General features: G+C 45.1%; 108 protein-coding genes, 3 tRNA genes and 1 riboswitch. Of the genes, 21 read left to right on the top strand and 90 right to left on the bottom strand.

Annotation, left to right across the window (positions count from 1 at the left end):
- The 3 genes from U5L75_03850 to U5L75_03840 form a co-directional block, all read right to left on the bottom strand.
- The coding region (locus U5L75_03850; protein MDZ7726686.1) for an acetate kinase at window positions 1-400 on the bottom strand (400 nt) is incomplete at its 3' end.
- Window positions 401-429: 29 nt separating this feature from the next.
- The gene (locus tag U5L75_03845; GenBank protein MDZ7726685.1) at window positions 430-654 is read right to left on the bottom strand and encodes a hypothetical protein; all 225 of its coding nucleotides are present in this window, start codon (window positions 652-654) and stop codon (window positions 430-432) included.
- Entirely contained in the window at window positions 642-2,981 is a 2,340-nt protein-coding gene (locus U5L75_03840) for a phosphoketolase family protein (protein ID MDZ7726684.1), read from the bottom strand. The genes U5L75_03845 and U5L75_03840 overlap by 13 nt, the downstream gene beginning before the upstream one ends.
- A 111-nt stretch (window positions 2,982-3,092) precedes the next feature.
- Between U5L75_03840 and U5L75_03835 the strand changes: the two genes are divergently transcribed.
- From U5L75_03835 to U5L75_03820, 4 genes are all read left to right on the top strand, one after another.
- Window positions 3,093-3,401, top strand: coding sequence for a PQ-loop domain-containing transporter (locus tag U5L75_03835; GenBank protein MDZ7726683.1), 309 nt, complete (start codon window positions 3,093-3,095; stop codon window positions 3,399-3,401).
- 54 nt (window positions 3,402-3,455) lie between these two features.
- A tRNA-Gln gene (locus tag U5L75_03830) sits at window positions 3,456-3,526 on the top strand.
- 398 nt (window positions 3,527-3,924) lie between these two features.
- Complete coding sequence (locus U5L75_03825; protein ID MDZ7726682.1) at window positions 3,925-4,500, top strand: alpha/beta fold hydrolase; 576 nt, start codon at window positions 3,925-3,927, stop codon at window positions 4,498-4,500.
- A gap of 228 nt (window positions 4,501-4,728) precedes the next feature.
- Window positions 4,729-5,658, top strand: coding sequence for a mechanosensitive ion channel family protein (locus U5L75_03820; GenBank protein ID MDZ7726681.1), 930 nt, complete (start codon window positions 4,729-4,731; stop codon window positions 5,656-5,658).
- A 108-nt stretch (window positions 5,659-5,766) separates the two neighbouring features.
- Here the strand turns inward: U5L75_03820 and U5L75_03815 are convergent, their stop codons facing one another.
- Entirely contained in the window at window positions 5,767-7,443 is a 1,677-nt protein-coding gene (locus tag U5L75_03815; protein MDZ7726680.1) for a ribonucleoside-diphosphate reductase subunit alpha, read from the bottom strand.
- A gap of 10 nt (window positions 7,444-7,453) precedes the next feature.
- Window positions 7,454-8,767, bottom strand: a complete 1,314-nt coding sequence (locus U5L75_03810; protein ID MDZ7726679.1) for a ribonucleotide-diphosphate reductase subunit beta — start codon at window positions 8,765-8,767, stop codon at window positions 7,454-7,456.
- A gap of 111 nt (window positions 8,768-8,878) precedes the next feature.
- Window positions 8,879-8,938: riboswitch (adenosylcobalamin-variant (AdoCbl-variant) riboswitch) on the bottom strand.
- A 331-nt stretch (window positions 8,939-9,269) separates the two neighbouring features.
- On the opposite strand from U5L75_03810, the gene U5L75_03805 reads away from it, so the two are divergent.
- A complete protein-coding gene (locus U5L75_03805; protein ID MDZ7726678.1) occupies window positions 9,270-9,608 on the top strand; it encodes a DUF1653 domain-containing protein in 339 nt (112 codons plus the stop codon).
- A 79-nt stretch (window positions 9,609-9,687) separates the two neighbouring features.
- Here the strand turns inward: U5L75_03805 and U5L75_03800 are convergent, their stop codons facing one another.
- The 36 genes from U5L75_03800 to tuf all read right to left on the bottom strand — a co-directional run bounded on the left by U5L75_03800 (window position 9,688) and on the right by tuf (window position 34,783).
- Window positions 9,688-11,334 carry a CTP synthase gene (locus tag U5L75_03800; protein MDZ7726677.1) on the bottom strand — a complete coding sequence of 549 codons (1,647 nt, stop codon included), beginning with the start codon at window positions 11,332-11,334 and terminating at the stop codon, window positions 9,688-9,690.
- Window positions 11,335-11,373: 39 nt separating this feature from the next.
- On the bottom strand, window positions 11,374-12,297 hold the full coding sequence (locus tag U5L75_03795) for a permease-like cell division protein FtsX (GenBank protein ID MDZ7726676.1): 924 nt from the start codon (window positions 12,295-12,297) through the stop codon (window positions 11,374-11,376).
- 8 nt (window positions 12,298-12,305) lie between these two features.
- Complete coding sequence (ftsE, locus tag U5L75_03790) at window positions 12,306-12,986, bottom strand: cell division ATP-binding protein FtsE (GenBank protein ID MDZ7726675.1); 681 nt, start codon at window positions 12,984-12,986, stop codon at window positions 12,306-12,308.
- 5 nt (window positions 12,987-12,991) lie between these two features.
- The gene (locus tag U5L75_03785) at window positions 12,992-13,873 is read right to left on the bottom strand and encodes a PCRF domain-containing protein (GenBank protein MDZ7726674.1); all 882 of its coding nucleotides are present in this window, start codon (window positions 13,871-13,873) and stop codon (window positions 12,992-12,994) included.
- Window positions 13,874-13,925: 52 nt separating this feature from the next.
- Window positions 13,926-14,306, bottom strand: coding sequence for a hypothetical protein (locus U5L75_03780; GenBank protein MDZ7726673.1), 381 nt, complete (start codon window positions 14,304-14,306; stop codon window positions 13,926-13,928).
- A gap of 56 nt (window positions 14,307-14,362) precedes the next feature.
- The gene (locus U5L75_03775) at window positions 14,363-14,965 is read right to left on the bottom strand and encodes a nucleoside-diphosphate kinase (protein MDZ7726672.1); all 603 of its coding nucleotides are present in this window, start codon (window positions 14,963-14,965) and stop codon (window positions 14,363-14,365) included.
- Window positions 14,966-15,057: 92 nt separating this feature from the next.
- A complete protein-coding gene (locus U5L75_03770; GenBank protein ID MDZ7726671.1) occupies window positions 15,058-17,811 on the bottom strand; it encodes a type IV secretion system DNA-binding domain-containing protein in 2,754 nt (917 codons plus the stop codon).
- 3 nt (window positions 17,812-17,814) lie between these two features.
- Complete coding sequence (locus U5L75_03765) at window positions 17,815-19,341, bottom strand: hypothetical protein (GenBank protein MDZ7726670.1); 1,527 nt, start codon at window positions 19,339-19,341, stop codon at window positions 17,815-17,817.
- A gap of 45 nt (window positions 19,342-19,386) precedes the next feature.
- Complete coding sequence (gene map / locus U5L75_03760; protein ID MDZ7726669.1) at window positions 19,387-20,154, bottom strand: type I methionyl aminopeptidase; 768 nt, start codon at window positions 20,152-20,154, stop codon at window positions 19,387-19,389.
- Window positions 20,144-20,773: a nucleoside monophosphate kinase gene (locus tag U5L75_03755; GenBank protein ID MDZ7726668.1), complete on the bottom strand. Its 630-nt coding sequence runs from the start codon at window positions 20,771-20,773 to the stop codon at window positions 20,144-20,146. The genes map and U5L75_03755 overlap by 11 nt, the downstream gene beginning before the upstream one ends.
- A 2-nt stretch (window positions 20,774-20,775) precedes the next feature.
- On the bottom strand, window positions 20,776-21,369 hold the full coding sequence (locus tag U5L75_03750) for a nucleoside monophosphate kinase (GenBank protein MDZ7726667.1): 594 nt from the start codon (window positions 21,367-21,369) through the stop codon (window positions 20,776-20,778).
- Between the two features lie 35 nt (window positions 21,370-21,404).
- The gene (locus U5L75_03745) at window positions 21,405-22,004 is read right to left on the bottom strand and encodes a hypothetical protein (GenBank protein MDZ7726666.1); all 600 of its coding nucleotides are present in this window, start codon (window positions 22,002-22,004) and stop codon (window positions 21,405-21,407) included.
- Window positions 22,005-22,049: 45 nt separating this feature from the next.
- Window positions 22,050-23,321 (bottom strand): preprotein translocase subunit SecY, encoded by a 1,272-nt coding sequence (secY, locus tag U5L75_03740; GenBank protein MDZ7726665.1) that lies wholly within the window; start codon window positions 23,319-23,321, stop codon window positions 22,050-22,052.
- Window positions 23,322-23,324: 3 nt separating this feature from the next.
- Window positions 23,325-23,756, bottom strand: coding sequence for an uL15 family ribosomal protein (locus U5L75_03735; GenBank protein MDZ7726664.1), 432 nt, complete (start codon window positions 23,754-23,756; stop codon window positions 23,325-23,327).
- 11 nt (window positions 23,757-23,767) lie between these two features.
- Window positions 23,768-24,502: a 30S ribosomal protein S5 gene (locus U5L75_03730; protein ID MDZ7726663.1), complete on the bottom strand. Its 735-nt coding sequence runs from the start codon at window positions 24,500-24,502 to the stop codon at window positions 23,768-23,770.
- An 11-nt stretch (window positions 24,503-24,513) separates the two neighbouring features.
- Window positions 24,514-24,858: a 50S ribosomal protein L18 gene (rplR, locus tag U5L75_03725; protein MDZ7726662.1), complete on the bottom strand. Its 345-nt coding sequence runs from the start codon at window positions 24,856-24,858 to the stop codon at window positions 24,514-24,516.
- 5 nt (window positions 24,859-24,863) lie between these two features.
- On the bottom strand, window positions 24,864-25,397 hold the full coding sequence (gene rplF, locus U5L75_03720) for a 50S ribosomal protein L6 (GenBank protein MDZ7726661.1): 534 nt from the start codon (window positions 25,395-25,397) through the stop codon (window positions 24,864-24,866).
- Between the two features lie 9 nt (window positions 25,398-25,406).
- On the bottom strand, window positions 25,407-25,802 hold the full coding sequence (gene rpsH, locus U5L75_03715) for a 30S ribosomal protein S8 (GenBank protein ID MDZ7726660.1): 396 nt from the start codon (window positions 25,800-25,802) through the stop codon (window positions 25,407-25,409).
- Entirely contained in the window at window positions 25,796-25,981 is a 186-nt protein-coding gene (locus tag U5L75_03710; protein ID MDZ7726659.1) for a type Z 30S ribosomal protein S14, read from the bottom strand. The genes rpsH and U5L75_03710 overlap by 7 nt, the downstream gene beginning before the upstream one ends.
- A gap of 165 nt (window positions 25,982-26,146) precedes the next feature.
- Complete coding sequence (locus tag U5L75_03705) at window positions 26,147-26,551, bottom strand: hypothetical protein (GenBank protein MDZ7726658.1); 405 nt, start codon at window positions 26,549-26,551, stop codon at window positions 26,147-26,149.
- Window positions 26,552-26,618: 67 nt separating this feature from the next.
- Window positions 26,619-26,801, bottom strand: coding sequence for a hypothetical protein (locus U5L75_03700; protein MDZ7726657.1), 183 nt, complete (start codon window positions 26,799-26,801; stop codon window positions 26,619-26,621).
- 129 nt (window positions 26,802-26,930) lie between these two features.
- Window positions 26,931-27,488, bottom strand: coding sequence for a 50S ribosomal protein L5 (gene rplE, locus U5L75_03695; protein ID MDZ7726656.1), 558 nt, complete (start codon window positions 27,486-27,488; stop codon window positions 26,931-26,933).
- A gap of 10 nt (window positions 27,489-27,498) precedes the next feature.
- Window positions 27,499-27,810, bottom strand: coding sequence for a 50S ribosomal protein L24 (gene rplX / locus U5L75_03690; protein MDZ7726655.1), 312 nt, complete (start codon window positions 27,808-27,810; stop codon window positions 27,499-27,501).
- A gap of 17 nt (window positions 27,811-27,827) precedes the next feature.
- Window positions 27,828-28,199, bottom strand: a complete 372-nt coding sequence (rplN, locus tag U5L75_03685; protein ID MDZ7726654.1) for a 50S ribosomal protein L14 — start codon at window positions 28,197-28,199, stop codon at window positions 27,828-27,830.
- 25 nt (window positions 28,200-28,224) lie between these two features.
- Window positions 28,225-28,485 carry a 30S ribosomal protein S17 gene (gene rpsQ, locus U5L75_03680; GenBank protein MDZ7726653.1) on the bottom strand — a complete coding sequence of 87 codons (261 nt, stop codon included), beginning with the start codon at window positions 28,483-28,485 and terminating at the stop codon, window positions 28,225-28,227.
- Between the two features lie 9 nt (window positions 28,486-28,494).
- Window positions 28,495-28,680 carry a 50S ribosomal protein L29 gene (gene rpmC, locus U5L75_03675; GenBank protein MDZ7726652.1) on the bottom strand — a complete coding sequence of 62 codons (186 nt, stop codon included), beginning with the start codon at window positions 28,678-28,680 and terminating at the stop codon, window positions 28,495-28,497.
- 10 nt (window positions 28,681-28,690) lie between these two features.
- Window positions 28,691-29,107: a 50S ribosomal protein L16 gene (gene rplP, locus U5L75_03670; protein ID MDZ7726651.1), complete on the bottom strand. Its 417-nt coding sequence runs from the start codon at window positions 29,105-29,107 to the stop codon at window positions 28,691-28,693.
- A gap of 11 nt (window positions 29,108-29,118) precedes the next feature.
- Window positions 29,119-29,793 carry a 30S ribosomal protein S3 gene (rpsC, locus tag U5L75_03665; protein MDZ7726650.1) on the bottom strand — a complete coding sequence of 225 codons (675 nt, stop codon included), beginning with the start codon at window positions 29,791-29,793 and terminating at the stop codon, window positions 29,119-29,121.
- A gap of 6 nt (window positions 29,794-29,799) precedes the next feature.
- Complete coding sequence (gene rplV / locus U5L75_03660) at window positions 29,800-30,135, bottom strand: 50S ribosomal protein L22 (protein ID MDZ7726649.1); 336 nt, start codon at window positions 30,133-30,135, stop codon at window positions 29,800-29,802.
- A 14-nt stretch (window positions 30,136-30,149) separates the two neighbouring features.
- A complete protein-coding gene (gene rpsS / locus U5L75_03655; GenBank protein MDZ7726648.1) occupies window positions 30,150-30,479 on the bottom strand; it encodes a 30S ribosomal protein S19 in 330 nt (109 codons plus the stop codon).
- 47 nt (window positions 30,480-30,526) lie between these two features.
- Entirely contained in the window at window positions 30,527-31,372 is an 846-nt protein-coding gene (rplB, locus tag U5L75_03650; GenBank protein ID MDZ7726647.1) for a 50S ribosomal protein L2, read from the bottom strand.
- 24 nt (window positions 31,373-31,396) lie between these two features.
- A complete protein-coding gene (gene rplW / locus U5L75_03645) occupies window positions 31,397-31,798 on the bottom strand; it encodes a 50S ribosomal protein L23 (GenBank protein MDZ7726646.1) in 402 nt (133 codons plus the stop codon).
- Window positions 31,799-31,800: 2 nt separating this feature from the next.
- Window positions 31,801-32,469 carry a 50S ribosomal protein L4 gene (gene rplD / locus U5L75_03640; GenBank protein ID MDZ7726645.1) on the bottom strand — a complete coding sequence of 223 codons (669 nt, stop codon included), beginning with the start codon at window positions 32,467-32,469 and terminating at the stop codon, window positions 31,801-31,803.
- Between the two features lie 2 nt (window positions 32,470-32,471).
- Complete coding sequence (gene rplC / locus U5L75_03635) at window positions 32,472-33,089, bottom strand: 50S ribosomal protein L3 (GenBank protein ID MDZ7726644.1); 618 nt, start codon at window positions 33,087-33,089, stop codon at window positions 32,472-32,474.
- Window positions 33,090-33,194: 105 nt separating this feature from the next.
- A complete protein-coding gene (gene rpsJ / locus U5L75_03630) occupies window positions 33,195-33,569 on the bottom strand; it encodes a 30S ribosomal protein S10 (GenBank protein ID MDZ7726643.1) in 375 nt (124 codons plus the stop codon).
- A 20-nt stretch (window positions 33,570-33,589) separates the two neighbouring features.
- Entirely contained in the window at window positions 33,590-34,783 is a 1,194-nt protein-coding gene (tuf, locus tag U5L75_03625) for an elongation factor Tu (GenBank protein MDZ7726642.1), read from the bottom strand.
- A 370-nt stretch (window positions 34,784-35,153) separates the two neighbouring features.
- Between tuf and U5L75_03620 the strand changes: the two genes are divergently transcribed.
- The 3 genes from U5L75_03620 to U5L75_03610 all read left to right on the top strand — a co-directional run bounded on the left by U5L75_03620 (window position 35,154) and on the right by U5L75_03610 (window position 37,161).
- On the top strand, window positions 35,154-35,744 hold the full coding sequence (locus U5L75_03620) for a GGDEF domain-containing protein (GenBank protein ID MDZ7726641.1): 591 nt from the start codon (window positions 35,154-35,156) through the stop codon (window positions 35,742-35,744).
- Between the two features lie 104 nt (window positions 35,745-35,848).
- Window positions 35,849-36,676, top strand: a complete 828-nt coding sequence (locus tag U5L75_03615) for a thymidylate synthase (protein MDZ7726640.1) — start codon at window positions 35,849-35,851, stop codon at window positions 36,674-36,676.
- A complete protein-coding gene (locus U5L75_03610) occupies window positions 36,673-37,161 on the top strand; it encodes a dihydrofolate reductase (GenBank protein MDZ7726639.1) in 489 nt (162 codons plus the stop codon). The genes U5L75_03615 and U5L75_03610 overlap by 4 nt, the downstream gene beginning before the upstream one ends.
- A 258-nt stretch (window positions 37,162-37,419) precedes the next feature.
- Here the strand turns inward: U5L75_03610 and U5L75_03605 are convergent, their stop codons facing one another.
- From U5L75_03605 to U5L75_03575, 7 genes are all read right to left on the bottom strand, one after another.
- Window positions 37,420-40,449, bottom strand: coding sequence for a tail fiber domain-containing protein (locus U5L75_03605; protein ID MDZ7726638.1), 3,030 nt, complete (start codon window positions 40,447-40,449; stop codon window positions 37,420-37,422).
- An 82-nt stretch (window positions 40,450-40,531) separates the two neighbouring features.
- Window positions 40,532-42,406, bottom strand: a complete 1,875-nt coding sequence (locus U5L75_03600) for a carboxypeptidase-like regulatory domain-containing protein (GenBank protein MDZ7726637.1) — start codon at window positions 42,404-42,406, stop codon at window positions 40,532-40,534.
- A 6-nt stretch (window positions 42,407-42,412) separates the two neighbouring features.
- On the bottom strand, window positions 42,413-48,391 hold the full coding sequence (locus tag U5L75_03595) for a tail fiber domain-containing protein (protein ID MDZ7726636.1): 5,979 nt from the start codon (window positions 48,389-48,391) through the stop codon (window positions 42,413-42,415).
- Window positions 48,392-48,527: 136 nt separating this feature from the next.
- Window positions 48,528-50,681 carry an elongation factor G gene (gene fusA, locus U5L75_03590; protein ID MDZ7726635.1) on the bottom strand — a complete coding sequence of 718 codons (2,154 nt, stop codon included), beginning with the start codon at window positions 50,679-50,681 and terminating at the stop codon, window positions 48,528-48,530.
- A 48-nt stretch (window positions 50,682-50,729) separates the two neighbouring features.
- Entirely contained in the window at window positions 50,730-51,197 is a 468-nt protein-coding gene (rpsG, locus tag U5L75_03585; GenBank protein ID MDZ7726634.1) for a 30S ribosomal protein S7, read from the bottom strand.
- 8 nt (window positions 51,198-51,205) lie between these two features.
- Window positions 51,206-51,610: a 30S ribosomal protein S12 gene (gene rpsL / locus U5L75_03580; GenBank protein ID MDZ7726633.1), complete on the bottom strand. Its 405-nt coding sequence runs from the start codon at window positions 51,608-51,610 to the stop codon at window positions 51,206-51,208.
- Between the two features lie 97 nt (window positions 51,611-51,707).
- Entirely contained in the window at window positions 51,708-52,325 is a 618-nt protein-coding gene (locus U5L75_03575; protein MDZ7726632.1) for a site-2 protease family protein, read from the bottom strand.
- Window positions 52,326-52,405: 80 nt separating this feature from the next.
- On the opposite strand from U5L75_03575, the gene rpmB reads away from it, so the two are divergent.
- Window positions 52,406-52,648: a 50S ribosomal protein L28 gene (rpmB, locus tag U5L75_03570; protein MDZ7726631.1), complete on the top strand. Its 243-nt coding sequence runs from the start codon at window positions 52,406-52,408 to the stop codon at window positions 52,646-52,648.
- Between the two features lie 81 nt (window positions 52,649-52,729).
- Here the strand turns inward: rpmB and U5L75_03565 are convergent, their stop codons facing one another.
- The 4 genes from U5L75_03565 to U5L75_03550 all read right to left on the bottom strand — a co-directional run bounded on the left by U5L75_03565 (window position 52,730) and on the right by U5L75_03550 (window position 56,057).
- Entirely contained in the window at window positions 52,730-53,233 is a 504-nt protein-coding gene (locus U5L75_03565) for a hypothetical protein (protein MDZ7726630.1), read from the bottom strand.
- Window positions 53,234-53,326: 93 nt separating this feature from the next.
- Window positions 53,327-53,536, bottom strand: coding sequence for a hypothetical protein (locus tag U5L75_03560; protein MDZ7726629.1), 210 nt, complete (start codon window positions 53,534-53,536; stop codon window positions 53,327-53,329).
- A gap of 35 nt (window positions 53,537-53,571) precedes the next feature.
- Complete coding sequence (locus U5L75_03555; GenBank protein MDZ7726628.1) at window positions 53,572-54,756, bottom strand: hypothetical protein; 1,185 nt, start codon at window positions 54,754-54,756, stop codon at window positions 53,572-53,574.
- A 422-nt stretch (window positions 54,757-55,178) separates the two neighbouring features.
- Window positions 55,179-56,057 carry a ComEC/Rec2 family competence protein gene (locus U5L75_03550; protein MDZ7726627.1) on the bottom strand — a complete coding sequence of 293 codons (879 nt, stop codon included), beginning with the start codon at window positions 56,055-56,057 and terminating at the stop codon, window positions 55,179-55,181.
- A 51-nt stretch (window positions 56,058-56,108) separates the two neighbouring features.
- Here U5L75_03550 and U5L75_03545 point away from each other — a divergent pair, with 51 nt between their 5' ends.
- Window positions 56,109-56,702 carry a Fe-Mn family superoxide dismutase gene (locus U5L75_03545; GenBank protein MDZ7726626.1) on the top strand — a complete coding sequence of 198 codons (594 nt, stop codon included), beginning with the start codon at window positions 56,109-56,111 and terminating at the stop codon, window positions 56,700-56,702.
- A gap of 42 nt (window positions 56,703-56,744) precedes the next feature.
- Here the strand turns inward: U5L75_03545 and U5L75_03540 are convergent, their stop codons facing one another.
- Both U5L75_03540 and rnhA read right to left on the bottom strand, forming a co-directional pair.
- Window positions 56,745-58,304: a ComEC/Rec2 family competence protein gene (locus U5L75_03540; GenBank protein MDZ7726625.1), complete on the bottom strand. Its 1,560-nt coding sequence runs from the start codon at window positions 58,302-58,304 to the stop codon at window positions 56,745-56,747.
- Window positions 58,305-58,312: 8 nt separating this feature from the next.
- Window positions 58,313-59,041 (bottom strand): ribonuclease HI, encoded by a 729-nt coding sequence (gene rnhA / locus U5L75_03535; protein MDZ7726624.1) that lies wholly within the window; start codon window positions 59,039-59,041, stop codon window positions 58,313-58,315.
- 75 nt (window positions 59,042-59,116) lie between these two features.
- On the opposite strand from rnhA, the gene U5L75_03530 reads away from it, so the two are divergent.
- Both U5L75_03530 and U5L75_03525 read left to right on the top strand, forming a co-directional pair.
- Window positions 59,117-59,410 carry a hypothetical protein gene (locus tag U5L75_03530; GenBank protein ID MDZ7726623.1) on the top strand — a complete coding sequence of 98 codons (294 nt, stop codon included), beginning with the start codon at window positions 59,117-59,119 and terminating at the stop codon, window positions 59,408-59,410.
- 567 nt (window positions 59,411-59,977) lie between these two features.
- Entirely contained in the window at window positions 59,978-60,376 is a 399-nt protein-coding gene (locus U5L75_03525; GenBank protein ID MDZ7726622.1) for a hypothetical protein, read from the top strand.
- Here the strand turns inward: U5L75_03525 and recJ are convergent.
- On the bottom strand, window positions 60,359-62,086 hold the full coding sequence (gene recJ / locus U5L75_03520) for a single-stranded-DNA-specific exonuclease RecJ (protein MDZ7726621.1): 1,728 nt from the start codon (window positions 62,084-62,086) through the stop codon (window positions 60,359-60,361). The genes U5L75_03525 and recJ overlap by 18 nt on opposite strands.
- Window positions 62,087-62,231: 145 nt before the next feature.
- Between recJ and U5L75_03515 the strand changes: the two genes are divergently transcribed.
- Window positions 62,232-62,639, top strand: coding sequence for an HIT family protein (locus tag U5L75_03515; protein ID MDZ7726620.1), 408 nt, complete (start codon window positions 62,232-62,234; stop codon window positions 62,637-62,639).
- A 29-nt stretch (window positions 62,640-62,668) separates the two neighbouring features.
- Here U5L75_03515 and pgk read toward each other — a convergent pair whose 3' ends face one another.
- The 29 genes from pgk to U5L75_03370 all read right to left on the bottom strand — a co-directional run bounded on the left by pgk (window position 62,669) and on the right by U5L75_03370 (window position 85,910).
- Complete coding sequence (gene pgk, locus U5L75_03510) at window positions 62,669-63,793, bottom strand: phosphoglycerate kinase (protein ID MDZ7726619.1); 1,125 nt, start codon at window positions 63,791-63,793, stop codon at window positions 62,669-62,671.
- Window positions 63,780-64,658: a triose-phosphate isomerase gene (gene tpiA, locus U5L75_03505; GenBank protein ID MDZ7726618.1), complete on the bottom strand. Its 879-nt coding sequence runs from the start codon at window positions 64,656-64,658 to the stop codon at window positions 63,780-63,782. The genes pgk and tpiA overlap by 14 nt, the downstream gene beginning before the upstream one ends.
- A 45-nt stretch (window positions 64,659-64,703) precedes the next feature.
- A complete protein-coding gene (locus U5L75_03500) occupies window positions 64,704-65,210 on the bottom strand; it encodes a hypothetical protein (protein MDZ7726617.1) in 507 nt (168 codons plus the stop codon).
- Between the two features lie 19 nt (window positions 65,211-65,229).
- Window positions 65,230-66,021, bottom strand: a complete 792-nt coding sequence (locus U5L75_03495; GenBank protein ID MDZ7726616.1) for a hypothetical protein — start codon at window positions 66,019-66,021, stop codon at window positions 65,230-65,232.
- Window positions 66,022-66,030: 9 nt separating this feature from the next.
- The gene (locus U5L75_03490) at window positions 66,031-66,540 is read right to left on the bottom strand and encodes a hypothetical protein (protein ID MDZ7726615.1); all 510 of its coding nucleotides are present in this window, start codon (window positions 66,538-66,540) and stop codon (window positions 66,031-66,033) included.
- Window positions 66,540-67,031 carry a hypothetical protein gene (locus U5L75_03485; GenBank protein MDZ7726614.1) on the bottom strand — a complete coding sequence of 164 codons (492 nt, stop codon included), beginning with the start codon at window positions 67,029-67,031 and terminating at the stop codon, window positions 66,540-66,542. The genes U5L75_03490 and U5L75_03485 overlap by 1 nt, the downstream gene beginning before the upstream one ends.
- Window positions 67,024-67,491, bottom strand: a complete 468-nt coding sequence (locus U5L75_03480) for a type II secretion system protein (protein ID MDZ7726613.1) — start codon at window positions 67,489-67,491, stop codon at window positions 67,024-67,026. Before U5L75_03480 ends, U5L75_03485 begins: the two co-directional genes overlap by 8 nt.
- A 3-nt stretch (window positions 67,492-67,494) precedes the next feature.
- Complete coding sequence (locus U5L75_03475; GenBank protein MDZ7726612.1) at window positions 67,495-68,718, bottom strand: type II secretion system F family protein; 1,224 nt, start codon at window positions 68,716-68,718, stop codon at window positions 67,495-67,497.
- Window positions 68,719-68,723: 5 nt separating this feature from the next.
- The gene (locus U5L75_03470) at window positions 68,724-70,478 is read right to left on the bottom strand and encodes a GspE/PulE family protein (protein MDZ7726611.1); all 1,755 of its coding nucleotides are present in this window, start codon (window positions 70,476-70,478) and stop codon (window positions 68,724-68,726) included.
- A 160-nt stretch (window positions 70,479-70,638) separates the two neighbouring features.
- Window positions 70,639-71,103, bottom strand: coding sequence for a hypothetical protein (locus U5L75_03465; GenBank protein ID MDZ7726610.1), 465 nt, complete (start codon window positions 71,101-71,103; stop codon window positions 70,639-70,641).
- A 19-nt stretch (window positions 71,104-71,122) separates the two neighbouring features.
- Complete coding sequence (locus U5L75_03460) at window positions 71,123-72,352, bottom strand: hypothetical protein (protein MDZ7726609.1); 1,230 nt, start codon at window positions 72,350-72,352, stop codon at window positions 71,123-71,125.
- Window positions 72,353-72,392: 40 nt separating this feature from the next.
- Entirely contained in the window at window positions 72,393-73,601 is a 1,209-nt protein-coding gene (locus U5L75_03455; protein ID MDZ7726608.1) for a hypothetical protein, read from the bottom strand.
- 99 nt (window positions 73,602-73,700) lie between these two features.
- Window positions 73,701-75,185 carry a hypothetical protein gene (locus U5L75_03450; GenBank protein MDZ7726607.1) on the bottom strand — a complete coding sequence of 495 codons (1,485 nt, stop codon included), beginning with the start codon at window positions 75,183-75,185 and terminating at the stop codon, window positions 73,701-73,703.
- Window positions 75,186-75,194: 9 nt separating this feature from the next.
- Window positions 75,195-75,470: a hypothetical protein gene (locus tag U5L75_03445; GenBank protein MDZ7726606.1), complete on the bottom strand. Its 276-nt coding sequence runs from the start codon at window positions 75,468-75,470 to the stop codon at window positions 75,195-75,197.
- A 1,004-nt stretch (window positions 75,471-76,474) separates the two neighbouring features.
- Complete coding sequence (locus U5L75_03440) at window positions 76,475-76,897, bottom strand: hypothetical protein (protein ID MDZ7726605.1); 423 nt, start codon at window positions 76,895-76,897, stop codon at window positions 76,475-76,477.
- Window positions 76,898-77,003: 106 nt separating this feature from the next.
- A complete protein-coding gene (locus tag U5L75_03435; GenBank protein ID MDZ7726604.1) occupies window positions 77,004-77,660 on the bottom strand; it encodes a hypothetical protein in 657 nt (218 codons plus the stop codon).
- Between the two features lie 628 nt (window positions 77,661-78,288).
- Entirely contained in the window at window positions 78,289-78,816 is a 528-nt protein-coding gene (locus U5L75_03430; GenBank protein ID MDZ7726603.1) for a hypothetical protein, read from the bottom strand.
- 149 nt (window positions 78,817-78,965) lie between these two features.
- A complete protein-coding gene (locus U5L75_03425) occupies window positions 78,966-79,514 on the bottom strand; it encodes a hypothetical protein (GenBank protein ID MDZ7726602.1) in 549 nt (182 codons plus the stop codon).
- A gap of 136 nt (window positions 79,515-79,650) precedes the next feature.
- Window positions 79,651-80,103 (bottom strand): CAP domain-containing protein, encoded by a 453-nt coding sequence (locus U5L75_03420; GenBank protein MDZ7726601.1) that lies wholly within the window; start codon window positions 80,101-80,103, stop codon window positions 79,651-79,653.
- A gap of 351 nt (window positions 80,104-80,454) precedes the next feature.
- The gene (locus U5L75_03415) at window positions 80,455-80,640 is read right to left on the bottom strand and encodes a hypothetical protein (protein ID MDZ7726600.1); all 186 of its coding nucleotides are present in this window, start codon (window positions 80,638-80,640) and stop codon (window positions 80,455-80,457) included.
- A 212-nt stretch (window positions 80,641-80,852) separates the two neighbouring features.
- Complete coding sequence (locus U5L75_03410; GenBank protein ID MDZ7726599.1) at window positions 80,853-81,398, bottom strand: hypothetical protein; 546 nt, start codon at window positions 81,396-81,398, stop codon at window positions 80,853-80,855.
- 496 nt (window positions 81,399-81,894) lie between these two features.
- On the bottom strand, window positions 81,895-82,518 hold the full coding sequence (locus tag U5L75_03405) for a tetratricopeptide repeat protein (protein ID MDZ7726598.1): 624 nt from the start codon (window positions 82,516-82,518) through the stop codon (window positions 81,895-81,897).
- Between the two features lie 67 nt (window positions 82,519-82,585).
- Window positions 82,586-82,771: a hypothetical protein gene (locus U5L75_03400; protein MDZ7726597.1), complete on the bottom strand. Its 186-nt coding sequence runs from the start codon at window positions 82,769-82,771 to the stop codon at window positions 82,586-82,588.
- A gap of 86 nt (window positions 82,772-82,857) precedes the next feature.
- Window positions 82,858-83,112, bottom strand: a complete 255-nt coding sequence (locus tag U5L75_03395; protein MDZ7726596.1) for a hypothetical protein — start codon at window positions 83,110-83,112, stop codon at window positions 82,858-82,860.
- A 391-nt stretch (window positions 83,113-83,503) separates the two neighbouring features.
- Window positions 83,504-84,019 carry a hypothetical protein gene (locus U5L75_03390; protein ID MDZ7726595.1) on the bottom strand — a complete coding sequence of 172 codons (516 nt, stop codon included), beginning with the start codon at window positions 84,017-84,019 and terminating at the stop codon, window positions 83,504-83,506.
- A 59-nt stretch (window positions 84,020-84,078) separates the two neighbouring features.
- On the bottom strand, window positions 84,079-84,282 hold the full coding sequence (locus U5L75_03385; protein MDZ7726594.1) for a hypothetical protein: 204 nt from the start codon (window positions 84,280-84,282) through the stop codon (window positions 84,079-84,081).
- A 389-nt stretch (window positions 84,283-84,671) separates the two neighbouring features.
- Window positions 84,672-84,974 (bottom strand): hypothetical protein, encoded by a 303-nt coding sequence (locus U5L75_03380; protein MDZ7726593.1) that lies wholly within the window; start codon window positions 84,972-84,974, stop codon window positions 84,672-84,674.
- Entirely contained in the window at window positions 84,974-85,216 is a 243-nt protein-coding gene (locus U5L75_03375; GenBank protein ID MDZ7726592.1) for a hypothetical protein, read from the bottom strand. Before U5L75_03375 ends, U5L75_03380 begins: the two co-directional genes overlap by 1 nt.
- 181 nt (window positions 85,217-85,397) lie before the next feature.
- Window positions 85,398-85,910, bottom strand: a complete 513-nt coding sequence (locus U5L75_03370; GenBank protein ID MDZ7726591.1) for a cupredoxin domain-containing protein — start codon at window positions 85,908-85,910, stop codon at window positions 85,398-85,400.
- 215 nt (window positions 85,911-86,125) lie between these two features.
- On the opposite strand from U5L75_03370, the gene nusA reads away from it, so the two are divergent.
- From nusA to U5L75_03330, 8 genes are all read left to right on the top strand, one after another.
- Window positions 86,126-87,511: a transcription termination factor NusA gene (nusA, locus tag U5L75_03365; GenBank protein ID MDZ7726590.1), complete on the top strand. Its 1,386-nt coding sequence runs from the start codon at window positions 86,126-86,128 to the stop codon at window positions 87,509-87,511.
- A gap of 49 nt (window positions 87,512-87,560) precedes the next feature.
- On the top strand, window positions 87,561-88,103 hold the full coding sequence (locus U5L75_03360) for an inorganic diphosphatase (protein ID MDZ7726589.1): 543 nt from the start codon (window positions 87,561-87,563) through the stop codon (window positions 88,101-88,103).
- A gap of 109 nt (window positions 88,104-88,212) precedes the next feature.
- Window positions 88,213-88,902: a hypothetical protein gene (locus tag U5L75_03355; protein MDZ7726588.1), complete on the top strand. Its 690-nt coding sequence runs from the start codon at window positions 88,213-88,215 to the stop codon at window positions 88,900-88,902.
- A gap of 11 nt (window positions 88,903-88,913) precedes the next feature.
- Entirely contained in the window at window positions 88,914-89,273 is a 360-nt protein-coding gene (locus tag U5L75_03350) for a hypothetical protein (GenBank protein ID MDZ7726587.1), read from the top strand.
- A 120-nt stretch (window positions 89,274-89,393) separates the two neighbouring features.
- Complete coding sequence (locus U5L75_03345; protein ID MDZ7726586.1) at window positions 89,394-90,524, top strand: trigger factor; 1,131 nt, start codon at window positions 89,394-89,396, stop codon at window positions 90,522-90,524.
- 75 nt (window positions 90,525-90,599) lie between these two features.
- The gene (locus tag U5L75_03340; GenBank protein MDZ7726585.1) at window positions 90,600-91,187 is read left to right on the top strand and encodes an ATP-dependent Clp protease proteolytic subunit; all 588 of its coding nucleotides are present in this window, start codon (window positions 90,600-90,602) and stop codon (window positions 91,185-91,187) included.
- Between the two features lie 133 nt (window positions 91,188-91,320).
- The gene (gene rny / locus U5L75_03335; protein MDZ7726584.1) at window positions 91,321-92,853 is read left to right on the top strand and encodes a ribonuclease Y; all 1,533 of its coding nucleotides are present in this window, start codon (window positions 91,321-91,323) and stop codon (window positions 92,851-92,853) included.
- Between the two features lie 170 nt (window positions 92,854-93,023).
- The gene (locus U5L75_03330; GenBank protein MDZ7726583.1) at window positions 93,024-93,296 is read left to right on the top strand and encodes an HU family DNA-binding protein; all 273 of its coding nucleotides are present in this window, start codon (window positions 93,024-93,026) and stop codon (window positions 93,294-93,296) included.
- A gap of 191 nt (window positions 93,297-93,487) precedes the next feature.
- Here U5L75_03330 and U5L75_03325 read toward each other — a convergent pair.
- From U5L75_03325 to U5L75_03300, 6 genes are all read right to left on the bottom strand, one after another.
- A tRNA-Gly gene (locus U5L75_03325) sits at window positions 93,488-93,558 on the bottom strand.
- Window positions 93,559-93,656: 98 nt separating this feature from the next.
- Entirely contained in the window at window positions 93,657-93,923 is a 267-nt protein-coding gene (locus U5L75_03320; protein ID MDZ7726582.1) for a hypothetical protein, read from the bottom strand.
- 24 nt (window positions 93,924-93,947) lie between these two features.
- On the bottom strand, window positions 93,948-95,021 hold the full coding sequence (locus tag U5L75_03315; GenBank protein MDZ7726581.1) for a mechanosensitive ion channel family protein: 1,074 nt from the start codon (window positions 95,019-95,021) through the stop codon (window positions 93,948-93,950).
- 155 nt (window positions 95,022-95,176) lie between these two features.
- On the bottom strand, window positions 95,177-95,611 hold the full coding sequence (locus tag U5L75_03310) for a hypothetical protein (protein MDZ7726580.1): 435 nt from the start codon (window positions 95,609-95,611) through the stop codon (window positions 95,177-95,179).
- 229 nt (window positions 95,612-95,840) lie between these two features.
- A tRNA-Pro gene (locus tag U5L75_03305) sits at window positions 95,841-95,913 on the bottom strand.
- Between the two features lie 269 nt (window positions 95,914-96,182).
- A complete protein-coding gene (locus U5L75_03300; protein MDZ7726579.1) occupies window positions 96,183-96,365 on the bottom strand; it encodes a YraN family protein in 183 nt (60 codons plus the stop codon).
- Window positions 96,366-96,563 lie beyond the last annotated feature (198 nt).

Raw genomic sequence — 96,563 nt, 5'->3', positions numbered from 1 at the left:
AACCCATTGAGGTCTCAACGCTCTCTCCGTTCTTAAGCGCGGTTATGCTCGCCCCACTACCAAGGTGGCACACGATCGTACGATCTTCTAGATCTCCTGATTTACTCAAAGTACGCACGATAGAAGAGAGGGCCAGTCCATGATAACCGATCTTTGCAACACCATATTTTTTGTTGATATCCCGAGGAAGAGCGTATCTCTTTGCTGTCAGAGGGATAGTTTGATGAAATTCGCTATCCGACACCGCAAAAAGCTCTATATCCGGATACGATTTTTTAATGTGTTCAATTTCTTTAATTATAAAAGTTAAGTGAACCGGATCACGGTCTTGATTTTCCCGTAATAATTCTACGTATTCATCATCGATCGGTCTGTGCGAGGCGAAATATTGCCCGGGCATGACTATCCGAATTCCGGCTCGTAAGCTCTTTAAAGTCTTCTCCTTGGGATAACCGCTCGTTTGAGTATTTCAAGAAAATGATCAAAAGCAAAGACAAATGCATTTTCTTCTACTGACTCCTTTTCTCCATGATCTATAGATAAAAAATATCCGCTTTCACGTCTTTCTATGATCATCGAAATAGATCCTTCTTCTTTGCTTTCAAACGAATACTTCTTGGAAGATGAGCCGATGTTTATTGCTAAGTAGTCCATCGCCATTCTTCTATACTATCGGGGTCAACTCCGTTTTTGATAATGTAGTCCTTATGTTCTTCTAGGGTTTCTTCGTAACGAGATATAAACTCTTTAGCTTTTTCTTCTGATATCACCCCTTGTTCGCGAGCATGCTCTACCGCCTCCATTGCCAAAGTAAAACGATCTGTATTATTGCGCACATGCATATCAAACGGCGTTGTAGTTGAACCGTTTTCTTCATAACCGTGTATAGTAAAGCGCTCTGAAGAATAGCCGTAGTCAAAAAGTATTTGTTTTATGGTCTGAGGATAACCGTGAAAGTTAAATATGACCGGCTTGTCTTTGGTAAAGTATTGATCAAAGTCATTTCGCAAAACCTTACATTGAGAATGCCCAATACCTAGAGCGGAAAGAGAAACTACACTAACAAAGCGCGGCCGAATTTCCGGCATTTCTTTACGTAGGATATCTATAGCGGCCAAACTTTCTTTGGTTAGATAATCACCCGCCGCCGCGAATACAACGTGGGGGTCTTCCTCAGAGGCAAAATCCCATATATTTATACCTTCCTCCATATCCTGATTCGCCTCATCGAGCGTACGCCACCTCGGCTCTAAGGTCTTGCCTGCAACGATAATGTTTATCTCTTGCTTTGACGCTAAACATCTATGCAAAACAGCCAAGGTACTATTGCCATCCGGCGGGAAATAGACATTAACGAAACAGCCCTGGCGCTGTAGCATATCGTCGACAAACCCCGGATTTTGGTGAGAAAAACCGTTGTGTTCCTGACGCCAGCCACTCGAGGTAAGAATATAGTTAAGAGAGCCGATGTCTCCTCGCCAAGGAACATCACGAGCAACATTGAGGAACTTTGCGTACTGGTCGGCCATACTGCCAACTATTTGAATAAATGCTTCATAGGAAGCAAATACCGCGTGGCGACCGGTGAGAATATATCCCTGAGCCAAACCTTGCAAGCTATGTTCTGAGAGCATTTCCATTACCCTTCCATCTCCAGCGATATCTCTATCCCATTGTTCCAGAGGCCAGACAAAAGCGCGCGTAGTAGTTTCAAAAACTTTATCTAATTTGTTGGAATAGGTTTCATCCGGCGACATTAAGCGGAAATTGCGATTTTCGGAATTGTGCTGGAAAACTTTGTTCAAATAATCTCCGGCGCGGCGCATACTACTTGATCCGATCGTTCCTGGTATGCTCGCGTCTTCCGCGCTTTCATGAGGGTCGGGTAGGTTGAGTGGCTTGTATACCGGACTCCCGCCGTGCGCGTGTAGCGAACCTCCCATTCTCTTGTTTTCCGGAGGCACTATAGAAAGTATGTCTTCGTCAAATTTGCCATTACTAAAGAGCTCTTCAAACCGATAGGATTTTAACCACGACTCTAAGGCCTCAAGATGAATCGGGTCACTCTTTGCTTCCTTGGCAATTACTTGGTGCGAGAGATGATTATCTTCGATTTTCTTCCCACCAAGCTCATCGATCGAATTCCACCCCTTGGGAGTCCTGAGAACGATCATTGGAAACCTAGGAGGATGGTTCCTACTTCCTTCACGAGACAAGTATTGAGTATATCTTATAGATTCGAGACACTTCTCAAGTGTTTCCTGCATCCTTTCATAAACATCATAATCCTCATACGAGGAGACAAAATATGGCTCATAACCATAACCCCAGAAAAGAGAGTTTAACTCTTCATCCGTCATACGCCCCATCATAGTTGGGCCGGAGATTTTGTAACCATTCAAGTGTAATATAGGAAGTACCGCTCCATTGTTAGCCGGATCTATGAGTTTATTTATATGCCAGGCAGCAGATAGTGGTCCAGTTTCTGCCTCTCCGTCTCCTATTACACAGGCCGTTATTAGGTCTGGATTATCCAGTATTGATCCATAAGCAGTAGACAAAGAATAACCGAGCTCTCCCCCTTCCAAAATGACTCCCGGAGCTTCTGGGTTGCTGTGGCTAGGAAAGCCATAAGGCCAACTAAATTTTTCTGATATATATTGTATCCCCTTCTTATCGATTGTTGCTTCGGGGTGGTATTTCCCTAAAGTACCTTCCAAAAAAAGGTTGGACTGGATAGCCGGAAAACCGTGTCCCGGGCCTAAAACAAACAACATATCTAAATCGTGCTTGGCGATCAGAGCGTTGAGATGAGCGTATGTAAAGTTTATACCGGGACAAGTTCCCCAGTGACCCAAGAGACGGGGCTTAATGTCACTGTGCTCGAGCGGGTTTTCTAAAAGAACGTTCTTCTGTAAATAGATCTGTACAGCGCTAAGATAGTCCGCCGCGCGAACATATTTCCTTATAGATTCCTCCATGCCTTAAGTATACTACTGATTTTAAATATATAAATGTGAATATATTGACCACTCTTCACACTGTACACACTTATTTATTCACGCACAGATTCCTCCTGATATACTGCGTGTATGTATAATCCACAAAACTTACACGAATGTGAAGTTGAAAAGAAAAGAAACCCACGCAGAGTAGTCGACACTTTAATGACCGGCATAGGAGGAGTAGCCTCGGTATCTAGTATTCCACAAGTAATAAAGATCTGGGAAACGGGAGATGTCAGTGGAATATCTCTCACGACTCAGATGCTTGCGTTAGGTGCCGTAGTCGCTTGGTTTTTCTATGGACTTTATATACAAAATAAGCCACTCGCTATTACAAGCGCACTCTCTACTATAGTCGTAGGAACAGTTGTGGTACAAATTTTCTTCTACTCTTAAAAGAGCTAGGACTCTAGAAGAAACTGTCTTTTTTTGCTAAACTCGTAGACGTATTGCCGGATCGTCTAATGGTAGGACACATGCCTCTGGAGCATGGTATCTTGGTTCGAATCCAAGTCCGGCAGCTAGGAGCATAGCGAGTAGCTGACGGAAGAAAGCAAACAATTTTGCTTTCGGATTGGATGAGAAAAGGTCGAGTAAGTCGCGCGAGGCTTGGCGAGCACGACGCGAGACCTGTACAGAATCTGTAAGATTCGAATCCAAGTCCGGCAGCATAAAATAGTTAGGCCTTGATGCGAAAGCATTGAGGCTTTACTATTTTACCTGACGGGTTGGACGAGAAAGACGGAGGCGGTATACAAGACGACGAGTCTCCGAGGAGTGCTTGTCGCCGAGTCCGGGTAGGAGCCACACAATATTTTTGGAGCAAAGCGAACAAAAATATTGATGTGAGCTGACACCGAATCCAAGTCCGGCAGCCGTTCGTATAAAATCCTCGAACTTTTTTGATATACTGAAACATATGAAAAAAGCTATCATCCTTCATGGGATGTCTGACAACAAGCAGAGCTACTACAATCCTGATGGAGATGCCGAATCTAACTCTCATTGGCTACCCTGGCTTCAGAAACAGCTCATTGTCAGAGATGTTCTTGCGCAAACTCCAGAAATGCCAGAACCACATATGCCAAACTATGAGAAATGGTGTTCAGTATTCAATCAATTCAAGATAGATGAGGAGACTGATTTGATTGGACATAGTTGTGGAGCTGGTTTTTTGCTGCGTTGGCTCACTGAAAACAAGCAAAAAGTTAGGAAGGTGGTCCTTGTTGCTCCCTGGGTAGATCCGACTAATGAACTTGGAGATCAAAACACCTTCTTTAATTTTGAGATAGACGCTGGGTTGGCTGAACGAACTAGTAGCGTTTACATATTCAATTCATCGAACGACGATGAGGTGATTCATGAAAGCGTGAAGCGGATTCTCGAAAAATTACCTTCAGCTCAACTAATAGAGATGAAAAACAAAGGCCACTTTACCTTTTCTGGGATGAGCACCAGAAAATTCCCTGAGCTTGCCGCTACTCTACTTGAGTAATAGTTCTAACTTCGTCCCATACTGGCAGCTAGGAGAGTAGCGAGTAGCTGAGGGAAGAAAGCAAACAATTTTGCTTTCGGCTTGGATGAGAAAAGGCTCAAACAGTCCGGGGGACTACATGGCAACCTGTACAGCTCCTAACATCAGTTTTCAACTGTGAGAACAGAGTGATGGTTGATATACTACATAAAGGTCAGCTGTAAAAGCTGTCGATATTTTTTAGGTAATATGATAAATAGGATCATAACAGTATTAGTTCTTTTGATTTTGTCCGGCGCCGCTTGGCTCGCCTTGAGTATTTGGGAGTCTACTTTCTTTACTTCGCTTTTCTATACGTTTGTTGCGCTGGCCACTGTTTATGTAGTGTTTAAGCTCATCGCCGAGCCGATAGCGGTACATAATACCCGGGACGCCAAGTCGCGGTATCTTATGCGGAAGTTCATAACCATAACCACAGTGGTTATCACCCTGGGAGCGGTTTTGGCGATCTGGGTTGATGATGCTCAGACCTTGTTTGTTTCTTACGGGATCATTGGTGCCGGTCTGGCCTTTGCTCTCCAAGACTTGTTTAAGAACCTGGCCGGAGGAATGCTGCTTTTTACCAAGGGGATATACCGAATCGGTGATCGGGTTGAAATTGACGGCTCAGTCGGTGACGTGATCGATATCGGCATGCTCTACACTACTTTGCTTGAGATTCAAAACTGGATAGACGGCGACCAAACCACCGGTCGAATGGTTATTATTCCGAACAATAAAGTGATCTCTGGAATGACCTTTAACTATAGCAAGGATCATAGCTTTATCTGGGATGAAATAATGGTCCCAATTACTTACGAGAGTGATTGGAGAAAGGCTCGTGATCTGATGGTTAAAATTTCGAGCGACGAAACAGCCGGAAGCGCTAAGACAGCCAGTGAGATGATCACTCGGCTTAAAAAAAGATACTTTATCTCGGCCCGAGAAACTGAGCCGTCAGTATTTATGCGGCTGACCGACAACTGGATTCAGCTTACGGTCCGATTCGTGGTACCGGTAAAAGACAGGCGCCTTGTTAATGATAGGCTCAGTCATCTTATTCTTGAGACTTTTGAGAAGGATAGCAATATTGAGATAGCTTCTGAGACGTTTGTGGTACGCTCTAAGCAAGCTAGTTAACCGACAGACTTCTGATACGCTCTCTTTAAAACCGGGTACGATCGTTATGGGAAAAGGCCAAGGAAAAAGGACCGAGTCACATTGGGCGAGGTGTCGATTTTCATATATTTATGCTTCACACGCAATGCACACCTTTGCTCGGCTGAGTTGTTGGGCTGCATTCATGCTATGTTGGTAGTACAGTGTTTTTACTCCTTGACGCCAGGCCAAGAGATAGAGTTCGTTTATTTCCTTGGCGGACATATCCGGCGGGATCATTAGATTGAGAGACTGGGCCTGATCAATGTACTCTTGCCTATCTGCCGCCTGCTTGATGATCACAGATTGGTCGATCTCGGCGAACGTGCGAAAGACAGCTTTTTCATTCTCGTTAAGGAATGAGAGGTGCTGGACGGAACCGTCGTTGTCACGGATACTGCTCCAGGTTTCGCGATCATTTTTTCCTTTTTCTTCAAGCAGCTTCTCAAGCGAGCTATTGCGGATCGTTACCTTCATCTTATCGATGTCTTTGACATAGCAGTTAGAGAAGTAGGGTTCGATACTCTGAGACACTTGACCGATAATAAAAGCCGAGGACGTGGTCGGTGCAACCGCCATAACGGTTGTGTTGCGGCGGCCATAGCCTTTGAGAATTTCGGGTTCGCCATAATCCTTAGCCATCTGGGAAGAAGCGGCATAAGCTTTGTCACGAATGGTTTTGAAGATCTCAGCATTTATCTCATTCGCTTCATCGCTCTCGAGTGGGATCATTTTCGATTGCAGCAGAGAATGCCAGCCGAGTGCGCCGAGTCCGATCGCGCGGTTCGCGGTTGCGAAATTGTACGCGCGCTCCATAAACAAGAATGCGAGTCGATCATCTTTATCGTCCGAATCACGCAAAGCCTCTAGCTTTTGTATAAACTCGCTCATAACAGCGTCGAGAAGTTGCGTCATTGTCTCGACGGCATCCGTGTCCTTCCATTCGTCATAGTACAGCAGGTTCATTGAGGAGAGATCGCAGACAAACGACCAATCTGACCGCGACGGAAGCATGATCTCTGTGCAGAGATTGCTCGCGTAGATTTTGAGATCCTTATCTTTATAAACATCAACGGTATTGTTGTTCACATTGTCAGTGAAGAAAATATAGGGATAGCCCATTTGTCCGCGCCGTTCGATGAGTTTCGCCCAAATACGGCGCTTATCCTCGTCGCCGTCGATCATCCCCTGCAGCCACTTGTCATCAACGGTGACACCGTGAGTGAGCTTCTGGATAGGATTCCCTTCTGAACCAATATCAAGGAATTCTTCAATGTCCGGATGATCGATCGGCAAATATGGAGAAAACTGTCCGCGCCGTACCGAGCCCTGACTGACAATATTAGTGATCGTCTCAAACAGCTGCATAAAATGGACGGAACCGGATGAATGCCCGCGATCTTTGATCGTCGCGCCACGACCGCGCAGCTCACCAAAGTAAGCCGACGTTCCGCCGCCGAACTTACTCATCATTCCCACCTCCGCCTGAGTATAGAGAATGTTCGCCATATCATCCGGAATGTAAGAACCAAAACAGCTTATCGGTAAACCGGTATTTAAGCCAAAGTTGATCCAGACCGGCGTAGCGAGCGAGTAATAGCCGGCGGCCATGTATTTTTCAAATTTATCAGCAAAACCGGGTTTTTCAAGGATCTTTTCAGCGGTCTCAGCGATCTCACGAACGCGGCTCTCCGGGGTAGCTCCCTTCTGGAGGTATCCACGTTCAAGAAAAGTACGAGAGTTTTCATTTAGCCATTGGTACGACATAATATACTATTTAAAATAAGTCATCACTGGTAACGCTTGCGGAACGTTTGTTGTAATTGATCGATCGTTTGAAGAAAAAGTCGTTGTGTTTAGTAGCGATCACTTCATCGTCAAACCAATCGGTCTCCTCGATACGCTTTTCGTCTACCTCGAAGGGTCTTTCCATTCCGATTCTCTCGAGCGAGTTGTTGAGCCGATTTTTAACAAACTCTTTAACGGTAACAGCCGGCAAGAAATCCAACTCGCCTTTCTCGTAGATCCAGTCAATGATCTTTTCTTCTGCGGCGTACGCGTCGCGACACACTTGATAGATCGTCTCTTTGTGTTCATCGTCAAACCATTCGGGGTGTTCGCGCTTTATTTGATTAATAAGTTCGCTCCCGAAAAGTCCATGGATCTGTTCCTCTTTCGAGGTTGCCTCCACCGCATTGGATATGCCCTTGAATAGATTCCTATGTCTATTGAAGGACATAATGATGAGGAACTGCGAGAAGAGCGATACGTGCTCGGTGAAAAGCGAGAATAACAAAATCGCCTCCGTATATTCACGATTGTCATTGGTGCGGGATCTTTGCAGGATGTCTTCGAGATACGTGAGACGCTCGTGTATAGCCGGAATCTCTTTTATGCGCTTGAATTCGTCGTTGAGTCCAAGTATTTCCAAAAGATGTGCGTACGCGTCCATATGTCGCACCTCGCTTTCCGCAAACGTATAGCCAACAGCACCTACCTCGGGCTTTGGCATCTTTTTATAAATATCTCCCCAGAACGTCTTAACCGCTACTTCAACCTGAGCGACTGCAAGCATAGCGTTTTTGATCGCACTACGCTCCTTGTCGGAAACATTGACCTTAAAATCTTGCACGTCACTCGTAAAATTAAACTCGGTATGGAGCCAGTAGGAGTGCCGAATAGCATCTACATATTCAACTAGATCAGGGTATTCATACGGGCGTAGGTTTGTGCGCTTCTCGAAGAGGTCGGGTTCACGCTGTTTGGCACGCTCGTTGCGATAGAGGATATAGCGTTTGGCTATCTCATGGTAGTTATGCTCCATAAGAGATTCTTCGACAAGATCCTGAATGGTCTCGACGGCGGGCTTGCCATCGTTGCAGCGCTCGTCTGCGTCTCTGTCAGCAGAAGCGTGATCGCATAAAGTAGCGATCTTTTCATATACTGTATTGGCAACTTTTTTCGCCTCTTCTGCCGAACCTGTATCGGTCGCATCAAAAGCCTTTGAGATCGCTGCGGTGATCTTGGAAAGATCAAAGGCTTCCTCGGAACCGTCTCGTTTAATTATTGTTGTGATGGAAGTCTTTTGCATACGCTATGTGTTTAAAACATAAATCACCGATGCGTGTGCATTCGGTGATATACGAAAGGTGTTCACCAGGACGTCACGCGCATCATAAGCAGCTCCACTTGGGAGGCATTGTATGGGATCGGACTCTAACCGTTGCGCGACAGTGAGGGACTTTCACCCTACTTCACCATACAAACCGCTTTTTTAATTTATGTTTCCTTGACTATAGCATAGTTATATAACCTCTTCTTCGAAAGCAATGTGGATAGTGCATCTATCCAGCGGCGTGTATTGTATAAATACTGTGAGAAATTTTATTGAAAAGGGCGAGACTTGAATCTTACAGATTCAGCCCGCCCGTACCGAACGGCACCTGCCCGAAATAAATTTCATTCAGGGGGCGTTCGAGCGGACCCACCCGACCAGAACCGCCTGGCCGTTCGGGCAGGTACTCCTTTAGTATTTTCTCAGGCATAGTAGACGTGCTAGTATTATCAAAGAGGCAGACGAAAGGAGGGACTTGATGTCACTGAAGACGTTTTCGCGAGTGCCGGAACCTGGTTTCTACTACCACCAAAAGCACGATCCACAGGAATCAATAAACAACTACGCTTACGAAGTAACCGGAATTGGTTTCCACACCGAGAACGACAGGATGTTCCTCGTCTATCGTCCCTTGTATGAATCTCCGGCCTACAAAGCATCAAAAGAGTTCGGAGTTCCTTGTTTTTACATACGACCTCTTGAAATGTGGCTAGAAACCGCAAAGGAAAGCGGGGAGATAGTTTTGCTTTTTCAAAAAATTACCGATCCCATAACCACCGCAGAGCTAGCAAGGATCCGTCAGGAAATGTATCCATAGATACTTGAATCCTTGGCATTAGTAATGCCAAGGATTTTTATTTCTATGCAAAAAAGATTGTAAAATTAAAAAACCAGAACTATTTTTGCCTGTCCAAAGCTGTTTTTATGAAAAGATTAAAGAGAGGATGTGGTCGGAGAGGTCGAGCGAGAAACTCAGGGTGAAACTGAGTACCAACAAAAAACGGGTGTTCTGTTTCTGGAAGTTCAGAAATTTCTGCCAAAGAACCGTCTGGAGAAACTCCGGAAAAGATCATACCGCTTTTTTCTAACTGCTCTCGATAAGCCGGATTGACTTCATAGCGGTGACGGTGGCGCTCCTCTATTGAGTCCTTGCCGTAGGCGCGACGTACCATAGACCCTTCTTTCAGTTTAGCCTCATATGTACCCAGACGCATCGTCCCGCCCATTTTTGAGTTTTCGATATTATCTTTTTGCGACTCCATTACGTCTATTATCAAATGATCGGCGTCTGGATCGATCTCAGCTGTGTTGGCATCATCGAGACCAAGAACATTGCGAGCGTACTCAACTAACAACAGTTGCATTCCATAACAAAGTCCGAAGTAAGGAGTTCTTTCCTCTCGGGCAAACCGAATAACATTTATCTTCCCTTCTATACCCCTTTCTCCGAATCCACCTGGTACTATAATGCCGTCATATTCGCGAAGCTCTTCAACCTTTTCAGGATCTTTACCAAACTCTTTTGAGTTCAACCAAAAGATCTCCGGTTCGGCATTCATTTCATAAGAAGAAAACTTGATAGCTTCTATAACCGACACATAAGCGTCAGAAAGGAGGAACTCTCCGCTGTCAAAGTACTTTCCAACGACAGCTATTTTTACTTTCTTTTCGGCGCTTTTTGTTTTATCTACGAATTCACGCCACTTTATCAACCCATTTTCTGAACGCGACTCTAGTTTCAAGCCGTCCAAAAGAATTTGACCCAGAGAATCTGCTTCAAAATTGATCGGTACATCATAAATACTTTCTATATCAGGAGCTGAGATCACCTTGTCAGGATATATGTTACAAGAAATAGCTATCTTCTCTTTCCTTTTTTGATCGAGCGCTTTCTCGCTTCTTGCGATCAATAGATCAGTTTGTACTCCGTATGAATTAAGCTGCCGCACGGCATTTTGCGTCGGCTTGGTTTTCATTTCTCCGATTTTGTCCGGAATAGGAAGATAGGAAACAAGAACAAATTGTACATTCTTGGGATTATAGATCTTCAAAACACGAGCCGCTTCAATGAACATAATATTCTGATAATCTCCTACCGTACCTCCTATCTCTATAACGGAAACATCGGAATCATTTTTATTCGCCGCTCTCTGAAAACGAGAAATGATTTCATCACGAATATGAGGAACCGCCTCGACGCATTTACCGCCGTACTCAAGCCGGCGCTCGCGCTCTATAACATCCCTATAGACCATACCGCTTGTAATATAGTCCTCGTGCGCTTGGTCACGATCCATAAATCTCTCGTAATTCCCAAGGTCTTGATCTGTTTCCAGGCCACTATTTAGAACGAACACTTCGCCGTGTTCGGTGGGGTTCATAGTTCCCGCATCAACGTTTAGATACGGATCAACTTTGACCAAATTTACTTTATAACCCTTATCCTGCAAGATACTACCGATCGAAGCGGACGTAATACCTTTGCCGACACCAGACATAACTCCTCCAATTACAAATACATATTTGTGGTCATCGTGTGGCATTACAGAATATATTAGGTATTAGTGTGGCTTTGGTTGATTTTAATAATAGAGGTAACGACGCACCGCGAGGAAACTGGAAAGCGCGCCGAGAATTATACCTAGACCTACAAAAATAAGAGCAAGTTCCAAGAAGTTATCAATATAGTGATCGAAAATGTTCACGCTTCCAAAGAAGTTTTGGGCCTGGGGACCCAACCACAAAGTCAGAGGGTAGAAGATCATCAAGACTATCGTTCCGGCAAATATACCTCCAATGATCCCGGTAATTACAAAAGGCCCCCGAATATAAGTGTTACTGGCCCCCACTAGACGCATAACAGATATTTCTTCCCGGGAGGTAAATATCGCCAAACGAATTGTATTAAAGGTAATGATAATTGATAGAACGAACAGAAGTATCGTCGCATATATACCTACCCTTTCCGTGGTCTCCATAATCGAAGTTAGTCTCTCAATAACAACCTGATTATTGTTGTAGTTACTGCGCTCTACTATATTCTCTCCGTCTTCTGTTAAAGCGGCGTTACTTTCAAGGAAAGATTGTATTTGATCATACTCTGAAGTATCGGTTGCTAAAACATTTAGTGAGGCATTTAACGGGTTTTTCTCCAGAACATCAAAAGCTTCATTGAAGTCGGGGTTCTCTTCCTGGAATTCCGCTAGAGCCTGATCTCGCGATGTGTATTCAACGGATTCTACTTGCTCCAAATTCTCAAGCTTACTTTGAAGCGACAAGGTCTCTTCCTCCGTAGCTTCCTGGGTAATATATACATTGATGTCAACTCGCTCGCGGATATTTTCAAGTGTTTCTTCGAGAATAATTCCAGTAAAATAAAGAGCTCCTACCACAAATATAGTAACAGCCATAACTAGCATCGAAGAAAGCGAAACAAAAGCGTTTCTCCAAAAGCCCACAAAACCTGATCGTATAATTCTTCTTAGATTGGTAAAGAACATTTCCATACTATTAGTTAAATAATGTATCGCCCCTTTCTATCGTCACGAACGATCCGGCCGTTTTCCATTGTTATGACGCGCTGATCCAACGAATCCACGACTCCTTTATTATGAGTAGTCAACAAAATTGTTGTACCCAAACTGTTTATCTTCTCCAGGATTCGTATTATGTCGTGAATATTTACCGGATCCAAGTTTCCTGTAGGCTCGTCAGCTATTAATACATCCGGCTGGGTTACGATCGCGCGAGCTATAGCGAGACGTTGCGCCTCACCGCCGGATAACTCGTTAGGGAAATTCTCTTCTTTGTTTTCGAGTCCCACCAACTCCAACGCGTAAGGAACATCAGATTCGATCTCACTGTCGGTGCGCTCCGAGACCTCCATCGCAAAAGCCACATTCTCAAATACGGTTTTGTGCGGAAGCAGACGAAAATCCTGAAATACCACACCCAACCGCCTACGTAGAAGGTTTATGTCGCGCTTGCGTAAATTATGTATATCCACCTTGTCAAAAAGTACCGTTCCTTCGCTAGGCATCTCTTCGGCTAACAAAAGCTTTACGAGGGTAGATTTCCCGGCGCCCGAATGGCCGACAATAGAGACAAACTCGCCCGGCTCGACCCCAAAAGCGACTTTTTCGATCGCCGGTACGCCGTTGCCGTATATTTTCGTTACATTATCAAAAATTATCATGCTTTTTATTGTTGTGCTCTTAAGAAAGGTTCAATGTCTCCTTCGAGTACTCCTTCTACATTCCTTACCTCTGTATCCGTTCGGTGGTCTTTTACCATTTTGTAAGGATGGAGTACGTACGAACGTATTTGTGATCCCCATTCAGGCTCGGTGTTTGTACTCGGCGAAAGTCCTTTTCCTAGTCGTTCTCGGTCTTCTTCCTGTTTCTCCCATAGGCGCGCCGCCAATATCTGCATAGCCTTTTCACGATTCTGAGCTTGACTGCGCTCAGAGCTAACCTGAACCGCGATACCGGTATCTTTATGGATCACCCTGACCGCCGTTTCTCTCTTGTTAACATTCTGACCTCCCGGACCGCTGGATTTTGAAAACTCTATTTCAACATCATCAGAATTGATCTCTATCTCACCGGTTTTTTCAAATACAGGCAAAACTTCAACCATCGCAAACGAGGTATGCCTCTGACCTTTACTGTTAAACGGCGAAGTCCGGACTAGTCTATGAACCCCAGACTCGCTCTTTAGTGTACCATATGCACCCTTGCCAACAATCTCGACAAATAGAGTTTTTATTCCTCCTATGTTTGATTCACTTTTTGAAAGTACTTGAACTCCCCATCCCATTTTTTCCGCGTAGTTTCGGTACATATTAAGCAACATTCGAGCAAAATCGTCCGCGTCATCCCCTCCGGCGCCGGAATAAATATGAAGGATCGCGTTACCACGATCGTACTTACCCACACCCTCTATCTTAGCTTTTATTTCTTCCATCTCACGAACCGTTTCTTGCGCGCGTTCTTTGTTACTCCAAAAGTCCGGCGATGACATCCCTTTCATTATCTCATCAAGGCGTTTTTGCAATGCGACTTTATCTTTCGAATCACTCATATTACCTAGTATTATAACAAAAGGCGCACATGTGTGCGCCTCGATTGGAAACTTATTTACTAACCGGATCAGGAACAAACCTTTCCCTTAGACGGGCTGCCAAGGTCTCGATCTCTTCGGCCAGTTCTCTAATTGGTGCTTCTCCGTTGATTTCTTTTCGAATCGCGTGTCTGGCAAACAAATGCTCCAGCATATCCGGAACATAATCTTGCCACTCCTCTTTGCTAAGCTTTACTTGGAGCACGCGCGCATCTAATACTTTTCTAAGATACATCGCGGCTTTTTTGCGATCACTTATAGCGTTGTTATCCCCTTTTTGAACTCTGCCGTAGACACTGAAGCGGGCATTGCGCAGATGTCTAGTTGCGACATTACTGTTACAGCCTTCAAGACGCAACAAGCGCTTATCGAAACTCACGGTTTTCTCCGACATAAAAACACCTCTCTCCTCTCGCTTTATACAACAGATAGGCGACAATAGCAACTCGTCTACTCGAGAATCCCGTCTATGTTGACGTCATAGAGCATACGCTCATTGATATGACGATAGCGCACCAGCTCATCTTTGCTAAACCAAACTTGTATTTCACGCTTGGCTTCTTCCCGTTCATCTGAGCAGTGGATCAAATTCCTTACCGCACGACCATCTACATTAGCTATTTCATAAGAGTCAACGGTCAGGTCTCCGCGAATAGTTCCGACGTCAGACGATAGCGGTTCTGTGTCACCAACAATTTTTTTAACTACTCCAACGGCTTGATTGCCTTCAAACACCATCTGAACTACAGGTCCCGCGGTAAGAAAATCATATAACCCTTCCAAAACTTCTTGTCCGTATTCGAGAGCCGATTTACCCGGCTTTTCTCCACTGTCTTTTATGTTTTCAATTATTCGGTTTCCTACTTTCTCGCACCATGCTTCGTCCTTGCCGTAATGCTCTGCCGCCTGGGATCGACCGGGCACAAGCATTTTAAGCCCGACTAGTTTCAAACCAGTTCTTTCAATGCGAGAAACTATCTCTCCGACAAGCGAACGTTGTACGCCATCGGGTTTTACCATTACAAACGTTTGTTCTTTTTTAGGATGATCCATATATCTTATTATTAGTTAAAACTTTGCATTCGATTATACACCAATAAACAAATTCTTCTAGATGCGAACGAAAAATTTCTTATGAGTGACTATCATTTTCTATAGTTCTCTATGATCTCTCTTTCGATTTCTGTACGATCACGCCCGAATCTGTCTTTAGAAAGATCCTTGAGTTTCTCTATTTGGCCCTCATTACCTTCAACTGGCGCCTGCGTATTTATCAAAAACGGATCACGAGGGGTGCCGCTGACCAACGGCTTCAGTATTGCCTGACGATTTTGAATATTCATAATATCTTGAGCATCAAAAGTCGGTGAAAATAATTTTTCCAAATATTCAGCATCATCGGCACCCACCCTAAAACTTGCAAGTGACCCGACGTTGCCAAATACCGCATCACGAATGGGTTCGGAAAGTTGAGCTATGAACTGGTGCGCCACCGTGAGAGAAAGCTTATATTTGCGCGCCTCAGAAAGGATCGTAGATATGGAGTCGGTGGTTATGTTTTGGAACTCATCTAAGTATAAATAGAAAGGAGGAAATTCTTCTCTTTGCGAATCCGCTCGCGATAGCGCCGCTAGGAGCAATTTCCCGACGATTATAAGGCCGATAAGAGAAGAGTTTATATCGCCCAATTTTCCTTTGGAAAGATTGACCAAGAGAATTTTTCTCTCATCCATAACTTCACGAAAACTAAAGGATGATTGCTTCTGGGCAATAATAGGCCGCATTACGTCATTAGAAAGAAAGACATCAAATTTTGAAGTAATGTAAGGAACTATATTTTGCAACGACGCTTCTCCGCCCGCTTTGTTTGCTATCTCATTCCAAAATTGTATTACTGGCGGATTATTAGAAACAGAAATTTTCTTGTTGCGAAAATCAGCGTCGGATAAGACTCGCGAAACATCAAAGAGAGTAGCCGGCTCATCTCCTCCTAGAGCCAATAGTACGGCGTTGCGGAAATACTGCTCAAACATAGGACCTCCCGCCGTCTTCATATCGAAGAGTTTGTTAAATATAGATAACATTTCGTTCACAACGAACGTTTTCTCTTCGGGTCTAGTGCTGTCAAACTCAAGCATATTAAGTCCCATCGGACGAGACTGATCGCTCGGATCAAAATATATGACATCGTCATATCTTTCTTCGGGTACAACCGCTAGAATGTCTTCTATATCTGAGCCGTGCGGATCTATCATACAGACACCTTCTCCATCCAATATGTCTTGAGTGATCATATTTTTTAACATAGTGGTCTTACCGGTGCCGGTTTGCCCTACTACATACAAGTGACGCAGACGATCGTCGGGAGAAAGGAATATCTTGCGTTCACGCCCTCTATAATCATTAGTGCCAACCAAAAGTCCCTCTTCCGGCATATCATTCGGAGGCGCTCCTGATTCACGACCAGGTGAACCCGAAGATCTTAAAACATGTGTACCAAGCCCGGGAATATGAACAAGCGTTGCCGCTTCTCTTGTATTTAACGAAAAGGCATTGCTCTCATCAAACAATCTAAAAGAATATTTGTTCTCAAACTTCCGTAATGCGTTGCCTTTAACTTCTTTGAAACGAATAGCGTTCGATCCTTCAAGGTCAAATTGATTGAAAGCCGACTCTATGTTCTCGCGAATAACTTTTGCCCTGCCTACTTCGTTAGCTGAAGTAATTACGCGAATGTTAACTTTATACAAAGGAGAAGATATTTTATTTTCTATCTTTTCTACCAATTCCTCGTTTTCTGAAACCTCTTCTCGTTCATCTTCGTTTTTAGACTTTTTCTTTCCGGGTAGAAAAAGTTTCTTGAATTCTCCGGCTAAAGTGCCCTCTTCTAATGCTTTGTCTAAACTGGACCCTTTTTCTACCCTTTCTTTAACCTCTCGAAAATTTTTGTTCGCCCCTTCTCCACGAGGAGAAAATAAGAACTGTAACGCCGCCCCTTCACCTTCGCGTTCAAGTTCAGTAAAAGAATTCAAAATGGTATTAAGAGGGTCGGTTTCGAAAAGATCAAAAGTGCGTATAGGTAAAATTTCAGAAGATTTCAGGAACCCTCTGGAAACACTTGCTTTGCCGTTTTCATTAAAGATATTATAGTCATCCTTTACGTAAGAGATGTGCGCATTCGGAAATAAAGCAGAAAATTGTTTCTCGAACATCTCTATTTTTTCTTTGGGAATAGCTACAAAAAATCTCACTTGAGATCCAATGTACTCAAGAGCAATTTCTATTCCAAAGTAAAAACCTTTTTTTCCTCCTTCTATGCCACCTTCTGCAATAGAGCGAAGACCGGAGAACAACTCCTGCATAAGGGAATGATTTGATTTAAAAGTTTCATCTTTGCCGTCGTCGAGGTCCGACTTTGATACCTTAACCTCAAAAAGAGAGAGATTTAGACCCCTGGAAAGTCGTTTGTTATTTTCAACCCCTGATAACTGATGGTCTGTCTTTATATATTCCGCTAAAAGACGGTGAAAGTCGTCTTCGAGATGCGGATCATTGAGAGCTCGAACTTCTCTTAGAGTCTGTTTGATGCCTTTCTCCTTGGCCAAATTCAGCAATTCGGAGACTTTTTCGTCGTGTTTTTCCGGAGCTAAACCAAGCTCCTTAATTTCCGGCGACTGAGTGATTTCTTCCGGTCTCTCTTCATTTAAAGCAAAAGAGTTATTCGCGTATTCAGATACAACCTCACGCGCTTTGGCTTCTCTGTTTTCTCTTTCTACTTCTTGACTCTCACCAGGTAGCGTTTCAAGAGCACTCTCTCTTTTGCGCAGCTCCTCGCGAAGGAACGCGAGTTCCTCTTCGGTACTATCAAATTTCTTTCCCTCGAATGGATTTCTTTCCATACGCTAGGATTTGATCTTGCTCCGTGGAGTCCTTTGGGAGCCAAGCTCGTTACCTTCAGTGTCAAATATTGAAAGAACTACCGAATCTGATTCTTTGTCGTAGGAATAGGAAAGGTTGAGAGAAGAATCTTCTGGATTAACTTCTTTCCTCACAAAGCCGTTCTCTGGTTCATAAACTAGCACCACCGGCTTTTTATCAAGTCCTGCCAAATATTGCTTATATTCTTCTATGATATTGTCCTCTGTATCTTGACTTTCCTCTTTTGCAGCTTTTTCAAATCCTTCGGCTTTCTCTCCAGGTGTTTCTTCTTTATCTTTGGATTCGTCTTTTAGGCTGACTTTATCTGGGCTTTCCTGTCCTTCTGGACGCTCTTCTTCTCTCGGTTCTTTTTTAACCTTTTCTTCTTGCGCAGCTTCGAATACTTCAGACTTTTTCTCATCGATCTCGTTCGCTTGACTTGCTTCTTCTACTTCGTTTGTTTCTTTCGTTTTAGTATCTCTCGCTTCAGAAAGAGTATCTTGGTTTTCTTTTATCTTCTCGTCGGCTTCACCTTCCTCCTTTGAATCTTTCTCATCTACACTTGTACTACTAGATACGGTTTCTTCTTCACTAGCCTTTTCTTTTTGCCCAGAGTCCTGATTTTCTGAGAATCTATGAACATTCTCAGTGGTATTTTTCTGTCTATCAAGGACATCAAATCCTTTCGATTTTTCCGATACTGTGGCTTCCTCGTTAGGAGTGTCTTTTGAGAAAGTCAGCGGTTTAGCCAAACTTTCGTCGTCTGTCGAGGTGTTAGGAGATGCATTATTATCCAAAAAGTTTTTCAGTTCGTTTTCCAGTTCTGATTGAGTTCTTTCGAAAAGTTCTTTGCGTTCTTTGTTGCGCCGTAACTTAGGCAGAAAATCATCAATGATCTTTCCTTGGGATCTTTCGGGCAATTGCTTGATCTTTTCATATAAAGTTTTGGCGTGTGGCTCATCCAAACCTTCAATATTATCCATTAACCTGCCTAGAGAAATGTCGGGTGAGTCGCCGCCAGCTTGATCTTTTTTTGCGTTTTCTTCGGTTTCTTTGGTCGCTTTAGTATCTTTAGTGTCTTTTTTATCTTCCCCGTTTGAATCCTCTCTTTCCTTCGGCTGATCTGGTGCTTTGTTATCTTTGGCTTTTTCTTTGCCAACACTATATTTCTCTTCGAGCGACCGAATGATATTCTCGTGCTCGGAGTCTGAACTTTTCACGTCAGCAGAATGAGCCGAGCTATTGTTACTAGAATTTTTAGAATCAGCTTTCTGTGGCACCCCTCCGCCCACTGAAGAAGATTTGTTTTCTCGGCCACCCGATTTCATTTTTTGTCTTATATTGGATAACTGCTCATCCACAGAATGATCAAAGTTCATTGATTTACCGGAGCGTTTTTCCTCTAAATAGGCCTCCAGTTCTCGATCTATGTCCTCCACGTCATGCGAATCTACATTCGCGGCACGTGAAATATCTTGCGATGTTGTTCCTTGGTTAGATGCGTCCACCATATACTCTCAATTGTACCATAGGAAAAACTACGCCATGTGAATTCTTTAAACAGTCAAGATCTCAGATCCGTTCTTGGTTACAATTAAGGTGTGTTCTGAATGCGCGCTTTTTGAACCATCTTTGGTGGTTATCGTGTATCCATCCTTGTGATCGAAAACTATATCTCCCTTGCCCATAGTAATGATCGGCTCTATGGCTATTACCTCTCCTTCTCGCAAGGAAGGACCAAGGTTCCCAAAGAAAACGTTCGTGATACTTGGTTCTTCGTGTATTGACTTGCCAACTCCGTGGCCTCCCAATTCCTGGGGCACGCCAAAACCTTGTTCTTTAACGGTCTGTTCTATGACTTTTGATATCTCTCCTACGCGCACACCGGCACGAACCTTTTTTATGGCCTTATCGAGCGCTTCTCTCGCAGCCACAACCATTCTGTGTTCTCTATCTTTTACCTCTCCCACTTCTACCGTAATAGCACTGTCTGTTATCAGCCCTTTGTGAACTAAACCTACGTCAATAGTAACCAAATCTCCTTCTTTTATGACTCGCGGATCTTCAGTCGGAATTCCGTGTACCACGACGTCGTTTACGGAAACACATATACTGGAAGGAAAGGGTCTGGGCGCTCCAAAAGGAGTATAGTTCAGAAACGCGGGCAGATCTCCGTCCTTAGTACACAATTGATAAGCCAACTCATCCAATTCCACTGTAGAGACACCAGCTTTAGTTTTCTCGGCTAGAACAGAGCGGATTTCGGCAAGGCGCTTGCCTCCCTCTCGCAAGATCTCTTTTTCTTGTTCTGTTTTACAGATCATCTTCGAATGCTTTTTTGATTATACTTCTATGCACCTCTTCAACTGGAAGCTCTCCATCTATATTAATAAATTTATAATCCGGATTATTCTTAAAAAAGTCAACAGCCGGTAGTACAAATTCTTCAAACCAGTCGAGACGTGATTCAATTTTTTCCTCCTCGTCCTCAATTGAACGCAAGTCTGTTTTATTTTTAGACTGCGCGGATCTTTCTAATAACCTCTTCTTTGCTTCTTCACGCGAAATATCAAGAAAAATAAATTTCGGCTTTGGTCTTTCATAAAAACGGAAGGCAGAATCCATAGCAATAGCGTCCTCAATTCTTCGCGGAGTACCGTCAACGATCAAATGTTCATTCCCTTCCAAATTATCAATAAAGAATTGCGTCCAAGTATAGATCTGTAAAAAGCTCGGTTGCAATTTCCCGAGCTCCATTAGTTCTTTTGACCTTTCTTCTGTATACCCTTGCCTTCTCCACAACTCGCGAAGATTGTCTCCCATCACAAGCTCTATCACACCCCTTTCTTTGTCTACCTCTTCCAGATATTGATTCAACATTCGTGTTTGCGTTCCCTTACCACTTCCCGAACTTCCTAGAATAATAAAAGTTTGGAGATCCATAATTAACTCAAGTTAGTTTTTTCTAAAATACTTTCAAATACTTCATCAGGCGTTTTTTCACCGTCTATAGAAACAAGATCATAACGAGAATTTTCTGCAAAAAATTCAAGCGCGGGATTTACATTTTCCTCGTACCAACTAAGACGCTCTTCAATAGCTTCTCTTGTATCATCTGAGCGTCCGCGCTCCAAGAGCCGCCTGACCACCTCTTCTTTGGAAACCTCAAGCTTTATCACAGTTACCGAATCTCGGGCATAAAAATCAAACGCGCTTTCCATTACTTGCGCCTCCAATTTCGTGCGCGGAGAACCCTCAAAAACTATATGCTCGTTGCCCTTTAAGTTCTCTATACACATCTTTGTCCATAACCAAATCGGCAAAAAGACCGGCAATATCTCTCCCCGCGAAAGATAGTCAGCAACGATTTTGTTCGTATAACCTTCTTCTTTCGCAAAATTCCGAAATCCTTCTCCCGTACCAAAAAGAAATACCGGCACTTCCGGATATTCTACTTCCAAATATTCTGTTAGGCGCTGGGCTTGAGTACCCTTTCCGCTCCCTTGGCTTCCGATAAATATTATAGTGTGTTGATTCATACTAGTAGACAGTCTATCTGATCGCGTTATTCAATTCAACTTTCTCGTTGAACTCTATCGCTCAATTTAGAAGAAACTATTTTCTCCATTCTTTTCTTTGCCTCACCAAGTTCTCCATCTCTATTAGAGATAACTTCGTCCGCTTTTTCTCTAAAGGACAATTCATCCTTATAACGCTCTTGTCTTTCTTTCAATTCTTTATCCTCAATGGGTGCGCGTGACTTTATTCTTTTTTCAAAATCACTCCATTCTCCCGCGTCAACATATACCAAATGAAGGTTAGGGCGCGGAAAGATCGACAGTATCGAACGAACTCCTTGAACTTCAACCTCTCTGACCACCACAAGGTCGTCTTTTAAAGGTGACATTATTTCCGATTTAAGAGTTCCGTAAAGATTGCCTCCATATTCAGCCCACTCCAAAAACTCATCGTTATTGATCCTTTCGTTAAATTCCTCTCGAGATATAAAATAGTAAGTCTCGCCATCTTTCTCGCCCGGTCGGATAGCGCGCGTAGTACACGAAACCGGGAAAACCACCTCAGCTTCTTCGGAGAAACGCTTGCGTATATGCGAAAGCAAAGTACCCTTACCGCTTCCGGATGGCCCCATGATGAGAATGAATGTCCCTTCCATTGTGTCTATAGTATACAAAAAAACGTGCCGTGGCACGTTTTGTTTTTAATATTCGCGCATTGAGACCTGCGCATCCACTTTTTTGATGAAGTCCAAAACTACCGAGACAACGATCAGGAGCGCGGTACCGCCGATGGCCAGATTCGGATTACCTGTGATCCCCTGCATAATGAGAGGCAGTACGGCTATAACGCCCAAGAAGGTCGCGCCGACAAAAGTAATTCTTGTCAAAACCGAGCCGATATATTTTTCGGTGGCTGTGCCTGGACGCACTCCAGGAACATATGAACCGCTCTTCTGCAGATTCTCCGCTATAGATTCAGGGTCGAACGTAATAGCCGTATAGAAGTAAGTGAAAAAGAATACCAAACCAAAGTAAAACAACGAGTAGAATATAGCGTTTTGGAATAATTGCGTAGCTTGATCACCAAAAGATGCGAGCGCCGCGTTATCAAGGCCGGAGAGAAAGCCGAACACGAACTGCGGGAACAAAAGTATCGCCAAAGCAAAGATTATGGGCATAACTCCGGCCTGATTTACCTTTAATGGTAGGTAGGTAGAAATTTGACCGGCACTGCGCGCGCCCCCTCGTGCTTGTTTAGAATTAGTGATCGGGATCGGACGCTCCGCCTCAGAGATCGCCACAACTCCAGATACGATAGCAATCGCCGCAAACGCGAAAGCGATGTAAATTGGAAGATCGGCCGGAGTGTAAGTGAAAGCCAACTGTTGAACCGTGGACGGCAAACCGGCAACAATACCGGCAAAAATTATCATTGATACTCCATTACCTATTCCAAATTCTGAGATAAGCTCTCCGACCCACATAATAAGCACCGAGCCGGTGGCCACTATGACTGCGTTCGTAACAAGCTCCGGGATCGAAAGCCCGCTAAGAATACCTTGTTGTTGAAGAAAGATCAGAAATCCAAAAGCCTGGAAAAGAGCTAGTGGAACCGTGATCATACGAGAGATCTGGGAAAACTTGCGACGTCCCGCGTCCCCCTCTTCGTGGTACATCGTTTTAAGCTGGGGAATAACGGTCGTTAGAAGCTGCATACCAATAGAGGCGGTAATGAAAGGACCAACTCCGAGCATAACGATCGAAAGCGATGAAAGTCCGCCACCTGAAAACAGGTTGAGCAAACCTAAGAATTGGTTACCGGACAAAAGAGTAGAAAGTTCCGCCTGATCGATAGCCGGAATCGGTATAGCGGCTAAAACCCGAAATATAAAAAGAGCAAATAATACGAAAAATATTCGCTTTTTTATTTGCGGATCTTTAAACGCTTTCTGGAATGTAACAAAAAAGTTCATACTCTATGAGATCTTACCTCCGGCTTTTTCTATTTTTTCTCTAGCTGTAGTCGATACTTCGATACCTTCTACATTTAATTTTTTGGTAATATCGCCATTGCCAAGAATTTTTACGGCCGGCGCTTTGCCTCCTTGTTTTTTAACAAGACCTTTTTCCATTAAAGAAACTACCGTAACTGCCTCACCCTCCTTGTAGTGCTTTTCTAGAAGAGCCAAATTCACGGGTATTGGTTTTGCTGTGAAGCTAGAGAACCTATAACCGCGCAATTTTGGCATACTCTTGATCTCGTCGCGTATTTCAGGACGAATACGGTGCCCCGCGCGCGCCTTTTGACCTTTGTGACCACGCCCGGAAGTCTTGCCACGCTTGCCTCCACGTCCCAACTGTCGTGACGTTTTATTCGGATGTTTTCTCTCTAGTGAATTTATCTGCATAATTTTTAATATTAAGATCTACTTTGCGTCTCCTCTTTATTCTCACTCTCCTCTGAGGAAGCGGGCTTTTCCTGTCTTTCAACAACCCCAAACTTCTCCAAAGCTTTAACGGTAGCCCGTGCGTTGTTCAGTTTGTTCTTACTACGTGAAATAAGTTTTCCTGATACGTCTTTGATACCGGCAAAATCTAGAACGGTCCTGACTGAGCTACCCGCGACGAGTCCCTTGCCCTTAGAAGGACGCAGTAGAACGTGCGAAGAAGTATACCTTGCTTCCACGTCATGAGGAATAGAACCTTCTTCTGTTCGTTTTATCTTAACCATTGAACTTTTGGCGTCACGAAATGCTTTTTCGATGGCGAGAGCAGTATCAGATGCCTTGCCGATACCGACTCCAACCGATCCTTTTCTATCACCTGCTACCAGTGAAACAGAAAAGCTAAAACGCCTACCTCCTGCTACTACACGCGTAACTCGACGAATTGAAACAATTTTCTGATCAAATTCAGGACGAGGACGATCTCCTTTTTTATTAAAACGCTTTCCTTGTTTTCTGCCTCCACCTCTGCGGTTTTCTGCCCCTTCTTTTGATTGGCGCTTGCTCGGATCTCCGTATCGCGACACTCGCGCGCTATCTTTATTATAGCTCTGAGAGCTAGTTCGTTCTGAGCCTTCTTTACCTTCACTCTTTGGCTTTGGCGAATTGGTTTTTTCAGTCATATCTTCTTTTGTTTTGTCCGTAGTCATCTGCATAAAATCTAAAAAATTAACCCTGCTTCCCGAGCGGTATCAGCGAAAAGCTTAATGTTACCGGTGTAAAGAAAACCACCGCGATCAAAAACTACTTTCTCTATACCTTTTTCCTTCGCCTTTTTCGCTATCTCTTTTGCCACATCCTGTGCTTTTTCTTTGGAAGATTTGTTCTTGATATTAAGGGAGGTTACTCCGATAAGTGTTTCTCCCGCCTCATCATCAACAAGCTGCGCGTAGAACTGTTTATTTGAACGAAAAACAGCAAGGCGAGGACGCTCGGCAGTTCCCATTATTCTCGCACGAATGCGATTATGTCGGTTGAGTCTTTTTTTGTTTCTAAGAGTGGTCATAAAGGTTATACAGATTTCTTACCTTGCTTACGGCGGACATACTCATCTTCATAATGAATTCCTTTGCCTTTGTACGGCTCCGGCTTCCTCATAGACCGGATCGAGGAGGCGAATTGTCCGACAGTCTCTTTGTTGGGACCAGATACCGAAATGACATTTTTTTCAACTGAAACCTCAACGCCTTCCGGTATCGGCATCTTTATAGGATGCGAATACCCGACATTCAAAACCAAGTCGCTACCTTGCATTTCCGCTCGATATCCCACGCCCTCTACTTCTAGTTTCTTCTCAAAGGGATCGTTTACCCCGTCTATCATATTTTTTATGTGCGAGGCAAAAGTACCCCACAGCGCTTGAGTAGGAAGTTCGTCATCGACAGGAGTAACTTTAACCTCACCATCTTCTACCGAAACGTTTACCTTGGGATTCAGAGTCCTCTCCAAAGTTCCCTTTGGCCCCTTAACAACAACAGTATCGCCGTTTAGTTCGACGGTCGTACCATTAGGTATTTTTAATTCTTGTTTTCCTACTCGTGACATATATTTCTCTTACCAGATTGAAAAAAGTATCTCTCCTCCCACTTCTTGTTTTTTGGCCTCCATATCAGTAAGGATGCCTTTGGGGGTTGAAAGGATCGTATTGCCTTTCCCGAATTTGAACGGCTTTATATCTTCATAAGAAGTATACATTCTGCGTGACGGCTTGGACACTCGTTCGGTTTTATTCACTCGAGGTGTTTTGTCGGCACTATACTTGATCCCAACCTCGAGAGTCTTTGAGGTGTTCTTACCTGACGTTTCAACACTTGCAATGTATCCTTCGCGCTCAAGAACTTTGGCTATATTTTCTTTCAGCGACGAAAACGGCACCGTTGTCGTATTCTGACGGGCGTTTCCTGCGTTCTCAATACGCGTTAAAAAGTCTCCAATAGGGTCTGTTACCATGACGATTTTCTAACTCCGGGAATTTTCCCTTCATTTGCAAGTTCTCTAAAGCAGATACGGCAAAGGTCAAAATCTCGCATATAGCCGCGCTTGCGACCGCACTTAAAACAACGCCGCACTACGCGCGTCGAGTGTTTCGGCTTCTTTTGGCTTCGTGCGATTACTGACTTTTTAGCCATAAATTAACTTGCAAATAAATAATTACTAACAAATATAAGTCTTGTTATAAAGACAAAAGTAAAAAGCCCGTGAGCTTTACCACAGAAGATTAGCAAGATAGTAGATTATTGTCAAATGCCTTTTTGACCCCTTGCGATGTTTATGTACCTGCGCAAAATGCTTTATTAAGCGGCTTTTTTCATCTCTTCGTCACCGTCTTCTTCGTCTCCTCCCTCGGCCGCGTCTCGCCTAAGCTCTTCGGGGCTTTTTTCAACCGCGGCGTCCACCAATCTACCTTTAGCTTGGGAGAGTTTACTTTCCTCTTCTTCCTGTTTTTTTCTAACCTCCTCGGGAGTCATATTAACCCCAGCTGGTTTACCAAAGTCTTCGTCCCCGGTTGTGTCCCCCGCTTCTTCTTGTCTTTGTCTCAATTCATCCGCATTCATATCTCCTTCTCTTTCGCTATTTTCATCCTTGATCTCTTCTGAGAGTTCTCTCATTCGCTCTCTCACCTCTTCCGGGGTTTTATTTACGCTAGCTTGCCTTAGATCTTCTTCGTTGTCTTCGAGTTGATCGTTAAAATTTTCCATTTTATATAAACTTTCTTAGTTATAGATCAATCGAACTTATGCTCTCAAAAAGCCCTTAAGTTCGCTATTAACTATTTTTTGCTCTTCTGATCGCTTCCCTTAATTTATCTGTATCGACTCTCTCTGGGTCAAATTCTGGAACTTCTCCGCTCTCTGTTTTATCACCCTCGATAGCCTCCGGACCGCTTTCCGGAGAACTCTCTTCGCTCTCACCTTCTGGATTTTGCGGAAATGATTCTTTGCCTTCCATGGGCTAAATTGTATCACAACCATATGCTTCGATTGTTAACAATTGAGTTAAGTAATAATGACAAAATAAATGCTTCAATCTATAGATTGAAGCATTTATTTCCCTTATTTTAGGCCGTTTTGCGTTGTTTTATTGTTCAGTTTCGGTTTCCTCTTTTTTTATCGGCAAACCTAGGTACTCTAAATACCTCAAAGCTTCTTCGCCGCTCTTTGCGGTTGTCACGATAGTAACTGAAAAACCAAACACATTGCGCAGCTCTTCATCTGACGTCTCGGGAAAAATAGTGTGCTCCCTGACTCCGACAGTATAATTACCCATTTCGTCTACCGATTCGCGAGACAGCCCACGAAAGTCGCGCATACGCGGAATGGCGACATTTATCAGCTTGTCAAAAAACGCCTCCTTCTCGGGTCCGCGCAGAGTGACCTGATAGCCAACCTTGTCGCCTTCACGTACTTTAAAGCTAGCAATGGATTTTTTCGCCTGGCGTGGAGCGGGTTTTTGGCCGGTAATACGAGCCAACCGATCCTCGATAAGTTCAATTTTGTTCTTATCGTCCACTTTACCGATACCGCTTGATATAACTATCTTTTCAATACGCGGAGCCTGCATCTTGTTTTCGTATCCAAGATCACCTTTCAACTCCTCAAATGCCTTGCTTTGTTTTTCTCTTAAAGTCGTTGTCATAATATCTAAATTAGTCTATGTTCTGGCCGCTCTTTTTCGCCACGCGGACCTTTTTGCCCTCCTTGTTCGTAGAGTAGCCTATTCTTGTCGGTTTGTTTTCTTTTGGATCGAGTAGCATTACGTTGGAAACGTCGATCGGTAGAGATTTCTCAATTATCTCCCCACTTTCCCCTTTTTTGCTCGACTTAGCGTGACGCTTCACCACGTTTACACTTTCAACGACAACTTTGTTTCGACGAGGAAAAGCCTCTGTAACTTTTCCGGTTACTCCTTTATCTTTTCCTGAAACCACTGTAACGTTGTCGTTTTTCTTGATCTTCATAGAGGATGAGTTTATCACTAGAGTACTTCTGGGGCAAGCGAAGCGATACGCTGAAATCCTTTTTCGGATATCTCGCGTGGAATAGGCCCAAAGACACGTCCAGCGCGAGGCTCCTTGCCGCCTTTCTCGATTGCCACCACCGCGTTTTCATCGAAGCGAATATATGATCCATCATCACGTCGCATTGGTTTGGCTTGTCTTACAACCACGGCATGCAAAACATCTTTTTTCTTGACTTGCTTGCGTGGTTCCGCTGACTGCACCGACAAAACAACAACGTCACCTATCTGTGCGTATCGCTTCTTTGACCCACCGAGTATCTTGAACACACGGCCGATCTTTCCGCCTGAGTTATCTGTTATTTTTACGAGTGTTTGAGTCTGAATCATAATATTTTTGCTAAATAGGTGACTTCTACTTATCGATCACCTTAAAACGCTTATCTTTGGATATCGGAGCACATTCTTCTATAAAGATAGTATCTCCAACCGAGCGCGTATTACCTACGTCCGCGGCTTTAATACGCCTGCCTATCTTCATATACTTTTTGTACTTTGGATGCTTTACATAACGATTAACCAAAACCACTACCGTGTCTTTCGTTTTGTCCGAAACTACCGTGCCTTTTAGCGTGGTTTTGTTTCTTTTATTTGTTTGTTCCTTTGTCTTTTCCATACGTTTAGTTTATTTCTGAGCTCTGGCGTTTATCTCCGTTAGAATACGAGCCACATCCTTTTTTATCTGATTTCCAAGATTCGTATTGCTGGCCTTGCTCCCGGTCGCGCCAAAACGGTATTCCCGCAGTTCCTCGCGCTTCTCTAAAAGAAGCTTTTTCAGATCGTTGTCTTTCTTTTTTTGTATTTCTTTCATTTTCATAATACTAGCGAGCAACAATTTTTATAGCTACCGGTAATTTGGCTGCTCCTTTACGAAGCGCTTCTCGCGCTACTTCTTCGGTAACTCCGTCTACTTCGAAAAGAACGCGCCCCGGAGTAACTTCGAATTCATACCCCTGCGGATCGCCTTTACCTTTACCCATACCTACCTCGGGTGGTTTCTCGGTATAGGGTCGGTCGGGAAAAACACGGATCCACATACGCCCTGTTTTGCCGATAGTTCGCGATATAATCTTTCGCGCCGCTTCTATTTGAAAAGATCGGATTCGCCCATAATCCACCGACTTCATTCCGTGAGAACCAAAATCAATGTCTATTCCACGGCTAGCCACTCCCGTTTTCTCAGGGTGCTTGCGCTGTTTTTGCCACTTTCTGAACTTTACTTTCTTAGGGAATAACATAAGCGTATTAATTATCGTGAGCTCTCTTTATCTTCTTCAAATACCTCACCGCGATATATCCAGACCTTAATACCAAGCGTTCCTTGGGCTATTCCGGCTCGAGTCTCGGTGAAATCAATGTCTGAGCGAAAAGTCTGAAGAGGAACTCGACCCTTCATTATTTCTTCAGTTCTTGCCATGTCAGCTCCGCCAAGACGACCGGCTACGCGAATACGAACGCCCAGAACGTTTCGATTCGCCATTACTTTATCTGCTGTCTGTTTCAACACACGTCGAAACGGCAGACGGCGCTCAAGTCCTTCACGTACCATCTCCGCTACTATGCCGGCGTCGGACTCAGGAGATTTGATCTCTTCGACATCAATTCGTACTTCTTCGGGAATATTAGATTCTGCTTTCCGTAGAGCTTTTATTAAAGATGTTTTTAGCTTTTGTATCTCTTCTCCGTTTCGGCCTATTATAAGACCGGGGCGTGAAGTTTTTACTATTACGCGAAGAACTTTTTCACTGCGCTCAATATCTACTGAAGAAACATACAACCCACGCAACTTTTTTTCAAGGTGCTCACGAATAACCACATCCGAGCGCAAATACTCGGGATATGATTTCTTTGAACCGAACCAGCGTGATTTCCAATCACGGATAATTCCAATTCTATGTGCGTATGGGTGTACAGTGTGTGTCATAAAATTCTATTTTTTCTCGTCAAGCGTTAGATATATGTGCGAAGTGCGTTTTCTGAGCCGAGTTGCCCGACCCCTAGCTCGCGGACGGAATCTTTTAAGAGTGAAACCCTCGTCTACGCGAACTTCGCTCACATATAGATCTTCCGGCTTTTTATTATCATTGTGGCGCGCGTTAGCTACTGCCGAATCTATCAATTTATTTAGTGTCTGACTGGCTCGCTTGGGCGTAAACTCAAGCGTTCTCTGCGCTTCGTCCGCCCGCTTACCACGAATCAAATCAGCTAGAAGTCTGACTTTGCGGGGAGATTGTCTGTAGTTTTTTAGATTTGCTTTCATATTCATCAGTCAAACTTACTTTACTCCGTGGCTTTAGCCGCTTTGGCGGCCGCGATCTCGGCTTCGCGTTTCTTTATTTCAAGCTCTTTCTGCATCTTACCTCCGTGCCTGTAGAATTTGCGCGTTGGAGCGAATTCGCCAAGTCTATGACCGACCATTTCTTCCGTAACGAGAACTTCTATATGATCTTTCCCGTTATGTACACCAAATGTAAACCCTACCATCTCCGGAGATATCTGAGAGTTCCGAGCCCAAGTTTTTACTACTTTGACATCAGACGGCTTCTTCCCCTCGATTTTCTTGAGGAGCTTTTCGTCTACATATGGTCCTTTTTTAAGTGATCGTGTCATAACGTTTGCAAATACTATAGAAAAGAGGTGCTTATGTCAAATAAGACCTATTTTGAGCGCCTCTTAGACTTTCTCTTGTTTATGATCAATCTATCGGAATACTTTTTAGGGGTACGCGTTTTCTGCCCCAGACCGGTTGGCTTGCCCCACTTGGATTTTGCTCGACGCATTCCGCGTCCGGCTCTTCCTTCACCGCCACCATAAGGGTGATCGACAGCATTCATAGCGGAACCTCTAACTGTCGGTCGAACTCCCATATGTCGCGACCTACCGGCCTTACCAACAGTACGCAAACGATGTTCCGGATTCGAAACTTCTCCAACGGTGGCAAAGTTGCGACCCAATACCTTTCTTACCTCTGTTGATGGCATTTTCAAACTCACGTAATCACCCTCTACTGCTATGACCTCGGCGTAATTACCCGCTGAACGGACCAACTTGCCGCCCTGGTTTGGCTTTATTTCTATATTGTAGACAAAAGTACCAACCGGCATTCGTGAAAGCATGGTCCTGTTGCCCGCCTTTATTGGTGCATCCTTTGAGACAACAAGATCCTGGCCGACCTTCACGTTTTTGGGTGCCAGGATGTACCGCTTCTCTCCATCTGCGTAAACCACTAGAGCAATAAATCCGCTTCTGTTTGGATCATATTCCAAAGACTCGATCTTTGCCGGAATGTCGTGCTTATCAAAAATCCAGTCGATCTCGCGAGTTTTTCTCTTGTGTCCACCGCCTTTGTGCCGTGAAGTTAATCGCCCTTGATGATTGCGTCCAACTGATCGCTTATAACCTTTTGTCAATTTCTTGGCGGGCTTGGCTCCACTCAAAACCTTCCCGGTTGAAACTACGGTCATATGTCGGCGAGCTGGACTGGTTGGTTTATAGGATTTCATAATTAAAATACAAACTTAAAATATTTAAAGAATATCAAGCGTTTCCCCTTCTTTCATATACACGTAGGCCTTTTTCAGCCCCTTTTTGACACCCATTCCGCCACGACGACGTACTTGCTTGTCGGCTTTTCGGGCGATCCTTACTTTTTGCGGTGTCTTTTTGTACGTTTGCTTGACGGCTTCACGAACTTTGTGCTTGTTCGCGTCTTCAGCGACCACAAAAACATATACCCCGTCGTCGGTGGCTATAGCCGCTTTTTCGGTAACGTGAGGACGGAGGATAACCGACCCTGGGTTAAAAGAATTTAGGACCGGCTGGAGTACAGCACTATCCTTACTCTGAGATTTACTTGCCTCAGTTTTGTCTACTTCTGTCGCACTCTTGTCCTTTTCTTCAGTTTTCGCTTTTCGTCCAAACAAAGGCATAATTAATTGTTTTTACTCTTGAGAAATTCTATAGATCTCTCAGGATCAGTGATCACTATATACTTGTAATTCAACACGTCAAGCGCGCTCAGATTCTCTACTTCGTGGGCACTTACCGTAGGAATGTTCTTAAAGCTTCGCTTTATTTCAGCGGACGCGTCTCCCAACGCTATGAGCGCAGCATTACCTTTTTTCCGAGAAATTCCTTCTAACCCTTTCACCTTGGACAATGTATCCACTATATTCTTTGCTTCTTTGGTTTTTCCTTCTGAGTCCAACTCGGACAAAGACTCGAGAAAAACGATCTCGCCATCGACGAGCTTCCTCGAGAGAATGGTAAAGAGAGCTTTCGACCTCATCTTTTTATTGATCTTCTTTGTGTAGTCCTTCCCCTTTAGCGGGCCGTGTGTAACCCCACCGCCTATCCAAAGAGGGCTACGGATTGAACCGTGTCGCGCGTTTCCGGTGCCTTTCTGGCGCCAAGGCTTGGCTCCACCACCTCGGACTTCATTTCTTCCTTTGGCGTGTGCTACGGGAGTGCGTCTGTTTGACTGTATGGAAGTAACTACCTGGTGCACCAAATCGGCGTTCCAAGGAAGTCCGAAGATCTCTTCTGGTAAAGTCGCGCTACCTTTCTTTTCTCCTTTGGCTGTATAAATATCCGCTTTCATACCTATGCAGTTATCTTAATAAGGGTTCCCTTGCGTCCGGGGACGGCTCCCTTTACATAAATCAAATTATTATCCGTGTCAACTTTCACAACCGAAGCTTTCTTAACGGTGATCGTGTCAGATCCCATTCGTCCGGGCATTTTGGTACCCTTGAGTACGCGCTGTGGACCGGTTGCTCCGATAGATCCCGCTTCTCGTTCCGAGTGCTTTTGACCGTGACTTCGAGGTCCACCGGCAAATTTGTGTCGCTTCACAACTCCTTGGAAGCCCTTACCTTTGCTAACTCCGGTGAGACGAACCTTGTCACCGGTCTCAAACTGATCCAGTGAAACACTATCACCTTCTTTTACCGCTACTTCCTCCGACTCGGGCAGTCTAAACTCCCTTAAATAACGAAAGTTACCCAACCCTTTGAATTGACCCTTTTCCGGCTTGGAGATGTTCTTTTCTTTTTTCTCTCCTGAGCCGATCTGCACGGCTACATACCCGTCTCGATCTTTCTCACGAATGCGAGTAACCACCGCCGGCTCAGCTTTGATGACCGTAACAGGTGTCATGCTCCCACTCTCGAGAAAGAGCTGAGTCATATTTTCTTTTGTTCCTAGGATAAATTTCATTATTTTCTGTATTAGCCAAGCGATAGATCAAAGATCTATCAAAAATCAGGCACTTTTAGAGAAAAGTAAGGTTTACGCAATAAGTTTGAACAAACCAGACCGCTCGCTCTAGATCATCTTTACGTCGATGGAAATACCAGACGGGAGCGAAAGATTCGTCAATGCTTCGATCACCTTACCCGACGGCTCGAGAATGTCAATAAGTCGGCGGTGCGTTCGCATTTCATATTGCTCACGCGAGTCTTTGTGTACGAACGAAGAACGATTGACCGTGTACTTCTTGGTGTTGGTAGGCAGAGGAACCGGACCGCGAACTTTTGCGTCGTAACGTACCGCGGTATCGATTATCTGGCGGACCGAATTATCAAGAATTTTGGATTCGTACGCTTGTACTTTGATCCGCAATCGCTCCACGCCTTCCGGATTAGCTCCTTTTTTTGCTCCTTCTTTGGTTTCCTTTTTTGTTTTGGTTGACTCTGCCATAAATAGGATAAGTGTCTATCTTACGAGTTGATCTTGGTTACAACTCCGGCTCCAACTGTCTTGCCACCCTCTCGGATAGCGAAACGCTGTTGCTCTTCGAGAGCTACCGGCGCTACCAACTTAACTTTGAAGGTAACGGTATCTCCCGGCATAACCATCTCGGTTCCTTCCGGCAGAGTAACATCTCCGGTTACGTCCGTAGTTCTGATATAGAACTGCGGCTTGTATCCGGTGAAGAAAGGCGTGTGACGTCCTCCTTCTTCTTTGTTGAGGATATATACTTCAGCTTCAAAGTCATCGTGCGGAGTAACAGAGCCCGGATGCGCGAGTACTTGACCGCGAGTTACATCGTCTTTTTTCAATCCGCGAAGAAGGATACCGGCGTTGTCACCAGCCATTCCCTCTTGAAGCTGTTTGTTGAACATTTCTACACCGGTAACTGTGGTCTTTTGGGTGTCTTTGAGTCCGACAATTTCGATCTCTCCTCCTACCTTTACTACTCCTCTTTCAATTCTACCGGTTACAACCGTACCTCGTCCTTCAATCGAGAAGATGTCTTCAACCGGCATAAGGAATGGCTTGTCAGTTTCTCTCTCGGGGGTAGGAATGTATTCATCAAGAGCGCTTACTAGCTCTAGTATTTTTTGTACCCATTCATCATCCTCGGAATCAGCTTCGAGTGCTTTCAAAGCGGAACCTCGAACAATAGGAGCGTTTTCTCCGTCAAATTCTTGTTCGGTAAGGAGCTCACGCACCTCTTCTTCTACGAGGTCAACTAGATCATTGTCCTCAACCATGTCGCACTTGTTAAGGAATACTATGATCTTAGGTACACCAACCTGCTTCGCGAGAAGGATGTGTTCGCGAGTCTGTGGCATAACTCCGTCCGTAGCCGCTACAACAAGAATGGCGCCGTCCATCTGTGCGGCTCCAGTGATCATGTTCTTAATATAGTCGGCGTGTCCGGGAGCATCTACGTGAGCGTAGTGCCTATTCTCTGATTCGTATTCAGAGTGGTGAATCGAGATAGTAATACCTCGAGACTTTTCTTCTGGACTTTTGTCCAAGTCCTCCACTGAAACTTGCTTCTTGGCAAGTCCTTTCATATGAAGGGTGTGTGTAATTGCTGCGGTAAGAGTTGACTTACCGTGGTCAACGTGTCCGATGGTACCTACGTTGACGTGTGGTTTACTCCTATCAAATTCTTCTGCCATAACGTTTTATTTATTTTGAGTTAATTTAACTCGTTTTAATCTAATAATGTAGAGAGGATAATGCGTGAGCGTGACTAGCCTTTCTACACTATTTAGCTTTCTTCTAATAATTTTACGAATTACCCGCTAGGTAACGCCTGCTATTATACCAAATAACAGCAAACAAAAACAGCGCTACATACGCGTTAGAGGTATACTAGCGAAAGCTCTATTAGAAGTCAAGAAAAATTATTTTATCTAAATTAAATTCAAATTACATTGACTTATACGAAAAAATATGGCTAAATAATAGCTAGAGACAAAGCCCTGCCCCGAAAGAAAACTCAGAGAAAAATTCTCTCGATACGAAAAAAAAAGGAGAAGGACTTAAATGATCCAAGATCTGGAGAAAGAACTGCTTGAAAATAAAGTAAAAAGTCTAAAGTCTGAGATAGGTATCCTCGAAAGTAGGATCGAGGAGCTCGAAAGGGACGACCTGACAGGCGTCCTTCGGCGCAAACCTTGGGAAGAAAAGGTACGCGAGAAACTTCGCAGGCAATCTCAAGTGATCTGCATGGTCGATATGGACGGTCTGAAGATCGTCAACGACCGCCACGGGCACGTTTACGGTGATATGTTGATCCGACTGCTTGCAAAAGCATTCGAGCACAACATAAAGCGTGAAGACCTGGTAGGCAGGTACGGAGGCGACGAGTTCGTCTTGGCACTCACAACTGAGGGAATGGAGAATACAGAAAAAGAGGTCAGGAAGATATTCAAACGAATTGCCGCCCTTTTTTCCAAAACCGCCAGCCAATACTTTCAAAATGAATTCGATGGGGAAATTGACCACTGCTTTGGTTTCTCTTACGGATTCGTGTTCGTTCCCAAAGGATTGCACAGCCTAGAGGCGATCTACATTGCAGCAGACAACATGCTCATAAAGGAAAAGAAGTCCAAGCGAACTTCCCGTTTAACTTAACGGGAAGTTTTTTATTTTCTAAACCGACCCGAAAAAACAGGGAATTTTTCTTTTCCTACTCGGTTCTGTACAATAGAAGAGGAAATTAATAAGAAGGAGGAATCATGAGAAGATACTTAGACCTGCTCGAGGACGTATACAAAAACGGAGAAGACAGAGATGGCAGGAATGGCAACACACGTTCTCTTTTCGCGCTTCAATTCCGAGCGAATCTCCGAGATTCTTTCCCCGCCCTCACGACTAAAAAGCTGGCATTCAAGGCGGTAGCCTCAGAGTTGCTTTGGTTTTTAGAAGGATCAAACGACGATAATCGACTCAAAGAGATCGCGGGCAAAGATAAAACCATCTGGACGGCTAACGCCGAAGCTGACTACTGGCAACCAAAAGCGCAATTCCCGGGAGATCTCGGGCGTATTTATGGTGTTCAGTGGAGAAGCTGGAGAGATCCGGAAGGTGGTGAGATCGACCAACTAAAAGACGTATTGGAGTCGATCAAAAACAACCCCCACAACAGGCGACATGTCGTAACGGCGTGGAATTCGGCGGAGACCGGCAAGATGGCATTGCCTCCCTGCCATATGCTCTTTCAGTTCTACGTAAGTAACGGCAAGATCTCGCTTGCGATGACACAGCGCAGTGGAGATATGTTCCTTGGCGTTCCTTTCAACATAGCAAGCTATGGCTTGCTTCTTTCTATGGTTGCTCAAGTTTGCAACCTAGAGCCGGATGAATTGGCGATCACGATCAATGACGCCCACATCTACCACGATCACTTCGAGGCAGTGGAGGAGCAATTGAAAAGAGAACCGCTCCCCCTTCCCAAGCTTTGGCTCAATCCGGAAGTCAAAGAAATCGACGGCTTCTCTATGGATGACTTTAAGCTCGTCGACTACGAGCATCATCCGCCGATTAAGGCAGAAATGGTGGTATGACGTTGAATATCATAGCCGCGTTCACGAAAAAAGACCGAGTACTGGGAAAAGACGGCCGTATGCCGTGGAATATTCCCTCTGACCTTAAGCGCTTCAAAAGACTGACTACCGGGCACCCAGTAATAATGGGGCGGAGAACTTACGAATCTATTGGGCGATCACTTCCCAATAGAACGAACATCGTGGTTTCAGGCGAAATGTACGGCAACGGACGTAACTTTACCGTCGCTCGCACTCCGAGTGAAGCCATAAGTAAAGCCAGAGAGAACGAAGGCAGTGATGAGGTTTTCATCATCGGCGGACAGGAGGTCTACCGAGCCACACTGCACAAAGCCGATCGTTTGTACCTTACGATCATCGAGGAAGAATTCGAAGGAGATGTTTTCTTCCCGAATTTCAACGAAAAAGAATTCAGATTAGTAGAGAAAGAGGAGGGGTCAGAAAACGGATACAACTTCACTTTCTTGACGCTAGAAAGAAAATAGTCACTATACATCCCCGAGCTGTTTTTCGCTTTCAGCCGGGGATTTTTCTATTAGATTATTATTCTTAAGAATCGTTTGCTTCCTAAATGTCAACCTCCCAGGTTGACATTTTACCGCCCCATCACTCCTCTCTTCGGGTGTACCACCCCCTTCTCCCTAGGTTTAACCTAGGGAGAATTTATAAGTATTACTTTGAGTAACTTCCGAAGTTGTTCATTCAGCCAAATCAGTCAACCTGGCAGGTTGACACGTTTGCTGCTATTCTTCTGACGTACCACTTTCTTCTCCCGAATCGTTTGCCTCTGCATCACTTTCTTCATCGCTACTCTCCTCTGTGCTATCTGTGGTTTCTGTGCCGTCTGTACCACCCTCTTGTGTACTTGACTCGTCTTCGGTTTCTGGATCAGACCCCTGCGTGTTTTCTTCGTTACCACTTTCTTCTTCTGCTCCGTCCTCTTCTGAAGTGCCGTCATCATCCTCTATTTCCTCACCTTCTCCACTCAGACCTGTTTCTTCATTTTCTTCTCCCGAGCCATCTTCGGAGTTTCCCTCTTCTTCGCTCTCGCCATTATCGCTATCACCTTCTTCTTCCGGAGATTCGCTTCCTTCGGCACCGTCAGATTCTTCGCTATTTCCACCCGAGTCATCGACGTTGCTTTCACTTTCACCTTCGTCGTTGTTTGAGCTATCCGTATTTCTCGCGGATCCTGTTTGGCTGTTTCCTTCTAACAATCGATCAAGCTCGTCTCTATCTATACACGTCTCGCCTGTTTCGTCACGTAAGCATATTTCTTTTGTAGATATTCTGTCCGCAATGAGCTCCTTCACCGCAACCACTTTTTCCTCAAGCGCGGATATAAGGTTATCGAGAAAGGACTCTCCTAATTCACTTTCCATATCTGCTATAGAATCCACCTTCAGATCAAGCTCCTTGATCGAGCTCACCACATAGGCGTTAAAGGTGAATGGGAGCTGGAGAGAATAGGCTTGTCCGTCTTCGCCGACGAGATCTGCGTCGGCGCCATCAACGTCGTGTTTACTTACCCATTCTGGAAATACTTCTCTCACGTCTTGGGCGAGGAAACCTCCGGCCGAGGCGACGTTGCCGTGTAGGTCCGGGTTCTTCCACTCGTAGGTTACCGGGTTGAGTTTGGTGAGTTTGTCCAGGGCTCCGTCTACCTCTTGGATATTGGTTTTGAGTCGTTCGTCCGAGGAGTCTGTCCATGATCCACCTCCGGGTTTGGCCGCACTTCCGTTCACTTCTAAATCGTAACTGGGACTCGCCGTCTTGATGCCGACATCGGCTGTGGAATCAATTGCAATTGCCGAAGTGCTTCCCCTACTTAAATGAGCAATATTAGAACTTCTATAAATTCTAAAGGAAGTGCCTGTACCATCATTAAAAGCTATGCCGGAAGTAGAGCCATCATTGCCTATCTCTATAGAACCAAAACTTGTATTTGTCGTGCCTATGCCAACTCTGCCGCTAATATGAGTAGCGCCATTCACGTCCAACTTCGCACTAGGACTCGTCGTCCCGATGCCGACGTTGCCTGTGTAATCAACACGCATCTTTTCAGTAAATACAGACTCAGTGCCTGTATAAAACGTCAAATCCATATAATTCGCATAATTGTTATTAGGTGAAACAGCAGCAATGCCCGCAGCTTTTTGCCCTGAGAAACCTTCCGCTCCAAACTTTATACCAAGCCCATCTCCGCTGGTCATTTCTCCTGTAGAATTTGTACCAAAATACTGTTGCCACTTAACTCCCCCCAGATCTTCCCATCGTTCGTCATTTATTTCCAACTTAGTCCCCGGCCCCGTCGTCCCGATGCCGACGTTGCCTCGATTCATTATCACATCACCGTCTTCCTCAGCTAACAAAACATCATTATTAGCACTATCCCTAAGGGCTACCCCTTGACCGCTGTCGGACCTGATCCATGTAGTACCCGTAAAGGAAAGCGAACCGTTATCACCCAGTATGGCAGGATTACCTGAAACAGTTATTTGACCGCCAACATCTAGTGCAGTATTAGGTACAGCAGTACCAATTCCTAGACGGTTATTCCCGTCATCCCAAAAGAAGTTAGCGTTGTCCTGCGCAAGGTTCGATCCGTCGGAGAATGGGATGGAGCCAGCGGTAAGCGACGTAGAGAAGCCTCCTACGTCAAGGTCGGTTTGGTCTACGGTGAGAGCGTTGGTGGAGAGCGTGAGGCCGGTGCCGGTGAAGTCGGTGATGGTCTCGGCGTTTACGTTCACTCCCGCGGAGAAGTTGGTTAGTTGGGAGAAAGTGAACTCAGGTGAGGTTCCCGTTAGTGCGAGTGTGGTGGAGCCGGTACTTCCGACGGTGGCTGAGAGGTAGTTGGATACATCGTAGCCGAGACGGAGTTGTTCTGTCGTGGAGAGGGAGTGGAGACGAGCTGAGGGTGAGCTTGTTCCTAGTCCTAGTCTGTCATTCGTATCATCCCAGAAGAAGTTGGCGTCGTCGGCGCCAAAGGATCCGGAAGAGTTGAATTGGACAGCTCCGTCAGATCCAGCTATGTCTCCGCCTGCGTTAACGAGATCTACGTAGCTTCCGCTGTCTTCTGACACCTGGAAGGTGTTAGAGCTTGAGTCAAAGTATATTCTTCCCTGTCCTGACGGTGCGGTGGATGGTGCTGACATTTCTCTGATGGATAAGGCTCCGGCTAGGTCTAGGAGGGCGGCGGGTGACGTGGTGCCGAGTCCTAATCTGTCATTCGTATCATCCCAAAACAGATTGGTGTTGTCTTGGGTAAGGTTCGTTCCGTTGGAGAACGGGATGGAGCCTGTAGTGAAATTAGTGTTAAGGTCGCCTACGTTTATGCCCGAGGTGTCAACGTCAAGTGTGCCGCTGGAAAGAGAAACACCACTGCCGGCAGTTAAGTTGGTGTCTGTTCCTACATCTATCTCGTTGAGGGTGAGGGTTTGTCCGGTTAGTGATAGATAGTCCAGAGAACCACCGAGTGAAAGGGCATTGTGCCTGCTAGTGGTATTGGCCGCGACGTCAGAGTTGGCGGAGACGCGCGCTTCGGTGTAGTAGAGATTGCTCGATCCTTCTGATAGATCATCAGTTGTACTGGAAGAAACATCGTTGGTCTCAACGCTACAGTTGGTGTCTCCGGGCGCGCAGGTAGGGTCTAGAGTCTCACCGGGAGAGTATTTTGAAGCCGGAGGAGCGGCTATTAAAGCAGTGACAGCTAAGCTAAATCCAGCCAGGATAACCAGCAGAAAAGGCAGGGGTCTTTTTATGAAGTTTTTCATATTACACTAGTATATTTTAGCACGCTACAGGGCTGAGTAGACGTTAACAACTATATGCAATGAACAAAAATTTATAACAAAATCAAACCTTTAAACTGCTGTTTATCACACCTCCTTTTACCTCTTTGGGCTCTGAGGTATAAACCCGTTCGTATGAATCCTCACCCACCTTTTTTTCTACCGCAATAACGTAGGTGCCCGGATACACTAAACTATAAAAACGACCAAATTTGTCACAAACAACCCGCTTAACCTCCTGGTCCGAGGAAGGAATTATCACACGCACAATTGCAAAAGAGAGCGGTTGGCCGGTTTCTTTGTCCACGACCGAACCGAGATGTTTTGGCTTGAGTCCAAACGTCCTTAAGGCAAATACCAAAATATAAAACAAAACTATACCCAACTGTAGAAGAGACGGCACAGCTATCAAAGCCGCGAGGGACGCAAAAAGTCCGACATAGAAAAGTATATTAGCTCCATAGGTAAATAACGCGTCAAAGCGTGAATAAAATTTCATCCTCCCCTTTTCTGCACGTTTTGCAAATTCGTTCCAATCAAACCCTTCCGGATCCATTGGTATATTTTTATCAATAACCGAACCCTCTTCGGTCAAAAAGTTTTCTCCAAAATAAAGATTGTCGTATAAAATATCTCCAGTTTTTCCTTCCAGGCGTTTAGACGGAAAGTTATAATTGGTCTTTTTTGAAACTAATCGATATTTCCCAGGATCCTGAAGAAAGCCATATCTGCCATCCAAGTCCGTAATTGAACCGCTAACTTCTTTGCCGTCTTCATCTTGTAAGACAACGTAAGCCGGGTCTAGTGGTTGCTTGGTCACGCTGTCATATACAGTACCCCACGGTCTGCGATTGTGCTTAAATCCAAATATCGACAAAAATAACGTCCATATACGCAGAGGGATAAACACGATCTCCGAGAAAGAAACAGGGGTTAAAAAGAAAGAGCTTACCACAGTAGCTGTACCAGTCACCGCTCCAGCTACTGAAACCGTACTGGCAGTAGTAGTCACTACAGCGTCTTCAAAAGCCTCGGAAACATTTCTTTGTATAGATTCTCCTAGTCCGACCATAGATTTTCTGACATTGTCACTTGTCTTTCTTATGAGAGTTATCGCTTCACCTACTCTGTCCGCTATAGTTGTACCTCTAGATGTTCCACCGCCTTCTTCATCACCAGCCTCTACTCCGGAATCAGAAACTTCATCGTCAGGATCTTTGTCATCTCCTTCTTCTACTTCAGAGGGTATATCCTCATCCGGCTCCTCGTCGTCTTCGTCCGTCTCTACCTCAGGTGTATCCTCCGGTGACTCATCTACAGGAGATTCCTCTTCTGAGGGTACACTCTCCTCTGGCTCGTCTTCATTGTCTTCGGAATCCACGTCTTCATCGCCTCCTTCGTCCGGAGAAGGAGCAAATGAACTCTCAGACGATCCGGAGCTTCTTACGCTTTCCGGACGCCAATCCGTAGCAACTCCATGATTCAACGAACTACATGAATTATCTGTCTCACAGCTAAAAACGATCCACCCTATATTTTCGCTCCATGCATACCCATTAAATTCACCATTTTCATCTATTGTTACTCCGCCTTCACTGGGCGCGAAATTTATCCAGCCAATATTTTCACCCCAAGCGTAGCCCGATAAATTTCCTTCTCCATCATTAGAAACACCGCTTTCGCCGGGGTCCAGATTTATCCAACCATAATCCTCTGACCATGCGTACCCCGTAAGTCCGTCATCAGTAACATGAACGTCGCCTTCCGAGGTGGCAAAGTTTATCAAAGTATCGGCGCTCAAGAATCGGGCATATTTTTCAGAAGAATCTATAGTTCCGTCAGTCTCTGATGCAGATAACACCACCGGAAAAGTAAAGTTAATTATCGCCGCCACGCTAATTGCGACCAAAAATTTATTTGTAAATGTTCTCTTGTTCATTTTCATTTATTCTTCGCCCTTAACTGATCCTTCTTCTTTTTCGCTTCCTTTGTCTTTTACCTCGACATCACCTTCAGAGGTTTCATCGTCACTCTCCTTTGTGATGTCCTCGGTTGCCGTACTGTCCTCATCATTCTTTTCTGTGCCCGTGTTATCTTCTGTTTTGTTTTCACCGTCATTTTCTTCGTCGGAATTTTCAGTTGTCTGCTCGGTTTCTGGGTCAGATTCGTCAGTATTTTCTTCGTCTTCAGTATCTTTATCTTCTTCATCGCTTTCTTCTACTGATTCTTGTTCGTCTGAACTTTCTTCTTTCTCTGTCGTTGATCCTTCTGTTTCGTCTTCCTTTGAGTCGTTTTGTGTGTCTTCTGAATCTTCTACTGTTGTTTCTTCATTGTCGTCACCTCCTTGGGATTCATTGTCTGAACCGCCACCGGTTGTAGGAGTAGTATCTGTTTCGTTCGCAGAATCACTATCTTCAGGATCTGATATGGAGCGAGGATCTATGTCGGCGTTATCTAGCAATTGACGCAACTCTGATTCATTTACACACGTATCACCCACGCACACTTCTTCGGTTCGCAGAGATTTAACACGAAGTGTCTTATCTTCGAACCATTCTAGCAACCTCTCGAATACACTGCCGCCCGTATCAAGGTTCGGATCTAGCATATCTACCTTTAGGTCAAGCTGCTGCAGCTCACCCAGCATAAGTACTGAGAGTTTGGAGTAATCAACTCCTCGTAGCTCACCGGAAGAACCGCGGAAGGTAAGTTCTGGCAATACTTCATCTACTTCTTCAGCTACTAATCCGAAGTCTTTTTGGCCCGCGTTTTCTGTATTGTCATCCCAAATAAACGAGCGAGGATTGAGATCGTAGATCATGTCGGTGTCTATCGTGAGTTTTGTTATGTCTCTCTTGAATCGTTCCGATGATCCGCTTTCCACCAGTGTACCGTCTTCGGTGATCTGAACATAGTTTCCCGTACCGATCGGTAGTGAGCCAAGCTCCGTCGTGCGTATTTCGTCTTCGGTGCTCGTGGTTGTTTCTATGACCCCCGTGTTTTGGGTCGAGGCAAGGTTTCTGGGCTTTTTCTCATCCGACACAGAGGCAGTTTCAAAGAAGATGAGTTCCGGGGTTTCTCCAGAGTTGTTGGCTTCGAATTCGAAGAGTATGCGGTAGTATGAGGCGTCTGCTAGCTCTGCGAGGTCGTAGGTTTTCATTCCGTCTTCCAGCTCTACCGTTACACTGTCTTTGGTGGTGGTGAAGTTGTCGTCCGAAGAGCGTACCTCTGCGGTGAGAGTCGCGCCGTCTGGTAGGTTGACAGTGGCGAGGATGCGTTCGAAGTCTACTATGTATGGTTCCTCTCGTACTTTTGTCAGGTATTCTCCCGTGTTGTGGGTAGAGCCGGATCCGTCCTTGGCGAGGTAGACTCGGTCGTTGGTGCTTTTGGTTCTGGTTAAGGTACCGGTGTTGAATTCATCGGTGAGGTTCTGTGACCAGAAGATGTGCGGGTTGCTTTCGTCAAAGATGAGGACTGTGTTGTTGCCCGAGTCGGTGACGGCGAGTTCGGTAGATGAGATGTCGTTGAATTTCCAGTTACCGATGCGTGCGCTTCCGTTCACGTGTAGTTTTTTTGAGGGTGAGGAGGTGCCGATGCCGACGTTGCCCTCGGTGAAACCTGAACCCAAACCAGTAAGCGTCATTACGGTATTATCCGAAGGATCCACAAACTGCAAATCAAAATCCGGATAATTAGAAGGCTCGGTAACATTTCTAATTTTCCATGTACCGGTTCTTTCGTTTGAACCATTTACGTCCCAACCGCTCGCAGTTAGACCAATATCACCAGAGTCGTAGTCATCAGAATCGCTAGTGGCCGTACCGAGTGCTCCTATTTCCAGTTCCTCGTTTGGACTAGTCGTCCCGATGCCGACGTTGCCGCCCGTATTTATATAAGAATTCCCTCCGGCAGTAAGATAAATCTGTGTGCCAGAAATAGCGCTAGAGCCTTCGGTATCTAACTGAATAAGTTGATTACCGCTTGAATCTTCCAAAAATAAATCACCATCGCCATCCGCCGTCCCTCCAATAAGAACGTTATTTACTGCATGGAGATTTCGACCCGGACTTGTCGTCCCGATACCGACGTTGCCGTTGGTGAGGAGGGTCATACCGGTGTAGGTGCCGGTGGCAATAGAGCCGCTGCCGGCACTTGTCTTGTAGCCGAGGTCGAGGCGGTTGTTGAGGTTGGCACCGCGGTGTTGCATAATCCAGTGTTTGTTGTCTCCCGTGCCTCCGGCGGGAGCGTTGGTGAGGATAAAGGCGGCGGCGTCGTCTCCTTGGTCGGTGGCGACTACTTGTAGGTTGGCGTCGTCATCCTCAAAGGTGGCTACTCCGTCTGTCTCGTAGTGAGCTCCCGCTACGCTTGCGTCTACTACGTGTAGTCGGTCCGTGGGGTTGGTGGTACCGAGACCGAGCATCTTGCCGGAGTTGTCCCAGAAGAGGTTGGCGTCGTCTGCTCCAAAGGAGCCGGAAGAGTTGAACTGAACCGCTCCATCCGAGCCGGCAACGGAGGCTCCTCCCAATAGATTTTCATACGAACCACCATTTTCGGAAACTTTGAAGGTGTTTGAGCTTGAGTCAAAGTATATTCTTCCCTGTCCTGACGGTGCGGTGGATGGTGCTGACATTCCTCTGATGGATAGAGCTCCGGCTAGGTCTAGGAGGGTGTTGGGTGAGGTGGTGCCGAGTCCCAGACGATTGTTGGCGTTGTCCCAGAACAGATTGGCGTTGTCTTCGGTGAGGTTGGAGCCGTCGGAGAATGGGATGGATCCGGCGGTGAGAGCAGTGGCAAAGCCCTCTACGTTGAGTGCGGTTTGGTCTACTGTGAGGGCGTTGGTGTTTAGGGTGAGGCCGGTGCCGGTGAAGTCGGTGATGGTTTCACTATTTACGTTTACTCCTGAGGAGAAGTTGGCGAGTTGGGAGAACGTGAACTCCGGTGAGGTTCCTGTGAGTGAGAGTGTGGTGGAGCCGGCGCTTCCCACTGTGGCTGAGAGGTAGTTAGAAGCGTCGTAGCCGAGTCGGAGTTGCTCTGTCGTGGAGAGGGAGTGGAGACGGGCGGAGGGTGAGGTGGTGCCTAGTCCTACGTTTCCTTCTACTAGTAGTCCGTTGGTCGGTGCTGTGTTGGTGCCGGCGTAGGTGGAGCCGACGACCGAAGAACCGGAGACGTCGAGGGCGTTTTGGGGGGTGGTGGTGCCAATTCCAACGCTGGTGTCGGCGATGAGAGTGCCGCCTTCGAATGAATTGCCCATGTCGTATTCGTAGATGTAACCGCCGCCTGACAACCCATCATATCCTATCTCATAGAGCTTGCTACCGTCGCTGTTCCAGGCGATGCCAGTTGGGTCACTGTCTTGTGTAGAGATGGATTGGGAGAAGGAAGCGGTGGAAATGTTATACGGAGTGGAAACATCGTATTCGTATATGAGATCGCTACCCCGACCCACCTCATAGAGCTTAGAGCCGTCGTTGTTCCAGGCAATGCCTTCTGGAGAGCCGTCTTGCGTGGAGATGGACAGGGAGAAAGAGGCTGTGGAGATGTCGTAGGGGGTGGAGACGTCGTATTCGTAGATGAGTTCGCTGTTGTGTCCTCCCATCTCATATAGCTTGGTACCGTCGTCGTTCCAGGTTATGCCGCGTGGAATAGAGTCTTGTGTAGAGATGGATTGGGAGAAGGAGGCGGAATTTATATCGTAAGGGGTGGAGACATCATATTCATATATAAGGTCGCTACCTTGCCCTACCTCGTATAGCTTGGAGCCGTCGTCGTTCCAGGCAATGCCTTCCGGATAAGAGTCTTGTGTGGGAATAGATTTAGAAAAGGATGCAGTGGAGATGTCGTAGGGGGTGGAGACATTGTATTCGTATAAGCGTTCGGCACCACTGCCACGTCCTGTTTCATATAGTTTAGTACCGTCGTCGTTCCAAGCGATACTTAACGAAAGGCTGTTTTGCGTGGAAATAGATTGAGAGAAAGAGGCGGTGGAGATATCGTAGTTTCCGCTCGAAGCTGTCTCTTCGATTCGCAAATCTCCGCCGGCTAGATGGAGGAGGTTTCCGGGAGTTGCCGTCCCCAACCCCAACCTGTCATTCGTATCATCCCAGAAGAAGTTGGCGTCGTCGGCTCCGAAAGAGCCAGAAGAGTTGAATTGTACTGCTCCGTCGGAGCCAGCGGCAGAAACATCACTGAGAAGGTTTTCGTAAGAGCTGCCATCCTCGGATACTTTGAACGAGTTAGAGCTTGAGTCAAAGTATATTCTTCCCTGTCCGGCAGGTGCAGTAGATGGGACTGAGACACCGCGGAGAGAGAAGGCGCCGGATAGGTCGAAGGCGGTGTTGGGTGAGGTGGTGCCTATTCCTACGTTGCCTTCAACAAGCAAACCGTTGGTTGGTGCCGTGTTGGTGCCGGCGTAGGTGGAGCCGATGACCGAGGCGCCGGAGACGTCGAGGGCGTTTTGAGGCGAGGTGGCGCCGATTCCAATACTGTTGTCAACAAAAATACTACCTCCTTCTGAACCTCCAGCCATAGAATACTGGTAAATCCTTCCACTACTAAAGTCGCCGTCAAGAACAAACATTTTTGTACCGTTGGTTTTGAAAGATACACCATGTGAATCTGTTACTTCATTAGAAACATCGAAAGAAACGCTATCGTACGATGCGGTTGAAAGATCCCAGGGTGTAGAGAGAGAGTACTGAAAAACACTATTAGCTCCATCTCCCACAATATACATCTTTGCTCCATCTGATTTAAAGGCAAGTTCTCTCGATATCCCCTCCTGTCCCGAAACACTAAACGATACCGAGTCATAAGAGGCAGTTGAAAGATCCCATGGGGTGGAGAGACCATATTGATACACAGTATTATTATTATCTCCTATTACATACATCTTCGTTCCATCTGATTTCAAAGCTAGACCTTGTGCGTCACTTTCCTGTCCTGAAACACTGAACGATACTGAATCATAAGATGCGGTGGAGAGGTCCCAGGGTGTAGATAATGTATATTGATAAGTAGTACTTCCGTCCAGTTCATACATTTTCGTTCCGTCGGACTTGAGAAATACACCCCGAGGAAATCCAGCTTGTCCATCAAAAGAAACAGTATCATAGGCCGCAGTTGAAAGGTCCCAGGGTGTAGATAATGTGTACTGATATATATTATTAGAGCTTCGATCTGAAAGATACATCTTTGTTCCATCCGGTTTAAAATAGGTACCAGTTGGTTCAAGAGCTTCTCCGGATACTCCAAATGAAACAGAATCATATGAAGCGTTACTTAAATTCCAACCATTTGTGAGAGTCTGAGTAACATAAACATCGCCTCCCGCTACTTCTAGAAAATAACTTGGAAGATTAGTCCCCAATCCCAACCTGTCATTCGTATCATCCCAAAACAGATTGGTGTTGTCTTGGGTAAGGTTCGTTCCGTTGGAGAACGGGATGGAGCCTGTAGTGAAATTAGTGTTAAGGTCGCCTACGTTTATGCCCGAGGTGTCAACGTCAAGTGTGCCGCTGGAAAGAGAAACACCACTGCCGGCAGTTAAGTTGGTGTCTGTTCCTACATCTATCTCGTTGAGGGTGAGGGTTTGTCCGGTTAGTGATAGATAGTCCAGAGAACCACCGAGTGAAAGGGCATTGTGCCTGCTAGTGGTATTGGCCGCGACGTCAGAGTTGGCGGAGACGCGCGCTTCGGTGTAGTAGAGATTGCTCGATCCTTCTGATAGATCATCAGTTGTACTGGAAGAAACATCGTTGGTCTCAACGCTACAGTTGGTGTCTCCGGGCGCGCAGGTAGGGTCTAGAGTCTCACCGGGAGAGTATTTTGAAGCCGGAGGAGCGGCTATTAAAGCAGTGACAGCTAAGCTAAATCCAGCCAGTATAACCAGCAGAAAAGGCAGGGGTCTTTTTATGAAGTTTTTCATATTACACTAGTGTATTTTAGCACGCTACAGGGCTGAGTAGACGTTAACAACTATATGCAATGAACAAAAACTCCCGACTTTGGGAGTTTTGTTTTATGTTTTCTGCTTTACTTGTGGCCAAACTTGCCTGATCTTGCTACGAGCGCTTTTCGATGATCTCTTGGGCTACGTTTTGTGGTACAACAGCGTAGTGATCAAACTCCATAACGCTCTGTCCGCGTCCGGCTGTCATTGATCGAAGCATCGTCGTATATCCAAACATCTCAGAGAGAGGGACCATAGCGTTGATACCTTTGACCATTCCCCTATCTTCCATTGATTCAATAACACCTCGCTTAGAAGACAAGTTGCCGGATACGTCTCCCATAAATTCTTCGGGAACCGTAACTTCTACCTTCATTATCGGCTCAAGGAGAACCGGCTTGGCTTGCTTTGCGGCATCTTGGAATGCCTTAGAAGCGGCGATCTTGAACGCTACTTCATTTGAGTCAACCTCGTGAAAAGATCCGTCAAAGACCTCAACAGAAACATTTACCATTCTAAATCCGGCAACTATCCCTCTCTCCATAGTCTCTTTGATTCCTTTCTCAACTGCGGGGATGAATTCTTGTGGGATAACTCCACCCTTAATTGAGTTTATGAACTCAAAGTCTTCGGTGCGTTTTACGTTATTTGGAAGTTTTTTCTCTTCCTCCTCAGAAAGCTTCTCCATCGGCTTGGCACGAAGCTTGACATGTCCATACTGTCCGCGTCCACCAGACTGCTTGATGTATTTGTGTTCTTCCTCGGCCTCTTCGAGAATGGTCTCTCGATAGGAAACCTGCGGCTGACCGACTTTTGCCTCTACGTTGAATTCTCGCTTCATTCGGTCTACCAAAATATCCAAGTGAAGCTCTCCCATTCCGGAAATCACGGTCTCAAAGGTTTCATCGTCAGTTTGGACTCGGAAGGTTGGATCCTCATCAGAAAGTTTTTTCAAGGCGACACTCATTTTTTCTTGGTCGGCTTTGGTCTTTGGCTCAATTTTCAGAGATACAACCGGCTGTGGGAACTCGATCTTATCAAGTATGATCGGCGCGTTCTCCGCGCAAAGTGTGTCCGAGGTCTTGGTGTTCTTTAGACCAACCGCGGCGGCGATCTCGCCGGCAAATACTTTCTGTACTTCCTCTCGGTCGTTTGAGTGCATTCGCACTATGCGACCAACTCTTTCTTTGTCTCCGGTTGATGTATTCAGAATATACGAGCCCGCCTCAAGCGTTCCGGAATAGACTCTAAAATACGTCAGCTGTCCGACATAAGGATCTGTTGCGACCTTGAAAGCAAGCGCCGCGAAAGGAGCTTCGTCTGATGTTTCGCGTGTCGTTTCCTCGCCTGTTTTCGGATCAATTCCTGAGACAGGAGGAACTTCTGTCGGGTTGGGAAGGTAATCGATGACGGCATCCAAAACAAGTTGAACACCTTTGTTTTTAAGAGCGCTTCCGGTAAAGACAGGCACCATCTCGTTTGCTATTACCGCTCGGCGCATCTCTTTTTTAAGATCTTCCACGGGAATTTCTTCTCCGGCGAGATACTTTTCCATCAATTCTTCGTTGTTCTCAACTATCTTTTCGATCAGTTCTCCACGAAGTTTCTCGGCCTCGGCTTTCAGTTCTTCGGGAACTTCTCTCTTTTCGACTTGTACTCCCATATCACCCTCAAAGTAGACGGCTTGCATGGTCAAAAGATCAACAATGCCTTCGTGTTTGTCTTCCTCGCCAATTGGGAGTTGAGCTTTGACAGCATTTGGAGTAAGGCGATTCACTATCGACTGAAACGATCGATCAAAAGAGGCGCCGGTGCGGTCTATCTTGTTTATAAAGCAGATGCGCGGAACTTCATATTTGTCAGCTTGGCGCCATACTGTCTCAGATTGTGGCTCTACTCCGGCGACACCGTCAAAAACCACGACTCCACCGTCGAGAACCTTAAGAGAGCGCTCTACCTCAACGGTAAAGTCCACGTGACCGGGAGTATCAATAATATTTACTCGATGTTTTGCCTCTAGGTCGGTATCTGCGTTCTTGTAAGTAGGGGTCCAGAAACAAGTAGTAGCCGCTGAGGTGATGGTGATCCCTCGCTCCTGCTCTTGCTCCATCCAGTCCATCACCGCTTCGCCTTCGTGCACTTCTCCCATCTTGTGTGATACACCGGTATAGAACAGCACTCGCTCGGTAGTTGTTGTCTTACCGGCGTCAATGTGGGCAATAATACCTATATTTCTAACTTTCTCTAGAGGATAATCTCGATTCATACAAATAAATTGATAATAAAAACTGTTTATATAATTTTACTAACTCTGTTACCAAGCGAAGTGAGCAAATGCCTTGTTGGCTTCGGCCATCTTGTGGGTATTTTCTTTCTTGGCAAAAGCGGTTCCTTCTTCGTTCGCGGCGGCTAGGATCTCGTCGGCCAATCGTTCGTACATAGGGCGACCAGTTTCCGCGCGCACGGCATTTACGATCCACCGCATAGCGAGTTGGTCGCGTCTTTCCGGACGTACCTCTCGAGGGACCTGATAGTTAGCTCCTCCGACCCGACGGCTGCGTACTTCCATAGTTGGGCCAACATTGTGTAGAGCCGTCTCAAAGACCTCAAGCGGGTCTTTTTTGGTGTTTTTCTTGATCCTATCCAGAGCATCATAGACTATCTTGCGCGCGGTACTCTTCTTACCGTCTAACATAATATAGTTTACGAACCTCGAAAGCCGTACAGAGTTGTAGACTGAATCCGCGACAGGCTGTGGCGTTTTTTTGACTGGTCTTCGCATAATATTATTTATTCTCTCTTAGCTCCATATTTACTGCGTCCTTTTTTGCGCCCATCTACTCCGCCAGAGTCGAGAACTCCGCGAACTACCGTATAGTTGGCGCCAATGTCTTTCGGACCACCACCACGTAGCATCACTACCGAGTGTTCCTGTAGCGAGTGTCCCATACCCGGGATATACGCGGTCACTTCCATACCGTTCGTCAAACGAACACGAGCGATCTTTCTGACCGCGGAGTTCGGCTTGCGAGGAGTTGTGGTTGTTACTTTTGTGCAAACGCCTCTTTTAAAAGGAGAGTTATAGAGAGAAGGGCGGTTTTTAAGAGTATTAAACCCACGAGCAAGAGCCACAGTTTTGGATTTCTGTGGTTTTTTGCTACGCCCTTTTCTCGTTAATTGATTAATTGTTGCCATTACAAATTTTCGTATACATTAAAATCTAGCCCGTATTGAGCTTCAACAGAGAGTACAGTACTACAGGCGAAGTGAGAATGCAAGTCTCATAATATGTCTATATTGCAACACCAAGCATCAATTCGGCAAGACTGAAAACGGCCGGTCCAATAAATCCTCCAAAGAGAACAATGAAGGCGATCACTATAAAGAAACCAAAGCTCTCTAGTGTTTGCCGAATGTGATACATAGAGACCGGCAAAATTGAGAAAAGAATTTTGGAGCCATCAAGCGGCGGTATAGGAACCAGGTTAAACAAAGCCAAAACCAGGTTTATGATGACAAACGGGATCAGTATTTCGGCAAACAAGCCGACCTCTCCTCCCATTACCAATACTCTGAACAACACGGCGCCCAAAGTCGCCAAGATAATATTTGAAACCGGACCGGCAACAGCGATAAGCGCTTCATCACGATTGGGATCTCTGAGGTTATACGGATTGTACGGTACAGGTTTCGCCCAACCAAAAAGAAATGGCGCGTTAGTTATCATAAGGAGACCGGGGATCAGAATAGAGCCGACCGGATCGATGTGTTTTATCGGATTGAGTGTCAAACGCCCCTCAAGACGCGCCGTAGGGTCGCCGAGTTTGTTTGCCACAAAGCCATGCGCCACCTCGTGCACCACCACGGAAAGTATCAGTACAATGATCCCAATGAGAGCTCCTATAGTCATAATGATGTAGTGTATCATATCAAATATTGCATAAATGGGTAGATATGCTAAAGTAGCTTGCGTAAGAAAAACTCATTATTATGTCAAAAGTTTGCGAGATCACAGGAAAAAGTTCACAAATAGGAGGCGGGTATTCTAACCGCACTCGTGCTACCCAGTTCAACCCTACCGGCAAGAAAAGAAAGAGAGCCAATATCCAGAAGAAGAGGATATTTGTTCCTGAGTTGGAAAAATACGTTACGGTTAACGTTTCAACCAAGGGGCTAAAAACCATACAAAAAAACGGAGCCTTTGAAACACTCAAAAAAGCCGGCATTATCTAATAGCTCTGAATATTTATATAAAAGAAGACCGCTACCTAAATGGTGCGGTCTTTTTGTTTCACTCTGATCTTTCAGAAAGAACTAGTTGGCTTTGGCCAACACAACTTCACAAACTCCCCAGTTGCGTGCGTACTCTACCCTGTCGAGCCAGACATCCACCTGTCTTTGTTTGCGGGGATGCATCGTATCCGCTACCCGAAATTCGCCCGGACTCAACCCTGGAAGGGTTGGTAGACGCTCGATGGTCTTTGGAGTTGCTCCGCAACCATTCGGCGCTCCATCCATGGAACGAATATCAAGTATCTTGACCGTTGTTCCGTAAGGGAACATCTCGAGCATATCTCGAGATAGTGCTACAATTCCATGCTGAGTGCGTTCACCTGTCGCGGTAATATTAGGTGTTGAGTCAGTTTGCCCGGATACGGAGTTGTACGCGGTTGATCTCAAAACGTAGGCAACTTGAACTTCCGGAACCGGTAATTCAGTCGCGTTCCTGACAACCTCAACTTCTGGAATGGACAGCTGGACCGTGCCTCTGATATGGGCACCTATGTCCGGGAAAAACAGCTCGAACCTAGGGCTCATTTGGATTGCAAATGAAACAAACGACAGGACAAGTGGGATCAATATCACAGTCTTCAGCAAGAGCAATCGCTTTGCCTTCACATTTACCTCCGTCTACTGAGATGTAAATCGTTCGCGAATGGCTTCAATTTTCTCGCGCCCTGCTTCGTCGCTGAGTTCATCGTTATCAATTACCGCCTTAAGCTCGGGCACCATTTTCTCCATAAGCTCATCTACCGCGATCTTTATCTCACTTCGAGACGAGGCAGTGTCTGCCTCGTTTCCATTTTGGTTTGCTGGCTTGTTATTCATTGTGTCCTCCATGAACATTTATACTATAAAAATAAAGATTTGTAAAGTTATACACTTTGCTCAACTCCCGTGAACAAATTTCTTCCATCTCTACCTTCTGAGTACAACAAAGCCGGATTTCCTGGCGTTTCATCATTCACCGCAAAGACAGAGTATATCCTAGATATCGGAATTTTGTTTATGAAGTCCTCGCTCTCTTCATTTTTAATTTCCTCAGCTATATTTCCTAAGGTACTCTCCTTTTCGCCGTCTTCCTGGAAAGAGAGCGCAAAGGCAAGTCGGGATAATTCACTTTCGTTTTCTAAGAACTGTCTATCTTTGTTTGACTCCGAGCCGACTTCATTCTCCCCCTGTTTTATTTCAAGCGCTGCGAGCGCCGAGTCAGCAAACGAGTCCGCCAAAACCTTACGCAGATCTTTTTGGTGCTCCGAGTTATATTCAGCTTCAACCACTTCGGAAAATCGATCCAGAACATCGTTCATACCGAGAAGTTCATTTTGAACCCAAGAATAGTGGCGTTCTTGATCTTTTGCCACATCTTCATTTGATCCGAATGAAGACTTATTCTGTACAAGCCGCATATCTAGCGCCTCTTTATTCTCACGAGGACTAAACTCCACCAGGTCAATCCCATACTTCCAATCCAAATAGACATCAGTAAAAAAGCTCACATTTTCACCCAGTTCTTCTTTGCGTTTATCCATATACCCGCAAACCGCCTCGCAACCATCAAATGTAGTGCGCATTTCTGATCGAATTTCTTTGTCTATGTTTTCCTTTTCAAACCATTCGTTTAGAGCGACCCGAGAAGCTTTCACATATTTATAACGATCCTCCGGACTAAGCCCGGAAAGTATTGAGACTATCTTGTTTTGGAACTCTACTATCGGGAGAAGTTTTTCGGCGTCCACGCGACGACGTTCACCGCTTTCTTTGGCTTTATTTTGTTGACGAAATTCATATAGACTACCGGCGGCTTTAGGGAGAAAACCCATCGTGTAGTCAAGTGCCCTTCCCATACGAGACGTGTATTCTTCTTGGCTCTCTTCTCCTTTGCGTTCTTTTTCTACGCGCTTTAGAGAACGCTTTTCAATGTAGGAGTTAAGACCCTTGCCACCTTCTTTACTTTCAGAAAAAAAGTATGGATTTTCTATTCTAGCCGCCGGCGACTCATCATATGGTATGTGCTCATTGTGGTCGGGACGATCCGGATGTTGGGGCATTTGTTCCATACCGCCATTATATATAAATTTGCGCGAAAATCGAACACTAAAGTTGCCTAAATAAAAAACCCCGAGCTGTTAAACTCGGGGCTATCTGATGTCAGAACGTTATGTATACGCTCAGACAGACATCGCGGAAGTGGAGCGACGCGGCTCTGCGGTATCCTCTCTTGGGGTTTCCTCGAAAGCCGTCTCTGTTACGAGACGATCTCTCTGCTTAAGCCCCTGGCGCAGCCTACGAGCGGCATCACGCTTCGCTTGGCCAGAGGGCTTTGGGCGAGCGCAGGTTGGCTTTACAGCGCAATCCGCGTCCCGAGGAACACCTTTGTGCGAGTTATTGCTTCCGCGCATCTTCTTCTCCTCCCGTTTGAAAAGGACGTCGGTCTACTTTATATATCATAAGCATACTTTTGTCAAGTGTGATTAAATAATTATATTCCTATTAACTTTTGGAAAAATCCGGGGTCCTTTTGTACGAGAATATCGCCATTACTTTCAAATCTGATCATACCGTCTTCGTCGGTCCGCAGAATTTCTACTTCTTGTTTCTCTAAAGTATTGAGCACTTCATCGGTTGGGTGGCCATAGGAATTGTCTTCGCCCACTGATATAACAGCGAACTCCGGTGAAACAGCCGAGACGAATTCGCTCGCGGTAGAAGTACTTGAGCCGTGGTGTCCCACCTTTAAAACATCTGCTTCAAGAGCATCGTAAAAACCCAACAACTCTCGCTCCGTCTTCTTGTCCGCGTCACCAGTTAACAAAAAGCTTGTCTCGCCATAGTCAAGACGGACAATGATCGAAGCATCGTTGGGGTCGCTTGTCACACTAGATTCTTTTGACAAAATAGTCAGAACAACATTGTCAAAAAATAACTGCGAGCCTCGCACAGGATCTATCGATCGAGCTTTTTCCTTTTGAACTTCTTGAGAATATGAAATGAAGGCCGGGGTGTCGTTTTCTACTTCTGTATCAAGAATAGCTTTCACTTTATACCTTCTTAGGACGTCAACAATTCCGCCGATATGATCAGCGTCCGGGTGAGTCGCTATGACAAGATCGATCGAGCGATCCCAGAACGGCATAACTTGCGAAAGCCCACGCAACACCGAGTTATCTCTACCGCCATCTATTAGAATTTCTTCGCCCTTGGGTGTTTCTATAAAAATAGCGTCTCCCTGCCCTACATCGAGAAAAACCACCTCCAGCGGTTTCTCTATTGAGTGAATAAATAGGACGAGCCACAACGCCACCGCTACAAAAAAGGAGATGAAAGTAAGGAGTATTAATAAAGACCTGAAGGATCTCATAGGTGGTAAGCGTGTTACAATGTGATTAATTACAAGCTAACAGTAAAACTTATGAATCACTATAGCGAACAACAATTCGAGTTCCACGCGCTCGAAGGGATCTCCGAGAAAACAATGGACACCCACCTGGGTCTCTACTCAGGTTACGTAAAGAATACCAATAAAGTTCTGGATCTTATAGAGTCCCTTCGTGGCGATGAGAATAACAAATACGCTCTTCTAGAGGCGCGCAGGCGTTTCGCCTTTGAATTCGGAGGAATGCGCAACCACGAATATTTCTTTGAGCAGTTCACGGAAGGTATTCAGGAGATAGATCCGGAAAGCCCCCTTGCTCAAAAACTTGAAGAGGACTTTGGTTCTGTCGAGACCTGGAAGGAGGACATCGTTTACTTAACAGGTATGCGCGGCATCGGATTCGCGATCCTTTATTACGATCGTGAAAAAGACAGGTTGCTAAACAGCTGGATAGATGAGCAACACCTTGGACACCTAAACAGCGCGCAATTCATCTTTGGAATTGATATGTGGGAGCACGCCTTTATGCTGGACTACGCTCCGAGCGAAAAGAGCAGTTACGTTGAAGCAGTAATGAAAAACACCAACTGGCGAGTTCCGGAAGAGAGATTCCAAAGCGCGCGATCCTAAACCCCGAGCGATTCAATTTTAAAAGTCCGTAAAAGCGGGCTTTCATTTTTCTCTTTTTCCCAAAAATAAATGAGAAACATCTAGTAGTATATTTTTTCTGACCGCGCCAGGACGAGAAACCACCAAAGTGAAAAAACCGAGTAACGCGTATAAACTCAACACAAACACAAAGGGAAAGTGGGGCAATCTTAGAGAAGCGAAAGGCAGAGCAGCAAAAACTTCAATTACTAACAACTCATAACTCAAGAAGAAAAAGGACAGAGCCCCGAATACGGGTCCGAGAACAAGAGAGATAAACGGAATAGAGCCGAAAATTCCGGTAAGGAATCCGAGTAACATAGCCGGTGGTACACTTGGCAGAACCAGAAGATTGACCGGCAGAGCAACAAGAGAAACTTCTCCGACTAAGTAAATTAGCAAAGGCAAAACCGCCAACTGTGTCGCTACCGTTGCGGTCGTTATGTCGCGAAGCCACTTGTATCGTACCCAATGGAGATATTTCTCAAGGGGTTTTGATAAAAGAATGAGGCCGAGAGTCGCCATAAAAGATAGTTGAAAAGACGGATCATAAAGCAAGAGAGATGGATTAAAAATTAGCATAGCAATGGCGGCAAAAAACAATGTCTGGATCGCAAGAACTTCCCGCCCCAACGCCCTTCCAACTAAAGCGGCTATCGCCATTATAGAAGCGCGCACCACAGTAGCTCCTCCGCCAACAAGAACGGCAAAGAAGCTCACCGCAATGATCCCCAACGACACTCTGACTCTGGTTGAAAAATATCGCAATAAAATAAAAATTGCTTCAGCTATTATCACTACGTTGTATCCGGAAAGAACGACAATATGAATGATGCCGGTTGAGCGAAAGTCTTTTTCTAACTCTTCGCCGAGAGACTGCTTGGCACCTACCGTTAAACCACCGAGGAGAGATGACTCCGGGTCCGGAACATAGCGAGACACCGTATCTAGATATTCATTCTTTAGAGAAAAAAGCATTTGTTTTATAAGATTACCATCGCCAGAAGAAATAACGTCCACGGAAGCAAAAGAAATTACCGCGCCGATATTATCTTTTTCTAAAAACTCATCATAAGCAAATACTCTATCAGTGTCAGTAACGAACGGCTCCGGCCTTTCAATTAACCCCCGAACACGCAAATTGTCACCATAAGATATCGGTTCAAAACGATCCGTCCTGACTAGCACTCGCTCACTAACAGAGGCGCACACTTTATCCGTCCGGATAAAATCAGCTTCCAAGATCACAAATAAATAAGACCCGCGGTCTTCCGGGTCGTTCATAACAGTACCCATTACTTCGATCCTTTCACCCGAATGACGAGACAGAATAAACTCTTTTTCAGATAAATTGGCGCGAATTAAACCAAAAATGACGCTGAGAAAAAACAGTGATGAGAAAACGATCAAAACTTTCAGATTTCTTTCAGCCCTGAACGCAAAAGCTATAAAAACTACGCTAAAAATTATTAAAAGGAGGAAAAGGATAAAATATTCTCCCAATCCCAAAAATTCAAACAAAAACAGACCTGAAGCCACCCCAAAAAGAGAAATTGGAAGAATAAAGAATCTGAATTTCAGCATATATACTTTTAACCGCGAAACTCACTGATGATATTTTTTTCGTCTTCCTTTGACATTGCTTTTTTATAAAGAGCCGGTTTGCCTTTTACTCTTTTTTCGCACTCTTGCCAAGTACTATGCGTCTTTATCTTGCCATCTAAGAGCGATACATAAGAATACGCCTTGCCTTTATTCTTGCCTTTACTCTCCCTCGCTTTTTCTAGATCAGAAATTTGCCCGTCCCTTCCTAGGGGCTTCTCGTTACTGACTAGCCCGATCTGGTAAGACTCTTCCGGACCTCTGAAGAGATCGGGGTCTTTTCCTCTAGCAAACTCTTCGGCGATATCATTCGCTCTTTCGTTTCCGGCAACATCACTGTGTCCGGGAACGTATTTCCAGTTTATATTCCTGTTTTTTTGGACCTCCCAAAGGCGCTCCCAAAGACCGCTGTTTGCGACATCCTTTTTAGTTGTAGTTTTCCAATTCTTTTTCTGCCAGCCATAGATCCATTTCGTGATCCCGTTTATAAGGTAAGAAGAATCAGAAAAGACGTTTATTTCTTTTGAGTTTGTTTCGTTGCTTCTTACCTCTTCCAAAGCTTTTATTGCCGCGATCAATTCCATACGATTATTGGTCGTGTTCTCTTCAAAGCCACCTATTTCTTTAACTTCGTTTCCGGCAACCAAAACCGCTCCCCAGCCACCCGGACCAGGATTCCCCTTTGACGCGCCATCAGTAAAAATATAAATCGTTTTCATTTTTTCAGTATATCATTACAAGCCAGAGAAGCTCATTTTGACAAAAAACCGTGGTATGATAAAAATAACTCTGATTTGTTCCTTTTAATAGGAGAAGGTCTAGTCCTGGGAAAGGAGGTCACGGTGATTGTCGTCGCAGAGGCGCTTAACGAAAAAGAAAAGAGGCGGCAGCACATAAGTAACCTACGGCGCCACAAAGACGAATTGAGAGAGCGCCTCGCCGGCATTCAAAAGAAGATCCATGACTATCGGATCAAGATCAAGGGACTCGGCAAGACCAACAGCAAGCTTCGAAGAGAGCTTGAGGACGTAAAAAAAGAAATAGCAGAAGAGGAAAATAAGTTGGAAGAAGAGGAAAATGACAATTGAGTCACTCTGAGCGCAAGGACAACCTTGCGCTCTTTTTATTCACGTCAAAAAATTGACCATATTTCCAAAAATATGCTATAAAAAGCTCGGAAAGGAGGTTTCAATATATAGGCCCTCGTGTGAATGATATTCGCACAGGAAACGTTTTAGAGAGAACCTCAAGTGCGTGAGACGAGTAGGACAATAGGGGTCTTACTGGTACACGCCTCGCGGTTATTGACCGCGAAGTCCGGGAGGACTCATGTTCAAGTGCGCTAACAAGATGAAGCCTGGCAAAGCTTATCGACTGCCGGAAATTGGGAAGGTGATTGGCCTCGATGAAGAGCACGAAGTCTGTTTTGTTGACTTTTGCTTTAACGCTGGATACTTGAAAATCCTTCGTAGAGTTGAGAACGAGGACCAAATTCCCGAATTCCCACAGATGGATTATGCTGGGCTACTCCCTGAGATGAGCGCATAAGAAACATTCGGGCCCGACCTTATCATAGGTTGGGTCCTTTTATCGCTAGATAATATTTGACATATTCACAAAAAATGTTTTTATAAAGACCGAGAGGAGATCTTTAAATGGATCCAAGACTAGCAAGTCCGATGACTCGAGAAGAGCAAACCCAACATTCGTTTGGAGAAGAGGTACTAATCTGGACATGTGCTAAGTTTCTGGAGCCGGGTGATATCGTACTGCACCCAAGTGGCGGAATCGGAAATGATCCCAAATATATGACCTACGCAGAGGACGGATCATTTATTGAAACCGTCAAAACTGGGAACGGAAGGTTTGTGCGGAGCCACGACGTCCGCATCTTCAAACCGAAATATCACCCCGAAACCAGGCTGTGGAAGGTCGGTGATACCCCAAAAGGGAAACGCCGTAGGGAGGTGAAGCGCCCTACGGCGCCAAGAACCCAAGCTTCAATTGCCCCGGGACTATTTCTCGGGGTAATTCTTTTAAATATGCTCTTCTAGGTGTTCGATCCGGACACGATATTCTGCTCTACCCCTAAAGAAACTCTTTTCTAATGCACCATAAATAGTTATTGTTTTGCCAGGCTCAATATCTAAAGAAAAGCTGTCTTTTGTCATAAAAAATCCTATCGCGTTGAAAACTTTGCCGTTTTTTCCTTTGAAATCGATCCCTAGATGATTCTTATCTTTACCAAACTCTTTGACCGAAACAACTTCTACGTCTTCTATCTTAAATATCGGTTTTTCAAATCCTACTCCAAACGGTGACAAGGAAAGAACTTCCTCAAAAAGACCAGATTCTATTTCTTCCGATTTGACGCTCATATCAAAATATCGTTTGGCGGACGACAGCTCCTCTTCGTCCGTTTCTTTTGTGGTGCGTGCCGCATCATTTAAAAGACCCTCTAGAGAATGTACCTTTTCAAGCTCTATTGAAAATCCTCCGGAAAAAGCGTGTCCGCCATAGTTTATGAAGGTCTCTTCGGGCAAAGACTTCATAATTTCAACCACATTCATAATTCCGTCTGAGCGAACCGAACCCTTTATACTTCCCGATTCTCCTTCTCTGCCCCAAACAAAAGCCGGCCGCTCGAAACTGTCAGAGAGCGAGTTGGCAATAAGTCCGAGTATGCCCGGTTTCCAGCGCGGATTGCCGGTTACCAATACCGGTCCGGGCTTGCGATCAGCAAATTTCTTTTTGACCTCCTTTGCTATACGAGCAACCAAAGTTTTGCGCTCTTTGTTTATCTCTTCGAGCTTTGCCGCTTGTTCCATCGCTTCTTTGCGAGTCTTGGCAAACAGGAGACCGAAGGCAATATCAGGATGCGACATTCGACTGGCGGCGTTTATTCTCGGCGCGATGGTAAACGAAACATCATCCTCTGAGATAGTCCGATAGTCCACCTTGGCTTGTGAAAGCAACTCTCGCAGACCCAGACGACGTCCCTTATTTAGCACCAGAAGGCCATAGCGAGCGAATATTCTGTTCTCGTCCACCAACGGAACCATATCGGCAAGAGTTGCTATACCGACCAGATCAAGCAACCATTTTTCCTGCCCAATCGAAAACGAAACTTCTTCGTGAGCTATCAGAGCTTGAACTAATTTATACACCACACCTGCTCCGCAAAGTTCATCAAACGGATATTTGCAAGACGGTTGCTTGGGGTTAAGTATCGCAATAGCAGGCGGCGGTTCCTCGGGAGAGATGTGGTGATCACTTATAATGACGTCTATTCCTTCGCTTTGAGCGTATGAGACCTCCTCAATATCAGCAATGCCACAATCAACCGTGATCAAAAGTGTCACCCCCTTGTCCTTTAATTCAGCGATAGCCGTATTATTCAGTCCGAAACCTTCAATGCCACGATGCGGAATATAAGACTCTATATTGCTAAAACCGATCTTCTCTAAAAACTCCCGCAGAACTACGGCTCCCGGCACCCCGTCAGCGTCATAGTCAGAAAAGATAGCGATCTTTTCATCGTTCTTTAGGGCTTTCACTATTCTTTCAACCGCAACATCCATTCCCAGCATAAGATAAGGATCGTGCGTTCCTTCTTCGTAGTTTCCTTTTAAAAGATCTTCGACTTCTCTTTCGTCGGTGAAGCCACGATTGTAAAGAAGCGTTCTAGCTACCGCTGAATAGCCTTTCAATACCCCCTTCGGAACTTTTTTAGACTTCTCCTCAAATATAATAGACTTACCCATAGGAGCCATTGTAGCACGACCGAACGCCTTAATGCTTAGCTTGAAAAAGGGCTTAAATAAGCCAAAATAAATGCTTCAATCTATAGATTGAAGCATTTATTTTCGTTTTTTAGTATTAAAATGTTGTATTTGGTATACTTTATGTATGAATGATTGTATTTTTTGCAAAATAGTTAAAAAAGAATTTCCGGCAGATATAGTTTATGAGGATGAACATACGCTCGCTTTTCTTGATATAAAACCCGTGAACAAAGGGCATACACTGGTGGTTCCCAAAGAACACGTAGTAAATATTTTCGATGCCGAGTTTGATACGTATTCGCACGTATACAGAACAGCAAAGAAAATAGCTCTAGCACAGAAAGAAGCCCTGGATTCCGAGGGAACAAATATCTCAAACAACAATGGCCCCGCGGCCGGACAAGAAGTTTTTCACTACCACGTACACGTAATACCGAGATATACAAACGACGGTCTATCGCACTGGCCTAAAAAAGAATATGCGGAAGGAGAGGCAGAGGAATTTAGAGAAAAAATATCTTCCAAATTGTAGAGCTCGCGACAGGATAAGATCCTCGGATATCATTTCAACACCTCGATCCCTGGCAACGTGCCGTTGGCTAGGAAGTCAAGCATAGCACCGCCGCCGGTGGAGATAAATCCGAGCTTATCGCTGATCCCGAGATTGCCGATTATAGCAAGAGTGTCTCCTCCCCCAACAATGGAATGCGCATTGGATTCGGCAATGAGCTTGGCGATCATTTCCGAACCTTCGGAGTAACCCGCTTCATAGTTGCCAAAAGGACCATTCCAGAGAATGGTTTCAGAGTCGGCCATTTTTTCCTCCAGAGTACGAATCCACTCCGCCGACACGTCGGATATGATATCTTCTTCGCGCACGTCTTGAACATTTATCTTGTGAGCTTCTCCGTCACGCTCTACGATCACCTCTTTTGGAGTGAGAACCTTAGGATCAGTGAATACCTTTTCAAGATCAACGGCCTTTGAGGTAAGAGACTGGCCAATACCGAGGCCTTCGGCTTTATATAGATCATTTGCTAGAGCTCCTCCGACTAAAAGAGTGTCCGCTATATCAAGAAAGCGCTCTATAAGAGGCATTTTTGTTTCGAACTTAGCTCCTCCCAAAATGAACAAAAAAGGGTGCTTTGGGTCAATCGCTCGCGAAAGCTCCTTTACTTCTTCTTCAATGAGGAACCCCGCGCAACCTTTCATAAGCTTGGGTACTCCTACAACCGAGGCATGCTCTCGGTGCGACACCGCGAAAGCGTCGTTTACATATACATCTGCTAGATCTGCAAGATCGCGAGAAAAATCTTCATTGTTTTCTTTTTCGCCGGAGTTTCTGCGCAGATTTTCCAGTAGAGCTACTTCTCCGTTCTCAAGCCCGTCTAAGGCCGACCTGTCTTTTTCGTCATAAAGATCCTCTATAAATATATGGGGAATAAAGTCCTTTAAATAGTGCGATACCGGCTCTAAAGTATCAACGTCAGTGATATGGCTCATTAAAATTACCTTGGCACCTTTCTCACGCAAAAAATCAATGGTCTCTAGAGAACGTTTGATCCTAAAGTCGCTTCTAACTTCGTCCTTATCAACCGGAACATTAAAATCAACCCTGACTAGAACTTTTTGTCCACTAGATATATCCGCATTTCTGAGTAATGGCAAATCGTTATCGTTGTGCATATTTTTCAACTTCCTCCACAATTTGTAAAAAGTCTTGAGATTCAAGCGAAGCGTGGCCGACGAGAAATCCGTTCACCTGCGTTCCGTCTATTAACTCTGAGGCGTTGTTAGGTTCTACCGATCCACCATAAAGAATTGTCTGGCTTATTGCTGATTTTTTATCAAACAGACCTGCTAGTACCTTGCGAATATATATAGCTGTTTCGTGTAGGGCGTGCGGAGTTACCGACTCGTTACTACTTTTGCCAATAGCCCAAATAGGCTCATAGGCGATGATGACATTTTTCATCCAATCACGAGACATTCCATAAAAAAGCTCTTGTAGTTGATCCTTTATAACCTCAAGATACTTTCCGTCATTGTCGCGTTCATGCTCACCTATGCAAACTATCGGAGTAAGACCAACTTCGAGCACCCGCTGAACTCTCTCTCGCACATCCTTATCCGTTTCCCCCATAGCCCGACGTTCCGAGTGTCCTAATATGACATATCTTGCTCCCAAGCTTTGTATCATTCCGGCGCTGACTTCTCCGGTGTAAGATCCTTCTTTCTCCGAAAAGCAAGTTTGCGCTCCAAATCCTATCTTTTTCCCCGTATAGAGATCTAGCAAAGTATCCAAATAGACAAAAGGCGGACATACCACCACCTCGGTCTTTTTGATCTTGCGCATTCCCTCCTTTACTCCGAGGAAAAGCTTCTTGGCTAGAGCGATTTCGCCCGGATTCATCTTCCAGTTTGCCGCTACTAGCATATCTTTTTTCTTTGTCTCCACCCCGGAGACGCTTGGTTTAGTTTGTTTTTTCTTAACTTCTACTGATTTCGTTTTCTTTTTCTTTTGAGAGGAATAGACGTTGTTTTTGGGCATATGCAATTAGTTTACCACGAGAAATGTGTTTTTTGGGAGCTGTCTTTACTGTATTTCCTCGAGTGACTTTAAAGAATAACCACCGGAAGGACCCGTAGAAAAAACCAAGTCTGCCAATCCAGATTCGTATCTGACCGTAGCATTGTTTTGGATGTGTATACGATAAGCAGTGACTTCGGTGAGATCGGTGTTGTTATCAATTGTAATTGAACCATGCCCCGCGTACAAAAGAAGATCACCTTCGGCGTTGTTTTGAAGTTTTATAGCGTCAGTGCCGCCTCCGTTTTCGGCACTATTGTTTTGCGAGATCAAAAGGATATAAGAACTATCTTCACCAGATCCATTGAACTCTAGGTTGTTGCTAATTTGGATCCTGCTCGAAGATTCTCTGTCGCTCTGTTTGTCGGCTATGATAGCTACGCTCTTCTCTCCGAGCGACGGATCGATATTGATAGCAGAATTACCGGTAAATTCGATGTTTCCTTCTACCCATACCGGACCTTCTAACCACACATCATTTCCGCTTACCTCGACATCGCAAGTTATCTTCACGGGACCTAAAACCTCTGAATCACCTACTTGATAAGGGACATGGCGAGGAAATAACCCCGCCGCTTTCGGCTCCTTCCTCCCAATCCTCAATTTGCTCATCAGAAATCGGCAAGTCAATTTCCGGAAGATCATCACTGCCCGGATATTCATTGCCTCCCACGCTGGTATTGAAGATACTTTGGTAATATGCGTCTTGTCCTATATCAGAATCCTCTATCCTATGCGCATAGGCAGAATAGTTAGTGGTTATACCACTTATAAGCCCTGAATCTGTCGCGGAGACAACGTCTCCCTCTACATTATTCCCCGCGCCTTCAACTGTACCGTTAGAGTATATATTGCCGATAACTTCGGCGTTGTTTTGCAAAGTAAAACCGCCCCTTCCCGATTGAACTCCATAAAAAAACGAGGCGCCACTACCTTCATTTACAACCATTTCCGTCTTTCTTATTCGGTTCTCCGCGTCGCCAATGCTAGTAGAGCGTTTTCCGTCAGAAATATCTTCAATTGTAGCGTTAGCTACCGCGCCGTTTAATTCTAGCGTCTCGTTTGGAGAAACATCTTTTCCGGTTGTAAAACGATAAAATATATCATCTTGAAGTGACTCCGAGGCATACAAACTCTGGGCTGAACGTACCCCGTTATTGACAATTTGATGTTGCCGATAAACCACAGCCGCTATAGACAAAGCCGCTCCCAGAGAAATAAAGAGGAATATTACAACAACCGTTAACATCACAAAACCGCTTTCCTGTGGCTTTCTTTTATTCAAAATAGACTTGTCTTGAATTTTTTTCTCAAAAATTTTCATAGGTCAAAATTAATACATTCCACGAGGGACAGTCGTTAAATAAAACGTTTTTTGTTTTGAAGGGTCGTCTAAGTGCGAAAGAGTTAACTCTGTACGAACAGAACGTGAAGTCGCGGTTTCTGAAAGATAGAAAGTTAGACTTTCAACGGTTACGTCCTCTGATATCAGACTTCCCAACACAGTATCGTCGTAAGATATATTAAGATCATCACCACTAACCTCAAAAGTTGCTTCATATTGATCGCCATTTTCGTCCACTGCATTTATTGTCAGCACCCCGGGGTCTGAGTCAAAGCTGCTCTCGGCTTTCACTATCTCTGTCGCGCCTTTTACTTCCCTGCCAATTCTGTCCAAAGCGGTAAAAGCCGAAGAGCGTATCTCTTTGTCTTGTTTAACAGCGGTAATAATGTCCGTAGCGTTAATGAGAAGAGAGACTATCGAAACAAGCGCAAGGGTCATTATCCCTATATAAATCAAAAGTTCCATTATTGTTATTCCCGCGTTCAGTCGTTTTTTCATTAATTATCAAAGGTATTATTGACTAAAGACTCAAGGACCACCCGCTGCTCTCCGCGCCTGCTATCCCAGGTAACTTCAACCGTTACAAAACGAGAATCCGGATCAAACGTTCCCGAACCGTCAGTTACTATATCGTCATTACTGTCCCTGTAGACATCTCCAAACACCAGGGTACGCGTAAATTCTCCGAAAGTTTCAGGACCGCTCGTGATCGACCAATCAGACGTAGACGTATCAAAGGAGAACCCGTAATCGGTATCAGAACTTTGGGGTTCTATATTATTACTCCAACTTTCGTCTCGTAGCATTCTGACTACTTCTAAACCCTCTTCCGCTAAAAAAGTAGCCTGAGTACGCTTAGTAGCATCAACGCTAGCGGAGGAATACAAAGACAAAGAAGAGGTAAAAGCAAAAACTATTAAAGTTAATATGGTCGTAGCAATTAATACTTCAATCAGTCCTATTCCTTTTTGCAAAGAATGCTTACTCATTTGAATTAATTATACCAGTTGGTGAAATAGTAATCGATCGGCTAGCACTTGACGCGCCGGTGAGAGAAAGCTCAATTACCCCCGAGGCACTCGGCTCACCCGTTCCCCTCTCAAAAGTTACCGTATCAGTATCAGGACTCAGTGAAACATCTGAAATTTCTACAGTGCTATCCAGATCAAAAGAAGTGTTATCTGGATCAGTAGGGTCATAAGTACCGCCTTCAAATAACACAAAGCTATCTGAATCTATAAAAACTCCGTAGGAGCTATCTCCGGTAGAGGCAAGAGTCTGAGAACGAGCAGTTTCAAATATCTGCCTGGCTTCTTTGGTTGCCAGCTCCAAAGCTTGCCTAGATCTATAGTTAACAAAACTTGAAAGTAAAATAGTTGATAGTATGGCTATTATGGCCACTACAACCAGCAATTCTATTAAAGTAAAACCTTTGGATGTATATTTCATACCCTAAATACTGTTAGCTATAGAATACATAGGAGTGATCATTGAAAGCGCGAAAAAGCCAACTGCCGCACCAACCACTATCATCAAAACCGGCTCAACTATGGTAGATAGGTCTTTGGTCTTTTGCTGTACGTCCTCTTCATAAAAGTCAGCGACGTTTGAAAGCATTTCCGAAAGCTTTCCCGTTTCTTCTCCGACAGCGATCATTTCGCCTACATATATCGGATATATTTTTTCATTATCTGTAAACACATCAGACAGTGGTTTTCCTTTTTGAATGGCTTTTTTGGCTTCTGCTAAGACACTGCGGTAATGATGATTCTGGATAACTTCCTCCGTGATATCTAACGCCTCAACTACCTCCACCCCCGAAGAAAGCAGAGATGACAAAGTACGAGCTGTAGCGGCTGAATTAGACTCCTTGACCAAGCCCGAAACGACAGGAAGGTGTAATGTAACTGTATCGAATACCTTTTTCCCACGCTCCGTACGCAAGCTGAATATAAACCCACCAATTAACGCGACAGTACCGAGAAAGACCTCTAGGGTGTGGTTTTTAAACATATCACTTACGAAAATAATAAATTTGGTGGAAGCGGGCAGTTCCGTGTCCAGGTCTTCAAAGGTCGCCGTTAGGGAAGGTACGACATAGATCAGCATCAAGATCGCGATTATTATCATGGCGGCAATAATAACCGATGGATACATCATTGCTCCTTTTACCTTCTTTTTGAGCGTATGAGTTCGCTCCATCTGCTCACCAACTACCGAAAGCGCTTGTGCTAACTGCCCCGACTCTTCCCCGGCGCGAACCATAGCTATAAACAGATCAGAGAATACGCCCTGGTGTTCTTGGAGAGCATCATAAAAAGTTTTGCCTTTGGAAATACTATTTTCTAGATCTTCAACCACTTCTTTGAACTTTGGGTTGCGCGCTTGTCGCCTGACCACAGAAAGGGCTCGCGATATAGGTAGCCCCGAGTCGATCATAGCGCTAATGTTTTTAGCAAAAAGGATCTTTTCTTGCGTTTTAACTCGATTCAGTTTTCGAAGAATAGGATCTAAAGAAATATTGAACTTTGACAGCCCACTTCTTTCCGTTTCCTCTATGGAAATAAGGGTGTCACCGGGCTGTTTCACCTTGTCAAAAAGATCCGCTTTATCTTCAGCGTTTTCTACACCTTCGATTCTCTCACCATGACGCTCTATTACATATTTATATTTCATAATATTTACTCAGAAATAACACGCAGAACTTCTTCAATAGAGGTTTCGCCTTGCGCTGCCTTAAAAATGCCATCTTCTATCATTGTCATCATTCCCTCTTTTCTGGCTTGCTCTTCGAGCTCTTCGGTACTGGATCCACTCATCACCATATTGCGAATAGTTTCTGTGACCTTGAGGACCTCGTGAATGCCCACTCGACCACTGAAACCATCTTCACATTCATCGGTTTCTTTGGGTCTATAGAAAGGAATATCTTCCCAAGTAGAGCTTTCGGATACAATGCGCTCTTCTTTTAGGAAGCTCAAAACCTTATCTAGATCCACCGACTCTCTAAGCGTTTCAATTTCTTCGGGAGTTAGGTTGTACTCCTCTTTATCTTTGCATAATTTACGTACAAGACGCTGACCAATGATTACTTTGACGGTTGAAACGATCAGAAACGGTTCTACTTTCATATCGATCAGACGAGGTATGGCTCCAGCCGCCGAGTTGGTGTGCAAAGTAGACAAAACCAAGTGTCCCGTTAAAGCGGCGTTTACTGCTAGGCTGGCTGTCTCTTGGTCGCGAACCTCACCCACCATAATTATATCCGGATCTTGGCGCACAAGCGTTCGAAGTCCTACGCTAAAATCAAATCCAATGTCGGGCTTTACTTGTGTTTGGTTGATGCGATCCATTTGGTATTCAATAGGATCTTCTACTGTGGAAATGTTGACCTCGGGCGTATTTAAAATATCCAAAACTGTATATAGAGTTGTTGTCTTTCCTGACCCGGTCGGACCGGTGGTAAGGATCATTCCGGTTCTCTGATTGGTGGCATGATGAATGCGCTCCAGCGATTCTCCGTGAAATCCCAATCCCTCCAAAGTAAAGCCGGCTGCGGATTCTCGGAGCAACCTCATAACCGTCTTTTCTCCGTAATTAGTAGGCAATATAGAAACACGAAAGCTTACCTTCTCGTTATCCGCCTCGACCTTAAAACGCCCGTCTTGAGGAAGTCGTTTCTCGTCCAGCTTTAGGTTAGCTAGAACCTTAATGCGCGCGGAGATATTAGGAGAAACAGACTTTGGCAATACCATAGCGTCGTGAAGGATGCCGTCTATGCGATACCGAACCAAAAGTTGTTCCTCCATCGGTTCAATATGAATATCGGAAGCATTTTGTATGATCGCGTGCTTTATAAGAGCTTCCACGATTCGCACAACTGGCAGCTCTTCGGCGATCTCCTTGAGGTCCTCTTCGCTCATATCACTTTCACTTTCTTCTTGTGAAATAGTTTTGAGCGCCAAGGATTCTTTCTCTAAAATATCGCCAAACTCACTCTTGAGGTCTTTTTGATATTGCTGTAGGGCGTGTTTGATAGATTCTGGAGTCGTCACTCTGGCATCTATCTTTAGACCCGTTTTCTTTTTTATAAAATCGATCGCGGCAAGGTCGTCCGCGTCTAGCATAGCCACCTGAAGCGTGTCGTCTTTTTTTCTGTACGCGACAATATTGTGATTGCGCGCGATCGGCTCCGGAATGAGGCGCAGGGTTTCTTTGTCAATTATGTGATTACGCAAATCGACAAAAGGAATACCGAGTATATTGGCTTTTACTCGACGCAAATTTTCCTCGGTGATAAGACCAAGCTCCAACATAGAATCCGCAAGCGGAATTGATTTTTCTTCCGCATTACTTTTTGCTTCTTCAAGATCACTATCGGAAACTATTTGCGAGTCGCGAAAAAACTTCTCAAGTTGTTCATCAGTAAGGTGCATAAGCTAACGTGTAACTTTAGTATATCAGATTGCGCACTAAACAATTCCACACTTAGGAAAACACACGCAAGTGCCCTCCGAACTTACGTGTAGTGAAAACTACTCCATTAGATCCGCTGATCCCTTAAAGCATAATCGACCATGCAGCGAAGCACGGCTATTATTGTTTTGTGATCTGAATTGCGCTTCTGTTACTACCCTGGTCCGATGCGGCGAAAGTTATTTCTACTGAGTCTCCTACCCCAAGCGGAAATTCTTCCATTGTGTTATAGAAAAACATCTCTGCTTCTTCTGGCCCCTCATCTGCAGCGCCTGAGATAGACTGTGATTCAGCAAAAAACAAAGTATCTGAATTATAAGAAAACGTTGTCTCTCCAAAATCACCTCCCTGAATTACAACCGCCTGTGATGCCTCGTTGATAGTTTGCACGTTCCCATTAAGTATCAGAGTTTCCCCCTCATTATTTTGTCGTGACTCTTCTTTTGCCTGAGTTTGTTCACGAGCAGTTTCTAAAACCGCTTGCTCAGAGCGAACTTCTTGGTATAGAGAATATGTAAGAGCGAGCGAAGCCAAAACCGCTATCACACAAACTCCTAATACAATTACTAATATATTTTTATTCATTTTCCTTACAAATTACTAACTATAATCTTGTACAATAAGCGAAAGCATATATTCTATACCACTGATCACTAAAACGTCTCATGGTCCTGGTCTCGCAACCATTACTACTGTAAGGACGAAACTCTAACTCCGCTACTGAGTAGTTCTCATTCCAGTCCTGATTACTGTCTCGATACCTATGCATACCGCCTGAACATCCTGTTCTGACATAACCGGAAGGACAGTAGGTAACAGTTCTTCTTCTTGAGCCATTATAGATCCAGCCGGCCCAAGTGCTCGAAGTGGTAGTGGTTGACAGAGACCCAGTCTGACTGTCTACGTATCCCTTAGTCGCGGCGTCGCTGTTATAAACAGGACTCGCCACAGCACGCACCCTTTCGTTCCCCATGTACGCGCCTTCGTACATATACGCCTCATAGTTGTAGAAACGCGCCGGGTTGTAAAAATAGGAAGTCCCGCGGTGATATATCGTACTCCCAAGGTTTGTTGTGCCGTTTACGTCCAAGTCATAGTTAGGAGTCGTGTCGTTAATACCTACCCTACCGCCAAAGTAGTTTCTGGAACCAAGATTTTGGTAGATCCCGTAGCTTCCATAGGCAAGATATGTTCGCGACGTACCGCCGGTGTCCTCAAATCGGCCTCCCATGGTGGAACCGTTAGCCCAAATACCATAGTTTGCACCTGTTGCGTATACCCTGGAGTCACCCCTGATTCCACCAGCACCTATATATTCAGAGTGAATTCTATTTATCCTTGAAGTACTGGCAGGGTCTGTATAGTAAAAGTCGTTGTTCCTGTCGTAATACCTTGGTGAATGAACTTCATTAAAGGTCGCGTTGAGGTTCTTCATATTACCCGTATCAATAAGATAACGCAGGGTATTATCATTATCATCCCAGTAGTAAAAGGTCGGCCGACCATCAATGACGATCGGTCCGCCCGAATTTCTACTATCCCATCTCAGATACGTGTAACCATCGCCTCGAGGAGAAAGATTATTGTCGGGTTCATTATCGTCAAAACCTATAGAGTTACTCCTAAAGTCTCCTGATTTGACTTGAGATCCACTGCCGACATTAACCGGCGGGTTACATCCATCTGTTCCAGAATCACAATCAGTAGGAGAAAACGACGGTTCTGTCCAAGCGGCAACTACCGCCACGCTCGCGAAAAATACCATCACCGTAAAACCAATTTTAGCGATAGGGTGGCTTGTCAAATTCGATAGGAATATTTTTTTAATACGCATAATAAGAACTAATGAATATATGAATAAATTCTAACACAGCTTAAAAGTTTTCGAAGCCAGGTTTAACTCTAGTTTTGTAGCCCTGTCCTGAAATAACATTTCCATACTTAGTTTCTGTATTTGTCCCCTGCTTCTGTCTCGCGACCGCGCAGTACCAAAAATCTCGATTTTGATCTAACTCCTCTACTTGTATCTCAAAATCTTCCGTAACTGTCCCCTCCCCCGGCGTAACCGTAAACTTCTCAGTATCACTCATGCTTCCGGTACTGCTCGAACAAGTAGACGGAGGAGCGCTTCCGCCGGTCTCACTATCATAGCTTCCGTATCGGAAAAATACCTCAGTATCAAGCTCGTTATATATTGTCACCTCTCCATGAAGGTCAGCTTGAGTTCCCTGTATTTCGGTATCTTTTGATATTATATCCAGGGTCACAATTTCAACGTCTTTAAATATCGCATATAGCACGTAATTTTCATCTACATCAAACGTACAAGGGTTTGTAGTATTAGTATTAGTAGCCCCAGGGCAGGTATTCTGCCATTTAACAAATCCATAAAATTGATCGGGATTTGCTTTTAGGGTTGTTTCAATCAAGCTTGATTTTGGAAAATGATACAGGCAAGAGCCGTCTCCATCATCGCAAGTTTCTCCTGGGGGATCTATATCTACGGAACCATCGCCATCACCTACTCCGGTTGTCACTGTATAAGCATTAAAGTCGACCGTATAATTAGAGCCATTCATACTTACCCAACCCAAGTTCAAATCTCCCCAGGCGTATCCGTTAAATTCTTTTGTGGTACTATCCAAGGTCACGTCAAATTTATCTCCGCTGAATTTTAACCAGCCGTCCCAGTCGCCTCGCTCAGAGTTCGGTCTTAGGCTTCCTGAACAACCGCTCGCAAAAACGGAACAAGCACGCGCCCAACCCACCAGAGAGTCGCCAGTGTTATTAAAAGTTACGCTGGTACTTGGGGTCGAGCCAGGATTCATGCTGATCCAACCCACAGATGAACTCCACGCGTATCCGGTCAGATTCCCACTACTAAAATCCCAGTCCACGCCATAGTCTATGCTCGCGCCTGACTCGCAACCGAATGAGATCCAGCCAATGTTCGAACTCCACGCGTATCCGGTCAGGTCGTGCTCGCTACACGGCCCAACAGCCCCAAGGGACACCGAAGGCAACACCAGCAAAAGCGCGATAGGAAAAACTAAATATAGAATTTTAGGTATAAAATTCTTCAAGTCAATTTGTATATACTTGTACTCTTTAGAGTATAGCGCACAAACACCCTCTACACTCGGCTATTTATCCACAAACTTGAACCCGGCCCCTCCTCCTAACTAAAACTCCTGATATACCGGCAGTACGTAGACCTTGGTTGAACTGCTAGCGGAATTATCTTGGTTCTCACAGGTTAAAGTATATTCAGTAACTTGCTCAATGTTTTGTACGATATCGCCGTTATACGGACTTGAGACGTTGCTTCGAGTACCCCTCGGAGAACTCAGAGAGCATGAATCAACCGTTCCTGAGGTTGTCCAATAAAGTACGGTATCACCTCCCCTACTTATCCACAGTGGATCAGCATAAAACTCGTCTATTTTTGGCGGCGGCAGCTCTTCGCGCGTAAATCTTGCGGTAAAGTCGGCGTCTCTATTCGCGGTGAAGTTACAGTACCGTGTTCTCTTTCCATTACAGCCTCCGTATCCCGACCACTTTACGAACTCATAGCCGTCTGCCGCGCGCGCTCGGAGATATACCCGACTATCTTCTTTCCATGCGCCCGCGCAGTCCGTACCACAGCCAATCTGACCGTCTTTGCTGTAAACACGACTCTGGCTCGCTCCGGGACCCACTTTCGTGACAGTAATATCGTAGTATTCAGGATCTGGTTCGGATTCTGTAGGAGAGTCTTCGTCCTCGGGAGGGTCTTTGGAAGTGAATTCTGCATCTATGAGAATCCTATCCGAAGTCCATACTCGACAGGTGTTAGTAGCACCACAGTCACTTCGATTGTCGAGTGTCTCCCTCGACCACTTCACAAACTCTGATCCTTCATCGGGAGTGGCGGTGAGATTCCAATCTGCATATATGGATGTCGATCTATCGACATCTCTGCACCCCGGGCTCGTGGTTGAAATGCCTGAGCAATTTATATCGTCATTATAACCATCTCCCGTAACCGTTCCAGATCCATCTCCTGTTGTGCGGACACCGAGGGCTTTATATGTAGGATTAAATTGAGCAACGACGGTTCTTGTATTACCGCTATCCACAGATGTTACACAAAATTCGTTAGTACCACAAACTTCCATATCTCGGTATCCCTTTTCGGGTTCAGACCATTTTACGAACTGCGCCCCTGAGGAAGTTGGTTCGGCTTTGAGCCAAATTGTCATTTGATCACTCTCGCGTATTTGCTGAGTTTCTCGACAATCACCTCCGCAGTCAATTGTTTGATAATTTTCGTACTCGCCCGAACGAGTAAAACTCGAAGTAAACGGCCAAACAGATCCAACATATCCAGCTTCCGCTCCCCCGCCTGTCTTTTCCACGACTAGAGTCGTAGGTCGTCTGGATTCACGGGACCCCGACTTGGGAGTATATTTACATGACACTGTAGTACCCCGCGGTTTACAGACAGGTACGCCTTCAACTTCATCCTCATCTGGCGGACAGTCTGGATCGTCCCCGTAGGCCCCTCCGGTCTGACACCATTCTGCATAGACATTGGTAGGTGAAACTATAAAGGTAACACCTCCAACCACAAGAGCGGCAAATAGATATATAAAAAGAAAAGAAATTGACGGAGTTGTTTTTGTCATATCCATATATTATTGCAGATCTATTTCATGCGGATCGGGAACCTCGCAGTTCTCAATGCCGTCATTCGCGCCCGGCCAACCGAGAGGCTCAAGGCGATCGTCGCACTGTATTGAGTATGTATTCGCGTAAGCATAAGAAAATTCTTCTTGTTCCTCCGGAGTAACATATTTCCACTCCAATATAGAGCTGTTAAAACAATCGGCGACCATTCTCGCCACTTTGTGTGCGTCTATGGTACGAGAATATTCTTCTTGTATCTCAATGCGGCACTCCTCACCGTCCACTCATTCCATCACATCGAATTTCAGAATCCCTGAACGTCACACTGTCCTGTATTACATACCTGATAGGAACACCATGCAATGTTGTAGTCGCTTCTTTGTATAAATGAGAATCGTTACGAAGAAAGGACAAGCTCATGACGCCAGCTAAGACAACAAAACCTACTACAAAAATTAATACTGTATTTCGCTTTGTCAAAGTGTACTCACTGTACTCCAACTTTTCGTAAGGCACGTCTAATTATCCACAACACGTAGATCAATGTCATATGAACGCTTGCTTTTAACATACAAACCCCCTTCCGTGTATTACAGAAGGGGGTTACCTATTAGAGTGCTTCTTCGAATGCGGGGATGCTGGCGCACACTCCGTCCGACGCGCGCACCCAGCCAAGGGCTTCAAGGGTGCCACACTCTCCCTCGTCGAGGCGGCATAGCGACGTTGGTACGCATAGGCCTCTTCGGGAGTATCAAACGGACTCTCGCCACTGCCGTCCGCGCTGAATTGTTCGCGCAGGTCGTAACAGCCTGCTACGAGCTGGGCAAGTCCCTCTGAATCCATATCACGAGCGTATGCAGTACGGATTTCCATGCGACACTCGCCATTAGTCCACTCACTCCACACGTCAATTTCGACGTCCCTGAACGTAACACTGCGCTGTATTACGTACCTGATCGGAATGTCGTTGACTTCCGCTGTCCATTCGGTGGGCACCGAGGAATCGGGAGTGGTAGTTGACGGAGAGCACGCCACAAGGGCGACCATCGCTAAAGCGAACATTGAGATCCCAAGGATTTTGTACATTTTGTCCCCTTTCGAGACGGCAAGAGACGTAGTTTATGTAAGAGCTATTGCATGTTTTGTCGAACCTCCTTTCAAAAACGTCGTTCTATTTAAAGCTTTAGCATTAAAAATGGATGATGTAAAGGTCTCTAGTGGTTATGTCAAATATACATTGGCATTGCCACTATTTACTGATCGAAGAATTGAACATCTGTGTAACAATCTAAAACTCTTGAAAGTTTGGTCTTATCAAAGTCTGAAGTCCACTTAAGTCACTGTATTTCGTAACCTGTGTTCCGTTATCCTGTTCGCCGATCGCACAATAAACATATTCGGTATTTTGCTCCAAATCAACATCGTGCTCTCCCTCGGCTCCTATGATAGTAGAAAACTCATAAGTTCCATTATTGGAAAATGTCCTTTCTTCCACAGAGATATCTATTCCTCCCGGCGCATCACATTCAGCCGGGACATTTTCAGAATCCCAAAGTCTAAATGATAGCTCTATAGGAGAATCATAGGTGGAGTTATATACCTGCACTTCCCCGTGTAATCTAGCACTAGAGCCCAGCACTTGCTCCGCCTCGCCGGCCAAAGTTCTAAAGTTCCTAAACCGAGCACCCAGGCTCTCGGAAGATTGACTCATTGGCACATTGCAGGTTTGGGACAACGCTGTATTCCTTCTGTCCATAGCAGCTATAATCCGGAATCAGGGTACCAGCCACCTATGAAAGACGGAGGATGTGTTCGAGTCAGGGGGTAGCCACTACTCCGACTTCAGACTGTGTGAAACTATCAGTAGCGGTTCTACAACTACTACTATCATTGTCGCAAGTAAGTTGTATACCACCGTTTTGGCCGGTCTCATTTGTTACCACGCCCCCCTTGCCGAAGAAGGTTGTTTTTGAGGAAATATTTTTTTCCAGAGTTAAATCTGAGGCATTATCCTCATACCTAGCAGTAACAGTTTGTGTTCCATCGGCGGAGACATACGTATAGCAAACGTCATTGGAAGCGCCGTTTATTGGATATGAATTATTGTCGCAGTCATTCCAGCGGGAAAAGTTAGCTCCGCTGTGCTCTCCTTCGGCTTCTATATATCGCTCAATGTTACTGCTAGTTTTAATTTGATGGGGTGTTTGGGCTGTAGAGTACTCGGTCCAGGTGTACTCCGGCTCACAATAGGGAAACACATAACCAGATATGGTGCAGGAGTTCCATCCGGAAAACTCTTCTCGCCAAAATGTAACGTCCGCGTTTGCCGAGATATTGTTGATCCTGCTACGTACATTAAGAATTGTTTCAACCGGCTCTGGCTCAGGTTCGGGGTCAGGCTCTGGTTCAGGCTCGGGATCGGGTTCAGGATCCGGATCCGGCTCCGGCTCTGGTTCAGGATCGGGCTCCGGCACAAGGTCAAACTCTGCTTCTAAAGTAACAGTAGAGGTTCTCCCTTCGACCTCGCACTCTATATTCGTTCCGCAAACATATCTTCCATCTCTATCAAACGGGGCCGCTTTTCCATTCCACGAATTCCGAGGTCAGAAATCAGCAGTTGCTCTCGGAGACCAGGTAGTGGAACTAGATGAAGTTCTATTACTATAGCGACAGTCGGAGCTACAGTTGATCCCATAATTACCCCTAACCGTTCCTGACCCCTCTCCGCTTACTATTATCCTGATTCTATGTGTTTCCTCATCGTCATCAGGCTCGGGCTCGGGCTCTTGACAGTCTTTATAAGAACTACACTGGTCTACGCAACTACCTGTAGCACAAGAAACCATTTGACACGCCCCTCCAAAACATTTGTACACGCCAACACTTCCTCCTTGGGCGTATACCTGTGTCGGTATAAACAAAGAAACAAGCACCGCTGCTGATAAAACCAAGAGAGATTGAAAGAGATATCGAGATGTCATAACAAAACTGAACTTAATATATCCGTATTATACAGACGTAAGAACATCTTGCATTTTGTATTGGGGATAACCACAAATATAAAGAAGCCCCATAAAAACGGGGCTTCGGCAGTACTCCAACCTACAACTCCTCTTCAAATCGAGGCATATCCTCGCATTGTCCGTCATTCACCGGAAAACCAAGAGGTTCGAGTTGTCTGTCGCACCGATCGATGTATTCACGGATGAAGCGGTTGATGTAATTCGTATCCGCGACAAAGTCACCCGTTGGAAATCCGAGCTCTGCCTGACCGTAACAACGTGCGAGAGAGCCTAGGATACCAAAAACTGCAGGTGGTGTCCCTTCCAAGTAGTCCTCCGAAAGACGAATGAGGCACATCTCTGCCTCATGATCGTATTCGTTCGTATATCCCTCCTCGCTGTCTACTTCATCGACGACGTAGTAGGTGATATTCATGTTGTTGACGGTGGCGGTGTGAGTCCAACCATCTTGTGTTGAGGTTTGCTCCGCCGGAGCTTCTGATTCTTCTTCGCTTCCTTTGTCATCAACCGTAGAACTTTCTTCCCCGTCAAAAATCGACACTACAAATATCAGAGCTAATCCGACAAGCACGACCAATAGTATATAGAGAACGCTTTTAGTGTCCATTGGTATTAATTATATGGCATATATACAAATACCAGACGAAAAGTTTTCCACAGCTCAACATTTTATCAAAAATCAATGTTATATAAATTTATGAAAATAAGTTAAGGCGGACATCGAGTGTCCGCCTTATGTTTACTGTCAGTTGAACCTTACGGGTACGCGTGAGAGCGAATGTCGCTACTCACTTCCACCTCTCTTGGGGTAGAAAAATCGTTCGGAGGGCCGAAATTACCGACGTACACTTGGTAGTAAGTCGTGCCGGATTCCTCCTCACCCGTAGTGACATCGAGAATAAATGCAAAAGTCACCCGCGAGTCGCTGTGACAAGTTACACTATCTTCATTGTCACATTCATCAAGAGAAAACGGCCACGTTTCCCCTTGCGGGATTTCCGGGCGCTGTGGGTCGCCCGTCCAAACCCCAAGCCACGTATCCGCGGTAGAGCCATTCGGATCGACTTCCCATTCGTAGCGCATTCTCTCTCCGCCGTCTATCCTCTTGGCATCAAGAGAGAGAATCTCCGGGCTACTCTCGGGCAACGCATCCGTCGCGGGAGCGCAAGCTGCCAGAGTAACCAGAGTAAAAAGGACGATGAGAAAAAGCGGAACGATCTTTAAACGTACGCCAAACATTTGATCCTTCTTGGATCCGAGGTCACATTTGACCTCTAGGTGTAAATGATCTCCCTTTGAGACCACTCTATCTTGCTTTTACATTGGGAAGCTTTTTCTGTCAATGATAGGCATGGTGTTTGACGCTGGAATTTTCATAAAAAAGAACGGGCCCGTAGACCCGTTCATTGTACTGCCACTTTTGGTTTTTTGTACTTTTTCTCTATTCACTCGACTCAGGCGGAGGTGCGGCAATGAACACCCAGAAACTGGCTGATCTGCCAGGACGGTCGGGGCTATCACCGGTCGCGGCGTGGCCTATGCCGTAGTTGGTGGACGCAACTTCGTGGGGGCCTGAAGTAGCCAATACGTGCCGGCGATGACCCGGTGAATTTAACCAACCGTTCAGTTGATCTTGAGGGGAACTCCTTGAACTACCCGAACCCCAACCAATCGACTCAACCGTATTGATGAACGGGTCTTCTTCAGCCTCCTCACAGATCCAAGGATCTATGATGTAGCCCGCTTTGCAAATGTAGTAATTGGGGCCAAAGCCGTCGTGGTCAACGTGAGGAGGGTATGGAAGACCATAGTCCTCTCCTCCGTAGTAGCCATTTTCAGCCATGTCCTCAGCTCGTTCTCGCGCTACCTTACCCAGGATGGGATGATAATTCATCTCCTCACGCTGTTGCTCGGGGTGTGTCTTGATCAGGCAGGCAAGTCGGATCTCTGAGTTCGAAGCTTCCTGGGCTTCCGGTGGTTCAACTGAGCGCAGGCACTTAGTGAAAGGGGTAGGCTCAAGGTCGTCGGGGGAGGAGCGTTTCCAATTTGGCCACTCCTATGAAAGTACGGTGAGACCACGAGAAATCGCGGCAGGGCGGATGAAGTTGTTGCATTCAACAACTCCTCTTCTGGTGGCAGTTTCTGCTTGGAGCTAAAACAAATCGTATCGTTTTAAATGGTTTCTGAGTTGGCGAAAACGCCGAGTGAGGTCGGGGTTTTTGTTAATGTACTTAGTAAATGTTTACTAAAACTCCTCGTACACCGGCAACACATTGACAGTGGTGGTGGCGGAGACCTCGTCACTGCTATCCTCTCCGGTACAGGTGAGGGTAAATTCAGTGGTTCGGGTGATCTCGGTTACTTCTTTTTTTCCATCGGATTCAATTGAGCCCATTGAAAGAGGTGGTTCTAGTTCTGGGTTCGCTTCCATTTCACAGGTGTCTACGTCTTTGACGTCCCACCTGAGAGTTGATTTTCCGTCGGTGTCGTTTTCTCGAGTTTCGGAGTAGCGTCGTATCCACTCCGGATTGGCGGTGAAGGAGTTGATCTTTGGTTGTGGTGCTGGTGGAGGTGGGAGTATCGGGTCCTCGGTTTTGAGCGGTGACGGTTCTGGTAGTTCAGCGTGCGTTGCGCTTACCGCATCTATCCGACGCCTCCGTCGATCGTAAATGTATCCCCATTACATCCACTCCAACCAGTAAAACTAGCTCCTTTGTGTGTATCTTCCGCCTCAAGGTATCTACGTACAGAAGAACTTGAACTCCTTATTCGTCGAATCGTTGTGTATGTTGTTCCAGACTCTGACCAATTAACTATACTGCGAAAGTTGCATGGATAAGAAAAGTCTCCCCACCGAGTACCTCTAGTGCACATATCATAATCATAGGTAACAGAACGATTCCACCGCGTTACTTCCGCTCCCGGGGCGACGGAGCTGTCTATGTTACTGCTTATATTCAAAACGGAAGGGTCGGGCTCCGGTTCTGGTTCCGGCTCGGGCTCCGGTTCTGGTTCTGGTTCCGGCTCGGGCTCCGGTTCTGGTTCTGGTTCCGGCTCGGGCTCCGGTTCTGGATCTGGTACGTGAACACACCTACCGTCCACGAGCTCATCGCCGGGAGGGCATTCGTCTCCACCATCATCTCCACCATCGTCTCCTCCATCGTCTCCACCATTGCATCTCCTCGACATAGGGAAACGATCGCAATAATCTTCTTCGGGATCATCAGCTCCAGATACCCGCCATCTATTCCGACGCGACTCCCGCTTCTATCAAGACTCCTCTATGCCACAGGTTGAACATATCACCTTACCTGGCTGTTCACCTCCGTTCCCGAACCCCCCAGGACGCTCAGTTTCATTGTTTTTACGATAACATCGCCACCACTGCATCCATACTCTGATTCATTCATCATCTGTCGCCAGTATCATTCCGCTCCGCTGCATGGAGCATGGTTTAACTTCTGGTCGTAACTGGCTCAGACTCGGTTAGTCTGTAATCCCATCGTCGTCTGACTACGAACTCTAAAGTATTACCGTCCCTTCGACTAACGGTTCGTCTGTTGCTTCCGCGTCATCATCCGATGCAGATGGAGGAAAGCCCTGTCGCGGCGAAGCGTCTGCAGTTTGAATTCCAATACCACCAAAAACCGCTAGCAAGGCTACCAAAAAAACAAAGCCGGTAATTTTATTGCGCCAATTCATCATCTTGTATATTTATAGTGTCTATTGCTAACAACTCTTCACGTAATTCGTCTCTCCGCGTATCATTCTCGCCCGTGAGCTCATAGACTCCCTCGTAATATTCAAGTGCCTTCTCTTTCTCTCCCAGTCGAGCGTGAGCAAGTGCAAGATTGTGGTAAGGAGAAACGTAAGAAGGATCGAGCTCTATCGCCTGCTCGAGGCTTTCTATTGCGCGTATTTGGTCGTTTATACCGTTACTCAGTACGTGGCCGAGTCCGTTATACGCCAAAGGCATCGGGGAGATCTCGATGGACTCCTCGTAGTACGTTACGGCTGTCTGGGCATCCTCAAGCGACTCTTCGGCATTTTGACTATGTACCCACCCCATACCGATGAGATACTCGGGGTCTTTTGGATCAAGGTCGTATGCTCGTTCTAAGTACGGGGCTGCCCTCTCCCAGTTATCACGCATAAACAGGTGAATGTATCCGAGGTAGAACAAACTTTCATGATCCTGTGGGTCACGCTCTACGGCTGTTTCAAGGCTACGTATTGCTTCTTCTGCGAATTCGTCTGTAACTGAGGCGTCTGCATCATTATTGTACTGCTCCTCATGAGCCAATCTCAAAAATGCATAGCCCCTGTTTTTCCATATACCCGATGAAGCCCGCTTTGCCTAAGCCGACCCTTGTTAGTCAGTGTGCGATTGTTTTGTTCCATTCTTCGTTCGAATAGTGTTCATTTGCCAACGAAGCATATTGATAGACTTCATCTTGCCCTGTGGGCTGAGCTCCTCCCTTGCCAAAAATAAGCACCGCAAAAACAAGGGCCAGGGCAACAGATGCTATCAATAGTACATAGAAGAACTTTTTGTCGTTCATTACTTTTCACTATACAACAAGTTGTTGTTAACAGGGGTGGCGTAAGTTGTCACGAACACCTTTTGTAGGCAAACATTTCAATAATGTCAGGGATAATGGATCTCTATCTGCATCAGAAGGCCCTCTCCCAAGCCAGGAACACATTCCAGGCCTTCATTCGCTTCAGGGTTCGGCCACCCAAGACGAGAGAAGGAAGTGTCACATTCTCTGTCATACAGCCCAAGCCAAGCGTCATAGAAAGAACCGAAGTTGCTTTCTGTAGCGTTATCAATCCTCTCGAGCGGCTCCGCGTTTTCCTCGCGCTCCAAGGCGCACACGAGAGTTGATATCGATGAAGTCATATCGAGTGAACCCTTCGAGTGTTTGTCCGTGGAGATCGGACTTTGTCTGCTCGCAAGAACCTCCCACCTTCGTTTTGTAGATCCCCAGAAAGTCCACGTCGATCAGAGCCTTAGGTCGTCGTTTGGCGTAAAGGTCAATACGCCAAAGCCGGCTTCACTGAGATCCACGCTCCAAACTTGAGGGGAAGTCTCTTCGGTTGGGGGATCCTTCTCGTTGGAAAACGTCAGAAAAACAACGCGACAACAAATAGAAAAGCGACTACAGCTGAGACCAATAAAAAAGAAAAGTAAGCTTGAAAACACTCATATACACTTTAATTATAATATAAATCCCCAATGAACATAAAGTTCACTGAGGATTAACTGTACTTAGACTTCGCTCAAGCCCTCTTCACAAGCCAGGAACACGTTCCAGGCCTCCATTCGCTTCAGGGTTCGGCCACCCAAGACGAGAGAAGGAAGTGTCACATTCTCTGTCATACAGCCCAAGCCAAGCGTCATAGAAAGAACCGAAGTTGCTTTCTGTAGCGTTATCAATCCTCTCGAGCAGCTCCGCGTTTTCCTCGCGCTCCAAGGCACACACGAGAATTGAATCGATGAAGTCATATCGAGTGAACCCTTCGAGTGTTTGTCCGTGGAGATCGGGGTTGTATTGTACTGCGCAAGAACCTCCACCTTCGTAGATCCCCAGAAAGTCCACGTCGGGATCAGACCTTAGGTCGTCGTTTGGCGTAAAGGTCAATACGCCAAAGCCGGCTTCACTGAGATCCACGCTCCAAACTTGAGGGGAAGTTTCTTCGGTTGGGGGATCCTTCTCATTAGAAACATCAAAAAACAACGCGACAACAAATAGAAAAGCGACTACAGCTGAGACCAATAAAAAAGAAAGTAGTTTGAAAACACTCATATACACTTTAATTATAATATAAATCCCCAATGAACATAAAGTTCACTGGGGATAACTACTTAGACTTCGCTCAAGCCCTCTTCCAAGCCAGGAACACATTCCAGGCCTTCATTCGCTTCAGGGTTCGGCCACCCAAGACGAGAGAAGGAAGTGTCACATTCTCTGTCATACAGCCCAAGCCAAGCGTCATAGAAAGAACCGAAGTTGCTTTCTGTAGCGTTATCAATCCTCTCGAGCAGCTCCGCGTTTTCCTCGCGCTCCAAGGCACACACGAGAATTGAATCGATGAAGTCATATCGAGTGAACCCTTCGAGTGTTTGTCCGTGGAGATCGGGGTTGTATTGTACTGCGCAAGAACCTCCACCTTCGTTAGATCCCCAGAAAGTCCACGTCGGGATCAGACCTTAGGTCGTCGTTTGGCGTAAAGGTCAATACGCCAAAGCCGGCTTCACTGAGATCCACGCTCCAAACTTGAGGGGAAGTTTCTTCGGTTGGGGGATCCTTCTCATTAGAAACATCAAAAACAACGCGACAACAGATAGAAAAGCGACTACAGCTGAGACCAATATCGAAAGTAGTTTGAAAACACTCATATACACTTTAATTATAATATAAATTGCCAATGAACATGAAGTTCACTGGGGATAACTACTTAGACTTCACTAACCCTCTCCAGCGAACACATTCCCAGGCCTTCATTGGCTTCAGGGTTCGGCCACCCAAGACGAGAGAAGGAAGTGTCACATTCTCTGTCATACAGCCCAAGCCAAGCGTCATAGAAAGAACCGAAGTTGCTTTCTGTAGCGTTATCGATCCTCTCGAGCAGCTCCGCGTTTTCCTCGCGCTCCAAGGCACACACAGAAATTGAATCGATGAAGTCATATCGAGTGAACCCTTGGAGTGTTTGTAGGTGAAGATCGGGGTTGTTGCTCTGCGCAAGAACCTCCACCTTCATTAGATCCCCAGAAAGTCCACGTAGGGATCAGACCTTAGGTCGTCGTTTGGCGTAAAGGTCAATCCAAAGCCGGCTTCACTGAGATCCACGCTCCAAACTTGAGGGGAAGTTTCTTCAAGTAGGGGATCCTCTTCCGAAGATTCTACCCAGAGCGCGGAGCGCCGAGCAAAAAGGGCGAGTAAGAGAAGCGGAACGATCTTGAAACGTACAAACATTTGATCCTCCTTGGATCCGGGCCACATTTGGCCTCTAGGTGTTGATGGTCTCCCTATGAGACCAATCTATCTTGCTTTTACATTGAAATACTTTTTCTGTCAAGTGCTCGAATTGGTAATTAAGCGAGAATGAGGGAAGGGTAAATCTCAAAACAAAAGCTCTGGCTTAAACCAGAGCTTCGTGCTTTCGTCCCTTATAATAGATTGTCTATTCAGTGACGTGTACTACGCCCTCAAATTGCGGACTCAGATGATCGTGAAATCCCCAATCTCCGGCTTCTTCAAATGTGAACTCCCAGCCTTCTCCTGGTGGAATTTCACCTAAAGCATCAAACTCGGAATATATCTCGTGGGTTGGATGTACATTTGAAGCAGGCCACATTCCTTCACTGGACTCATTGACCCACACAACGCTCTCGCCCACAGAGACCGTCACTTCTTCGGGATCAAATCCATTGTCCGTAAACGTGATCACGGTTTCTTCCTCGCCTTCTTCGTCATCAACCGAGGTTTCATCTTCACCATTCTGCTCTCCTTCTACCTCTGAGTCGTCATTACTCCCCTCTGACTCAGGGTCTTCGTCTGTCTCACCGTTTGTTTCTACTTGCTCCTCGTTATCCTGATCGTTGTCACCGTCTTGCTCATCGCCGGAGGCGGCAAGCCAGATGATCCCAACTACAGCTAACAGAAGAACAATAATTAAAATACTTTTTCCATTCATATGTGGGAATTGTAACACAGACATAAACAACCTCACACCTGTGAAAAGGTCTATTGACAACTATATAAATTAAAGTAACCTAGAAGATACAAAGAGGTGTGAATATAGTTTGACTGAAATCCCGACGAAACGGGACTTTTTTATTAAAAACTCATCATATCTCTGCGGCGAGATAGACAGATCGTTTTGAGAAACAACAAAATAATAATTTATATATGTTTGACCTAAAAGTAATTAATTCGGTACTTACCGAACTCGAAGAAGAAAGGGGTATTCCGCGCGCTAGTGTGTTAGAGGCCATAGAATCGGCTCTAGCTACCGCTTACAAGAAGGAATACGGAAAAAAAGGACAGATCATACGCGCTCAATTTAACGTAGATTCGGGAGGCGTAGAGTTCTTTCAGGTAAAGATCGTGGTTGATGAATCAACCGTACGAGTAGTTGAAACGGATGAAACAGGCGAACCCATCGAGGAGACAGAAACAAACGGCGAGGAAGAAGACGAACGTCCTCGCTACAACCCTGAGCACCATATATTCCTAGAAGACGCTAAAAAGATCAAAAAGGATGCCGAAGTAGGAGAAGAAATTGTCTTTCCTTTGGAGAAAAAAGACGACTACGGACGCATAGCGGCTCAAACCGCAAAGCAAGTGATCATTCAAAAAATTCGCGAAGCTGAGAAGGTCTCGGTTGTAGACGAATTCGGAGAAAAAGAAGGAACTATCGTCTCAGGAACCGTACAGCGCATTGAGCGCGGGGCAGTTTTCGTTGACCTCGGAAGAACCACCGGTATCATCGGTTGGGATGATCAGATACCCGGAGAAAGATTCCGACAGGGCGAGAGAATACGCGCCCTCCTCTATTTGGTAGAAGAAAGCGGACGCGGAGTATTTTTGCGCCTTTCACGTTCTCACCCTGATTTTCTAAAAGAATTGTTCAAGGCAGAGGCCCCCGAGATCTCAACGGACGTGGTCGAGATCACGGCTATCGCGAGAGAACCGGGTTCGCGCTCCAAGGTCGCCGTATACTCCAACGACCCAAACATTGATCCCGTCGGCTCACTCGTAGGACAACGAGGTGTACGAGTTTCAACAGTTATGTCCGAGCTGGGCGGAGAGAAGATAGACATTATCGAATGGTCTGACAATCCGCACAAGTTCATTGAAGACGCGCTTTCCCCTGCTTCAGTTTTGTCGGTAGAGCTGGACGAAGAAGAAGGCAAGGCCTTTGTCGAAGTTAGCACCGACCAACAATCTCTAGCCATCGGTAAAGGAGGTCAAAATGTTCGCTTGGCGGCAAGACTTACGGGTTGGAAGATCGAAATACACTCCGTAGGAAGTGACGAAGAAGTTGAAGCTGCCCCAGACGACACAATAAAGGGCAACCTTGAGAACATTCCCGGCAAAGAAACAGCAGCGACAGAGGAGACAACAGAGGAAGTCGAGGAAGAAGCCATCGAGGCCGAAAGCACCGAAGAAGACGAAGAAGAGACAGGAGCAAAAGAAGAAACCGAAACTTCATCAGAAGAAGAGACAGAAACAGCTAGCGAGGAAGAGACGGCTTCCGAGGACGCGGAGGAAGAAGAAAAGAAAGAGGTGTAGTACAATGCACCTACAACCATCATTACAAGCTAAAAGTTAAATGAAAATTATGAGTCTTTGGAAAGACATTCCGCTAGGAGAAAACGCCCCAGAAGAAATTAATACCATTATCGAGATCCCAAGAGGGTCAAACAACAAATACGAGATAGATAAAGATACCGGACTTATATCACTTGATCGAGCTAATTATTCCTCAGCTCCCTTCCCTTTTGACTATGGATTTGCTCCACAGACATTATGGGAAGACGACGATCCGTTAGACATAATAGTGCTTACCACTTATCCTCTGTATCCCGGCATTCTTGTTAAGGTACGACCTGTTGCTGTGATGGAAATGATCGATTCCGGCGAATCGGACTACAAAGTTATAACGGTCCCAACCGACGACCGTCGTTTTGAGACGGTCCAAGACATTGACGACGTAAATCCTCACTCTCTGAGAGAATTCAAGCATTTCTTTGAGACGTACAAGGAGCTAAAGGACGACAAAGCAACGCAGGTTCCAGTAGAGATACATGGATTCAAGGGTAAAAAAGAAGCCCACGAAGCAATCGAAAAATCTGTAGAAATATACAAAAAAGAAGTAGAATAACCTTTCTGAGATTTAAAATTACAAAAACACTAGTCCACAACGGGCTGGTGTTTTTGTTTCTGGCGTACAGTATAATGAGGTCACGATAACAATAGAGTACAAATTAAAAATGATGAAAAAAATATCCCTATTAAGTACCTTACTACTATTCGCCTCTTTAGTTACTTTTACACAAATGGCGCAGGCGGACACTCATGATAGTGACGCGAGGACCAATGAAAACAGAACGCCTCTAGAAAGAGGTAACGAGCAGTCTGAAGACGTAGCCCCTCAAAGAGAAACCGTGCCCGGAGAAGACGGACAGCCCCAAAGTCGCTCTGAAGTAAGGGAAAAAGTTAGAGAAGTACGCGACCGAATTGAAAGTCAAAGACAAGAGGTCAACGCTCGAGTAAACGCCAGAGTGCTGGAGCGTATCCAAATGGCTCTCGACATTACACTTACAAGGTTTGAGGAGGCCATTATTAGGCGTTCAAATATAGCAGATCGGCTTGAATCGCGTTTAGACAAAATGGAAAGTAGAGGCGTAGATGTAAGAGAGACGAGAGAAATACTCGAGTCGGCTCGCGAGAAACTAATCGAGGCCGCTGAGAGTATTTCAGATATCGCTGATTCAACCCAAGATGTTATTACAACGGACACCCCAAGAGAGATGGTGGGTCAGGCAAAAGAGTCGCTCAGAGCGGCTCGTGAAGAACTGAGAGAAGCTCACGAAGCATTAGTTGAAGCATTAGCGAGCGCTCGCGCTACCTATAGACAATTTTCAGAAACAGAAACGAGCAACAACTCTGTTGAAAACTAACAATTATTAATATGGATGAAGATAACCAAAACAACCAGCCAGAAGGAAGCCGTTATTCAAAAGAAAAAGGTGGCGCGATCCCTGAATATTCTCCCAGAAAACAAGAGAGAAATTCACTTCGAAACGCGCTTTTGTTCGGCGCTCTGCTTTTAGCGTTAATTATTCTAGGACTATACTTCTACGGACGATCCTTAGAAAACTCAGAAAGCGAAAATCAAGAACAAAACCAAGTACAGGAAGATCTTCCTCTAGACGAGGAACCTAAAGAAAACGAGTTTGATGAAATGGAACAGGAACTTAATTCAGATACTGATTTTGACGGCCTCGGCCAAGAATTGGAAAACGAGCTAGACGCTGAATTTAGTCAATAAATATTAAAGAGTCGTTTGCACAAAATCCCGCTTGTGCGTATAGTGGGACTTTAAAAGATAGCTGCTGCGCTTACTCGCAGTTAGTTTGACGAGCTTAGTAGTAAATAAAACTCATAAATAATGTCTGTAACTGAAAAATATAACGTAAAAGTAGAAAAAGACGACTCAAAAGGAGAGATCTCAATTTCGGGAAGCATCCCTTCCGAGGAAGTAGAAAAACACAAAGAAGGAACACTAAAGTTTTTTTCAGAAAATGTCTCTATAGATGGCTTTCGTAAAGGAAATGTACCTGAAGATGTTCTCAAAAAACACGTATCGGAAAGTGCTATTTACGAAGAAATGGCAAGTCGCGCGCTAAATGAAATTTATCCGGAAATTGTTCGAGAAGAAAAACTCGATATCTTTGGACGTCCTCACGTACACTTCAACAAACTTGCCCCGGGCAATCCGGTGGAATTTACGGTTCACACAGCAGTAATGCCAAAAGTTGAGATTCCCGACTACAAAGAAATTGCAGCTGAGGTGAATAAGGATAAAGAAGAAGTAACAGTAACCGACGAAGAAGTTCAGAAGGCACTCTTGGAAGTAAGGAAAGAATTGGACAAGCGCGAACAGCAAGCAAATGCCGGCGAAGGGGAAGAGAAATCCGAAGGAGAAAATAAAGAAGAAAGTGAGAGCAACGAGACAAGCGAAAGTGGAGCAGGCGAAAGTGAAGAAAAAGAGCCATCGCCACTAACCGATGAAAAAATACAGAAAGTGTCCCCCGCAAAGACAGTAGCAGAGTTCGAGCAAACAGTGCGCGAAGACCTCAAAACCCATAAAGAGAAACAGGCAAACGAAAAACATCGTTTAGCTATTATTGAAAAAATCCTGGAGAAATCTGAAGTTACCATTCCGGAAATGGTCGTTGAAAGTGAGTTGGCTTCTATGATGGCCCAATTTGCCCAAGATGTAACTCAAGCGGGTATGAAAATGGAAGATTACCTAAAACAGGCGGGCAAAACCGAGGAGGAGCTGAAAAAAGAATGGAGGCCGCACGCTGAAAAGCGCGCCAAGATGCAATTATTGCTCAATAAGATCGCTACCCAAGAAGAGCTTCTACCGAAAAAAGAGGATATGGAACCTCATATAAATCAAGTCTTGGAGCAAAATCCTCAAGTAGAGCGAGAGCGTGCTGAGACATACGTAGAAACACAACTTGCTAATCAAAACGTTTTTGAGTTCTTGGAAAACCAAAAGCAAGACTCCTAGAAACGCTTAAATAGGACTGCGAAGCACTAGCGCCCTAGCTTGACTTCCCTACTTAGCATACGTAACATTACATCCATGTTAATACCAACAGTAATCGAAAAAGAACAGTTCGGCGAACGAGCTTACGACATATACTCCAGACTTCTAAAGGACCGCATTGTATTTTTAGGCGGACCAATAGACGACGATGTCGCTAATACGATAATCGCGCAATTGCTATTTTTGCAGAAAGAGGATCAAGATAAAGATATTTCTCTTTACATTAATTCTCCCGGTGGCGCTGTAACTTCTACGATGGCAATGATCGACACGATGAATTACATCAAACCCGATGTTTCAACGGTGTGTGTGGGAATTGCGGCTTCAGGAGCAGCTATTACCCTTGCCGCCGGAGCAAAAGGAAAAAGATTTGCCCTGGAAAACTCAGAAGTTATGGTCCACCAACCACACGGCGGTGCCACAGGACAAGCCACCGACATAGACATCACAGCACGTCACATCTTGAAAACCCGCGAACGACTGAACAAATTACTAGCCGGCTTTACCGGCCAAAAGCTTTCCAAGATAGAAAAAGACGTGGAGCGCGATTTCTTTATGGAAGCTAAAGAAGCCAAGGATTACGGAATAATTGACGAAGTCCTCACCAAACCAAGCAACAAATAAGTTCTGAAGAGAAAGACGATAATATAAGGCCTTCTTTTGAAAAGAGGGCCTTATTATTTGCTCAATTAGACAGAATAGGCTGAATTACTTATTATTAAACAGTGGAATTGATTATTGAAACAAACAAAAAATTATGGTTAATAACGAACTGTTGCTCCTCTATGTAGCATTTGCTCTTGTTGTCGGGATCGCAGTCGGTTATTTTTTACGCCTCCTCATTTCCCTAGGAAAAAGGGGGTCTATGGAGCTGGAGGTAAAACAGATACTTCTGGAAGCCCGAGAAGAGGCTAAAAACATAACCGCAGACGCTCAGAAAAAAGCCGATGAAATTCGCGAAAGAGCTGAAACGGAGGCAGAAAACACAGACGAAAAACGAAAGACTACTGAAGATCGCCTGATCAAAAAAGAAGAGCTTCTCGACAAAAGGCAGTTATCTCTGGACTCCGAGGAGTCTCGCCTGAAAGAGAAGCAAAGCGAGCTTGATTCTTACTCAAACGAAACGAAAGAGTTAGAAGAAAGGTTAAGACAAGAGCTCGCGAGTATCTCAAATATGGACGAAAAAGAGGCACGTGAAGAAATTTTCAAAGTAATAAAGCACGATTACGAAGAAGATCTGATGCACCGTCTCAAAAAGCTTGATATCTCAGGTGAGGAACGAATGCAACAAAAAGCCAAAGAGGTCTTGGTGAGCTCGATCCACCGCTTAGGCAACTCGGTTGCCTCAGAAATAATGTCCACTTCTGTATCCATAGATTCAGAGGACATAAAAGGAAAAATAATCGGCAAAGAAGGCAGAAACATAAGAACGTTTGAGAAAGCCGCCGGTGTTGAATTGATAATAGATGATACTCCCGGCGCTATTTTGATTTCGAGCTTTGATCCGATCCGTCGTCAGATAGCAAGGGTTGCCTTGGAAAATCTAATACTAGATGGACGAGTACAGCCAACCAGGATAGAGGAAGAAATAGAAAAAGCGCAAGCCGAGGTGAATCAGATAATAAGAGAAAAAGGAGAAGAAGCTGTGTATGAATGTAGCATCTACAACCTAGACAATCGTATAACGTCTATTCTCGGAAGACTTTATTTCAGATCTTCCTACGGGCAAAATGTATTACGCCACTCAATTGAGGTCTCTCACCTAGCCGGAATGATAGCCGAAGAAGTCGGAGCTGATGTGTTAGTAGCAAAAACAGCCGGACTTGTTCACGATATAGGAAAGGCGGTTGATCACGAAGTTCAGGGATCGCACGTAGAAATAGGAAAACGTATTCTTGAAAAATTCGGAGCCAAGCCCGAGATCATAAAAGCGATGCAGGCTCATCACGAAGAATATCCTTACGAGACATTGGAAGCAAAAATAGTACAAGTTGCCGACTCTATCTCCGCTTCTCGTCCGGGAGCAAGACGCGATTCGGTAGAAAATTATCTCAAGCGCCTTTCTGAATTAGAGGATATGGCTCTGACCTTTGATGGCATAGATAGAGCTTACGCCCTACAGGCCGGCCGAGAGATCAGAGTTTTTGTAACTCCGGAAAATATCTCGGACATAGACGCGGTGGAGCTGGCAAAAAATTTGGCAAGAAAAATCGAAGGAGAGTTGCGCTACCCGGGAGAAATAAAGGTCAACGTTATTCGCGAGTCCCGCACAATAGAATACGCCAGATAGAAGTAAGGCAGGATATAGAAAACCATAGAGAGAGCTCTTGCAAGCTTTTGTGTGTATACTATAATTAAAGGTAGATAAAGTATGGCTTGATAGAGAGCTTTTTAGTTAAAGAAACATAAGTTCTTGAAGTCAGAGTTTCAAGTCGCATTATCAATTACTCTAAATACATTATGAACAAAGCAGATTTAGTAAACAAAGTTCAGGAAGTTACAGGAGGAACAAAGGTGGAAGCAGAAGAAGTTGTTGAGACCTTTGTTAACAGCATTACGGACGCCCTCAAAAGAGGCGACGAGGTATCCATTGCAGGGCTCGGTATTTTTTCAGCTAAGAAACGCGCGGCTCGCGAAGCACGTAATCCGCGCACCGGTGAGAAAATACAGGTTCCAGCTATGAGAGTACCGAAATTCCGACCGGCAAAAGCTCTGAAGGATTCCGTACGATAGTTTTTGATAACCCATCGAACACACAAAAAAGCCCCAAGATGGGGCTTTTTTGTGTGCTATTGCAGTTTGCTCGCTCTATACCCGCTTATTGCGAGAAAATCGGCTAAAGAGAATATTTTCTATAAGGTGCGGGTAGAGAGAATCGTCCACGAGTACATTTCCTGACGGAAATGTCTCAGTAATTTGTAATGTGCGGGTAGAGAGAATCGAACTCTCGTCTTCTGCTTGGAAGGCAGACATTCTACCACTAAACTATACCCGCAAACGACCTCCGTTTTCCACCATGTCGTGGCTAAGATACTACGATATCGTAGCAAAACAAAACCTCTTTATCAATCCTTGGTCGAGTCAAAAGCGCGTCTATTTATCACTTGAACCGAACTCTTCATCGTCCTTTCCGCCTGTCGCACTCTCCCCTGCTGTTTGATCTTTCGTGGGAAATTGTTCGGTTAAGTTATCGCCAACCTCTCCTTGGACGGTCTGGCTTTCTTCCAGAGAATCCGCTTCCTCTAAAATCTCGTCGGGACTATTAAGGTGAGCCTCTTTTTCGGCCGCTCGCCTTCTCTCCGCCTCTTCCGGAGTTTCATATTCGTTGCCGTTGTATTTGTATTCTTGATCGTTACTCATAATCCGTAGTATAACATTTACCAACTAGGAATCAGTAGCTTGAGAATTTGTGTAGGGAGACTCCTTTTGTACGTGAAGCGTTCTAGTTGGGTAAGCAATTTCAATTCCCTCTTTTTCGAAAGCGCGCAATACCTCAAGGTTTATTTTTTGCTTGGTGTCCATATATACGTCATAATTATTATCCTCTACGAAGTAAATTGTCGTAAAAGTAAGCGCTGATTCATCAAACCCGCTCAGATGAGTTCTATCGAAGCGCGCCTTATCAATGGACTCAACTATACTCTGAACGATCTCTGGTATACGCTCGAGCTTATCAAGAGACGTTTCATATGTAACACCAAAGTTCATAGACTCTCTATATTCTTCCAAGCGCGTAAAGTTTCTAATTTTTCCATCAGAAAGTTCTCGGTTGGTCACTACAAACTCTTCCCCGCTAAGAAGCTCAATTCTTGAGGTCTTCATTCCTATATGCTTCACGGTACCGAAATTTCCTGCGTACTCAATAAAGTCCCCCACCTCGAACGGCTTATCAAAGTAGATAGCAAGAGAGCTGAAAAGATCACCCAATACTCCCTGCAGAGCGAGAGCTACAGCCAAACCTCCAACACCAAGGCCGGCGATAAGAGAAGTAATTTCTACACCAAAATTAGAAAGGACAAATAGGACACCGAGTATCCACAATAGCGCTACTGCCACCGTAGATAGGATCTCAACTGCCGACTGGATAGTGGCGCTCTTTCCTTTGGCGTACTTTTGTCGGAGAAGAAAACGCAAGAAAATTGAGCCCAATATAATTGCTTGTGCTACCAATGCCACTAAAAAGACCCTTTCAAACACCAACGAAGCCCTCGCCGATAATTCTAGAAATTGTGTTCCAACATACAAGGAGATAGCAAGATAGAACCAAAACTTCACGTAGGAAGCCATTTCGAATAAGGCGTAACCAACGTCGCCACCCAGTTTATCTTTTCTCTTTTTTAAAAACGAAAAAGTAATTTGTTTGAATACCCACAAAATAGCGTAAACCACTATTGTAGCGGCCACTGCTAGTAAATATTCTTCTATATTATTTCCCAATATAACTGTATCTAAATTCATTGTTATTTGTCCTTTATGTCCTTTATAAGTATTTTGTCCTTTATAGTTGATGCCCTAAAGGACACTTCTTGTATTATATGTCCTTTAGAATATTTGTAAAAGACATTTGTATTTAAAGGTGGCTATGCAAGCCACCTGGAGTTTGTCCAAGAAGTTTAGGTATCTTTTTGAGCTCGAACTATTTTTCTACCCTTACCTCCTTCAAAAACGTGTATGATGGCTTGCCCAAACGCCTCAGATTCTTTTGGGTCCCCTTTCACTGTCTTTAGCTCGTTTTTCAGAGCAACCACCATATAGGCATTCGGAGCCCATGCGGGCTTATACAACTCAATCTCCTTGCCTCCCAATATCTTGAGATATTTGCCCCTAAATCGCAGACTCCCTGTGGTGGTTCTACCATTGTCGGTTATTTCTCTTTCGCTCAAGGTAACAAAAACTACACACGGGGTCTCAGAGATACTCACACTCCCAGCTAACTCTGTTTTGAAGTGTATATCTGTTTTCCCTTTATACGCTTCCAATGCCTCGATCGCTAAACAAGCAAGCGTATCATCTCTATGCGCGATACAGAGAACTTCTTTACCTAACATTTAGACAAGCCTCCAAACCTCTTTAGAAAGAACACCCACCGTCTCCAGCGTTAGTTGTATTGTTAAACCATGTGTTTGTCAAGAAAAAGCGAGGATTCGTTCGGAGCGCCGGGATTCGAATCTTACAGATTCGGTACAGATCTCGTATCGTACTCGCTGTCGCTCCGTGCGATATACTCGATCTTTTCGAATCCCTGGAAAAGCCCTGCTTTTCTTATCCTTACTTCTTTCGGAGCGCCGGGATTCGAACCCGGAATCGCCTGGTCCCAAACCAGGAATGTTAGCCGTTACACCACACTCCGTATTGCGTTTACGCCAACTGATAGTATCACCGGTAGATAAAAAATTCAATCTGTCGTTGTTTATAGCACAACATCTTCAATGATCTCCACCCTAGAGTGTCTTACTTTAGTGTTTACTAGCACCAATGCAACGTCAAAACGCCACTCCGAGAAACCGTCGTCGAATCTCCGACAGAAAACTGACAATGGTCTTGCGCAGTCTTTTTCGTTTTTTAAAGTGAATATTCTCTGCGGGATTATGTGTGTCACGTGAAACATCCGAATAAGTTTTACATGAAACACTCTTTCACCTCCACAAAAACCAATTTTTTATCTTTTTCTACAATTAGATCTATCTCCCCAAAAGGTTTTTGATAGTTCTGCTGTATTGATCTGAAGCCTCTTTTCTCATAATGACGAAGCGCGGCATTTTCCCCGATTTGTCCTATATCCAGATGCGTTAATGGATGCATTGTCCATTTAGAATAGCGTGGTTAAGCGTTTTAGAAAAGACATTAGAGACAAAAAAGAAATGTCTTTTATACACATATTCACAGACTTATCCACAGTTATACACAAAATGTCCTATAAATATGGCTTAAATGCGTTAAAAATGTGTCACGTGAAACACTGAAAACGATCACTTAAATGCTTCAATCTATAGATTGAAG

The organism is Candidatus Campbellbacteria bacterium (genome assembly GCA_034521025.1).
Classification (GTDB): Bacteria; Patescibacteriota; Minisyncoccia; order Phycocordibacterales; family JAXHMZ01; genus JAXHMZ01.
The sequence above is the reverse complement of the archived record's forward strand: the minus strand, read 5'-3'. Positions and strand labels throughout refer to the sequence as shown.

Bases quoted from the DNA above. Each gene is read 5' to 3' on its own strand.
- rplW (MDZ7726646.1), bottom strand. From the start codon at position 31,798: ATGCCTTTGTTTGGACGAAAAGCGAAAACTGAAGAAAAGGACAAGAGT.
- U5L75_03775 (MDZ7726672.1), bottom strand. From the start codon at position 14,965: ATGGATCATCCTAAAAAAGAACAAACGTTTGTAATGGTAAAACCCGAT.
- U5L75_03750 (MDZ7726667.1), bottom strand. From the start codon at position 21,369: ATGAATCAACACACTATAATATTTATCGGAAGCCAAGGGAGCGGAAAG.
- U5L75_03495 (MDZ7726616.1), bottom strand. From the start codon at position 66,021: ATGAAAATTTTTGAGAAAAAAATTCAAGACAAGTCTATTTTGAATAAA.
- map (MDZ7726669.1), bottom strand. From the start codon at position 20,154: ATGATCTGTAAAACAGAACAAGAAAAAGAGATCTTGCGAGAGGGAGGC.
- rpsL (MDZ7726633.1), bottom strand. From the start codon at position 51,610: ATGGCAACAATTAATCAATTAACGAGAAAAGGGCGTAGCAAAAAACCA.
- U5L75_03825 (MDZ7726682.1), top strand. From the start codon at position 3,925: ATGAAAAAAGCTATCATCCTTCATGGGATGTCTGACAACAAGCAGAGC.
- U5L75_03800 (MDZ7726677.1), bottom strand. From the start codon at position 11,334: ATGCCACACGATGACCACAAATATGTATTTGTAATTGGAGGAGTTATG.
- U5L75_03550 (MDZ7726627.1), bottom strand. From the start codon at position 56,057: ATGAGATCCTTCAGGTCTTTATTAATACTCCTTACTTTCATCTCCTTT.
- U5L75_03575 (MDZ7726632.1), bottom strand. From the start codon at position 52,325: ATGACTATAGGAGCTCTCATTGGGATCATTGTACTGATACTTTCCGTG.
- U5L75_03300 (MDZ7726579.1), bottom strand. From the start codon at position 96,365: ATGCATCCATTAACGCATCTGGATATAGGACAAATCGGGGAAAATGCC.
- rny (MDZ7726584.1), top strand. From the start codon at position 91,321: ATGGTTAATAACGAACTGTTGCTCCTCTATGTAGCATTTGCTCTTGTT.
- U5L75_03475 (MDZ7726612.1), bottom strand. From the start codon at position 68,718: ATGAAATATAAATATGTAATAGAGCGTCATGGTGAGAGAATCGAAGGT.
- U5L75_03390 (MDZ7726595.1), bottom strand. From the start codon at position 84,019: ATGAGTGTTTTCAAACTACTTTCTTTTTTATTGGTCTCAGCTGTAGTC.
- U5L75_03835 (MDZ7726683.1), top strand. From the start codon at position 3,093: ATGTATAATCCACAAAACTTACACGAATGTGAAGTTGAAAAGAAAAGA.
- U5L75_03705 (MDZ7726658.1), bottom strand. From the start codon at position 26,551: ATGGAAAATTTTAACGATCAACTCGAAGACAACGAAGAAGATCTAAGG.
- rplN (MDZ7726654.1), bottom strand. From the start codon at position 28,199: ATGATTCAGACTCAAACACTCGTAAAAATAACAGATAACTCAGGCGGA.
- U5L75_03340 (MDZ7726585.1), top strand. From the start codon at position 90,600: ATGTTAATACCAACAGTAATCGAAAAAGAACAGTTCGGCGAACGAGCT.
- rpsJ (MDZ7726643.1), bottom strand. From the start codon at position 33,569: ATGGCAGAGTCAACCAAAACAAAAAAGGAAACCAAAGAAGGAGCAAAA.
- U5L75_03515 (MDZ7726620.1), top strand. From the start codon at position 62,232: ATGAATGATTGTATTTTTTGCAAAATAGTTAAAAAAGAATTTCCGGCA.
- U5L75_03525 (MDZ7726622.1), top strand. From the start codon at position 59,978: ATGGATCCAAGACTAGCAAGTCCGATGACTCGAGAAGAGCAAACCCAA.
- U5L75_03700 (MDZ7726657.1), bottom strand. From the start codon at position 26,801: ATGGAAGGCAAAGAATCATTTCCGCAAAATCCAGAAGGTGAGAGCGAA.
- U5L75_03460 (MDZ7726609.1), bottom strand. From the start codon at position 72,352: ATGCGTATTAAAAAAATATTCCTATCGAATTTGACAAGCCACCCTATC.
- rpsC (MDZ7726650.1), bottom strand. From the start codon at position 29,793: ATGACACACACTGTACACCCATACGCACATAGAATTGGAATTATCCGT.
- U5L75_03490 (MDZ7726615.1), bottom strand. From the start codon at position 66,540: ATGAAAAAACGACTGAACGCGGGAATAACAATAATGGAACTTTTGATT.
- U5L75_03710 (MDZ7726659.1), bottom strand. From the start codon at position 25,981: ATGGCTAAAAAGTCAGTAATCGCACGAAGCCAAAAGAAGCCGAAACAC.
- U5L75_03845 (MDZ7726685.1), bottom strand. From the start codon at position 654: ATGGACTACTTAGCAATAAACATCGGCTCATCTTCCAAGAAGTATTCG.
- U5L75_03840 (MDZ7726684.1), bottom strand. From the start codon at position 2,981: ATGGAGGAATCTATAAGGAAATATGTTCGCGCGGCGGACTATCTTAGC.
- rplD (MDZ7726645.1), bottom strand. From the start codon at position 32,469: ATGAAAGCGGATATTTATACAGCCAAAGGAGAAAAGAAAGGTAGCGCG.
- rpmC (MDZ7726652.1), bottom strand. From the start codon at position 28,680: ATGAAAGAAATACAAAAAAAGAAAGACAACGATCTGAAAAAGCTTCTT.
- tuf (MDZ7726642.1), bottom strand. From the start codon at position 34,783: ATGGCAGAAGAATTTGATAGGAGTAAACCACACGTCAACGTAGGTACC.
- U5L75_03330 (MDZ7726583.1), top strand. From the start codon at position 93,024: ATGAACAAAGCAGATTTAGTAAACAAAGTTCAGGAAGTTACAGGAGGA.
- U5L75_03765 (MDZ7726670.1), bottom strand. From the start codon at position 19,341: ATGGTGGACGCATCTAACCAAGGAACAACATCGCAAGATATTTCACGT.
- rpsG (MDZ7726634.1), bottom strand. From the start codon at position 51,197: ATGCGAAGACCAGTCAAAAAAACGCCACAGCCTGTCGCGGATTCAGTC.
- nusA (MDZ7726590.1), top strand. From the start codon at position 86,126: ATGTTTGACCTAAAAGTAATTAATTCGGTACTTACCGAACTCGAAGAA.
- recJ (MDZ7726621.1), bottom strand. From the start codon at position 62,086: ATGGGTAAGTCTATTATATTTGAGGAGAAGTCTAAAAAAGTTCCGAAG.
- U5L75_03810 (MDZ7726679.1), bottom strand. From the start codon at position 8,767: ATGCAAAAGACTTCCATCACAACAATAATTAAACGAGACGGTTCCGAG.
- rplB (MDZ7726647.1), bottom strand. From the start codon at position 31,372: ATGAAATCCTATAAACCAACCAGTCCAGCTCGCCGACATATGACCGTA.
- U5L75_03540 (MDZ7726625.1), bottom strand. From the start codon at position 58,304: ATGCTGAAATTCAGATTCTTTATTCTTCCAATTTCTCTTTTTGGGGTG.
- U5L75_03780 (MDZ7726673.1), bottom strand. From the start codon at position 14,306: ATGTCGGAGAAAACCGTGAGTTTCGATAAGCGCTTGTTGCGTCTTGAA.
- U5L75_03440 (MDZ7726605.1), bottom strand. From the start codon at position 76,897: ATGAGTCAATCTTCCGAGAGCCTGGGTGCTCGGTTTAGGAACTTTAGA.
- rplP (MDZ7726651.1), bottom strand. From the start codon at position 29,107: ATGTTATTCCCTAAGAAAGTAAAGTTCAGAAAGTGGCAAAAACAGCGC.
- U5L75_03315 (MDZ7726581.1), bottom strand. From the start codon at position 95,021: ATGAATTTAGATACAGTTATATTGGGAAATAATATAGAAGAATATTTA.
- U5L75_03375 (MDZ7726592.1), bottom strand. From the start codon at position 85,216: ATGTGGCCCGGATCCAAGGAGGATCAAATGTTTGTACGTTTCAAGATC.
- rpsQ (MDZ7726653.1), bottom strand. From the start codon at position 28,485: ATGGAAAAGACAAAGGAACAAACAAATAAAAGAAACAAAACCACGCTA.
- U5L75_03735 (MDZ7726664.1), bottom strand. From the start codon at position 23,756: ATGCAGATAAATTCACTAGAGAGAAAACATCCGAATAAAACGTCACGA.
- U5L75_03565 (MDZ7726630.1), bottom strand. From the start codon at position 53,233: ATGAGCCCTAGGTTCGAGCTGTTTTTCCCGGACATAGGTGCCCATATC.
- U5L75_03730 (MDZ7726663.1), bottom strand. From the start codon at position 24,502: ATGACTACGGACAAAACAAAAGAAGATATGACTGAAAAAACCAATTCG.
- U5L75_03380 (MDZ7726593.1), bottom strand. From the start codon at position 84,974: ATGAAGGTGGAGGTTCTTGCGCAGAGCAACAACCCCGATCTTCACCTA.
- rpsS (MDZ7726648.1), bottom strand. From the start codon at position 30,479: ATGACACGATCACTTAAAAAAGGACCATATGTAGACGAAAAGCTCCTC.
- tpiA (MDZ7726618.1), bottom strand. From the start codon at position 64,658: ATGCCCAAAAACAACGTCTATTCCTCTCAAAAGAAAAAGAAAACGAAA.
- U5L75_03480 (MDZ7726613.1), bottom strand. From the start codon at position 67,491: ATGAAATATACATCCAAAGGTTTTACTTTAATAGAATTGCTGGTTGTA.
- U5L75_03795 (MDZ7726676.1), bottom strand. From the start codon at position 12,297: ATGGAAATGTTCTTTACCAATCTAAGAAGAATTATACGATCAGGTTTT.
- rplX (MDZ7726655.1), bottom strand. From the start codon at position 27,810: ATGAAGATCAAGAAAAACGACAACGTTACAGTGGTTTCAGGAAAAGAT.
- U5L75_03345 (MDZ7726586.1), top strand. From the start codon at position 89,394: ATGTCTGTAACTGAAAAATATAACGTAAAAGTAGAAAAAGACGACTCA.
- U5L75_03310 (MDZ7726580.1), bottom strand. From the start codon at position 95,611: ATGTTAGGTAAAGAAGTTCTCTGTATCGCGCATAGAGATGATACGCTT.
- U5L75_03400 (MDZ7726597.1), bottom strand. From the start codon at position 82,771: ATGAACGACAAAAAGTTCTTCTATGTACTATTGATAGCATCTGTTGCC.
- U5L75_03450 (MDZ7726607.1), bottom strand. From the start codon at position 75,185: ATGACAAAAACAACTCCGTCAATTTCTTTTCTTTTTATATATCTATTT.
- U5L75_03360 (MDZ7726589.1), top strand. From the start codon at position 87,561: ATGAGTCTTTGGAAAGACATTCCGCTAGGAGAAAACGCCCCAGAAGAA.
- rplE (MDZ7726656.1), bottom strand. From the start codon at position 27,488: ATGACAACGACTTTAAGAGAAAAACAAAGCAAGGCATTTGAGGAGTTG.
- U5L75_03470 (MDZ7726611.1), bottom strand. From the start codon at position 70,478: ATGCACCTTACTGATGAACAACTTGAGAAGTTTTTTCGCGACTCGCAA.
- U5L75_03545 (MDZ7726626.1), top strand. From the start codon at position 56,109: ATGAATCACTATAGCGAACAACAATTCGAGTTCCACGCGCTCGAAGGG.
- U5L75_03465 (MDZ7726610.1), bottom strand. From the start codon at position 71,103: ATGAATAAAAATATATTAGTAATTGTATTAGGAGTTTGTGTGATAGCG.
- U5L75_03770 (MDZ7726671.1), bottom strand. From the start codon at position 17,811: ATGGAAAGAAATCCATTCGAGGGAAAGAAATTTGATAGTACCGAAGAG.
- U5L75_03755 (MDZ7726668.1), bottom strand. From the start codon at position 20,773: ATGGATCTCCAAACTTTTATTATTCTAGGAAGTTCGGGAAGTGGTAAG.
- U5L75_03600 (MDZ7726637.1), bottom strand. From the start codon at position 42,406: ATGAACAAGAGAACATTTACAAATAAATTTTTGGTCGCAATTAGCGTG.
- U5L75_03415 (MDZ7726600.1), bottom strand. From the start codon at position 80,640: ATGGAAGCGAACCCAGAACTAGAACCACCTCTTTCAATGGGCTCAATT.
- U5L75_03410 (MDZ7726599.1), bottom strand. From the start codon at position 81,398: ATGTCGAGGAGATGCAATGGTGGAGACGATGGAGGAGACGATGGTGGA.
- U5L75_03815 (MDZ7726680.1), bottom strand. From the start codon at position 7,443: ATGTCGTACCAATGGCTAAATGAAAACTCTCGTACTTTTCTTGAACGT.
- ftsE (MDZ7726675.1), bottom strand. From the start codon at position 12,986: ATGATAATTTTTGATAATGTAACGAAAATATACGGCAACGGCGTACCG.
- rplV (MDZ7726649.1), bottom strand. From the start codon at position 30,135: ATGAATATGAAAGCAAATCTAAAAAACTACAGACAATCTCCCCGCAAA.
- U5L75_03430 (MDZ7726603.1), bottom strand. From the start codon at position 78,816: ATGGACACTAAAAGCGTTCTCTATATACTATTGGTCGTGCTTGTCGGA.
- U5L75_03595 (MDZ7726636.1), bottom strand. From the start codon at position 48,391: ATGAAAAACTTCATAAAAAGACCCCTGCCTTTTCTGCTGGTTATACTG.
- rpsH (MDZ7726660.1), bottom strand. From the start codon at position 25,802: ATGGTAACAGACCCTATTGGAGACTTTTTAACGCGTATTGAGAACGCA.
- U5L75_03320 (MDZ7726582.1), bottom strand. From the start codon at position 93,923: ATGAGTAACGATCAAGAATACAAATACAACGGCAACGAATATGAAACT.
- U5L75_03420 (MDZ7726601.1), bottom strand. From the start codon at position 80,103: ATGAATTATCATCCCATCCTGGGTAAGGTAGCGCGAGAACGAGCTGAG.
- U5L75_03370 (MDZ7726591.1), bottom strand. From the start codon at position 85,910: ATGAATGGAAAAAGTATTTTAATTATTGTTCTTCTGTTAGCTGTAGTT.
- U5L75_03355 (MDZ7726588.1), top strand. From the start codon at position 88,213: ATGATGAAAAAAATATCCCTATTAAGTACCTTACTACTATTCGCCTCT.
- U5L75_03820 (MDZ7726681.1), top strand. From the start codon at position 4,729: ATGATAAATAGGATCATAACAGTATTAGTTCTTTTGATTTTGTCCGGC.
- U5L75_03560 (MDZ7726629.1), bottom strand. From the start codon at position 53,536: ATGGAGGACACAATGAATAACAAGCCAGCAAACCAAAATGGAAACGAG.
- pgk (MDZ7726619.1), bottom strand. From the start codon at position 63,793: ATGCACAACGATAACGATTTGCCATTACTCAGAAATGCGGATATATCT.
- U5L75_03615 (MDZ7726640.1), top strand. From the start codon at position 35,849: ATGAGAAGATACTTAGACCTGCTCGAGGACGTATACAAAAACGGAGAA.
- U5L75_03620 (MDZ7726641.1), top strand. From the start codon at position 35,154: ATGATCCAAGATCTGGAGAAAGAACTGCTTGAAAATAAAGTAAAAAGT.
- U5L75_03555 (MDZ7726628.1), bottom strand. From the start codon at position 54,756: ATGGAACAAATGCCCCAACATCCGGATCGTCCCGACCACAATGAGCAC.
- U5L75_03610 (MDZ7726639.1), top strand. From the start codon at position 36,673: ATGACGTTGAATATCATAGCCGCGTTCACGAAAAAAGACCGAGTACTG.
- fusA (MDZ7726635.1), bottom strand. From the start codon at position 50,681: ATGAATCGAGATTATCCTCTAGAGAAAGTTAGAAATATAGGTATTATT.
- U5L75_03605 (MDZ7726638.1), bottom strand. From the start codon at position 40,449: ATGAAAAACTTCATAAAAAGACCCCTGCCTTTTCTGCTGGTTATCCTG.
- rnhA (MDZ7726624.1), bottom strand. From the start codon at position 59,041: ATGAAAACGATTTATATTTTTACTGATGGCGCGTCAAAGGGGAATCCT.
- rplF (MDZ7726661.1), bottom strand. From the start codon at position 25,397: ATGTCACGAGTAGGAAAACAAGAATTAAAAATACCTAATGGTACGACC.
- U5L75_03350 (MDZ7726587.1), top strand. From the start codon at position 88,914: ATGGATGAAGATAACCAAAACAACCAGCCAGAAGGAAGCCGTTATTCA.
- U5L75_03395 (MDZ7726596.1), bottom strand. From the start codon at position 83,112: ATGACTTCATCGATATCAACTCTCGTGTGCGCCTTGGAGCGCGAGGAA.
- rpmB (MDZ7726631.1), top strand. From the start codon at position 52,406: ATGTCAAAAGTTTGCGAGATCACAGGAAAAAGTTCACAAATAGGAGGC.
- U5L75_03785 (MDZ7726674.1), bottom strand. From the start codon at position 13,873: ATGAGTGATTCGAAAGATAAAGTCGCATTGCAAAAACGCCTTGATGAG.
- rplR (MDZ7726662.1), bottom strand. From the start codon at position 24,858: ATGACCACTCTTAGAAACAAAAAAAGACTCAACCGACATAATCGCATT.
- U5L75_03485 (MDZ7726614.1), bottom strand. From the start codon at position 67,031: ATGAGTAAGCATTCTTTGCAAAAAGGAATAGGACTGATTGAAGTATTA.
- U5L75_03805 (MDZ7726678.1), top strand. From the start codon at position 9,270: ATGTCACTGAAGACGTTTTCGCGAGTGCCGGAACCTGGTTTCTACTAC.
- U5L75_03745 (MDZ7726666.1), bottom strand. From the start codon at position 22,004: ATGGAAGGGACATTCATTCTCATCATGGGGCCATCCGGAAGCGGTAAG.
- secY (MDZ7726665.1), bottom strand. From the start codon at position 23,321: ATGAACTTTTTTGTTACATTCCAGAAAGCGTTTAAAGATCCGCAAATA.